This window comes from Bradyrhizobium diazoefficiens (assembly GCF_016616885.1).
Taxonomy (GTDB): domain Bacteria; phylum Pseudomonadota; class Alphaproteobacteria; order Rhizobiales; family Xanthobacteraceae; genus Bradyrhizobium; species Bradyrhizobium diazoefficiens_F.
In genome coordinates this window covers 3,639,466-3,750,182 of record NZ_CP067102.1, presented here as the reverse complement: position 1 = coordinate 3,750,182, position 110,717 = coordinate 3,639,466, and the positions used below count along the sequence as shown (strand labels likewise).

Genomic DNA, 110,717 nt, shown 5'->3' with positions numbered 1-110,717 from the left:
TTGACCTGGCTGGTGGAGGTCGTGTCTTTGCTCCAGTTGTCCAGATGCTATGCGAGCGCAGATCGAGAGCGGAGAGATTGCGCCATGATGTTCAATCCTGCGGGCGCAAAAGTGCACATGGCGCTGGGGCTAAGCCACATGAGAAAGGGCATGGACGGGCCGGCAATACTGGTCCAGGACGTACTGAAGAACGAGCCATTCGCCCGCTACCTCTTTGCATCGCAGTGCTGAGCTTCCCACAACGCATCTTGCGCGATCCAAAGGCGTCCTGCACGTTAAAGGCTATGCTGGCTTCGAACATTTGACCAGCAAAGATGACGTCGCGCTGACTGCGTGCTCGGCACACACGAGGCGCAAGTTTTACAAGTTCGTCGAAACCGGTTCCGGTTGAGGCGTTGCGTCGAATCTGAGAACTCTATGCAATCGATGCACGACTCCGCGGAAAGTCTCCTGCTCAACGGCTTGCCAAGCGGCGTTCCTTCTCGAAGCCGATTGTGGAGGCGCCTCATACCTGGCTCGAAGCGCGCAACCTCCACGCCTGCCTGCAACCAGCACGTACGACATTTGCAGGCCCCATCGCAATCGTAGGCCGTCCAGCTTGCCGTCGCAGTGCAATTGCCGGCACGGTGATGATGGTCCTTGCCGCAGTCTCCCCATAGTTCAACTTTCTGCACTCCCCACAATCGACCCACGAGAACGCCGGTACGCAGAGCGCGGTCCTCCCAATGATGCGCCGGTTGTCGCTGGGTGGTGCGGCGCAACGCGCTCGCATTGGCTTGCACCTGCGCCGCACGAGCAATACGGTTGGCTACGAGCGCGTTCGAAGCTCAAGGACGACTTGTACCCTACATTCTGCTTGCACTCACCTATCGCGACGCCGTGCAGGTGACGGCCCGATGCTTGGATCAGAGGTGGAAGTCTTGAGGTCCGGAGTCAGCCCAAGCCAGCAGATCCGCAAGCGCATACACTACGCGGCCTCCAATCTTCCGATAGAGGGGACCGGTGCCATAAGTACGATGCTTTTCCAACGTCCGTGCTGACAGGCTGAGAAAGCGAACTGCCTCTTTGGTGCACAGGTAGCGCGGCGGGGGAACGTATATTGAGTTCAGCATGACAGTTTCTCCTTGTGAGACGCCGCCACAAGGCGGCGCTCACAATTGCCCCCGTTTCACACTCCAGCGCGGCAAGCACCGCGCACGACACGTTTGTTCCCGCGCAAAACACTAGCCGATATGTGACTCCAGCCTTGCTGTTGATCGTGCATGCCGGCGAATTTCGGCCACTTCATTGCGATAATTTCTGCACTCTGCGGCCACGTCCCTTAACGTCGGGACGAAAGCCGTGATTGTCGGATCGGCTCGCCACATGCGATCGAGCAACGCCAGCATGCTCGCTCCGAGCTCGACCACGAGTGAGTCGTTGACGCACCAATGTTCACGGGTCGGAAGCGCAACATTCTCCGAGTTACCCGTCCGATTTCCACTCCAATCTAGCCGAATGCCGGACGGAGAACTCTTTACTCTTTTATCCGTAGCTTCCTCAGTTTTCATTTCGATGCTTGAGCTGCAGCAGGGCGCGGTCCAAGTGACAATTTCCGTGATGTATCGGATGCAATTTTCGAGACGGATGCCGTGGCGGTTTTGATCTGGAATATGCTTCGAACGAAGCCGGGGGCTTGCGCGCTACTCGAAGAGACCAACGAGTCCTCCACCGCAACCGCGTCTCGTCGGCCGCTGATTGGGTACCGGCTGCGCGGACCATCAGCCCGGCGTTCGGGTCAGTGTGTTGGTCGCGCGCCGACCGCCTTCGGGACGATCGGCGGCACATGACGGGGAAGTACTCGAGTCGGATGGCGCTGAATTTTACACGACTATAGGAGAAGCGTCATGCCGCGGCGTCCAGCCAAGGTCACACAAGCAGACCTTGCCCGCGCGATCCGCGCCGCGAAGGAAGCCGGCGCCTGCGCGGTCACGGTCGATGGAGAGGGCGTTATTCGGATCGCCCTGACGGCAAGCGCCGCGCAGATCAAGCCTACAGGCGATCCTGACGAGATATGGGTTCCATCTAAGACGTTGCGGCGCTACCTGAAACGCACCGAAAGCGGGTGAAACGCACCTTATGCAATTGATGCGGAGTCAACGCATCATTAGACTCCAAGCATTGGTCCACGGAGAAAGCCAATGCTTGGAGACGAACCCCGCAGTCCCCGCGCGCCTGGGGATCTGCGCAGGTATCTCTACTTCGATTATTCCGCGCGGGGCGCGCTGCGCTGGTACGTGAAGGTGAGCGCCAAGGGCCGCCGGATCGGCATCAGTGAGGAATACGGCACCGAAGGGTTCGACCTCGCCTACGAAGCGGCGATCGCAACGCTCGGCGGGGTGAAGCGAATGCGTCGGGTCAAGCCCACCATGAAACCGGACCAGCCGGAGCGGCGCTATCTTCATATCGACGTCAGCCAATGGGGCCAGGTGCGCTATTATGTGCAACTGCGCAACAAGCTGCCGAAGATCCGGATCAAGGCCGAACTCGGCACGCCCGAGTTTGACGCCGAGGTCGATACTGCCGTCGCCGCACAGATCGCGCTGTATGGCAACGAGGGCGACTACATCAACGCGCAGAAGCAGCGCAATGAGTCCCGCCCTACTCTGCCCGCGACGCCGCCGAAGCCGGGTACTCTGCGATGGTACTGGAGCGCGTACAAGCAAAGCGACCATTGGCTCGGCGATCTGAGCGTCGGGCAGGAGGGGCTTGCGGACTCGACACGGCTTCAGCGCACTGGGCTAATCGAGTCGCTGCTGCCTGAAAATGGCGAGAAGCCGTTTGCGGTCCTGACCCGCAAGGTCATCAAGGCAGAGATGAAGGCGCGAACACCGGCACAGGCCGGCAACTTGCTGTCGGCGCTGCGCGGTATGATCCGCTGGATGATCGAGGAAGGTCATCTCGACGAAGACGACGATCCGACCATCGGGCTGAAATCGGGCAAGGGGAAGGCGAGCCGCGAAAGCGGCGGTTTCCTGCCCTGGACCGAGGACGACATGGCGCTCTTTCGGGCGAAGTGGCCGCTTGGCACTGAGGCGCGGCTGATGTTCGACATCCTGCACTACACCTTCCTGCGCCTTGGCGACGCGCACCGCTTCGGGCCGCCGCATCTCCGACAGGTCGTCCGCAAGATGGCCGTGCAGATCACTACCGAGAAGAGCCGCGGCAACACCACCGTGACGGTGCCGGTGCACCCGGAATTTGCGGGCAGCCTGCGGATGGCGCGGGCGGCGGGGATCGTCGGCGTGGAGGTGTTCACCGGCAAGACGGTGCGCGGCCGGGTGCAGCCGATGAACAAGAAGGCGTGGGCGATGAAGTTCAAGAAGTACGCGGTCCTGGCCGGCGTCAACGAGCCCAAGAAAAGCTGCCATGGGGTCCGCAAGGCGCGGGCCGAGGTCGCGGCGTACGCCGATTGCACAGAGAGCCAGATGATGGCGATGTTTGGATGGACCGATCCGAAAATGCCGGCGCACTACATAGCGCAGGCGAACCGGGAGAAGCTCGGGATTAGCGGCATGGAGAAGATCGTGGCGTTCGATCAGAGCCAGTCGCTGGACGACTTCATGCCGGTGCCCGATGCGAACAGGGCCGGAACGTCAGGTGAGAACAGAGTAGTAACTTTGCGTAGAAAATTCCACAAAAAACCTTAGCGATTTCAAGCTTAAAGCTGGGTTTATGGTGCGCTCGGAGGGACTCGAACCCCCACGATTTTACTCACTGCCACCTCAAGGCAGCGCGTCTACCAATTCCGCCACGAGCGCTTTGGGGATGCCGGCTTAGGGCTTGAGGCCTGCCGGATCAACGGCGCCGATCTAACAAATCCATCAGTGGGGTACAAGCCTGGAAAGGCCCTGAATTCCACAAGCTTGGCAGGAAAGTTCCTGCCCCTGCCCCGTAAGCGCCCCTCACCACGTGCCCCGGGCCCTACCGGGTCCCAGGCGTCCGCGGCAGCATCTGCTTGACCTCGACCGCGATCCGGTTGCGGTCGACCAGCACGACGCCGGAGGCCACCGGCAGATTGTTGGCGAGAACCTTGACCTCGTCGGCCTCGGTAGCGTCCAGCTCGATGATGGCGCCGCGGGAAAGACGTAATACTTGATGGATCGGCATGGTGGTCGTCCCGAGGACGACCATGAGATCCACGGTAACTTTATCAAGTGTGGGCACTGTCAGGACCGCCGCAACTGGGGACTTGGATTTGCTCCCGCGATGATCACCACGTTATGGTTAGCTAATGGTTAATTCGCCTCAAAACCCCCGCCAAGAGCTCGATTTGACGTCGTTTTCCGCCACAGACGGCGACCCCGTCGAATGGCGAATCTCGGATGCGCCGGTGCCCTATCCCGAGGCCGTGGCCGAAATGGAGGCGCGCGTCGCTGCGATTGCGGCTGGCGAGGCGCCGGAGCTGGTCTGGCTGCTCGAACACCCGCCGCTCTACACCTCGGGGACCTCCGGCAAGGACTCCGACCTGCTCGATCCCCGATTCCCGACCTTTGCGACGGGGCGCGGCGGCCAACTCACCTATCACGGCCCGGGCCAGCGGGTGGCCTACATCATGCTCGACCTCAAGCGCCGCCGGCCGGACGTGCGGGCCTATGTCGCGAGCCTGGAAGAACTGATCCTGAAGACGCTCGCCGCCTTCAACATCCGCGGCGAGCGGCGCGAGGACCGGGTCGGCGTCTGGGTGAAGCGCCCAGACAAGGGAGCCGACCACGAGGACAAGATCGCGGCGATCGGCGTGCGGCTAAAGCGCTGGGTCTCGTTCCACGGCATCGCCATCAATGTCGAGCCGGAGCTTTCGCATTTTGCCGGCATCGTGCCCTGCGGCGTTGCCGATCCCCGCTACGGCGTCACCTCGCTGGTCGACCTCGGCCAGCTGGTGACCATGGCCGATCTCGATGTCGCGCTTCGGCAGGCATTTGAAGAGCTGTTCGGGCCGACCCGCGCGCTGCTGCCGGAAGCGGCCGCCTGACGCATTCCTGTTGAAGACACGCCGCGCGCGTTCTTCATCGGCGCGAATCGGTTACGCTCGCGTCCGGTGCCGCCCACGCCTCCCCCCTCCGCCGGGAAAGCAGACCTCATGCCGGGCGACCAAACCATCGGACCGACTGTTCGAGCGCCAAGCATAAGGAGGGATTGCGTTTCAGCTCGCAATGGGAGGTTTTGACGATGAAGTTGTCTGCCCCGATTTATCATCTGAAGCGAAAAGCGAAGCGCCTGTCCCGCGACGAAGGCATTCCGCTCCATGACGCGCTTGATCGTATCGCCACGACGGAAGGATTTTCCGTCTGGAGCATGCTCGCGGCGAAAACCGCCGCCGCGACACCGGCCAACAAGCTGTTCCCGCAATTTAGGCCGGGCGACCTCGTGCTGGTCGGAGCACGCCCCGGTCAGGGCAAGACGTTGATGAGCCTCGAACTCGCCGTGGAGGCCATGAAGTCCGGCCATCGTGCCGCGTTCTTCTCGCTCGAATACACCGCGAAAGACGTGCTGGACCGCTTGCGGGCGATCGGCGTGGAGCCGGCGGAGTTCGACAAACTCTTCGAGATCGATTGCTCCGACGCCATCAGCGCCGACTACATCGTCAAGCAAATGGCGACAGCTCCGCGCGGCACAGTCGTGGTGATCGACTATCTGCAACTGCTCGACCAAAGACGGGAAAACCCCGATCTCACCGTTCAGGTGCGGGCACTAAAGTCCTTTGCGCGCGACAAGGGGCCGATCGTCGTCTTCGTCTCGCAGATTGACCGGGCCTATGATCCCGCGATCAAGCCCTGCCCCGATCTCAGCGACGTCAGGCTGCCGAACCCGCTGGACCTGAAACTGTTCGACAAGATGTGTTTCATGAACGAGTCCGAGGTTCAGTTCCGCGCGGCGAGCTGACGACAAAAGCCGCGGGTGAGATGGCTCACCCGCGGCTTGCAGCCTCACGCCTCAGCCAGCGACACGTCGAGCTTGCCGGCGATGTAGCGCCGCTCCTGGGTCAGGCCGCCAAAGCCATAGGCGTCGCCCTTGACCTCGTCGACGTGCAGGTACGTCTCGGGATGCAGCGGGCCCAAAATCTCGGCCATGCGCTTGAACATCGCCGCTAGATAAGCCGCCTTCTCGTCCTTGGTATTGGTGCCCTCGGAGACGTGAATGTCGATCCAGTAGCTGGCCAGCTTCTGCTCGGCGAGCGACTTGCCGCCGGCGAACCAGTCACCGGCATCGACCGGCTTCACGATGATGGCGGTGACCTCCGGATCCTTGTGCAGGATTTTTGCGGTGAGTTCGGAGACGGCATTAGCGATGTCGGCCTTCAGCGAGGGCGACTGGCGGGACGAAGTGTAGGACACGGTGATCAGGGGCATGGTCGTTCTCCTCAGGATGTCGCGCGGTTTTGCGCGGCGTTGGGCAGAAGCTAGACCTCCCCCTTTCATTTTGATATCTTATCTCTGTTGATACCAGTGATAAGAATCCATAATGGCAGCGACACTCGACATCGCCACCGTCCAGGCCTTCCTGCTGGTCGCCGACCTCCAGAGTTTTACGCGTGCGGCCGAAGCGCTCGGCACCACGCAAGCCGCGGTCAGTCTCAAGCTGCAGCGGTTGGAGACATTGCTGGGCAAACGTCTCGTCGAACGTTCGCCGCGCGCAGTCCGCCTCACCGCCGACGGCGCCAGCTTCCTCGATCGCGCCCGCGCGCTGATCGCCGCGCATGACCGCGCGCTGTCGGGCGAGGCAGCGGCCGCACAGTCGCTCTCGCTCGGCATCTCCGATCACGCAGCCGGCCCTGAACTGGTGCCCCTGCTGGAACGGCTGCACGCGATGTCGTCGAACCTCACCCTCGCCGTCACCATCGGCTTCTCGCGCGAGATGCAGGATGTCTATGATGCCGGCCAGTTGGATGCGGTGATCGTGCGCCAGGAAGGCAGCCGCCGCGGCGGTGAGAAACTGACGGAGGACGAATTCGGCTGGTTCGCGTCGCGACGCCTGGCTCTGCCGAAGGGCGAAGCACTGCCGCTTGCGACGCTCGCCCCGCCCTGCGGCGTCCGGGCGATTGCCGTGCGCGCGCTCGACAAGGCAGGCCTCATCTGGCGCGAGCGCTTCGTCGGCGGCGGTGTCACCGCGGTGGTCGCAGCCGCACTTGCCGGACTTGCGATCGCGCCGCTGGCGCGACGGATCGCGCCTCACGGGTTGGTCGATATCGGACCCGCGCACAAGTTGCCGAAACTCGGCAGCTCAAAGGTGATGCTGCATTCGAAGGTCAGCGATCCCGCCAAGCTCGCGGCGTTGCGTGCGGTGGCGGCGACGTTTCGGAGTGTGGCCGCCACCTGACATCACCTCACAAGATCGCCTCGAACGCGCTGCGCAGCGTTTCGTGCCTGAAGACAAAACCGCGGCTCAGCGCCTTGTTCGGCAGCACGCGCTGACCGCCGAGCAGGAGCTCGTCGGCGAAGCCGCCGCCGATCCGGCGCAGCAAGCCACCGGGAATGCGGAACACCGCAGGCCGATGCAGGCGGCGACCGAGCTCCTCGGTAAACTTTGCGTTGGTGACGGGGATCGGCGCGGTAGCATTCACAGGCCCGGCGAGATCGGGCGTCGCCATCACATAGGCGATCAGCCGGATCAGATCATCGCGCTCGATCCAGGACATCCACTGCCGCCCGGTGCCGAGCGGACCGCCGAGCCCGAACTCGAACGGCGTCAGCATCCGCGTGATGAAGCCGCCTTCGGTGCCGAGCACGAGGCCGATACGCAAATTGACCACGCGGACGCCAAGCTCCTCCGCCGGCCGAGCCGCCTTCTCCCAGGCTGCGCAGAGCTCGTGGCTGAAGCAGGCGTGCGATTTGGCCGACTCCGTCAGCACCTGGTCGGCCCATAGGCCGTACCAGCCGATCGCGGAGCCGCTGACGAGCACCTCGGGCTTGCGCTCGAGCCGCGCGATCAGCTTGACGACCTCGCCGGTCATGTCAATGCGCGAGCCAAGAATCTTCGCGCGCTTCGCCTCGGTCCAGAGGCCGTTGCCGATCGGCTCGCCGGCGAGATTGACGATGGCGTCGATTGGCGTGTCCGCGGCAAGCTGATCGAGGCTGGTGATCAGCGTGACCGGTGGCGGCAGCATCTCCGCCTTCGCGGGGGTGCGAATGAGCGCGATGACGTGATGCCCTGCTCCGCCGACGCTCGCCGCAAGGCGGCTGCCGATGAATCCGGTGGCACCTGTGATCAGCACAGTCTTACGGCCGGAGATCTTCTCGACAAGCCCGTCTGCGGGAACGCTCTTCATGCGGCCGAGCCGGCGCACCGCGGCAAAATCCCTGACGCCGCAGAGCGCAGCGCCGACCGCGCAGGCGCTCGCGGCGATGCTGAGCAGGCCCTGATACACCACGCGCACGCCAAAGGGCTGCATCGCCCACTCGATCAGCACCGGCAGAAGCAGCACCAGGATCGCGCCGTAGTTGATCGCGAGCAGCGTATGATTGATCCGCTCGCTCGGCGGCAGCTTTCGGCTCAGATCCTCCTCGACGAAATCCATCAGCGTGATGACGATCTCGGCGACGAGGACCGCGACGATCGCCAGCGCCAGCACGCCATAGACCCCCAACCAGCCGAGCAGCAGGAATAGCAGCGCATAAAGCATGTTGCGAATGGCGTGCAGTTTCAGCTCGAAACGCTGCGACGGGCGCCAGGCCAGGCGCTCGGTGAACTCGTGGTGATAGAAGGTGTCGAACACGCCCATCACAATCTGGATGGCAATGAGCGTCCACAGTAGCGGAGTCATGACACGGCCTCCCTGAACACGGCGGACTGGCGGATCAGCGCGCCGTAACGCGGATGAATGACATCGAGGGTGAAGCGGAACGCGCCCTCGCCGAGATCCGAATGCGTGACCGTGAGATCGCCTGGCGTGAGCCATTGCGGCAGCGGGATCCACAGGCGCCCGAGCTGCAGGCCGTAAGCAGCGCTGCGGAAGGTCAGCGCCTCGCCTTCCACCGCGATGCGGAGCGCCATGGAGACGCCGAAGCCGACATATTCCTCGAGCCCGGTCGGGCCGGCGAAGCGCTTGGCGGAATGGATCACCTGCGGAAAGCCGCGCTTGCGCGCGCAGATGCGGGTCCAGGTCTGGCCGCCGGTCGCGCCGTCCTCGGTGACAGTCACCATCATGGGCACGCCGGTGTCGCGGCCGGTCGGCAGCGGGCCACCAATCAGGCGCGCGGCCTGGGCGAACCACCAGCCCATGTCGCTGAAGCCGACCTCGTCGACGATTCCGAAATAGACCACGCTGTCGCCGTCAGCGACGCGCTTGGAAAAGCGTCGCCAGGTTGCGAGCGGCAGCCGGCCCCAATCCTCGTCCGACAGCAGCGCTCGGAAGCGGCGGTCGTCGAGCAGTTTGATGTGAGCGGAGGGAGGTGCGTTGGAGCCTGATAATCTCGCCGACGTCATCGCACCCTCCTCGGAACTATTTGGCCTTGCCCAGCGGCAGCAGGTTGGCGATCTTTTCGCCAAGCCGCATCAAGGCGACGAGCCGCGGGCGCGGCACTTTCAGCATCTGCATGAACCAGTGGTCGGCGAGCTCCGTGAAGGCGAGCATCTCCTTCAGCCGTTTGCTCGCGACCGGATTGATGGTCGGATCCTCAGCGGCATCGGACACGCAGGCCCTGAGCGCCGTGATCGCGGGATCAAGCTCCCGCTCTTTGCGCCGCGCCGCGATGCGGGCTGCGACCTCCCAGATGTCGGTCTCCGCTTCGTAATGATCGCGGCGGTCGCCGAGGATCGGCACCCGCCGGATCAGGTTCCAGGCGAGCAGCTCCTTCAGCGAGTTGGAAACGTTCGAGCGCGCCATGCCGAGCGTGTCGGCGATGTCCTCGGCCGTCATCGGCGCCTCGGCGAGATAGAGCAGCCCGTGGATCTGGCTGACCGAGCGATTGACGCCCCACTGATCCCCCATGTCGCCCCAATGCAGGATGAAGCGCTCGACGGCGGTGGGGAGTTTCTTCTTTTCGGTTATTTCTGTCATGACAGAAATATCTGATGAATGAGATTGCGTGTCAAGTGCCGCAATCGCCTTGCTTCCTGCATACCCGTCCCCTCGATTTGCCTAAAAATGTTCCAGAGAACGGGAACCAAACGCCATCTGCAACGTTTGCTCCGGTCGAGGCGGGGTTTGGAATGGTCAAAAGGTCCAGTCAACAGAGAGACTTGTTCGAAAACGAGCGAAGTTTCCGGTTGTTGGTTGAGGGAGTCGCGGATTACGCGCTCTACATGCTCGACCCCACCGGCATCATCACCAGCTGGAACATCGGCGGCGAGCGCATCAAGGGCTATTCGCCCGAGGAGATCGTCGGCCAGCATTTCTCGCGCTTCTACACCGAGACCGACCGCGCCAACGGCAAGCCGGCCCGTGCCCTTGGCATCGCCCGGGACCAGGGCCGCTATGAGGAGGAAGGCTGGCGCGTCCGCAAGGACGGCTCCTTCTTCTGGGCAAGCGTCGTGATCGACCCGATCTATGAGGGCGGCGCGCTCGTCGGCTTCGCCAAGATCACCCGCGACATCACCGAGCGGCGCAACACGCAGATCAAGCTCGAGGAGATGCAGAGGCGGCTTGCGGAGTCGCAGAAATTCGATGCGCTCGGCCAGCTCACCGGCGGCCTCGCGCACGACTTCAACAACCTGCTGATGATCATCACCGGCAGCCTTCACGTCCTGAAGAAGGGCGACGTCGGCGACGAGAAGTTTCAGCGCGCGATCTCGGCGATCGAGACCGCCACCAAGCGCGGCGCCGCGCTGACGGGGCAGCTCCTGACCTTCGCGCGGCGGCAAAGCGTCAATCCGCAGCCGATCCATTTTGTCGACCGCATCGAGGCGATCCGCGAAGTGCTGTATGCCGGCGCCGGCAGCGCCGTTCGCCTCGCCTTCGACATCGAACGCGACGTCTGGCCGGTCAAGGCCGACGTCTCCGAGTTCGAGACGGGGCTGCTCAACCTCGTCATCAATGCGCGCGACGCCATGCCCGACGGCGGCACGGTGACGATCGGCGCGCACAACATCGTGCTGGACGATCCGCTCCACAGCGGCGAGTACGTCGCCATTACCGTCGCCGATACCGGGCTCGGCATCCCCTCCGACGTCGTCGACAAGATTTTTGAGCCGTTCTTCACGACCAAGCCGGTCGGCAAAGGCACTGGCCTCGGCCTGTCGCAGGTGCACGGCTTTGCGCATCAGGCCGGTGGCACGATCAAGGTCGAAAGCGAGCTCGGCAAAGGCACCACGTTCACCATCCTGCTGCCGCGCGCAACCGGGGCCGCACCGAGCGATGAAACGCTCGAGACTGCGCCGGCGCGCGGCAGTGGCACGGTGCTGCTGGTCGAAGACAATCCCGATGTCGCCCTTGTCAGCACCGGTTTGCTGGAGCAGCTCGGCTATCGCGTGCGCCGGGTCGCGGATGCCGAATCCGCGCTGCGCGAGCTCGAGAACAATGGCGTCGACTTCGTCTTCTCCGACATCGTCATGCCCGGCAAGATGGACGGGCTCGGCCTCGCCCACCGCCTGCGCCAGATCCGCCCCGACCTGCCGATCCTGCTCGCCAGCGGCTACAGCGAAGCCGCCGCCGGCGTGCGCAGCGATTTCCCAATCCTGCGCAAGCCATATGAAATCCACGAGCTCAGCGAGGCGATCTCGAAGCTGCCGCGGTGAGCGCGACTAAATCGTCGGCAACACCGAGAACGCTTCTCCAGCCCTGCGCAGGTTCAGCTCATCGATGCTCGCGGTCTCACTCGTCACGCTGTCCACCCGCGAGGACGGAGGTCCGTGGCGACACAGTGCGACCATGTCGGCGACCTGTTTCGGCGCTCCCGCGAACAGCGCTTCCACGCTGCCGTCGCGACGATTGCGGACCCAGCCTTCCAGGCCGCACGTCACAGCCTGAGATTCAACCCAGGCCCGATAGCCGACGCCTTGGACGCGGCCGCAGATCACGACTTGAAGGATCGCGCGGCTCATTTTTTCAGCCCGAGGAGATCGGCGCTGCGCGCTTTGACTTCGGCGTCGCGCATGACGCGATTGGTCAGCTCCGTTGACGGCGATCCCTTCAGCGCTTTCGGCGCCGTGCCCTCGCGCAATGCTTTCTGGACGTCGTAAACCGCCTGCGTCGCCGCCGCGATCGGCGCGTGGCCCTGAAGCGCGATGCGGACGCGCTGTCGGGCGAGATAGTCGATCGCGTTCAGTTCGTCCGGCGCGCCACCGAGCACGATCGGCAGACGCGTCGCGGATACGATGGTCTCGAGCTCGGCGCGCGACTTGATGCCGGTGAAGAACAGCGCATCGACGCCGGTGGCTTCATAGGCCTTGGCACGGCGGATCGCGTCCTCAATCGAGCTGATCGAGGCCGCACCGGTGCGGCCCATGATGACCAGCGTGGGATCGCCGCGGCCGTCGAGCGCCGCCTTCATCTTGCCGACCCCCTCCTCCAGCGAGATCAGCTGTGCCTTGGCTTCGCCAAAGGCCGCCGGCAGCAGCGTGTCCTCGATGGTGAGACCGGCCGCCCCCGCCGTCTCCAGCTCCTGCACCGTGCGGCGCACGTTCAGCGCATTGCCATAGCCGTGATCGGCATCGACCAGCACCGGCAGCGCCGCGGCACGCGACATCCGCCGCATCTGCTCGGCCAGCTCGGTGAGCGTGATCAGGGTGACATCGGGATCGCCAAGCACGGCGAGCGAGGCGACCGAGCCGCCGAACATGCCAAGCGGAAAGCCAAGATCCTCGGCAATGCGGATCGAAATCGCGTCATAGACTGAGCCGGGATGGACGCAGGTCCCGCCCAACAGGATGGAACGCAGTTTCTCGCGACGGGAACGAAAGGCCATGCTTGCCTCACTCTCAACTGTTGCGACGCAGCCCGCAATGACGGCAATCGTGGGGCCCAGCGAAGAGCCCCACTCACACGCTTTACGCAAACTCCAAAATCAGCGCGTCCACCGCGAGCGTCGCGCCGGCGCTGGCGTGGATCTTCTTCACGGTGCCGTCCTGCTCGGCACGGAGCACATTCTGCATCTTCATGGCCTCGACCACGGCCAGTGTCTCGCCGGCCTTGACTTCCTGGCCTTCGGTCACAGCGATCGAGACGATGAGTCCGGGCATCGGACACAGCAGCTTCTTGCCGGTGTCGGAGGCCGTCGTCACCGGCATCAGCTTCGCCGAGGCGGCTTCCGCTTCGGTCCAGACATAGACCGGCACCTCGACGCCCTGATGCGCGAGGCGGATGCCGTTGGCGATCGGGCGCGCCTGCACCGCGACGAAATGGCCGTCGATGGTGCCCTGCCAGACCGGATCACCCGGCTTCCACGGCGACTGCAGCAAATGCGCATTGCCAGCCTTGCTCTCGGCGTCGACGAACCGCACCGCGATCGCCTCACCTTCGCGAGCGACCTCGAGCAAAATCTCCTGGTGGTCGAGCCAGACCGCGCGGCGGCGCTCGCGCTGCACGATGCGTCCGCCCATCTGGCCGGAGATCTGCCGCTTGCGCTCACCGAGCACGTGATCGATGGCGGCGCCGACCGCGGCGATCCGTCGCGCGACCTCACCGTCGGGCACGCGCACTGCAAAGCCCTTGGGGAATTCCTCGGCGATGAAGCCGGTGGACAGATTGCCCTCGCGCCAGCGCGGATGATGCATCAGCGCCGACAGGAACGGGATGTTGTGGCGGATGCCGTCGACATAAAATGAATCCAGCGCGGTCGCCTGCGCCTCGATCGCAGCCGCGCGCGACGGCGCATGCGTGACGAGTTTTGCGATCATCGGATCATAGTGGATCGAGATCTCGCCGCCCTCCTGCACGCCGGTGTCGTTGCGCACCGTGATGCCGTCCTGGCTGACTTCGGCCGGCGGGCGATACTTCACCAGACGCCCGATCGAGGGCAGGAAGTTGCGGAACGGGTCTTCGGCGTAGAGGCGCGATTCCACGGCCCAGCCGGTCAACGTGACGTCCTTCTGCGCGATGGCGAGCTTCTCGCCCGCGGCAACGCGGATCATCTGCTCGACCAGATCGACGCCGGTGACGAGCTCGGTGACGGGATGCTCGACCTGGAGGCGCGTGTTCATCTCGAGGAAGTAGAAGCTCTTGTCCTGGCCAGCGACGAACTCGACCGTGCCGGCGGAATCGTAGTTCACGGCCTTGGCCAGCGCGACCGCCTGCTCACCCATCTTGCGGCGGGTGGCTTCGTCGAGCAGCGGCGACGGCGCCTCCTCGATGACCTTCTGGTTGCGGCGCTGGATCGAGCATTCGCGCTCGCCGAGATGGATGACGTTGCCGTGCTTGTCGCCCAGCACCTGGATCTCGATGTGACGGGGATCGACGATGAACTTTTCGACGAAGACGCGGTCGTCGCCGAACGACGCCTTGGCCTCGGCCTTGGCGAGTTTGAACCCTTCCGCGACCTCGGTCTTCGAATGTGCGATGCGCATGCCCTTGCCGCCGCCGCCGGCGGAGGCCTTGATCATCACGGGATAGCCGATCTCGTCGGATATCCGCACCGCGTGCTTGTCGTCCTCGATGACGCCGAGATAGCCCGGCACGGTCGAGACCTTGGCTTTCGCAGCCGCCTTCTTGGATTCGATCTTGTCGCCCATCGCGGCGATCGCGCCTGGGTTCGGGCCGATGAAGACGATGCCGGCGGCTTCCAGCGCGCGCGGAAAGGCCTCGCGCTCGGACAGGAAGCCGTAGCCGGGATGCACGGCCTCGGCGCCGGCCTTGCGGCAGGCCTCGACGATCTTCTCGATCACCAGATAGCTCTCGGCCGCCGCCGGCGGACCGATCAGCACGGCCTCGTCGGCCATCTCGACATGGAGGGCGTCGCGGTCGGCCTCGGAATAGACGGCAACCGTCTGAACTCCCATCCGGCGCGCGGTCTTGATGACCCGGCAGGCGATTTCGCCGCGATTGGCGATCAGGATGCGTTTGAACATTGTTTGTCTTGAGTTTCGTCCCTTGGGCGGGACCCCTCCCGGGCCATTGGCGGGCCGATCGGACGGGGCCGTATCCTGTCGTGGTACAGCAAAATGGGCCGGAGGCAACGGCCAAAATCCGGCCACTCCGGCGTACCAGCGCAAGACCGGAGCGGGCCTGGTGAGTCCCTGGCACGGCCTATGGCTTTCCCGCCTTGGCCACGTCCCGGACCAGGTTGTGGATGAAGCCCAGTTTGGCGACCACGGCCGAAGACAGGATGAAGGGATAGAGGTCGCGCAAGCCCATGGCGCGGTTGACGCTGTTCATGGCGAAGGTGAAGGGCAGCCATGCGTCGACGATTGCCTGAACGTCCCGTGCCTCGTAGGGGTTGAACCGGATCCGCGTCGACAACTCCCCGTCGCGGTCGACCTTGGGGCGCACCTCCATGCCGAACTCGCCAGCCATCTCCAGCGTATCGACGATGTGGAGGTAGTGCGCCCAGGTCTCGGCAAAGTCTTCCCAGGGATGCGTCGTCGCATAAGACGACACATAGCTCTGCTGCCAATCCGGCGGCGCGCCTTCGGCATAGTGGCGTTGCAGGGCCTCACCATAATCGACGGAATCGTCGCCGAACACCGCGCGGCATTCTTCCAGCTTGCCGCCGTCGTGCACCAGCACATCCCAGAAATAATGCCCGACCTCGTGGCGGAAATGGCCCAGCAGCGTCCGGTACGGCTCGCCCATCTCCAGCCTGCGCCGCTCGCGCTCGATGGTATCGGTCTCGGTGAGCGCGATCGTGATCAGGCCGTTGTCGTGGCCGGTCATGACCTTCTGTCCGCTGTTGGGATCGTCGGCGAGGAAATTGAAGATCAGGCCGTGCTCGGGATTGTCCTGCCGGGTCTGGAGCGGCAACTTCCAGCGGATCAGAGAGTAGAACAGCCTGTGCTTCGCCACCTCCAGCTCGCGCCAACCGGCGAGCTGCGCGGGGTCGGACAGATCAGGCACAATGCCGTTGTGACGGCAGGCGCGGCAATAGCCGGTGGTATCGCTGGCATCGGTCAGCCAGTTGCAGGCGTCATACTCGGCATTGCGGCACAGCATCCGCCCCCTGCTCTTGTCGGCGAGCGTGGCCCAGCCCTCCCCGTCGGGCTCGATCGCCGACATCGTCTCCTTCTCCGGCAGGAAGGCGACCTTGTGGCCGCAACGTTCGCAGGCGCGGTTCTCGAAATAGAGAACATTGCCGCAGGCCTGGCAGACAAAGAGCTTCAAGATTTAGCCTCTTGGAAAAGGGAGTCTTACGAATATCAGTTGCGACGCCTCGCACATACGCGCGCCGACGGTTCATCGTTCCAATATTCGGAACAAATAGCCAGACCCCGCGTTCGCTCATACCCGCCACATGCCTTCCGACGCGCCATTTCCCTGCTTAGTCCCTTTTGAGCAATGGCTCTCACGCTTTGTCTGTGTGAATATCGGGTCGGCACGTGCGCTCCCGCATCACAACGGCCGACGCCTTGAACGATCCTTTGCCCGAGACCATTGCCGCCGAAAGGCTGCGCCAGTACCTCCAAGACATCGCGCGAGAGCGCGATGAAGCCTATCGCGCGCTCCAGGAGCGCGAGGCGGAGTTGGCGCGCATCCAGCGCATTGGCAAGGTCGGCGGGCTCGAGGTCGACTTCCGCGAAGGCTTCAAGAACCGCCGCTCGCCGGAATATCTGATGATCCACGGGCTGCCGCCCGAGGCCGTCGACGAGAGCCACGAAGACTGGGTCAGCCGCATCCATCCCGACGACCGCGACGCTGCGGTACAACACTTCTTCGAGGCGCTGGCCGGGACCAGCGAGGACTACACCGCCGAATACCGCATCATCCGCCCCAGCGACCGCGAAACCCGCTGGATCCGCGTCGTCGCCAAGATCGAGCGCGATAGCGAGGGCCGCGCCATCCGCCTCGTCGGCGCCCACATCGACGTCACCGACCAGATGCTGGTGCGCGAGACCTTGCGCGAGAGCGAGGAGCGGTTTCGGCTGATCGCCGACAGCGCGCCGGTGCCGATCTGGGTGACGAAGCTCGACCGCACACGCTCCTTCGCCAACCAGGCCTATGTCGATTTCGTCGGCCTGCCCTACGACCAGGCCATCGCCTTCGACTGGCGCAAGGTGCTGCATCCGGACGACCTGCCGCATGTGCTGCAACAATCGGTCCAGGGTGAAGCCTCGCTCAAGCCCTTCGTGCTGGAGGCGCGCTACAAGGATGCCTCCGGCGAATGGCGCTGGCTGCGCTCGGAATCGCAGCCGCGCTGGGACCCGACCGGCAAGCACATCGGCTTCATCGGTGTCGCCCACGACATCACCGCGGCCAAGCAGGCCGAAATCGAGCTTCGGCAGCTCAACGAGACGCTGGAAGAGCGCATCGTCCAGCGCACCGCCGAGCTCGAATCCAACGAAGCGCGACTGCGCGCGATCCTAGGGACCAGCAACCAGTATCAGGGCCTGGTCAACCTCAACGGCGAGCTGCTTTACGCTAACAAGACCGCGCTCGACGGCATACGCGCCGTGGCGAACGACGTCATCGGAAAGCCGTTCTGGGACACGCCCTGGTTCACAGCGACCCATGGCATGAGCGCAACTGTGCGCGAAGCCTTCGACACCGTTCTCAAGGGCCAAGCGGTGCGGATGGAGATGCGGCTGCGCCTTCCGATCGGCGAGCGCGATTTCGACTTCGGCATGCGTCCCGTGCTCGACCGCCACGGCAACATCACCGGCGCGGTGCCTGAAGCCGTCGATATCACCGAGCGACGCCGCGGCGAGGAGGCGCTGCGGCAATCGCAGAAGATGGAGGCGATCGGCCAGCTCACCGGCGGCGTCGCGCACGATTTCAACAACCTCCTCACCATCATCCGCTCGGCGACCGACTTCCTGCGCCGGCGCGAATTGCCGGAGGAGCGCCGCCGCCGCTACGTCGATGCCATCTCCGACACGGTCGAGCGCGCCTCAAAACTGACCGCGCAGCTTTTGGCGTTCGCACGCCGGCAGCCGCTGAAGCCGCAGATCTTCAACGTCGGCAGCCAGGTCGAGGGCGTGGCTCAGCTGGTCCGCCCTCTGGTCGGCGGCCGCATCGAGATCGTGGTCGAGATCGACGAGGCCGACTGCTTCACCGTCGCCGACATCGCCCAGTTCGAGACCGCACTGATCAACCTCGCCATCAATGCCCGCGACGCCATGGACAGCGAAGGTCGCCTCACCATCGCCGTGCGCAAGGTCGAGGGCATCCCGAACCTGCGTACGCAGTCGGCGCGCGGCGGCGATTATGTCGCAATCTCGGTGGCGGATACCGGTTGCGGCATCGCGCCGCAAAACATCGACGCCATCTTCGAGCCGTTCTTCACCACCAAGGAGGTCGGCAAAGGCACCGGCCTCGGCCTCAGCCAGGCGTTCGGCTTCGCAAAGCAGTCCGAGGGCGATATTGCGGTGACGAGCACGCACGGACAGGGTGCGACCTTCACGATCTACCTGCCGCAGGCGCAGAGCCCGGCCGCCGAGAAGGAAGCCGCGTCGCTCACCAGCGAAAGCTCCACCACCGGGCGCGGTTACCGCGTGCTCGTGGTCGAGGACAATGACGATGTCGGCCAGTTCTCGACCGAACTTCTGGAAGATCTCGGCTATGTCGTCCGCCGCGTTGCCAACGCCAATGCTGCGCTGGCGATCCTCGGCGAGAACGAGTTCGCCGTCGATCTGGTGTTCTCCGACGTCATCATGCCCGGCATGAACGGCGTCGAGCTCGCCGGCATCATCCGCGAGCGCTACCCGGGCCTGCCCGTCGTGCTCACCAGCGGCTACAGCAACGTGCTCGCCGAAAACGCCCATCGCGGCTTCGAGCTGATCCAGAAACCGTACTCGGTGGAATCGCTCTCGCGCATTTTGCGCAAGGCGATCACGGAGAAGCTGTCGGTGGCAAGGTGAGTGCGACGTTCACGAGAAGCTGCCACAAATTCCGTCATTGCGAGCGCAGCGAAGCAACCCAGACTGCATCCGCGGAAGGACTCTGGATTGCTTCGCTGCGCTCGCAATGACGGCGCTAAAATCGTCGCAAACCAACGGATACTTCCCCCATGAAACCCGCCCTCTTCTCCGCCTGGCAGACCTGGGCGCTGCTCTCCGCCTGCTTCGCCGCACTGACCGCGATCTTCGCCAAGGTCGGCGTCGAGAACATCAATCCGGACCTCGCCACCTTCATCCGCACCGTCGTGGTGCTGATCGCCTTCTCGATGCTGTTGTTCTTCACTGGCCAATTCGTCGTGCCCGCGGCGGTGTCGCCGAAGACGTGGCTGTTCCTGGTGCTGTCGGGGCTTGCGACCGGCGCGTCATGGCTTTGCTATTTCCGGGCGCTGAAGCTCGGCCCCGCGACGCTGGTGGCGCCGATCGACAAGCTCAGCGTCGTGCTCGTCGCTCTCTTCGCTTTCGCTTTTCTCGGCGAGCGGCCGACCGCACAGGGCTGGATCGGGATCGCCATGATCGGCGCCGGTGCGGTGCTCTTGGCGGTAAAGTTCTGACGAGGAACAAAATTGCCCCGACATCAGTTTCTGCTGGGTCAGTTGCGCCTGATCGAGACACCGATGTCGAGCAAAAACCCCGATCAGGCAAGGCAGGCCGGCCGTGCGCTGGATGCCGCGAACTTCTTCCTTGCCGATGTCCGCGACGGGCTCGGCCCCTATCTCGCCGTCTATCTCCTCACCGAGCAGCACTGGGACGAGGCGCGCATTGGCCTCGTGATGTCGATCGCGACCATCGCCGGCATCGTGGCGCAGACTCCGGCTGGAGCCCTGGTCGATGCGACACGGGCGAAGCGGACGGTGATGGTGGTTGCCGCCATTATGGTGACATCAGCCTCGTTGTCGCTACCACTGTTTCCCAGCTTCGGGCGGGTCGCAATCTGGCAAGGCATCGCGCAGGCCGCCGCTGTCGTCTTCCCTCCGGCAATCGCCGCCGTCTCGCTCGGCATCTTCGGCCATGCCGCCTTCACCCGGCGGATCGGACGCAACGAGACTTTCAACCACGCCGGCAATGCGGTCGCGGCCGGGCTTGCGGGCGTGTCCGCTTACTGGTTCGGCCCGACCGTCGTATTCTATCTCCTCGGCACCATGGCGATCGCGAGCCTCGTCAGCATCCTGGCGATTCCCGAACGTGCCATCGACCACGACCTTGCCCGCGGGCTGCACGATGCGGAGACCGGCAGCGATCAGCCATCCGGCGTCGGCATTCTGCTGACCTGTCGCCCCCTGCTCATCTTCGCGATTTGCGTGGTGCTCTTTCATCTCTCCAACGCGGCGATGTTGCCGCTGGTCGGGCAGAGGCTCGCGCTCCAGGACAAAAACATGGGCACCAGCCTGACGTCGGCCTGCATCGTCGCCGCGCAATTGGTGATGGTGCCGTTCGCGATGCTGGTCGGGGCAAGTGTCGACCAGTGGGGCCACAAGCGCTTTTTCCTCGCCGCGCTCCTGATCCTGCCGATCCGGGGCGCGCTCTACACGTTGTCGGACAATCCGTTCTGGCTGGTCGGCGTGCAGCTTCTCGACGGCGTCGGCGCCGGCATTTTTGGCGCGATCTTCCCCGTCATCGTCGCCGACCTCATGCGCAACACCGGTCGCTTCAACATCGCGCAAGGCGCTGTGATCACCGCCCAGAGCATCGGCGCGGCCCTGTCGACGACGCTGGCCGGCTACGTTGTGGTGGGTGCCGGTTACAGCGCAGCCTTCATCACCCTCGGCGCGGTCGCGGCGATCGGCGCCGTCATCTGCCTCCTCGCTCTCCCCGAGACGCGGCAAATCGCCGATCGCAGCCCGCGCCCGCGGGAGAAGACACCAGCATCAGCTTCCGCTATCGCTGCCGAATGAATCCACTGCAAAAGGGTTGAACGTGCCGTCTCACAACATCTGGGCCTGGAGCATCATCGTCGCCGCGACCGCAGGCGTCATCATCCGCCCTTTTCGCCTGCCCGAGGCAATCTGGGCCGTGCTCTGCGCCACGGCGCTGGTGCTGCTCGGTTTCCTGCCGTGGCAGGATGCACTCACCGGCATCGAGAAGGGCATCGACGTCTACCTCTTCCTGATCGGCATGATGCTGATCGCCGAGCTGGCGCGGCTGGAAGGCCTGTTCGACTATCTCGCAGCCCTTGCGGTGGAATATGCCGCCGGCTCGCCGCAGCGGCTGTTCCTGCTGATCTACCTCGTCGGCACGGTCGTCACCGTCTTGCTGTCGAACGATGCCACCGCGATCGTGCTGACACCGGCCGTTTGCGCCGCGACGCGCGCGGCCGGCGCAAAACCGCTGCCTTATCTGTTCGTCTGCACCTTCATCGCGAACGCCGCGAGCTTCGTGCTGCCGATCTCAAACCCCGCCAATCTCGTCGTGTTCGGCGCGCGCATGCCGCAGCTCACCGAATGGCTGCGCCTGTTCGCCCTGCCCTCGGCAGCCTCGATCCTGCTGACCTACATCGTGCTGCGCCTGACCCAGCACCGCGCGCTCAACGAAGAGACCATCGCGCGCCGCGTGCCGCATCCAAAGCTCGGCCGCGGCGGCAAGCTCACGGCTGTGGGCATCATCGCCATTGGCGTCGTGCTGGTCACGGCATCGGCGCTCGACAAGCAGCTGGGCCTGCCGACCTTCATCTGCGGCGGGGTGACGGCCGCCATCGTGCTGCTGATCAACCGCCAATCGCCGCTGCCCGTGCTGCACGGCGTGTCCTGGAGCGTGCTGCCGCTGGTCGGCGGGTTGTTCGTGATGGTGGAAGCGCTGGTGAAGACCGGTGTGATCGGGCAGCTCAGCGCACTCTTGCATGAAGCGGTCGCGCAATCCGTTCCGCAAGCCGCCTGGAGCGTCGGCATCGCGACTGGAGCCGCGACCAACATCGCCAACAATCTGCCGGTCGGTCTTGTTGCAGGCTCCGTCGCCGCCAGTGATCACCTGCCGGCAACGGTCGTCAGCGCCATCCTGATCGGCGTCGATCTCGGGCCCAATCTGTCGGTGACCGGATCGCTTGCGACCATCCTCTGGCTGGTCGCGTTGCGGCGGGAGAAGATCGAGGTCGGCGCGTGGCCGTTCCTCAAGCTCGGCGTGTTGGTGACGCCGCCCGCCCTGATCGCGGCATTGGCTGCCGCGATCAAGTGAGGAGCAAGATCAGTCGTTCTCGTAGCCGTAGACTTCTGGCAGGATGAAGATTGCGGCGAGCAATCCGATCAGCGGGAAGATCGCGACGAACAGCGTGGCGCCGGCCTGGCCGATCGCGGCGAACAGTGACGGGAACAGGAAGATCGCCAGGAACGACGGCAGCTTCACGAACATGTAGGCAAAACCGCTCGCCGTGCCGCGGTACTTCGGCTTGGCGACCATGGTCGGGATGGTCATGCAGTTCGAGGCGTCCCAGTAATGGCCCCACAGCATAGCGGCGGCCGCGAACGGCAGCAGCATCTTGTTGTCGGTGTAGAGCGCGAAGGCCGCGACCAGCAGCGAAGCCAGCACGATGCCGAAACCGGCAATGGCGATGCCGCGATGGCCGATCTTCGGCGTCAGCAGCGGCCCGACCCAGCCCGACAAGGCGGCGAAGCAGAACAGCGCCATCGTCACCAGATTGTTGCCGAGCACGCTCGACACGCCGACCATCACGAACAGCACCGGCAGATAGAACGCGAAGGTCGAGAACTCGCTGCCTTGCGCAAAGCAGGCGATCCAGCCGTAGATCGTGGCGCGCCAGCGGATCGGATCCTTCTTCAGATCGGCCAGGAAGGCGCGGGTCGAGACCTTCGGCACCACCACGTCCCGGTCCGGCAGCATGGCGAGATCGTCGTTGAACATCTCGCGCGCGACCTGCTTGGCCTCGCGGTAGCGTCCCTTCTGCACCAGCCAGACTGCGGTCTCCGGCACGTCGTGGCGCATGATCAGGATGATCAGTGCCGGCACCGCGCCGAGGCCGAGCGTCACGCGCCAAAGCATCTCATGCTGGATGTCGAGCAGCAGGAAGATGACGATGACGCCGATGGTCAGGACTTCACCGACCGCGAACATGAACTGCCAGCGGTTGCCCATGACCTCGCGCTCACCCTTGGCCATGGATTCCATGATGTAGGTGTAGCCGGTCGAGATATCTGAACCGAGCGGGATGCCGAGCAGGAAGCGGATCACGACGAGCCAGGTGACGTTAGGCACGAAAGCCTGCGCCAGCGCCAGCACGATGAACATCACCATCGTCACCAGGAACATCACGCGGCGTCCAATCTTGTCGGACAGCCAGCCGCCGAGCAACGCACCAATCAGCGCGCCGCCCTGCGTGCCGGCCGCGGCAAGGCCGAGCATCAACGGATCGGGATTGTACTGCTCCTTGATGAAGATCAGCACGAAGGCGATCGAATAGAGATCCCAGGCCTCGACCAGGATCGAGGCCATCATCAGCCAGCCGACCTTGTTGCCCTTGGGACTGTAATTGGTAATGAGGTAGCGGACCGCGGCTTCGCTTGCGGTCGGTTGTGGCACAGCCATCGTTGACATCTCTGGTCCTCTCTTCAAAACTCTTTACGCGCCGAGTAAGGGCTCGATGCTGCAGTCGAGCAGGCGCGGATCGATCCCCGCCTCCATGCCCGTGAACATCTCGTCCATGTAGTCGATCAGCGCATCGCTCGCCTTCACCGCATCCTCGACGCGACGGCCTGCGACGGCCGCGAGAATGGCGAGATGACGATCGATCGTGCCGGACAGATCGGTCTGTCCCGGCATGAAACGGTGATGGATGTAGCCGATGCGGCGATACAGCGTGTGCAGCGGCCGCAGCGTATGCACCAGGAACGGCTCGCCTGCGGCTTCCAGCACCAGCGCATCGATGCGACGGTCGATGCTGTTGAACTCGTCGAGGGTCAGGGTGGCGCGGCGCTCGCGCAGCAAACGCTCGATGTGCAGCGCCTGATTGCGGTGCGAGAGACTGGCACGATCGGCCGCAAGACGAACGACGAAGCGCTCCATATCACGGCGCAAGGCGAGCAGCATGCGCTCGCGCGCGAGATCGATCGGCGCGATGTGCAGGCCGTGGCGCGGGCGGATGATGATGAGCGTATCGGCGGAGAGACGATTGACCGCGTGGTGCACCGGCGTGCGCCCGAAGCCGGTGATCTGCTGCAATTCCAGCATGGTCATGAACTGACCGGGCTTGAGCTCGCAATGAACGAGCAGCTCCTCGATCTTCTGGTAGGCCAGCTCGAAGAAATTGAGACGGTTGCGCCGCGAGGGCTTGCCTTCGCCGTCGTCCTCGTTTCTCACCACCGCGAGCGCGCGCTTGCGCCGTGCCATCTCTGCCCTCCCGTCCGCCCGCGCACTCGCTGCAGGGCGACGCCTCATTTGTGGCACCCTTAAAACATGTTGTGATATATTACAAGCAAGCGTAAGACTTTCGCAGACGCGCCGCATGCTGCAGCGCAAAATGAAAACACGACCGGCGCGATGCGCCTGTGATGGGAGGACAATCGCCGTGAAGATCACGTCGATCGAGACGTTGCGCACCGAGGAATTCTCCAACGTCATCTGGGTGCGCGTTCACACCGACACGGGCATGATCGGTCTCGGCGAAACCTTCTATGGTGCTGGCGCAGTCGAAGCGCAGATCCACGACACCTTTGCCGGCCGCCTGCTCGGCCGTAATCCCCTGCACATCGAGGCGATCCATCGCGACATGCTGAACCTGCCGATGGCGCAGTCCTCGACCGGCGTGGAATATCGCGCAGCGTCGGCGATCGACATCGCGCTTTGGGACCTGTTCGGCAAGGTCTGCAATCAGCCGGTGCACCAGATGCTCGGCGGCCTCTGCCGCGACAAGCAGCGCATCTACAACACCTGCGCCGGCACGCAATATGTCCGCTCGACCAATATCAGCCCGGTCGCCAATTGGAATCTCGGTGCCGCCAAGGGGCCTTACGAGGATCTCGACGGCTTCATGCATCACGCCGACGCGCTCGCCGAAAATCTGCTCGAAAACGGCATCTCCGCGATGAAGATCTGGCCGTTCGATCCTGCGGCGCAGGAGAACAAGGGCCTCTACATCACCGCCGCGCAAATGAAGCACGCGATCGAGCCGTTCGAAAAAATCCGCAAGGCCGTCGGCGACAAGATGGAGATCATGGTCGAGCTTCATTCGCTGTGGAATTTGCCGACCGCAAAGCAGATCGCCCGCGCGCTCGAGCCCTACAAGCCGACCTGGTACGAAGACCCGATCCGCATGAACTCGCCGCAGGCGCTCGCCGAATATGCGCGCTCGACCGACGTCTGGGTCTGCGCCAGCGAAACGCTGGGCTCGCGCTTCCCCTACAAGGACATGCTCGACCGCGACGCCATGCATGTGGTGATGGCAGATCTGTGCTGGACCGGCGGCCTCACCGAGGGCCGCAAGATCGCGGCGATGGCCGAGACCTATCACCGGCCCTTCGCGCCGCATGACTGCATCGGCCCGATCGGCTTCATCGCCGCCATCCACATGTCGTTCAGCCAGCCCAACACGCTGATCCAGGAATCGGTGCGCGCCTTCTACAAGGGCTGGTACAATGAGCTCGTTACGACGATGCCAACGATCAAGGACGGCTATGTCTATCCGATGGAAGGCCCCGGCCTCGGCGTCGACCTTCTGCCTGCCGTCTTCGATCGCTCCGATCTGACCGTGCGTCGCTCCAACGTCTGAGGATTTTTTGAGATGAGCACCGCCCTCTTCGACCTTTCCGGCCGCACCGCGCTCGTGACCGGCTCCTCCCGTGGTCTCGGCCGCGCCATTGCCGAGGGCATGGCCAAGGCCGGCGCCAGGATCATCATCAACGGCGTGGATCCTGAGCGAGTCGAGCAGGCTGTCGCCGAGTTTCGCGCCGCTGGGCATCAGGCCGAAGGCGCCGCCTTCAACGTCACCGATGAGCCCGCGATCGTCGCGGCGTTCAACGATTTCGACAAAAAGGGCATTGCGGTCGACATCGTCGTCAACAATGCCGGCATCCAGCACCGCAAGCCGCTGGTGGAGTTCACCACCGACGAGTGGCGCAAGGTGATCGAGACCAACCTCACCAGCGCCTTCGTGATCGGCCGCGAAGCGGCCAAGCGCATGATCCCGCGCAAGCACGGCAAGATCATCAATATCGGCTCGCTCGGCAGCGAGCTCGCGCGCCCGACGATTGCGCCCTATACCGCGGCCAAGGGCGGCATCAAAAACCTGACCCGCTCGATGGCGGTGGAATGGGCCCAGCACGGCATCCAGGCCAATGCGATCGGCCCCGGCTACATGCTCACCGACATGAACGAGGCGCTGGTCAACAACACCGATTTCAACAACTGGCTGATGGGCCGCATTCCCTCAAAGCGCTGGGGCAAGCCGGACGAGCTGGTCGGCGCGGCGATCTTCCTCGCCTCGGATGCCTCCACCTACGTCAACGGCCAGATCATCTATGTCGATGGCGGCATGATCGCCGCGATGTAATCGCGAAACAGGGAACGAGACCATGCGCGCCGTCGTCATTCACGCCCCGAAGGACCTGCGGATCGACAACTATCCGGATACTGAGCCCGGCCCGGGAGAGGTTCGCGTCAAGATCGCCAATGGCGGCATCTGCGGTTCCGACCTGCATTACTACCATCATGGCGGCTTCGGCGTCATTCGCATCCAGCAGCCGATGGCGCTGGGGCATGAGATCGCCGGCGTGGTTGCGGCCGTCGGTGACGGCATCACCGGCGTCAAGCCGGGCACCCGCGTTGCGGTCAATCCGAGCCAACCGTGCGGCCAGTGCCTGCATTGCCAGGAAGGCCTCCGCAACCAGTGCCTCGACATGCGCTTCCTCGGCAGCGCGATGCGCTTTCCCCATGTTCAAGGCGGCTTTCGCGAGTTCATCACGGTCGATGCGACGCAGGCAGTGCCGATCTCGGACAAGCTGTCGCTCGCCGAAGCCGCGGTCGCCGAGCCGCTCGCGGTGTGCCTGCATGCCGGCAAGCAGGCCGGTCCCCTCCTCGGCAAGCGCGTGCTGATCACCGGCTGCGGCCCGATCGGCGCGCTGATGATTCTGGTGTCCCGCTTCGGCGGCGCATCCGAGATCGTCGTGACCGATGTTGTCGACGCACCGCTCGCGGTCGCCAAAACGCTCGGCGCCACGCATGCGATCAACGTTGCGACCAATGCCACCGCGCTCGATCCCTGGCGCGCCGGCAAGGGCGTGTTCGACACGCTGTTCGAAGCCTCGGGCAATCAGGCTGCGCTGCGCACCGCACTCGACGTGCTCCGTCCCGGCGCGACGCTGGTGCAGCTCGGCCTCGGCGGCGAGATGACGCTGCCGATCAATTCCATCGTCGCCAAGGAATTGCAGCTCCGCGGCACCTTCCGCTTCGATCCCGAGTTCGAGCTCGCGGTGCGGCTGATGGGCGAAGGCCTGATCGACGTGAAGCCGCTGATCACGGCGACCATGCCGTTCGAGAACGCGGTCGCAGCGTTCGAGCTTGCCAGCGACCGCGCGCAATCGATGAAGGTGCAGCTGACGTTCGCCTAGCGGCTCTCGATCAGCCGGTCGCTGACAAGCCGCACCGCCCCGCGCTTCCAGGAATAGTCGGCGCCCAGGCGCAGGCCGCTGTCGGCGCGCGCCAGCACCGCGCCGGTCCTGGTATCGCGCACCTGAAAGCCGAGCGTGTATTCGGTACGGCTGACCCGCCGCACCACGCCGATCAGCGACTGGTCCGCGCCGAGACTTTGCGCGATCGCCGCCTCGCAACCGCCGCAGTCCCGCAATGCATGCGCCTTCGCTGCCTCGCCGCCGACATCGACGATGCGGTAGCGGCCGGATTGACCGAGCGATTCGCGCACGCTGGCTGTGACCTCGGCGAGATATGACGCATCCGAAGTGGCTGAAGCACCTGTCGAGGCGGCGGTCGTGTCCTCGAGTTCGAAGTCGAACACGGCCAGCGTGACCGGCGCCGGTACGCCGAGCACGGCCATGATCTCGCGGGACACGAAGATCTCGGCGCGCTGCCATGATTCATCATTGTCGCCGCGGAAGGTGTAGAGCTTGTCCATCACGAGCTTTTTGGCGCCGACGTCGATGACGGCGACCTTGGCCCATTGCACCAGCGTGCTCGTCTTCTGGATGCCGCCGATGACCTTGAATGCCGCGCCGTCCTGGGCGGACGGCACCAGCCGGTAGCGCCGGTCCGCGCCGATGTCCCGCCTGAGCGCAGCCATGAACGCCTGCAGCCGCCGCTCGTGGGCGGCGCTCTGGTCGGTCGGCTCGGCCGAGGTATCGGTATAGCTGAAATCGTCGAGCGCAATGGCTGTGGTCTCAGCGGCCATGGCCCGGCCATCCAGCCCGGCCGCAAGAAGAACGAGGAAAGACAGCAACGACAGGGTACGGCGCATCGCGAACCTCGTATGATGGAAAGGCCGCAAGCTAGGCGGACGTTTGCTACGCCGCCGCCGTGGCTATCCCGACCGGCGCCGGGAAAATTTCACGACGTTGCACCGCAGTAAGGGTGCCGCTTTCCGCCGCCTGCGTTCTGCCGTTTAATGCGGCGCCGACAATTCCGTTCGCGCCAGGTGCCCGCCGATGTGGAACCGCCCGAGATTCGATCTCAAGGTCCGTCTGACGTTGCGCGTGGCCGCGATATCGGCCGCCTGTTTCGCCGCGATCTCCGCCTATTTCCTGATCACGGCCGACCGCGCGGCCCATGCCCGCATTGACGGGATCGCGGCCATCGTGGCGAAGACGCTGGAGCTGCAACAGGGCAAAGTCCTGTGGGCGGCGAGCCCCCGCTCCGACTTTCCCAACCTCGACCCCGTCTCGGCCTATGTGATGACGCCCGGCCTGTGCCTGGCCTTCCGTGGCGTCAGCGGTGAGATGCTGCAGCGCTTCTGTAGCGGCGCGCCGATCCCGGAGGACCCGCCGCCGCAGATCTTCACGGCGTTCTACCACAGCCTGTTCGATCCCGGCCGCGAGGCCGCGCGGCCCGTGATCCTGCGCGGAACCAAGCTCGGCGAGGCCGTGGTCTCGGTCGATCCGGCCGTACAGACGGCGGAGGCCTGGCACGAGGCCGGCCGCCTGATGCTCGCACTCGCGATCGCACTGCCGCTGTTGTGCGTCCTGGTCTATGCCGCACTGGCCCGCGCACTGCGCCCGACGCGCATGATCCGCGCCGGCCTCGAGCGGATCGCTGCGAACGACCTCACCGCGCGGCTGCCGCCGTTCGATCTCGCCGAGCTCTCCGCCTTGCGCGACGTCTTCAACCATCTCGCCGAGAGCCTCGACACCGCGCTGGCCGAGCGCGCCGAGCTGACGCGAAAACTGATCGCGCTCCAGGATGAAGAGCGCCGCCACCTCGCCCGCGAGCTGCACGACGAGTTCGGCCAGTCGCTCGCCGCCATCCGCGCGCTCGCCTCCTCCGCCCGCCAGACTGCCGCGCAGGACTGCCCCTCCTTGCTTGGCGAGTGCGACGGCATCGCACGGACCGCAACCGGCATGATGGAGACGCTGCGCGGCGCGCTGTTCCGGCTGCGTCCGCCTGACGTCGAGGAGCTCGGTCTCGTCGCCAGCCTCGAAGGCCTCGTTGCCGGCTGGAACGGACGCAGCCACGGCGAGACCCGTTTTTCGATCCGTTTCGACGGCACGTTCGAGACCCTGCCGGCCACGATCAGCGCCAACCTCTACCGCATCGTGCAGGAAGCGCTCACCAACGCTGCCAAGCATGCCGACGCCACGAAGGTAAACCTCGAGCTGACCATGCATGCCGACGAGATCACGCTCGCCATCGACGATGACGGACGCTCGACCGATCCCGCGGCGAAATCCGGCATGGGCCTGCTCGGCATGCGTGAGCGCGTCGCGGCCTTGCGCGGCCGTTTGAGCTTTGAGGCCGGCCCGAACGGCGGCTCCGCGCTGCGCGTCGTCATTCCGCTTGCAGCCGCCAATCCGCAAGCGCTGGAGCACGCGGCATGACCGCGACCATTCTGCTGGTCGACGACCATTCCGTCGTCCGCGAAGGCTATCGCTCCGTGCTCGAGAAGCAGCCGGGCCTGCGCGTCATCGCCGAAGCCGGCGACGGCGCGGAGGCCTATCGCCTGTACAAATCCGAGGCGCCCGACCTCGTCATCATGGATCTCAGCATGCCCGGCATTGGCGGCGTCGAGGCTGTCAGGCGCATCAGGCAATGGGACAAGGCGGCAAAAATCCTCGTCTTCACCATGCACGAGAATGCCGGTTTTGCCGTGCAGGCCATCCGCGCCGGCGCGAGGGGTTACGTCACCAAGACCAGCCCACCGGAGACGCTGGTGCGCGCGGTGATGGACGTGCTCGCCGGCAAGATCGCGATCAGTCCCGATATCGACCACGAGCTTGCGCTGAGCCGGATCAGCGGCGAGAGCTCGGCCGCCGACGTGCTCACGCCGCGCGAGTTCGAGGTGCTGCGGCTGCTGCTCGCCGAAAATACGACGGAACAGATCGCCGCGACGCTCCACGTCAGCCCGAAGACGGTGGCGAATTTGCATTCGCTGATCAAGGACAAGCTCGGCGTCGGCTCCGACATCGAGCTGGTCCGGCTGGCGCTGCGCCAGGGAATCTTGACGCAGCTCGATCTCGGCGAGGCGTGACGCGTGCCCCGTGGCGGCGGATCATTCGCGCGCGATCACCTGGTCGAGCCACGCGCAATTCAGCGGCGGCACGCGCGGATCGGCAACGCGCACGCCGCGCGCCGCTGCATCCATCCGCATGTCGCGCAGGCGCTTGCGCTGCTCTTCCGGCATATAGAGCCGCTCGTGGCCCCACAGAGACGGGCCGTCAAATGTCTCGTGCGGCTGCCAGGTCTGGGGATCGATGATGCGACCGCCCCAGCCATATTCGATGAAGAAGCCGGACGGTGTATTCACATAGAACGAGGTCATGTGATCGTTGGTGTGCCGGCCCAGCGTGTAGACGACACGGCCGTCTTCGAGCTGCGCGAGGTCGTAGCCCTGCCCGACATCGTCGAGGCTGCCGAGCTCCACCATGAAATGATGCAGCGCCTTCCGTCCCGAGCCGACCATCGCAAAGGAATGGTGGCGGCCGTTGACGTGGAAGAAATAGAGGCCATAGGGCTTCAGTCCAAAATCGGAGACGTGGAAGCCGAGCACGTCGCGATAGAATGGCAGCAGCGGCTCGACATCTTCGACGTTGAGCACGACATGCCCCATGCCCAGCGCGCCAGTGCGAAAGCCCGAGATCGGCCGGCCCGGTTTAAAGGGTTCGGTCGCAAGGTCTGGCTTGCAAAAGGCTTCGAGTCGGTTTCCGGCCGGGTCCGCAAACGTGATCAGCTCCGCCACATGCCGCTCGTCAGCTAGCGCGCGCGAACCGCGCGTGACCTCGACGCCGTGACGTTCCAGCCGGCCGGCCAGCTGGTCCAGCTCCACGGTCGAGGGAACCTCCCAGCCCATCACCGCAAGGCCGGCATCGCTGCTGCCGTCGACGATCAGGCGCTGCTTGCGATCATCCATGCGGAAGGCGCGCATCTTGCCGCCGCGATCGACCTGCTGCATGCCGAGCAGTCCCGTCGCCATCTGTCCCCACTGGTCAAGCTGCGACGAGTTGATCCCGATATAGCCGAGCGCGGTGATTTCCATCGACGTTCTCCCAAGGGCATCGCACAAGGGCATCGCATCCGCTGCAGTGCGGCGAACTTGATACCGGCCGCGCACGATCCTACGGTGACGTCCCGCCATCGCGTCGCGTTCGCAAAGACGATAATCGCGAGGCCGGCAGCCACAAGGGAGGAAATACGAAGTGTCCAAGGAGCGGACGCGGAACGGCCAGCCGCGGCAGTCGGAGGGCGTCCGCGCCTTCAAGCGCGGGCTGGACGTGCTGCAGGAGGTCAATCGCTCGGGCGGCATCCGCGCCGGTGACGTCGCCCGCGCGCTCGACCTGCCCCGCCCGACCGTCTACCGGCTGCTCGAAACGCTGGAGGAGCTCGGCTATGTCGCCCGCAGCGCCAGCGACGACCGCTTTCGCGTCACCAGGCTCGCCCTGAGCCTCGGCGACGGCTACGACCCCGGCGTGGTGATCTGCCAGGCTGCCGCGCCTTGTCTCGCCGAACTCAGCAAGACCCTGGTCTGGCCGGTCGATCTCTCGACGTACGAGAACGCCGCGATGGTGGTGCAGGAGACCACCCATTCGCGCAGCCCGTTCTCGATCGATCGCGGCATGATCGGCAGACGCCTGCCGATGCTGCGCACATCTGCAGGCCGCGCTTATCTCGCCGCCTGCCCCGCGCGCGAGCGCGACCTCATCATCAGCCATCTCCGCCGCATCGACGAGGCCGACGACCGCCCCTTCCTCGACCAGGGCCGCCTCGACCAGATGATTGCTGAGACGCAGGCGCGCGGCTACGCGATCCGCAGCGAAGGCGAATACAATCCCAAGACTGCCTCGATCGCCGTTCCGATCGTTCGCAACAAGATCGTATTCGGTTGCATTTCAATCATCTGGATCAGAACCGCGCTCGCCATCGACAAGGCGATCGCCGACTTTGCCGCGCCATTAGGCGACGCGGCCGCCGCCGTCCCGGTCGAATGAGACTAATGGCTCCGCGCGGACGATGATCTTTGCGCCTGAGCGGACGCGTCGAATACGGCGCGACATTGCGGGCTGAGCCGGTCGAGCTGAGCCGCCATGCAGTCTCGGATTTGAGCGCGATCGGGAACATAGGCAGAGCAAAGACGCATCGCGTCGCCCATGCAGGCCTGGCGCTGCTCGGATTCACTCGGCCCGGCCTGAGCGAAGGCTGGCGTGATCGTGGCGCTCAACAGAAGGCAGGCGACGCGGAAATTCATGAATGCTCTCACTCTCAGGTTGGATTGTCGGCAAGGCGGGCTCACTGGGGTTTGACGCTTCGATCGGACGGCGGAAGGTGAAGGAACGTCGTCACCGTGGTCTCGATCAGCAGCGCACTCGACGCCTCAACGTCGATGTCGGGCGCAAGCTGTTTGAGCAGCACGGGAGCCGCGGGAGGCTGATTCAGCGCGGCATTGAGCAGCGCAAAGAACAGCGCCGGATGACTGCTGCGGATGATGCCGGCTTCAATGCCGGCCACGAAGAGCTCTCGAACGGTCTCATAGGCCGGACGCAGCAGTCGTTCGGTCACGAGCACAGCGCGCTCCGGCGCTTCCGCGCCGTGCCGGACGACAAAGTCCCTGACATCCGGATGCTCAGCATAGAAAGCGCCGATCGCCACGATGACGTCGCGCAGCCGATCGCCGAGCGGGCGGCTGGAATCGGCCGCGATCGCGCGAATGCTGGCCATGGCAGGGATCGCAACCGCCACGATTTGCGCCAGACAGGCCTCCCACAGCGCCGCCTTGTGGCCGAAATGAACGCGAACCAGGTTGGGGCTGACCTGGGCGGCGGCGGCCACGCTGCGCAGATCGGCGCCATCGAAACCGTGGCTGGCGAATGCGCTGGTGGCGGCGGCCAGCAGCGCCTGCCGGCCGTCCGGCATGTCCTTGCTTCGGCGGCCCTTCGGTCGAGAGGGCGGTGCCTTTTGCCTTTTCGTCGTGGCGATCATCGCCTTCCTTCATATATATTCACTTGTACATATAATGACAGCGCACGATTGGCAAGAGGTTTCGCTCGCCCGCAAAGCGGCCGACGTCCGTCCGCTGGGCGGACACTTGGGACGCCGGCGTTGAAGAGCCGGGCATGGCTGGGAGAGATAGCGCCATGCAGGATAAATCCGCCCCCGAGGAGTTTGACGTCGTGATCGTCGGTCGTGGCCCGGTCGGCGCGACGCTCGCCAATCTGCTCGGCCTCTGCGGCGTGCGGACGCTGGTGCTGGAGCGCGAGGCGCGGACCTATCATCTGCCGCGGGCGGTGCATTTCGATGACGAATGCATGCGGGTGTTCCAGACCCTGGGCCTCGCCGATGCGATCCTGCCGCATGTCATCCTCAGCCCCGGCATGCTCTTCCTCGACGCCGACGGCAAAATGCTGCTGGACTGGTCGCGCCCGCAGACGCTGACGCCGATGGGTTGGAATCTCAGCTACCGCTTCCACCAGCCCGATCTGGAGGACGTACTGATCGCCGGCCTCGCACGCTGGCCGCACGTCAGCTTGCGCAGCCGCTGCGATGTATTCGCGCTCGATCAGAACGAGAGTGGCGTACGTGTGCGCTACGAGGACCTCTCCAACGGCAAGCTGAGTGAGGCCCGCGCCGGCTATGTGATCGGCTGTGACGGCGCGCGGTCGCTCGTTCGCCGCTTCATCGGCTCGGGGATGGACGATCTCGGCTTCCACGAGCGCTGGTTGGTGGTCGATGTGCTGCTCAAGCGCGCCCGCAACGATCTCGGCGATTACAGTCTCCAGCACTGCGATCCCAGGCGGCCTGCGACCTATGTCCGCGGCACCGGCACCCGGCGGCGCTGGGAGATCACTGTCCTCCCGGACGAGGATTCGCAAGATGTGGCGCAGCCAGCAAAGGTCTGGGAGCTGCTGTCGCGCTGGATCACGCCTGACGACGCCGAGCTCGAGCGCGCCGCGGTCTACACCTTTCATTCCGTCATCGCGCAGCAATGGCGCAACGGCCGGCTACTGCTTGCCGGCGATTCCGCACATCAGACCCCGCCCTTCCTCGGCCAGGGCATGTGCGCTGGCATCCGCGATGCCGCCAACCTTGCCTGGAAGCTCGCGAGCATCATTCGCGACGGTGCGGCAACCGATCTGCTCGACACCTATCAGAGCGAACGCCAGCCGCATGTGCGCGAGTTCATCGAGCTCGCCATTCGCTTGGGCGGTGTCATCAACACCAAGGCGATCGAAGCCGGCCTTGCCGCCGGGCAGGCGCGCGAGAATGCGCCCGTGAAACTCGAGGTGAAAAAGCCCCTGCTCGGCCCCGGGCTCGCGCTCAGCGACCTGCCCCTCGCCGGCCATCTTGCGCCGCAGTTTGCGCTACGAGACGGCAGCCGTGGCGACGACCGTCTCGGCTACGGCCATGTCCTCCTCGTCGAGAGTGCGACGCGTCTCGCTCTCTCGCAGGCCGAGTTCAAAACCCTGACCAGCGACGATGCCGAGGGCATCGGACCCTGGCTCCGCGAGCACGGCATCACCGCCGCGCTGGTTCGCCCCGACCGTTACATCCGCGGCACCGCCCGCAACGACGCCGAGCTCGACCGGCTCATCGCCGCCATCACACCTCCAACCCACGTGCCGTCCGCGGCCTGACCGAACACTTCTCAAGGATATCCCATGAAGCTGCTCTCTTTCATCGCCAACGGCCGCGCCTCCTTCGGGGCCGCCAAGGACAATGGCGTCGTCGATCTTGGCGCACGCATGGCGCCCTGCACCACGCTGCGGCAGTTGCTTGAAGCGGGGCGCGTGGCCGAGGCGGCAAAGCTGGTCGCGTCCACGGCGCCCGATCATGCGCTCGACAAGATCAGCTTCGCGCCCGTCATCCCCGATCCCGGCAAGATCATCTGCGTCGGCCTCAACTATCGCGACCACGTCGCCGAGACCGGCCGCACCGTCACCGAGAAGCCGGCGCTGTTCGTCCGTTTCCCCTGCAGCCAGGTCGGCCATCTCCAGCCCATCGTGAAGCCTGAGGTGAGCGACGATTTCGACTATGAGGGCGAGCTCGCGCTCGTCATCGGCAAGGCGGGCCGCCATATCTCAGCACGCCGCGCGCTCGACCACATCGCTGGCTATGCCTGCTACAACGAAGGCAGCATCCGCGACTGGCAGCGCCACACCAGCCAATTCCTCTCCGGCAAGACCTTCGCGGAAAGCGGCAGCTTTGGCCCGTGGCTGGTGACGGCGGACGAGATCCCCGATCCGTCGAAGCTCACTCTTCAGACGCGGCTGAACGGCACGATCGTGCAGGATACAACGACGGATCTCCTGATCACCGCCATTCCCGAGCTGATTGCCTATATCTCGACGATCTGCCCGCTTGTCCCCGGCGACGTCATCGTCACGGGCACGCCCGGCGGCGTCGGTGCCAAGCGCACGCCGCCGCTGTGGATGCGCCCCGGCGACACCGTCGAGGTCGAGATCTCCGGCATCGGCATTTTGCGCAACAAGGTCATCGCTGAGGCGGCCTGACCCACCGCGACCGATCCATCAACGATAAAATCAGGAAACGCCATGGCCAATCTCCGCAACCCATCCACCGCCATCCTGCTGATCACGCTGGCACTCGCGGGCCCCACCGCGCGCGCCGAGATCAAGGGCGGTGCCGTCCGCATCGGCGTCCTCACCGACATGAACGGCATTTTCGCGACCGCGATGGGCCCTGGCTCGGTCGAGGCGGCGCGGATGGCGGCGGAGGAGTTCGGCGGCAAGATCAACGGCAAGCCGATCGAGATCCTGCAGGCCGATCACCAGAACAAGCCGGACCTTGCGGCATCGCTCGCGCGAAAATGGTTCAGCGACGGCGTGCAGGCGATTGCGGACGGCGGCAGCTCGGGCGCGGCGCTCGCCGTGCAGGAGCTCGTGCGCGGCAACGGAAAGATCTTCCTCGTCTCCGGCGCCGGTGCCAACCAGCTGACCGATGACGCCTGCGCGCCCAGCAGTGTGCAGTGGACCCAGGACGCCTACTCCACGGCGACAGCCGTGGTCTCCGGCATCATGCGGACCAGCAAGGAGCCCTGGTTCTTCATCACCGGCGACTACGCCTTCGGACATTCGATCGAGGCGACCGCGCGCGACCGTATCGCGGCGCTAGGCGGCAAGGTGGCCGGCGGCGTCAAGGCACAGCTCGGCACGCCCGACTACAGCTCCTTCCTGCTGCAGGCGCAGTCCTCGGGCGCAAAGATCCTCGCGATCAATGTCGCCGGCGACAACGCCACCGCGATCAAGCAGGCGGAGGAGTTCGGCCTTGCCGACCAGGGCATCAAGATCGTACCGATGTCGTTCCAGAACGTCGATATCGAGGCGGTTGGCCTCAAGGCCACGCGCGGCGATCTCATCGTCACCTCGTTCTTCGAGGACGTCTCGCCGGCGGCCCGAAAGTTCTCCGATGCGTTCTTTGCCCGCCGCAAGGCGATGCCGTCCCAGATCCAGGCCGGCGTCTATTCCGCCGTGCGCCACTACCTGCAAGCGGTGAAGGACACCGATTCAGACGACGGCGCGACAGTGATGGCCAAGATGAAGACGACGCCGGTATCGGACGCCTACACGCCCAACGGCCGCATCCGCGAGGACCAGCGCATGGTCCACGATCTCTATCTGGTGCAAGTCAAAACGCCCGAAGAGTCCAAGGGGCCGTGGGACTTCGTCAAGCTGGTTGCGACCATCCCGCCAGACCAGGCCTTCCGCCCGCTCGACCGCAGCAAGTGCGGCCTGGTCGGCAAGTAATCAGGCCAGATAGCGCGTGAGATAGTCTTCCATGGCGTAGAGCGCGCAGAGCGCGAGGCTCGACCAGACGGCGGCGCTGAAATACAGGAACATCCAGGTCAGTTCGCCCTTCCAATGCGCGATGTCGTGGGTCACCACCCAACGCGTCGAGACGTCATGCAGGCCTTCGAGGAAGCCGAGGAACCTGCCGCCCTCTTTATGCCCCGCCCGCCAACGGCTGAGATACATCGGCACGTCGACGGTGACGAGGAAGGCGAGGAAGCATGCGATGCCGATGATGCCGGCGATCAGTGCCCAGCGCACCGGGCCCTGGAATTCCGGCATCAGCCGGCACAGCGCGATGCCGGCAAGGAAGAAGGTCACCGCCCACAGCGAGTTCTCGATCGCGTTGAACAGGAAGTTGGTGGTGACGACCGCGTACCAGGAGAAGCACTCCGCGATGATGATGATCGGCACGATCACGAGCGCGATGTTCACCGCGGTCTCTGCGCCGGTCATGCGACCGAGCTGATGCAGGATGATCGCCCATTGCGCGACGAAACACAGTTCGGCCACGGTCGCGACGGTGCGGCCGACGAACACGCTCGACAGCCAGGTGTCGAACAGGCAGATGCGCTGCACGTCGGCGCGCGGCAGCACCGAACGGAAGGCGCAGCCGAACACATAACCCGCGCAAAGCAGGAACATCAGGCCGATATCCGAGCCGCCGCCGACGCTGCCGGCAACCGTCGGATAGAACTCGCGGTACAGCATGAACCAGACGAGGATATTGGCTGCGCTGACCAGCGTCAGGGAACCCCACCACCACGCCAGGGGATTTGACCGCGCCTGCCACTGCAACATGAATCGCTCCGCCGTAGTCAACATGACATTCAACGGTAGCAATTCTGTCATAAATCTGCAGAACAGCGCGACAAAAATCTGCGTGACGGCACTGTCATAATTCGCCTGCGCGCTGTCATAATCGCGAAGGCGACCGCTCTCCCCACTTGCTCCCAAGCTTGTCCCGGGGGCGCCACTGCGACGGCCCCCGGAATCACGCGGGTCAGTTATTTCTTCAGCCCGCCGACATAGGCCGCGAGCTTGTCCAGCGTCTGGTAGCCGTATTCGACGGCGCCGAAGCCGATCATACCGTCGCGCTGCTCGGTGCTCGCTGCCAGCTGCCGCATCATCAGCACGGTCTTGCCGTTGCTCTGCTCGGCAAAGGTGATGGTGAAGCGGAACATGCCGGGATCATCGTCCTGGTCGAGGCCGTGGTCCATCTCCATGAAGGACGGCCGCTCGATGCGGCGGAAGCGCATGCGGTTCGGATAGACGGTGCCGTCCGGGCCGATCATGTTGAAGCGCCAGACACCGCCGACGCGCACGTCGATCTCGAAGGTCTCGATCTTGAATCCCTTCGGCCCGAACCATTGCGGCAGGTGCTTCGGATCGGACCATGCCTCGAACACCAGATCGCGCGGCGCGTCGATCACGCGCGACATGACGATCTCGCGGTCGATCGACCATTGCGACAGGGCAGCGTTGGCAGCATTCGTCATCGTCAGGTACCTTTCCGTTTGCTTGGCTTGTTGGTGGTCTTGTCGGCCGTCTTGGCCGGCCGCTTGGCAGCCGCCCTCTCCTTCTTGAGCTTCATCACATAGGCTTCGAACCGGTCGAGCCGCGCTTCCCAGATCGCGCGCTGGTGCTGGAACCAGTCTTCCGCACCGACGAGCGCATCGGGGCTGAGGCGGCAGGTGCGCACGCGGCCGGATTTCTCCGATTGCACGAGCCCGCTCAGCTCCAGCACTTGGATGTGCTTCATGAAGCTCGGCAGCGCCATCTCAAAGGGCCCGGCGAGCTCGCCGACCGAGGCCTCGCCGGCGCACAGCCGCATCACGATGGCCCGCCGTGTCGGGTCGGCGAGCGCTGCGAAAACGTGGTCGAGTTGGGATAATTGGTTAGCCATGAAGCTAACTATAGGCCCACCGCCATCCGGCGTCAATGATTGTTAGCCCAAAGGCTAAGTAATTTTAGCCGCTCCATATGGAACCGCAACGCGCAATCGTGAATTGGACGCTGCACCCGCCCCGCTAAGATGGTTACCGGGGGCGCATCGCATCATTCACCGGATCACGTGCCGCCTGTTGTCATCTCCCCTCAAATCACCCGGCGAGCCCTCGCCCGCGCCGCGCTTGTTCCTTTTGCGGTCGCGCTCACCCGGCCACGCCCCGCATCGGCGGATTCGGACATGATTGCGCAAATGCGCGACATCGTCGCCACCGAGCTCGCGCCCACCGCGACGCCGGAGCATCCCGGCGGCCTCGCGGCTGCGCTCTATGCCGGCCGCCATGTCGAGTTTTTCACCTACGGCTTCGCCGACGACGCCACCAAACAGTCGGTGACGCCGGACACGCTGTTCAACCTCGCTTCCTTGCGAAAACCGTTCGAGGCCACGCTGGCGGCGCTCGGCACGCTCCGCGGCGATCTGCGGCTCGACGATCCCCTGGCGAAATATCTGCCGGAGCTCACTGGCGACTATGTCCGCCGCGTCACCGTCGGCGAGCTCGCCACGCACACCTCTGGCCTCTTGTTGCCGACCGATCATCCGCCGTGGCCGAACGACTCCTACTCCCAGGCGCAATTCATCGCGATGCTCAACGCCTGGACGCCGCCCGCGGACGTCGCACCCGGCAAGCAGCGCATCTACAGTCATGCCGCTTACGTGCTGCTGCAGCTCGTGCTCGAGCGCTGCTATCGCACGCCGATCGCAAGGCTGATCGAGAGCCGCGTGCTCGCGCCGCTCGGCATGCACGCGACGTTCCTTCCCGAACGCGGACCGGATAGCCGCGCGATCATGGACGACGCCGTCATGCGGCGCATCGTGCAGGGCTATTCCGACCAGGGCAGCGCGATCGGCCCGATCGGCAACCAGCAGAGCTATTTCGATTTCCCCGGTACCGGCCAGATGCTCTCGTCCGCGCGGGATCTTGCGACATTCGTCGCGGCCTGCGTCGACGGCCGCGCGCTCGATCCGCATTTGCGCGAGGCGCTGCGAATGACACAGCGCGAAAGTTTCCGCGTCGACCAAAGGTTCGGCCAGGCCACCTTCGGCCAGGCCATGGCCTGGGAGACCGTGCACCTTCCCGGCGTCACAATCGTCGACAAGCCGGGCGGCCTCAACAACGCGTCGGGTTATATCGGCCTCGTACCGGCCCACCGGATCGGCATCGTGCTGCTCGCCAATCGCGGCGAATATCCGCACGAGATCGCGCGTTACAAGATCCTGCCTACGCTGGCCAAGCTCGTAGCCTCGCACTGAACCTGCCAACCAAAGCAGAAAGCCCAGCTGAGCCGGGGCTTTCCACACCAGATTCGGAACGGGATGTCGCTCAGTACCTGGCGATGACCGGTCCGCCGAGCCGGGTCGGACGGATCACGTTGAGGAGATACGTATCGAGGCCTGTGTGCCACTGCTCGTCGGTAATCTCCGTGATCGCCGCGCGCGGACCGTGGCCGGCGCTGTTGACGAGCACGTCGATGCGTCCCCATTTCGCGAGCGCGCCGTCGACGAGGCGCTTCAGATCGTCATTGGACTTGTTCGAGCCGGTCACGCCGAAGCCGCCGAGCTCGGCTGCGAGCGCCTCGCCCTTGCCGGAGGACGACAGGATGCCCACGCGAAAGCCGTCGGCCGCGAGCCGCCGCGCGGCCCCTGCCCCCATGCCGCTGCCGCCTGCGGTGACGAGTGCGACCTTCTCTGCTGCCATGACCGATCATCCCTGTGATAACGTTGAGTCGAACCGAAGGTTAGCCTGTCATCAGGCCTTCTACAGCCAGACTTGCTCGCAAACCAGACTTGCCCGCAAACCAGTCTTGCCCGCAAACGAGACTTGCCCTCAAGTCCATCGCCACGAGGCCGCGCCACATGAGCGATTTGCAGATCCGCAATTTACGTCCCGAGGAGATCTCCCTCGCGATCGACTGGGCCGCGGCGGAGGGATGGAATCCCGGCCAGCGCGACGCCGCCTGTTTCGCAATCCCGGACCCGCAAGGGTTCTTCGTCGGCGAGATCGACGGCGAGCCGGTCGCGACCGTCTCCTGTGTCAATTACGACGACCGCTTCGCCTTCCTCGGCTTCTACATCGTGCGCGCAGGCTTCCGTGGCAGAGGTCACGGCCTGCGCATCTGGAACGCCGCGATCGCGCATGCGGGCTCGCGCGTGATCGGCCTCGACGGCGTCGTGGCCCAGCAGGACAATTACAAGAAATCAGGATTCCAGCTTGCTTACGCCAATATGCGCTATGGCGGCACCATCGCCGCACCACCGAAGCCGCCGGCCGATGTCGTTGCGCTCGACACGATCCCGTTTGCGGATATTGAAGCCGACGACACCACGGTCTTCCCAGCCCCGCGCGCGGCTTTTTTGCGTGCCTGGATCAACTCGCCGGGCCATGTCGGTCGCGCACTGCTGCGCGATGGCAGGCTCGCCGCATGGGGCGTGATCCGCCCCTGCCGGACGGGCCACAAGATCGGCCCGCTGGTAGCCGATGACCGCGCAACGGCGGTCGCCGTCCTGCAGGGTTTGCTAGCCGGTCCCCGAAGCGGCGAAATTGTCCTCGATATCCCCGCAGTGAACCGCGATGCTATTGCGCTTGCGGAATCCCTCGGCCTGGAGCCGACATTCGAAACGGCGCGAATGTACACTGGACCGATCCCGTCACTGCGGCTCGACCGCGTGTTCGGCGTAACCAGTTTTGAACTGGGCTAGTACGACTTTGAATTTAGCAATGCCGGCTTGAAATTTGTAATCCTTTTCACGTTCCCCGCTGCGACGCAGCGTATATTCATGTTGCATCCGGCGATTTTGCCGCGCGGCTCGACAATCATTTTTCTGACCATCGATATTCATTCGAGAGAGGATTTCATGACCGAACTCAGAAGCAAGGCGCGCCCTTCCCAGGACACGACCCGCGACATGCAGCGTCCCGCACTCGCGGCTGCGTTGGTGCTCGCCGTTGTGACGGCCTTTGGGCTGCAGACGCTGTTCGTCTCGGGTCCCGCGCTCCGCGAGTCTGCCGAGGCGGAGCTGGCGCGCGTCATTGCGGATGAGGATCGAGACGTCTGCGGCCAACTAGGGCTGCGTCCGGATACCGCCCCGTTTGCGGCTTGCAGCCGCGAGCTCGCAAACGTCAGACGGAAGCAATCCGACCGCGACCATGCGGCCGCGGCGGGAATTCTCTAACGCCTTGTGTGACGCGGTAGATCGCTCAGTAGCAACGCATGATGTTGACGGTGTGCTCGCCGCCACCGCGGCCGGGCACCGTCACCTGCTCCGTCGGGCAGCTCGGCACATAGGGCCGGTCGGACGGCACGACGTTCGGCGGGAAGCGATGCGCCCAGTCCCAGGGAACGTCATAGGTGTAGGTATAGCGAACGTCGTTGGTGACAGGCTGCCCGGCATCGACGAAGGGCTGGCTGTAGGCTGTGCCGTCGTTGAAGAATCCGCCTCCGCCTGGCCAATAGACAAATGAACTGTTCCGACGGTGAAACCGCGCGCCCGGCGCGATCGGCGGGCGTGCCGCAGCCGGCGGCGCGGCTGCAGTCACCATGCCATGCGGGGCGGCGCCGCCCGGTCGTGCAAAACTGTCGCTGGGGCTAAGGAGCAGCGCGGCTGCGCTGAGCGAGGCGAGCAAGGCCCCATTTGATCTGGACATCATGATACGCACCAACTCGTTTGGCTTCGCAGATAGCGGCTCCCCACCGCACGCTAGGCCGGGCTGTCGCCCACCCGCAAACGTATAATTAATTGTTGGTTAAGGCACGGGATTAACGGGGAACCGGATGCGGCAGAACGCCCGGGATTTCCAGCCATTTGAGAGATCTGGTTCCCACGGAATGCGCCTTCGCGCGTCAGCGACCCTGCTGCTTGCGCAGCCAGTCCAGCATGTCCTGCGCGTTTCCGGTGCCTTGCGACACGATCGCGGTATTGCCGCCGCTGCGGCGATAGACCGTGGTGCGGCCCGGCTCCTTCTCGACCTTGACCTCGGCCTGCGCCGGATCGCCACTTTGCGTGATGACCGCGGTTCCATTCTCGTCCTGGACCACCGTGGTGTGACCGTCACCGGTCTCCCCGGCGCCGGCCGGCGCCATAGCAATTGCGGTCATGAAGGTCATTCCGGATGCGAGCAGGAGGAATTTCATGTCACACCTCTTCATCTCGATCATCGTCCGAACTGGAAGATGGCCAGCCAGTTGAAGCGTCCGAACTGCCTGACCGCGCCGGTATTCATGTCACCGACCTGAAGCAGAAGCGCATTGGTCGAATTGCCGACCTGGGTGATGTTGGCGATGTTGCTCACGCCCGACTGCCCGATCAGTGCATTGGTCGTCGTCCCGACCTGAATCACATCGACATAGTTGCGCGTCCCGTTCTGGACAATCGTCGCATCGACCGTACCCGTCCCGATCTCGATCACGCGCGCGATATTGATGCGGCTATTCTCCACGATCGTGACCGGCTGCGGATTATTGCCGAACTCCACGACCGTCTCGATGCTCACGTTCCTGTTGGTCCAGGCAGACGCGAGCCCACCAATGGCTGGCGATGGCCTGGATCCTGCGGATGCCTCCGTCGCCACGCTGACGACGGCGGACAATACCGCCAAAGCCAGGAACTCTCTACCATATCTCATCACCCTGCCTCATCAACACGTCACATCTGGTGACAGCGAGTTCGTGCGCAGCTCAGTGACCGGTCTGGTTCACCGTCGAGAAGTTGATCGCGCCGAATTGCGCGATCGCTGCCGTATTCATGTTGCCAAGCTGCGACACGAGGCTCGTCGCCGACTGGCCGGTCTGCCCGACAAAGGCAAAATTGTTCATGCCCGCCTGGCCGACCGAAGCCGATGTCGTCCCGCCGAATTGCAGGACGCCGACCGCATTGTTGGTGCCGTTCTGGGCCACGGTCGCACTGGTGTTGCCGCCAACCTGGAATATGCCGACCATGTTGAGCGAGCTGCTCTGGTTCACGACAACGGGGGGCCCGTTGACCGAGACGATCGTCTTGATGTCGGCGCCCTGCGCCCGCGCGGGGCTGTTCGCGGCGAAACAGGAGACGAGAACCACTGTCGCAACGACCAGAAGATGCTTGTTCATTATATGCCTCCACAATATTTGCCGAGTCACCACACGATCTCAGGTCACGGAGCCTGCTGCAAAATCGTGGAGCCGTTCAGAATGCCAAGCTGGGATACCCCGGCGGCGTTGTTCAAACCAATCTGGCCAATCAAGCTCGTGTTGGCGCCTCTGACTTGGCCAGCCGTAGCGATATTGGTCGCGGTAGGCGTCGTGCCGCCTTGTCCAATCGTCACTGAATTGACCGAAGAGAACGAACCGAGTTGCACGCTCGATGCCTGGTTGAAGGCCCCGAATTGCAGCGTCGTCGCAGTGTTGTTCACCGGGCCGGTCTGCGTTGTGGACGAGAGATTTGTCGTACCGAATTGCAACACGCTGATCGTGTTGGCGGCTTCGGCATCGGCAGAAGCCAACGCGCTGAGCATGGCTGCTGTTGCGAGTAGATAGTTGATCCGCATGTGAGTTTCCTCCGCTAGGAGCAGCTATTCGATCCGCCACTCCACCAAGAAGCCTGGTCGTGGCCATTGGAACATAACTCTGGGTACGCGGCGCGCGCACCCAGAGGTACGGGGCTGGTTAGTGCTGCGTGATGGTGCTGAGGTTGAGGCCGCCACCGAGCTGCCCGACGCCAGCGGAGTTGTTCGGCGGGAAGCCGAAGAGCGTGGACTGGCTGATCGAGCTCGTGTTGTTGCCGGTGGCAACCTGCCCAGTGGTGGCCGCGTTGCCAAGGACGCCAATCTGGGTCACCGAGCTGGCATTGTTGAGAGACGGAGAGGTCGTGCCCTGCATGGTGCTCGCGCTGTTCACGATGCCGAGTTGGAACGTGGTCGAGGAGTCATTCACGTGGCCCTGCTGGTTCACGGTGGAGCCGTTTGCTGCGCCGATTTGCACGGTGGTCGCGGTGTTGGCGGCCTGGGCTGCGGACGACAGCGCGAACACGGCGACGGAAGCGAGGAGCAATTTACGCATGGAGTATCCCTTTCTTGCTAAGTTGTCTAAGCAGGTTGCAGATGCCGTCTTGGAGGAGGCCGACATCGTAGGGATAACTCTGAACCGGTTGCGCTCCACGCGACAGACTGCAGTTCATGCTAGTCGCTACGGACTAGACGGCGGGCGGCAAGTCGCCGCTCGCGGGACTAGGCGTGCGACCGTCCCGCGCCGCTGTGCACCGTCTCCTGCCGCATGCTGTCGATCAGTCTCGCGACCTCGATGGGCGAATGCAATTCGAGCTTTCGCATCATCCGGGCGCGATGCACCTTGACCGTCACCTCGCTGAGCTGGAGCTTCGCCGCCATCTGCTTGGCGACAAGCCCTTCCGACATCAGCAACATGATCTCGCGCTCCCGCGCCGTCAGCGTCTCGACGCGCTGCCGCGCCTCGCGCACCGTGTCCTCCCGCTCCAGCCGCCGCCGATCGCGCTCGATGCCATGCCTGATGGCATCGAGGATTTCCTGCTCGCGAAACGGCTTTGGCAGAAACTCGATCGCGCCAAGCTTCATCGCCTCGACCGAGACGCGGACGTCCGGGTGGCCGCTGATGAAGACGATCGGAATCGGCAGACCTGATTTGGCCAACCTGCGCTGCAGCTCGAGCCCGGTCGGCGACGTGCCGGGAAAGCGGACGTCGAGCACCAGGCAGGATGGCCCGACGGACAACTCCTCCTCGAGGAAATCGTCCGTCGAGGCAAACAGCTTCACCTGGTGTCCGGTCTCCTCGCAGAGGCTGCCAATCGCGTTTCGTATCTGGATTTCGTCGTCAACAACATAAACTGTGGCTTGAATTGAACTCATTGCAATACGCTCCCGGACTTGGCGCTCGATGATCCAGCAACGAGCCATCCACTGTTCTTGCAATCGATAACAAGGTGCTTGAAAGCATGCGCGATGACCGCGCGAATCCCGCCGGTCCGCAGCTCTCACGTCTTAAGGCCAACAGCCATTTGATGCGAGTGAAGGCGTTCACATATCGGGTTTCGTGATTGAAAAGGTTCGATGCCGCCACAGGCAGCATCACGGCGCGATACCATGTCGAGGATGTGACAGTCCGGCACTGCAGCCGTAATATCGCCCACTGCGTCATGGCGTCGCCACCCATGCGCCGACGCGAACGCCGATCGCCCGCAAAACAGACGAGACGTCCAGTCAGCTGTCGAGTTTCGATACCGCGCGCATCTTTTTGAATACGCCCGGTATGCGCTCCGCGCAAATCACGAAAGGTCGCACCCAGCGGACTTTACTTCTGGATTATGACGCGCGCCCGTCCGTCACCCCGAGAACAATGACATACTGCCAAGCCAACGATATTAGACCGACGAAATACAACCATTGCGCGAGCGTCTTCCGCCAACGACATCATTTATTTAAGACGGCGGGTTTTTGATATGCGATTTGTGCCAGTCATTGTCATGTTTGGAACTGCGTGCGGCCTCGCCACGATCTACGGCGCGGCACCGGATGTCGCTGCGGGCGCCGCGGCGAGTGCCGCGGGCGGCATGAGCCGTGCCTATCAAACGACGAAGCAATTCCTCAAACCCGGCGGCGGCGAGACTCCGACCTTCGGGTCGGACGCCCCCTTATTCCGGTATGCCGCAATCCAGCGCGGCAGCATCGAGCAGACGGTCACCGTCACGGGCGCTCTCCAGCCCGTCAAGACGATCGAGGTCGGCTCGCAACTGTCCGGGCAGCTCGCCCGCGTCTATGTCGACTTCAACGACACCGTCAGCAAAGACCAGCCGCTTGCCCTGATCGATCCCCGCAGCTTTGCGGCCAAGGTCGACGAGGCCAAGGCGGCGCTGGCGGTCGCGGACTCCCTGGTCGACATCGAGCGGGCCAAGCTCGATCGCGCCAGGATCGACCTGCAAAACGCCAAGGGCAGCCGGGACGTGCTCGCCGCCAAGCTCGACAGTGCGCAGGCGGTCAAGGCGTCGGCGCAGAAGACCTTGCAGCGCAAGCTGGCGCTTCAGTCGCAGAATGTCGTGGCAACGTCGACGGTCGATGACGCCCAGACGGAGTTCACGGCCCGCGTAGCCCAGGAGCGCGAGGCCGAGGTCATGATGTCCCTCAATACCTACTCGGTGGATGGCGCGCTGGCCGACGTCCGCCGGATCGAGGCCGAGCTGGACCAGGCCAGGATGGCGGTGCCGGAGAAGGCCGCCGTCCTTGCCGCGGCCCAGGCCGATCTGGACCGCACCGTGATCCGTTCGCCGATCGACGGCGTCGTGGTCGGCAGGTTCGTCAATGAAGGCCAGACGCTCGCAGTCGGCCTCGAATCCCGCACGACCTTCGTGGTCGCCCATCGCCTGGAGGACATGGAAATCCACGCCCAGGTCGACGAAGCCGACATCGGGCGTATCGCCGGTGGCCAGCAGGCCCACTTCACGGTGGATGCTTATCCCGACCGCCGCTTCGACGCGGTGGTGCGGCAGGTGCGCAAGGCGCCGCAGAACCAGCAGCACGTGGTCACCTACACCGTCGTGCTGTCGACCTCCAATCTCGACGGCGCGCTGCTGCCCGGAATGACCGCCCTGGTCAAGATCGTGATCGAGCAGCAGGACAACGTGTTGAAAGTGCCGCTGGCCGCCCTGCGCTTCCAGCCCTCGGGCGCGCGGGCAGACACGGCCCCCGGGCGCAGCGGAGTCTGGGTGCGCACCGCCAATGGCGCACTCCAGCGCATCCCCGTGACCGTCGGCGCCGCGGGCACCGAACAGGTGGCACTCAAGAGCGGAGAGCTCGTCGAGGGCAGCCAGGTCGCCGTCGGACAGGCGATCCGGCCGGCCGGCATGGAATTTCTCGGCATCAGGTTCGGATCATGACAGGCACCCTGCCCCTCATCAGCCTCCGATCCGTCGGCCGGACCTATCGCACGGACGGAATCGCGGTCACCGCGGTACGCAATGTCAGCTTCGACATCGATCAAGGCGAGATCCTCGCCGTGATGGGACCATCCGGGTCCGGCAAATCCACCCTGATGAACATGATCGGATTGCTCGACCTCCCGAGCGAGGGTGCGATCTATCTCGAGGGGACTGATGTCGCCGACCTCTCGGAAGACCGCAGGTCGACCTTGCGCGCCCGCAGCATCGGCTTCGTGTTCCAGTCCTACAATCTGCTCGCGCGCCACAACGCGATCGAGAACGTTGCCCTGCCGCTGGTCTATTGCGGCGTGGGCCACAAGGAGCGCATGGGACGGGCCGAGCACAGCCTCGAAGCTGTCGGCATGTTGCACCGGGCCCATCACTTCCCGCGTCAGCTCTCCGGCGGCGAGCAGCAGCGGGTCGCGATCGCGCGCGCGCTGATCGCCTCCCCGCTGATCGTTCTCGCGGACGAGCCGACCGGCGCTCTCGACAGCCGAACCGGCGCCGAGATCCTGGCGCTGTTTGCCGCACTCAACCAGCGCGGCCAGACCGTCGTGATGATCACGCACGATCCGCGCATCGCGACCCAGTGCCGGCGCACCATCCGCCTGCATGACGGCGAGCTCGTCAGCGACGAGACGGTGGCGGCGTTGCTACCCAGACGGAGCATTGGGTCATGACGATGCTTCAGGGCTTCCGGATCGCTCTGCACGCCTTGCGCCTCAACCCGTTGCGCAGCTTCCTGACCATGCTCGGCATCGTGATCGGCGTTGCGTCGATCGTGACGGTTTTCGCGATTGGCGCCGGCGCGCAGTTGCGGCTCCAGGAGCAGATCCGCTCGATCGGCGCCAACGTGCTGATGATCATGCCCGGCGCGGTCTACCAGGGCGGCGTGCGCCTCAAGGACGGCAGCAAGCTGACGATGACCGAAAGCGACGTGCAGGCGATCCTCGAGCAGATTCCGGAAATCCAGGCCGCGGCCGGCTCGATCGCCGGAACAGCGCAGGTCATCCATGAGGGCAAGAACTGGAACACGACGATCAACGGCACGACGACCGGGCACTTCATGGTGCGCGACTGGCAACTCGCCGCGGGCCGCTACTTTTCCAGCGCCGAGGAGGCCGCCGCCGGAAAAGTCGTGATCCTCGGCAGCACGGTCGCGCACGAGCTGTTTGCGCCGGGCGATGATCCCATTGGCGCACAGATCAGGATCATGAAGGTCCCGCTCGAAGTGATCGGTGTGCTCGATCGCAAGGGCCCCGCGCAGGATGACGTCGCCTTCGTCCCCCTCACCACCGCCAAGCTGCGCTTCCTCGGCAGCGCGAGCAACATCAACCGGGATTCGGTCGCCTACATCATCGCGAAGGTGGCCGCCGACGGTCAGATGGCGGGGGCGCGATCGGAAATCGAAAGCCTGCTGCGGCAGCGGCATCGGACCGCGGCTGGCCAGGAGGACGACTTCAAGGTTCAGGATCCGGCCGCCGCCATGGAAGCGCAGCAGGGTGCGATCCGCACCGTGGCGCTCCTGCTCGTCGCCATTGCCTCGGTCTCGCTGCTGGTCGGCGGCATCAGCATCATGAACGTCATGATCGTGTCGGTGACCGAGCGCACCCGGGAAATCGGCATCCGCCGCGCGCTCGGCGGACGGATGCGGGACATCCGTCTCCAGTTTCTTTGCGAAGCGCTCGTGCTCTGCCTGCTCGGCGGCGCCATCGGCGTGCTCGGCGGCGTCACGCTGTCGATGACAGTCGCACGCATGGCCGGCTGGATCACGTCGATCGACAGCGAAGCAATTGCCCTGGCCCTCGCCTTTTCAATCGCGACCGGCCTCATCTTTGGTTTCTATCCTGCACATAAGGCGTCCAAGCTCAGTCCAATCGAAGCGCTCAAGACGGAGTGACAACATGCTGGGCTGGCCACGACATCAACCAGAGGCCAGGGAGGAGCTAGTGATGAGCCCGGATTCGAAAGATTTGATTGCGCCGACGCCGCGCGAGCGCGAGCTGATGATGCTGATCGCGCGCGGGATGCAGAACAAGAACATCGCCCATGAGCTCAAGATCTCGGAGAACACGGTGCGGGCGCATATCGGCAATATCATGCGCAAATACCGCCTGCATAACCGGACCCAGATCGCGATCATCTACGCGCTCAAGGCAGCCCCGCTCTCGCTGCGGCGCAATCCAGCCAGGAGCGGAGCCAGGCCGGCAGAGGTCAAGCCGGTACAGGCTCTCGCACAAAATCCGCAAATGCCAACCGTGCCGGAATGACCGTCCCGGCCACAACTTCTTGCGTACCCGACGGGCAAAACACCGAAGCCCTGGGTCAAGAGTGCTGCGATAAAATATTTCTCTTTATTCGAATTCGGATTTTTGTTAGAACATACTCACTCCGGCCCAAGGAAGAGGGGCGTATCGCGATCGTCACGAACGCGGGCCGGGCGGCGGTGGACGTGGGTCATATCGGCGCGAAGGGATTTGCAGGGCGGGCGACCGTGAGTGAAGACCTCGCGCGCACGACCGGTGTGATCTGTGTACGGCGAAATCGTGTGGTCCTGACGCCCGGGGTCTGTGCGTCAAGGCTCGTGGTGATGCGTGTGGCTCAACCGGGCCCTCGTGTCAGTCATCTGCGAGACGACGGGGGCAATAGTGCATCGCTCCCCGGGGAGAGCACGACATAAGCCGTTCCAACCATCCGCGCAGGGAAGGCCGGGATGCCTCCGGCTGCCCTGTTACCCGCTGTGCAGTGTAGCGCAATCTACTCTTGGCATAGCGGTCAATGGGAGCCAGCCGGCTCCCGGCCTTCCCTGCGCCCTCTTTCAATGGAGGGTGAGGCATTGAGGCAAAGCTCGGGCGCAATGCGCCGCGAGAATGCGAAGGCGTGTTTGCGATGAAGATCGATTGCTTACGTTGCTGCGAACACCAAACAATCACCGTCACCCTGAGGTGCTCGCCTCTTCGGCGAGCCTCGAAGGGCGACGGCCCGGCTGCATCTCGGCCGTCCATCCTTCGAGGCTCCCGGCGCGATGCGGTGCATCGCGCCACTCGCACCTCAGGATAACGGAATGGACGCTTCCGCCGCGGAAAGACTATGCGCCGCCACCCCGCACTGACAAATGCGTGGACGCCGGGCCACCTCCCCGTCACTTCCGCATGCCAATCCGCTCTTGTAACAAAACTGTCATGCAGCAAAACTAAACGATACCCGGGGGCCGCGGTTCGGCGGCCAAGCCGCCTCATCGCTAGGAGATTTCGATGCGCCGTTCACTGGTGTTGCTGTCAGCCGGACTGACAGTGCTGTCCACCGGATTTGCCTCCGCAGAGAATAACACGCCCCGCAACCTGATCCTGTTCATCCCCGACGGGCTGCGCGCGCTGAAGATCACCCCCGAAACCGCCCCGGCCATGGCCGAGGTCCGCGACAAGGGCGTCAATTTCAAGAACTCGCATTCGCTGTTCCCGACCTTCACCATGGCCAATGGCTCGGCGATGTCGACCGGCCATTATCTCGGCGACACCGGCGTGTTCTCCAACACGATCTGGACCAACTACACCTCGGTGCCGGCCGGCGACACCGTAGTCCCCTTCATCGAGAACGACGCCGTGCTCGGCGACATCGATGAGCATTTCAAGGGCGACTATCTCAACGAAGAGACCGTGTTGAAGATGGCCCGCGACAAGGGCCTGAGCACCGCTGCGATCGGCAAGGTCGGCCCGACCTATCAGTGGGACCACACCGATCACCCGGAGAAGCCGGGCAAGCACTCGATCGTTATCGACGACGCCACCGGCGGCAAGGCCGGCGTGGCGCTGTCGGACGAGATGAAGGATGCGCTGACCAAGGCCGGTCTCGCCCTCACCGCCCCCGGCCGCGGCGACAACGGCAAGGCGGGCGACGCCAAGACGCCCGGCACGACGACGGCCAACATCGTCCAGCAGGCCTATTTCGCCGACGTCGCCACCAAGGTGGTGCTGCCGATGTTCAAGGCCCGCAACAAGCCCTTCGTGCTGGTGTTCTGGTCGCGCGATCCGGATGGCACCCAGCACAACCAGGGCGACAGCCTCAACCAGATCCTGCCGGGCATCAACGGCCCGAGCACGATGGCGAGCATCAAGAACGTCGACAACAACCTCGCCCAGCTCCGCAAGGCGTTGGATGAACTCGGGCTCGCCGCCAACACCAACATCATGATCCAGGCCGACCACGGCTTCTCGACCATCTCCAAGGAGAGCAAGACCAGCCCCTCGGCCAAGGTCAGCTATGACGACACGCCGAAGGACTTTTTGCCGATGGGCTTCCTCGCCCTCGATCTGGCCAAGGCGCTCGACCTGCCGCTGTTTGACCCCAACGACAAGAACGCGGCCGTGACCGGCAACGCCCATCCGAAGGCCGGCAACGGCGTGCTCGGCAAGGATCCGACCAAGCCCGACCTCGTCATCGCCACCAATGGCGGCTCGGACCTGATCTACCTGCCCAACAAGGACAAGAAGCTGGCGGCCAGGACCATCAAGGCCCTGATGGAGCAGGACTACATTTCCGGCCTGTTCGTCGATGACCAGCTCGGCCGCTTCCCCGGCACCCTGCCGCTGTCGAGCATCAATCTGCGCGGCAAGGCGGCGACGCCGACGCCGGCGATCGTGGTCAACTTCCGCTCCTATGCCAGCGAGTGCGGCGAGGCGCCGACCAACTGCTCGGTGCAAGTGGCCGACACCGTGCTGCGCCAGGGCCAGGGCATGCATGGCAGCTTCAGCCGCGGCGATACCTACAACTTCATGGCGGCGATCGGACCGGACTTCAAAGCCGGCTACGTCGACGAGCTGCCGGTCAGCAATGCCGATGTCGGCATGACTGCGGCCCAGCTCCTCGGCCTGCGCGGCTCGGAGAATGGCGGCCTCGTCGGCCGCGTGATGTCGGAGGCGCTGCCCAACGGCATCGTGCCGAAGGCGTTCAAGACCGTGGAGAAGTCGAAGAAGAAGTCCGAGAACGGTCTCGAGACCGTGCTCAACGTCCAGCGCGTCGGCAGCCAGCGCTATTTCGACGCCGCCGGCTTCCCCGGCCGCACGCTCGGCCTGGAGCCGGACGCCGGCAAACAAAAAACGGCGGGGAAATAACCCCGCCACTCTTTCTCGCGCCCCGCAAGGGGCGCGGGAATATCTCGGTCTTACATGCCCGGATTTTTACATTCCAATGTCGAACACGTTCGGCAATTGGCCCGCCAGAGGCAGCGCGGTGGCGCCCAGGAAGGTCGCCACCATCGCCATCAGGCGACGATTGTTGTGGCGCTTGCCGCGCATCTGGCCGGCGATCCATTCCAGCATCTCGCTGTTGACCTTCGCGGCATAGGACGGCGCCCAGCTCTCGATGTCCTGCGCGAGTGCGACATTGCGCGGCGGCACCTTCAGGCCGGAGGCGCTCGCGGCGTAGTGAGCGACGGCTTTGGTCAGGAGGTCGTCGAACCGGCCGCCATCGGTGCGCTCGGTCGCGGCCTCGTTGATTTCGAACAGCGCCTCGGCTTCGGCGCGGCTGACCGGCAGGTCGTTGACGGCGGTGGCGGTCAGGATGCGGGTGCACCAGGCGGTGTCATCGGCATCAAGCGAGCGGGAAAAATGCACCCGGCCCTTGGTGGTCGGGCCTTCGCCCGTGATCACGCCGTCGCGCACGATGGAGAGGGCATGGGCCGCAGTATCGCGGCAGGACGGTTCGAGGGACGGCAACTCAACGGACTTCGGCGCTGCGGCAGACATAGTTCACTTCCAGATTTCTTCTGATCGACCAGCATTTTCATGCTGGCGTAAAGGGGTGGTTAATGATTCGATATGGGGATCGCGACTTTTCTCAATGGTTGCCGATTAGTCGCTATGAGGACCGTTTCGGTTCCGGAGAGCGTCGGGCGAGCGTGATGCGGGTCATAAAAGGCTTTATCGGGGCAATCGAGACCATGAAGCCTGTTTCACCGCATGCGACGCTGTAACAGAAAAGTGCTAGGAAATCGGCCGTTCAGGGAAGGAATTCACATTTTACTTGAAGCGGTTCAGTTGACGTTCACTTGGGCGCGACGAGCCCCTATATTGGTACTGACGGCCAAACTGCAATTCCCAAGCAAACTCAACGTGATGAGGTAGAACCATGACACTCCCGATCGGCGCCACCGCCCCCGACTTCGAAGCAGAGACCACCGAAGGGAAGATCAAGTTCCACGACTGGATCGGCAACAGCTGGGCGCTGCTGTTCTCGCACCCGAAGGACTTCACGCCGGTTTGTACGACCGAACTCGGCGCTCTCGCCAAGTTGAAGCCGGAATTCGACAAGCGCGGCGTCAAGCTGATGGGCCTCTCGGTCGATCCGGTCGACCGCCATTCGAAGTGGTCGGAGGACATCAAGGAGACGCAAGGCGCCGCGCCGAACTACCCGATGATCGGCGACACCGATTTCAACGTCTCGAAGCTCTACGGCATGCTGCCTGCCTCGACCTCGGGCGATCCCCTCACCCGCACGCCGGCCGACAACCAGACCGTCCGCAACGTGTTCATCATCGGGCCCGACAAGAAGATCAAGCTGGTGCTGGTCTATCCGATGACCACCGGCCGGAATTTTCAGGAAATCCTGCGCGTGATCGACTCGCTCCAGCTCACCGCCAAGCACCGCGTCGCGACCCCGGCCGACTGGTCGCAGGGCGAAGACGTCATCATCGCGGGCTCGGTCTCCAACGACGAGGCCAAGACGATCTACCCGCAGGGCTGGAAGGAGCCGAAGCCCTACATCCGGATCGTGCCGCAGCCGAAGTGACTTACTGTCATTCCGGGGCGAAGCGCCTAGCATCGAACTATGGTGCGCAATTGCGCACCTGAGAATCTCGAGATCCCGGGTCTGGTCCTTCGGACCATCCCGGGATGACTGAGCCGAACTACGCCGCTTGCACGCGATCGAGGAAGCTGTCGACCTCGGCCTTCAGATGCAGGCTCTCGCCTGACAGCGCCTGAGCGGAGGCAAACATCCGGCTCGAGGTCTCGCCGGTCTCGCTGGCGCCCTCGGCCGCATGACGGACATTGACGGCGACATCGGCGGTGCCCGAGGCCGCAGCGCGAACGCTGGCCGCGATGTTGTGGGTGGCGCTCCGCTGCTGCTCGACCGCAGCCGAGATCGAGCCCGCGATGCCGCTGATGCGCTCGATGGTCTCGGTGATCGCCTTGATGGCCGTCACCGACTCCTCGGTCGCAAGCTGCATGCTGGCGATCTGGGTCGAGATCTCGTCGGTCGCCTTGGCGGTCTGGCCGGCGAGCGTCTTGACCTCCTGGGCCACAACCGCAAAGCCGCGCCCCGCATCGCCTGCGCGCGCGGCCTCGATGGTGGCGTTCAGCGCCAGCAGATTGGTCTGCTCGGCGATCGAGGTGATCAGCTTGACGACGTCGCCGATGCGCGCGCCGGCTTCCGAGAGCTGCGCGATGCGCTGGTCGGTGGCCTCGGCCTGCTGCACCGCCTCGGCCGAGATCGCGCTGGATTCCTGCGCCCTTCGGGTGATCTCGGAGATCGATTGAGACAGTTCGTCGGAGGCTGACGCCGCCGAACGAACGTGGTCGGAGGCCTGCTCGGATGCGCCGGCCGATTTCGCCGACAGGTCGGCGGTGGACCGGGCATTGTCGGTCAATTGCCGCGCCACGCGCTCGAATTCGCCGGAGGATCGCAGCACCTTGTCGAGGATGCCGCCGACGCTGCCGCGGAACTCGTCGACGAAATTGCGCAAATCGGCCTTGCGCTGCTCGCCGGCCGCGGCCGCAGCTTCCGCCTGCTCGCTGCGCAATCGCGCCCGCTCCAGCGAATTGCTCTTGAACACCGCCACCGTGCGGGCGATCTCGCCGATCTCGTCGGCACGGTTCTCGCAATCGATCGCGACGTCGCTTTGGCCATTGGCGAGTGCGGTCAGCGAGCGCGTGACCGAGGTGAGCGGCCGGGTCACGCGGCGGACCACCAGCATGGTCAGGATCAGAACCAGCAGCGCGGCGATGCCGGCGGCGACCGCCATGCTCTCGATTGCCTGGCCCAGCATGCTCTCATACTGCGCCATGGGAATGCCGACATAGAGAATGCCGACGACCTTGCCGGCTGCATCCGCGATCGGGAAATAAGCGGTCATGAAGGACTTGCCGAACAGCGTGGCCGGCCCCTTATAAGCTTCGCCACGCCGCAAGACGGCTTGCGCCGGATGGTCGGCGGCAAGCTGGGTGCCGACGGCGCGGTCGCCGTTCTCCTTCTTCACATTGGTCGAGCGGCGGACGAACTGCCCGCTCGCATCGTCGAACACGAACAGGGTCGCATTGCCGCCGACATAGGACACCGCGCGATCGACGATGGCGTGATCCCTGAAGTCCGGCATCTTGGCGATCTCGGCACGTGCCACCGCGCCATCACGCATCGTGATCCTGGCGTCGGGAACGACCTCGGCGAAGGCCAAGGCCAGCGTGCGCAGACTGACCTCGATGTCGCGCAGCGCGCGATCGTTGAAGGCGGAGGTGAGCGACCAATAGCCGGCGCCGACCACCAATGCGGTGTTCATCGCAATCAGCAGGATCGCACACAGGACGGCCTTGGTACCCAGCTTGAATTGCGGCACGAACTTCGCCGTTAATGATTTAGACATGAATGAAACCACCTCCGGAATTCCTGCATATACCTGCAATCGGCTTACGACCGCATTAACGACGGTTCTTCCCTGGAAGCTCGACAAGACGGCACTCGCCGCCTGGCAGCACGGCCGCACCGGTTACCCCGGCCTGCGCAAACTCCGGCACGAGCGCCGGCGTCACGCTTGGCAAGACCTATCCGCAACCGCCCGTCGATCAGGCCAAGGGACGCGAGCGCGCGCTCGCCGCTTACGCCAACATCCGCAAAGGTTGAGCGCTGCTTTGACACAATTATGAAACCCGCTATCGTCATCACTCCATGCAAACCGTGGGGGACACGATATGGACGACGATAAGCGGATCACCGAACAGGCGATGGAGACGATCACCAGCGCCGTTGAAGCGACCAAGGACGCCGCAGTCACCGCCGTGAAGAAGGTGAAGAAGGCCGCCAAGAAGGTCGCGAAGAAAGTCGCGCCGAAGAAGGCAAAGAAGGCTTCCAAGAAGAAGGCCAAAAAGGCCGCCAAGAAGACTGCCAAGAAAACAGCTACAAAAACCGCGAAGAAGGCCACCAAGAAGAAAAAGAAGGCCAAGCGCTGATCCAGCCTCAGAGCAAGTCTCCGGGTGCAGGCGCGCCCGGAGGCGTCTCCTCTAACCTCCCCGCTTCGACGCGCGCCGGCCCGGGTGGTGTTTGCCCTTCGGATCGCGAAACTCGCTGCGATGGCCGCGCCGGTCTTCGGCGTTGAAGCGCCGCCGCTTTGCGGGTGAGCCGAACGCCTTGATCACCTTCCTCCCGTTGACCTTCTTGATGACGTAGCCACCCTCGGTCATCGAGAACGGCGCCTTCAGCGTTCCCTTGTGGTCGAACTTGGTGCCGCGGGGATGCTTGAAGGGCTCGAACCAGGACGGATAGACGAAGTTCGACATCGGCAAGCCGTCGACCTCGAAGAGGTCCTCCTCCACCGCGTCGCAGACTTCATAGGCATACTGAGTGTTCCGATTCTTGTCGGCCCAGAGATTGGCCATGGGGTCGAGCACCATTTCGAACAGCTCGTGCGAAGCCGCCGCGCTGATCGGCTCCTCGCCCAGTGCCTTGACGAAGATCTTCGAAATCGGCTGGCCGCGATGGGTCAGCTCATGGCGCCCGAGCATGTTCTTGTGCAAGGCATCGTCGAAATAGACCAATTGCCAGTCGGTGGCCTTCGGCTTGCGCGTGACATAGAGGTCGACCGGATAGCCCCACACCGGCAGGAAATGCTTGTCGTAGCACTTCTGCAGCGCCGCGGTGAGCTGGCTCATGTCGCGGTCGTTGATCGTCTCTCTGGCGTAGTTGATGCAGGCAATCCGAACCGGCTTCAGGGACCTGCCGAGCAGTGCACGCTTTGCCTTCTTCATGGAAATCACCACGGGAAAGGGAAACTGAAATGCGGCAAGCCTAGCACGAACGCGGCCCACACGTCAGGGATGTATTCCGGCAGCCGGGCCTACGAGCCGAAGCGCCGGTTGACCACGAACACGGCGGCCGCGCACATCGCCATGCCGGCGATCGCGAGCGCATCGAGCTTCTCGCCAAACAGCAGATAGGCCATCAGCGCGGTCACCGCAGGCACCAGATAGAACAGGCTCGCGACCGACGTCGCCGCGGCGTGGCGGATCAGCCAGTACAACAGCCCGATCGATCCGATCGAGAGCGCGACCGCGAGCCAGCCGAGCGCAAGCACGAACTCTCGCGTCCAGTGCACGACACGGTCTTCGAACAAGAAGGCGCCGATCGTGAAGAAGATCGTGACGGCCACATACTGCACGAGGTTGCCGGCACGCCACTCGATGTGGTTGCAGTAGTGGCGCTGATAGAGCGTGCCGAGCGTGATGCTGATCAGCGAGACCACCGAGGCGATCCAGCCGAGCCCGGCCTCGCCGGTCATGGGGCGATTGTGCAGGATCAGCGCCACGCCGCCGAGACCGAGCAGCAAGCCGCCCCATTGCACCGGCGTCACCTTCTCGCCGAGCCAGCGGTTGGCGATGGTCGAGGTCAGGATCGGCTGTAGGCCCGGAATGAGCGCGGAGAGTCCCGCCGGAATCGAATGCGCGATCGCAATCGCGGTGCCGCCGAGATAGAAGCCGTGAACGAGAATGCCGGCGACCGCGCTGTGCGCGATGCCGATGCGGTCAGGCCATTTCGGGCGGGCAATCGCCGCGATGATCGTCATCAAGCCGACCACCACCGCCATGCGGATGGCGAGATAGGTCAAAGGGTCGGCGTTATCGATGACGTATTTGGTGCCGATGAAGCCGGTGCTCCAGAGCAGCACGAACAGCACCGGCGCCGCCCGCGCGGCCAAATGATCTTGATTATGATTCATTGCCGTCCTCATTGCCCGAGCAAGGGCGGTGCGGCAATGCGAATTTCGGATGCTGCGCTGCGGGGGAGACGCGGCTCAGATCAGCCAATCACCATTCTTCCGGACAGGGATCGATGATCTTCCAGAGATCCACCCCGTTCTTGATCTTCTTCATATCAGTGGTGAGCCCGCCATTGCGGCGGATCCAATCCTTCACCGTATCAGGATAGTAGGACATCAGGTCGGACGTCCCCTCTGAGCTCGTGACCTTGATGCCGAAAGTGAAGGCCTTGTCGTAATAGGCTTGGTGGAAGCCGAGGCTCGCGCGCGGCGTCACGCAGATCTTGTTCATCGGCACGATGCCGAGCACCAGCGTGCAGGCTGAGTTGCAGATGCCATCGATGATGACCCGCTCGCCCTTGTCGCGGACGCGCTTGTACTTGACCTTGTACTCCTCGACATAGCCGCCATGGTCACGGGTAATGTGCAACTCGGCGCGCGCTGGCGTGGCAGCAGCGACGAGGAGCAACAGCAGGCTGAGGAGCGTGATGCGCATGGCAGCGTGACGACGAAAACCTTGCAGGAACGAGCCGACCTCGAAGAGCACCCCAAGGAAAGCTCAGGGGGCCGGCGGGAGGAATCTAGAACCGAATTCTCTTTGGCCATACTTGTGTGGGGAATTCGTTAAGCATCCGGAAAAGGCCAAAAATGGGCGGGGTTCGCGCGCAGGTCCGGCAATTCTGTCACACTCACCCAGGAATCTGCTGGATTTGCCCCGATTTCCGGGCCCGGGATGGGTGCCCCGGCGGCCCGAAATGGCTATAGATGGCAGGCGTATTCGCGCGGGTTCCGGAGAATCGAGATGAGCAAGTTGAAGCTTGTAGCCGCGGTTGCTGCCCTGTCGGCCGCGATCCTAGCCCCTGGCCTTGCGGAGGCCCGGGGACATCACCGGTACCACCGTTCCTACATCAACCCGCTGCCCTACCCGATCAGCTATCTGCACAATTACGGCCCGGGTATCACTCCCGGCACCTTCGCCTTCTATGACGGCCCGTCGACCATCCACTGCTACCAGAGCGCGGCCGCCTATGTCGGCCAGGACGGCCGGCGGCACCCCTGCTACTGAGGGGCGCCGCGGCGTCTTCTTGCGGCGGGGCGGCCTAACCGACGGCCCCCGACAGCAGCACCTGCTTCTCGATCTCATAAACCGGCAGCTTGACGAGGTCCTTGCCGACCTCGCCCCGAAGTGCGCTTCGAATTCCTCGAAGGACGGCCCGCGACGACGAGACTAGGGAGGAAACCGGGCGTGCGAATTGCGCAGGATCAAGGATGGAGGCGGATGCGTGCCCTTGGCGATCGGCGCGAAGCCAGGGTAGCTTGACGATGCTTGATCAGGGCTATGGTGGACTGGCTTAGGATTTATTCATCAGCATTACATTTCGGTTCTGACACAATTTGATCAGAACACCTTCGATATCCTGTATTGCGTAAGCAGAGGAAGACATCATGGAGCTTAAGATCGGCCTCGTCGCCGCGTCCCTGTTCGGTGCCCTCGCGGCATCATCGCCGGCATCAGCCATGCCCGTTGCGCCTGCACCTGCGACCCCGCAGGTCTCGGACGTCGAGCAGGTCCGCATGGTCTGCGACGCCTGGGGGCGCTGCTTCTGGCGTCCGAATTATTATGGATACTACGGTGCGCCCGCGCCGTATTACGGCCCCCGATATTATGGGCCGCGCTATTATGGTCCCCGTGTCTACGGGCCCCGCTACTACGGCTATCGCGGCTGGTGAGATTCGAAGAGGCCTCGGGCCCCTTCGCTTTTGCGAGATGGTGCAGGCTCCACGACCGTGGAGCAATTCCAAAACTGATCTAGATCAAGGATGAAATTCGTCGCGCCGTCATTCTGTGCCGATGGCCGATTTGATTGTTTTCCGCTGCCCGCAGACGGGCATGAACGTGCAGACTCATCTTGAGAAGCGGCAGGGACACGAGGGACGAAGCTTTGAGTCCTTCAGCTGCCCTGCCTGTACGAGGCTCCATTTCATTGACCTCACCACTGGTCAACCGATGAGCCGGGACCGTTGAGGGGGACATCGATTCCCGTGGTCGTCGCGGCATGATGTCCGCAATATTACGGCGTGGAATCCTGTTTACTGAATCGTCGTGTTTCGCCATTGATGGCGATGTACCGACTTTCATTTTATTGTCACATTGCAACATCCGGCCAGACGCATGTTCTTCGACGCTCTCGCCCCGTCCTCCGCGCTCCAGCTGACCCGGTTTACCGATGTCGACGCGTTTCGACCGGCCGAGTCGCTGGAAGATGCCCGGAGCATTCCGCTCGACGTCGCCAATTTTGCAGCCGCGCGGGCGATCGTGAACCTGCCGGCGTGCCGGATCATCGTCGCCAGATCGTTTGCGCGCATCCTCGACACCGCCTACCGCGCGCCGGGCGGCATGGTCATCCTGCCGATGAGCGATGGTCTGCGCGCCAGCTCGAGCGGAGTGGATCTCGACTCGCGCTTTTTCATGGGCTTGCGCGGCAACCATGATTGCCATTTCGTCGAGCCTCAGACCAATCATCATGCGCTGATCATGTTCTCGCCCGCGCTCAGGGATCGCGGCTGGTTCGATCGCGCCGACGCATTGTGGGTTCGCATCGCCGACCCCGCCGCCCATCTCTACGCGCGGCAGCTTGTGCTCGACATCCTCAGGACCGCATCGGTCGAGCCGCACATGTTCGAGACCACGGAAGCCGCCAGCCATCTCCAGGAAGGGCTGTTGCTGGCTTTCGACGACCTGTTTCGAACCAATCCGTTGTCGGAGCGGAGCGCCCCGAATGCAGGCGCGCGATCCGCCAGGCTCGTGCAGCAGATCGACGATTACGTCGCAGCCTATCCGACCGCCCCGATCTATACAGCCGATCTCGCCGGAGAGTTCGGCGTCTCGATCCGGACCCTCGGCGGTGCAGTGGCCAAGGTGCGTGGCATGAGCCTGCATCAATACATCCGCCTGAAGCGGCTGTGGGCCACCCGCACGCAGCTTCTCAGGAGCGGTGGTGCGTCAGTCGCCTCATGCGCGCGCGCCCAGGGCTTTCATCACCTTGGCGAGTTTGCCGCAGCATACCGTGCGACCTTCCACGAAGCGCCCTCGGACACGCTGGCGCGGGCCCGACAAACTGGTCTTTCCGCAAACTGATCACAATCACACCGCGCAGTGAGATCTGGCTATCGATGGCCTCCGGTCCCTCCATTCACTGGTGGACCGATCGGCTGAAAAATCGGACTCGATCAGCGCTTAGCGACTTTGTTGTACTCCGCGATCGCCCGCTTTAAGTCGTCATATTCATCGCAGGGGATGAGACAGATTTGCTCGAGCGCCGCGAGATGCTCTTTGGCCTTCGCTAGATCACCCCGCGCCAAGTAGGCTTCACCGAGGTGTTCGTGCGCGCTGCGGTGACGAGGATTGAGGGTCAGGGCCCGCTGATAGTGCTGCATTGCCGGATCGAACTGCCGAAGCCGGCGATAGGCGTAGCCAAGGTAGTTCTGGATATCGGCATTGCGGGCGTCGCGAAGGCCCGCATTCGTAAGCGCCTTGATCGCTTCTTCCCAGTCGCGCGTGCCGATCGCTCGCTTGCCTGCCGCGAAATCGGGATCGAGCGCTGCCCAATCGGGCGTTTCCACCATAGCTGCCATGGTCGAGCAGATCGGCCAGGCTTCGGGCGCATTGGCGATGCGGAACGCCGCATTGTCCGGGCTGGCCGACGTTGCGGTCTGGCCTTGGCGGGCAGGCGCAGTCAAGAAGTACGAAGCCAGCACCGCGCTCAGCGCTCCCGCGACGGCGGCGATAAGGATCGAACGCATCATGATCGTTGTGCCATCAGGCTGCTGCCGGACAGGTGCGCCCGGCAGCCGCTCTCTCATTCTCTCGTCGGCAGTTCACTGCTGTATCAAGGAGGATCTGGCCTCGCTGATTTCCACCCGATCGGTATCGGCGTCCTTGGTCATCTCGGCAAGTTTCCGGAAATATGTTGTGGCTTTCTCTGGCTGATTTGCGGCTTTCGCGGCCTTAGCTGCGCCGTACAAGCCACGGAGACGGTTGGGCGTCGACACCAGCGAAGTCTCGTACTCCGTTAGCGCTAGTCCCGGCTGTTGCTGTTCCAGCAGCAAATCGCCCAACAGTTCGCGCATTGGGTACAGCCGGTTCTCCATCGCGATGTGCTTTTCGCTGTCGTCCTCCAGGTCTGCCGCCGCCCGCATGAGCTTCAGCGCCGTCTCCTTCTCCCCCTTTGCTTGCGTAATCCAGGCCGACGCAGCCAACATCTGGATTTCGACCTGCGAGGCCCAATAAGACTGACTTGCGTTCTCCAGCGTCGCACGAATCACCTTGAGATTGTCGACGTCGCGCTCTGCCGCGGCGAGGTCGCCGCTGCGGGCCAATCCCATGGCGCGAGCGAAATGAGTGATAGCCTCGGCCTGTGGAAACTTGCTGCCCCTCGGCTCAAGCACGGCTGCCTCCTTCCACGCCTGACGTTCCAACGCAAAGCGCGCCGGCACCGCCGCAAGCGCGGTATAGCTTGCGAAGTATTCAAACCCGAGCTTTTCTATCGCGTTGCTGTCGTCGCGTACCTGCTTTGCCTGTCCCTCCTGTCCCAATTGCAGCAGAGCGTATTCCATAAAGTCCAGATGGTGCGGCTCGCCTGGATGCGTCGCCCCCGGCCAGAGCTTCGCCGCTTGCCCCTGGGCGACTGCCCGCGATTTCGTGTTCGATGCGACCGATTGTGTCCACATCCCGAGCATGGAATAGGTATGCGATGGCATATGCTGGGCATGCTGAGCCGCAGGAGCAACCTCTGCATATCTGTTTGCCGCATCAAGACCGCGCTGCGCCAGCGTCGGGTAATCGTAGGTGTGGATCAGATAGTGCAGCACGCCCGGATGGTCCGGCAGTTTCGCCTTGATCCTTTCGAGGATCGCTCCGGCCTTGAGCTGATTGGCAAACGTCTTGTCGCTGTGCAGCGCGGTCTCATTGAGAGCGAGCGCGTAGAAGATGGCCGCCTCCGGATCATCGGGATATTTCTGCATCAGCGCTGCCATCGCCTTTTCGTAGGCAAGCCCGCGCTCGGTTTGATCAACCTTGTCGTAGTCCTTGTAGTAAGGCGCGATCGCCTCGAGCCAGTCGCGCTCGCGCTCGGTCTTGGCGCCGATCATCCTGCCCTTCTGCACTGCCTCCAATCCGTTCTTCAAAACGGTGGAGGTCAGGGGCAGGATCAGCGGGTTGGGACGGTGGCTGATCGCGATGCCCCAGTAGGCGATCGCGCATTGCGGATCGGCGGCAGCGGCTTCGGTGAAGGCCTGGACGCTGTCCGGATAGAAGAATGAATGCACCATCGCCAGGCCGCGGTCGAATTTCTCTTGCGCCTGCGGCGCGCACGAGGTCTCGAAGTGCACATTGCCGAGTCCTTGTGCCCAGGCCGCCGTGGCAAATGTGCCTGCCAATAGTGCTGTGACGAACGTTCCAAAATTTGGTCTCATGACGTTCCCTCCTTGCGGTCGAAGTAGCAGTTTCGCGCAATCATCGCCGTGCGCCCGCGCGCACCGCGAATGCTCAGTGAGAGACCGGCACAAAAGGATTGTCGGTTTTAGGAGACTACGATGCTCGCCGACAGCATCCCCGCTGCCCATGTGGCCCTAACGGAGACGTCGGCACATCCCGTCTCGAAGAGCAGCTTTAAAAAAAGACTACACGATCCCACGCCCACTCAAAAGAGGCCGAGATGGAACCGGATGCGGCACTTCTAGCCGAAACTGGTAGCCGCAAATATCCGTTGGGGGTCATTCGCGTCGATATTGCCATGTCAGCTCTCTCGTCCGCTATCCACAACACCGGACACTAACACGTCGGACCGGGACCCGTGTGCCTGTCGCCGTCCTGCGTCCGATCTGCAAACAACCGGCACAACCGCCGCAGCTCCTGCGTCCTGGCCTCGGTCGATTTTGCGACTCATGACACACGCTTATCCCACCAAAGAATCGGCATAACGGCTGCAATGCACCTGCACGCAACCCGCCGCCGAGACGCTGGATCAGAGTTTTTGTCTGATCGCAGTCTGGCGAAGGGTTGCGCGGGTTCGGCGAAGACGAGACCGCCGACCGATCGATAGCAGGATAAAGGCGCAAGGTGCGCAGCGGTCGGTTGAGAGGTATTCCAGGAGCTCAGCGCACGTTACTGCTTTGGCCGCACCTTGCAAGAATCTGAGTTCTCCTTTTCGCTCAAGAAGTCGGCGCAATGTGCGTCCGGTACCAACCGTAGACCTAACCGTCTTGGCCCACCTGATCAGAACGGTGTCCCGCCATCGGGCGTTTGGCAAGCCCGGTGCCGGACCAACCGGCGCCCGTCAAGGCTCGCGGCTCTCGCGCGCCCCGCTCCGCCGGCTTGACGGCCTTGACCGGCGCCGGCTGGTCCGGCGTTTTGACCGCCATGCGCTGATTGCTCAGCGCGAGCGATATACTGCTCCTCCGTTCAAGGGGCTTGGCGTCGCGGCGAACAAATTTGCGCCGTTCTCGGGAAGGAGTCTGCGTGCCGCAGAGGTGCCATCGCTCATCATCAAAAATCTCGACCAAACAAACGCGAGCGCTCGGATCACGACCCGGCGATCTCTACGATTATTTGCGGTCCACTCGGACTGATCCTTCTTGGCCGGGCACCCTCTTCGTCGAACTGTTGGAGGTCGTTACCGGTACTACACTTGCTGCGACTAGCTGTCCCGGGCGCACCGTTCCGATGGAAAATCTCGACAATCTGGTGGCGGAATACATCGAACGGCGTTCGTTGCAGCCACAGCGTCTTGAGCGACTCTTGTCACATGTGCTCGATCGTCGCACCGAGCGCGCCGAACACCGAAGGTCGCACATTGCCGAATTGCGCAAGCGGGCGGCCGAGGCAGATGCCAAACTCAAGCGGCTGTACGATGCCATCGAGAATGGCATCGCTGATCTGTCCGATCCCATGCTGAAGGACCGCATCGGTGAACTGAAGGCCACGCGCGACCAGGCCCGCCTTGACGCGGAGCGGGCCGAGGACGCGATTGATCGCGCCGGGCCGAGCATTACAGCGCAAGCTCTCAAAACGTTCGCCAGGAAAGCCCGCAAGCGCATGCGAACCGAGAACGGCGGCTACCGCCGCGATCACCTCCGAGCCCTCGCCCAACGCGTCGAAGTCGACCAGAAAGAGCGGCGCATTATGGGGTCGAAAAGCGTGCTCCTGCGCACGCTCCTCGCTGCTGAAAGCGCAAAAACGGCAGGTTTTGGCGTGCCCAATTCTGTACCGAAGTGGCGCGCTCGGAGAGATTCGAACTCCCGACCCTCGGAATCGAAATCCGATGCTCTATCCAGCTGAGCTACGAGCGCCCTGATGACCCGGGTATTGGGCCACGAACCGAATCGCCGCGGACATAGGCTGGCAGGCCAGCTGACCTACGACGTTCGGATTGGTTTGAATTAGCAGAGAGCTCGGACAATAAAAAGCCCTCCCGCCTTTATCGAGGCGGCAGAGCGCGCTGTTACCATGTCGTGTTGAAAAGCCCGAAATGCGGCTGCTGTGCCACCAGCATCATCGGCTGGCCGCGCTGTGGCGCCGGATGGGCCCGGGCCACCTTCCGCTTGGGCTGAACTGGGGCCCGAACCTTGGCGTCGCCCTTCGGCGTGAACTGTGCGAAGGTCTCGCGCACCCGCGTCTTTGCCGACATGTCAGCCAGTGGGTCCGCCTGCGCGGTCGGCTGTGGCGCTGCGACGGCAGCCGTCTTCGTCACCGGCGCGGCAATGGTCGGCTGACTGGTGTCGAGCACGACACGTTCAGGCAGATGGCGGTCGGACCGAATCCGGATCAGCGGCTGATCGTAGCTTGCACCCACGACGACCTCTGCAACCGGCGACCTCGGCCAAACGAAATCAGCCGCGAACAACAGTACGAGCAGCGCTCCACCGACGAACATGAAATACCGAAAGATGGGCATTGGCCGCGCTCCGCCCCCCGCATCCCCGCGTGGGCTCCTCGCCTCAACCGGCGATCCCTAGATTGGTTCCTGGGCCCAGCCTTATGGTTCAAATGGCAACGCCAAGATTTTTGGCCAAGGGGCTCGGACGGTAACTTTTCCGCTAGCGGAATGTGTGGCCCTTTAGGCGCGCCGCGCGGTGACCAGCGAACACGTCGCCTGATCGGCATTCACGTTGACGAAGCCGACGGGCACGCGCGCAAAGGTCTTGCGGCTCTTCATGCCGACAATGTCGGCCAGCACGCGGCTGCGGTCGGTCAGATGGCTGCCGTCGCGCCGCGTGAAGGCGCAGACGATCTTGACATCCTTTACGGCATAGTCGTTGTCATTTCGCACGGTGAACGTCACAAACGCCTTCGAGCCGAGCCCGCCGCGCCGCCAGGTCTGCGATGAGATTTTTATCCGGTCGAGCCCGGCGGCCTCCGCGGCCGAGGTATCTGAGGCGATTGTCGGGGGAACTGGATCGATACTTGCCAGCGCTAATGTCACAGGCGCGGATTGCGCGACGTTGCCTTCGGAGGGCGGCATCAGCAACCAGACCGCACCGCCAACCACGAGCGCAGCCAGCAGCCATAACAGTCCTCGCTTGAGCCAGACGCTTATGGCGGACCTGGACCGCGGCGGGTCCTCGCCATTCCCAGCGAAGCTTCCCAGTCCGATCCGGCCAAACCCTGCGTTCATGGGTGCGTCACTCGCCTCCTGTCTCAATCCGTAACACGAATTAAGGTTCCGGCAACGACGCGAATCTCGGATAGGAGCGACGGTGGCGATCGTCGATCGGGATCGCTAACATGCGCTGCAACATCGCGAAGACCCTATCGGGGAGGAATTGAAATGCCAGTCGTCGTCACCTGGGATCACATCCATCTGCGCAGCCCCGATCCCGAAACGACCGCGGCCTGGCTGCGCGACATCCTCGGCGGCGAAATCGTGCGCGCGCCGGGACGCATTGACGTGAACCTGGGCGGCGCGAGGATCTTCATCGCACCGCTGGAAGGCGAAAACGCCGTCAGCCCGCCGCCCCCACACCCGCATCAGGGCCTCGACCATTTCGGGCTCACGGTGAAAGACATCGATGCCGTCGCCGCCGAGATCAAGGCCAAGGGCGTGACGCTCACCCGCGAGCCAACCACGATCCGGCCCGGCGTCCGCATCTGCTTCATCCGCGGCCCCGAAGGCATCTCCATCGAGTTGCTCGAGCGCGACAAGAAATAATACCTGACAGGCGCATCTGAATTCGACGAGAAGCCGGGCGAGCGCTTGCCCGGCTAAGTCATGCTACCGGGCATAAAGCAGCGGATCGTGACGCCCATGTAGCCGTAGATCGGCCAGACCATGGTGCGTCCGACCCGGTTCGGCTCCGAGATCACGGCCTCCTCGGGCACGTCGACCCAGACGAGCTCTTGCTCCCGGCCCTCGATGACGTAGCCAAGGCGCGGGATGCGGACACGATAGTGCCCGTCCTTACTCTCCCAATCGGAATCCGAGATCGCCGAGCCGTCGGCATCGGAACAGCATGGTCCCTTGCCGCTGCGCAAGCCGTCAAACCAGGCCTTCAACTCTGTACTGGTGTTGACGAACTGGCCGCGGTCGCGTGCGCGCCCGAGCGGGGCAATCAGCGCGATCAGCGCCAGCGCGCAAGCAAGACTTGCTGCGCTTTGCCATCGTGTGGGACGGCCAATCCGCCGTCGTTGTGTTTCGCAATTCGTGGGACGCACACTGCACAGACGCGGCTCATTGCCGCCGGAATCGATCCAGTTGCTCACGTTCGTCTTGCTCCAGCACCCCGCGGCCAGTGCAACAATGGTTATGCATTTCGCGGGCCAACTCCGATTCGCAACGACTGGCCTCGCTGCATGATGAGACCGTCATAACCGCGTCACACACAAGCTGGGACAATTACGGTTCACGTGCCGGCATGGGACACCATCGCTGGCAAAACTGCCGCGTTGCGCGAGGGGTTGCGCTTTGGCATAAAAGCTTCACCGGTTACGCCATTGGGCGATGGCCGCCGGCCTACGGGGACGTTATGAAGAACGGCCTCTATTCGATTCATGTGAGCCTGCTCGATGGTCGAGTCGGCAAGGGCAGCGGCGTGATTCTTTTTCGCGATGGCAAGATCCTTGGCGGCGATGCCTACCTCTATTACACCGGCAGCTACGTGGTGAAGGACGACCACACCTTCAAGGGCGAGGTGCTGGTGCAACGGCACACCTCGCCGCGGGGCGATGACAATCCGCTGTTCGGCGGCCCTGCCCCGGTCGGCATCGGTGTCAGCGGGACCTACACGGACACCCGCGCGGAGATGACGGGAACGGCGCTGGTCGGCAAGGCCAGCCTGATTTTCGGTGCCACCCTGCACAAGCTGGCAGAGGCCGACTAGGGCATGATCCGGAAAAGTGTGCAGCGGTTTTTCCTCGCGACAAACGCGGAACGCGTTTGCGCGGAGATCATGCTCAAGCAATAGCAGCTATTCGGCAGCCTGCTCCAGCGGCGCGGTACGCGGCAGGATCATCTGGATGCGAGTCCCCTCGCCCGGCTCGGAATCGAGATCAAGCCGCCCGCCGAGCCGGTTGGTGACGATGCTGTAGACGATATGCAGCCCGAGACCGGTGCCGCCTTGATCCCGCCGTGTCGTGAAAAATGGGTCGAAGGCGCGCCGGCGCACGTCGAGGCTCATGCCGCAACCATTGTCGGCGACGATGATCTCGACATTGTCCTTGCCGGACTCGCGCACCCGGATGTCGATGATCCCCGGACGTCCGTCCGGGAAGGCGTGCGCCACCGAATTCAGAAACAGATTGGTCAGCACTTGCCCGTACGGCCCGGGATAGCTGTTCATGGTCAGGTTGGGCTGGCACTCGACGTTCAGCGTCAGGTTCTGCTTGCGCAGGCCCGGGCGCAGGCTCATCACCACCTGCTCGGTGAGGTCGGCGAGGTCGAAGCTGCGCTGGTCCGAATAGTTGCGGTCGGCCGCGACCTGCTTGAACGACTGGATCAGCTCGGCTGCGCGGTTGAGATTGGAGACGAGCTGCGAGGACGCGTCGCGGCTGGTGTTGAGGTAATCGTTGAGGGTCGAGCGGCGAAGCTCGCCGCGCTCGACCTCGGCGCTGAACATCGCCGTCTTGCGCTCCAGCGCAGAGGCGACCGTGAGGCTGATGCCGACGGGATTGTTGACCTCGTGCGCGACGCCGGCGACCAGACGTCCGAGGGCTGCGAGCTTTTCCGCCTCGATCAGCGAAGCCTGGGTCTCGCGCAGATTGCGCAGCGCCGTCTCGGCGGAGTCCTTGGCCTTGCGCATCTCCTGCTCGCCGCGCTTGCGCTCGCCGATATCGAGCGCCACGGTGACGATCCGCTCGATCTCGCCCTCGGCGTCGAGCAGCGGCAGCTTGTTGACCAGCCATTGCCGCATATTGCCTGATACGTCCTGGTACTCCTCCTCGTAGAAGCCCAGCCCCTTGCGGTGCTTGAGCACCCGCTTGTCGTTTTCGTCGGTCTTGGCCGCGCCATAGCGCGACATCAGATCGGCGGTGGTGCGACCGAGCGCGTCGCCGGGCTCGATACCGAAGATGCCGGCCATGTAGCGATTCATCAGCACGTAACGGAGGTCGCGGTCCTTGACATTGATGACGGCCGGCACGGTGTCGATGACCTGCTGGAGCAGGCGGCGGCCTTCGGCGATGGCGTCTTCCGCCCGCTTCTGGTCGGTGATGTCGCGCAGCGTGCCCTCGTAGCGGACGATCCTGGCCTGCTCGTCCCGCACGCCGGTCGCACTGTCGGAGAGCCAGAGGATGTTGCCGCTGCGCTGGCGCACCTGATACTCGAACTCACGCACCATGCCGTCGCGATGCATCAGCCGCTGGTATTCCTCGCGTGCCTCGGGATCGACGTAGATGGTGTGGGCGATGTCGTTGATGCTGTCGATCAAGTGCTGCGGGCTGTCATAGCCCATCATCCGCGCCAGCGCCGGATTGGCGTTGAGGAGATCGCCGGACGGCGTTGTCACATAGATGCCGTCGACCGACCCTTCGAACAGTTTGCGATAGCTTTCCTCGGCCAGCCGCTGCTCGGTGAGCGCCCGCACCGCCGCTTCGCGCGCCGTGTCGGCCTCTTCGAGCGCGCGGCGGAACACCTCTGCGGCGCGCGCGATATCGCCGATCTCGTTGTCGAGATCGGCCGACGGGATCGAGGTCCTTTTCTCGCCGGCGGCGAGGGCCCGGATCGAGCGCGCGATCTGCGCCAGCGGACGCACCGTCCGACGCACCACGAAGCCTGCGGCGAGGATGCCGATCAGCACGCCCATGCTGCCGAGCACGATGCTCTGCCAGCGCGCCTCCGCGAGCGTCCGGGCAAAATCGCGCGACAGCACATGGCCGCGGCGGTCGCTGACGTCACGGAGCAATTCGGTGACGCGGCCGATCAGCCGGCCCTCGGTTCCCAGCACCTCGCGGTCGATATCGGCAATCTGTCGTTCACGGACGGCGACCGCGATGATGGCCTCGGCGTAATTGTTCACGGCCGACTTCAACCTGACATCGGCAATGTCCATCGCCCGGATGCCCTGCGCGGCCTGTTCGGCAGCCGACGGATTGCGTGCAAGCAGCCCGAGCGCGATCCGGCTCTGCGCCTCCGACAGGCGGGCGGCGAGGTCGCGATCCCCGCTCTCGGAAACCGCCGCATCGAACTGGTCGCGCAGCGGCGGCAATCCGGCAAGCAACTGCGCACGGCGGTCGATCAGGGTCGAGATCCGCTCCAGCCCGCTGCGGTAAGTCGCAAGCCGCTCGGAGACGCCGTCGATCATATCCTGCTGCTCGGGGGCAAGATCGATACGGGTCTTCTTGAGGATGTCGCTCAGGGTCGAGGCGGCTTCGCCCACCTGCTTGAACTGGATGCCGGCGCCGGGATCGGTGACGAAGTCACGCGCGGCGAGCCGCAGGTCGTTCATGCGGCGGTCGATATCTTCCGCGAGATCGCCGACGCTCTGGAGCCGCTGCAACTCGGCGAAGGTGGCGTCGATATGCCGGATCGCGATCACGCTGGCGGTCGAGGTGACGATGATCACCGCCAGCACCAGAATGAAGCTGCCGAACGTCATCTGGCCGATCGACAGCGAAAACGATCGCTTCGGCGGCGGATTCGGTAGCGTTTCGACGGGCATTGGGGCGGAACCGGACTCCATACCCTCCTAATATACGCTGTATCGCCCCTCCGGGGGAACATGCCTCCGCCAGCCGGAAGCAGCTGTTTTTCATGATGGTTTCGCGACGGCCGGGCGCCGGGCCGGGATCGTCATGGCGGCAACGCCGAGGACGACGCAGGCGAGACCAATCCAGGCGGTCCGGCTCAGGGTTTCCCCCAGGAAGGCAACGCTGATAGCGACCCCGATCGGGACACGGAGATAGGCCTGGGCGGTGGTGCCGACCGAGCCGAGAGTCTGGATCAGGCGGAAGTAGATCGCGAACGCCGCCGCGGTCGAGAACACGGCCAGCGCGAGCAGCGCCAGAACCGAGCTCAGCGACGGCGACAGCGTCCAGGGCTGCTCAAGCGCGAGCGAGGCCGGGATCAGCACGGCCGCGCCCGCCAGCAGCGAGCCGGCGGCAGGCGCCATCGGATCGAGGCCTTTGAAGCTCCGGCCGAAGATCGCGGCGCAGGCGTAGCAGATGGTGGCGGCAACGATTGCGGCTTCCGCGACGAGGCCGCTGCCGATGTCGTGGAACGCGTCGACGCCGACGATCAGCAGGATGCCAGCCATGCCGACCACCACCCCGACCAGCTTGCGCGGCGTCGTCGCCTCGTGGCGGGTGACGACGGCCGTGAGCAGGAAGGTGAAGATCGGGCCGGCCGAATTGAGGATGGTCGCGAGCGATGCATCGACATGCCGCTCGCCCCAGGCGATCAACGTCCAGGGGATCACACTGTTGAGCACGGCCTGGAAGGCGAAGCGCTGCCAGGTCGGCCCATCCGTGGGCATCTTGATTCCCCTCGCCCACATGACGGCGAGCAGCAGCAGACCTGCAACCGTCGTGCGCGCGGCGATCAGCGTGACCGGCGGGATGGTGGCGACGCCGAGCTTGATGAAGGTGTAGGAGCCGCCCCAGAGCGTTGCGAGCGCAACCAGCAGCGCCAGCTCGACGGCGATGTTGGTGTCCTGCCGGTTGTCCATCGGATTCATCCCGTCCATTCGCGATGGACGGAACCTAGCGCATCCGCGGCCGCCAATACTTCGTTGGCTGTCGAAGTGTACTAGCCGACAGCGCCGACCTCGAACACCTCGCCGTCATAGCCGGCTTCGCGGGGGATGCGGAGCTGGCGACCAGTTTCGGTTTTGGTCATGACCGGCATGACGGTGACGACGGACATGCCGTGCGCATGCTCCAGTGCGGCGCTCACATTCGGCTGCTTCGCCAGCCGGATCAGGTTGCGCGTGGTCGGGAACGGCAGCTTGAAGCGGCCGCTCTCACCGCCCTCCACCGCTTCGCGCGGCGAGACCCAGATCGAGTCGATCGACTCGCGGCCGTCATGCGCGCCGAGCTGATCGGGCGGTGCGGCGGCCAGGAAGAACCAGGTGTCGAAGCGCTTGGGCATGCCTTCCGGCGTGATCCAGTGCGCGTAGGGCACGAGCGTGTCGAGCGCGAGCTGGAGATCATTGTCGGCCAAGATGCTCAGGAAGCTGATCTTGTGCTCGTTGAGCGCGACGCGATGCGCATTGGCGATCTCGCCGGCGCGCTTCGCATCAACAGGCGTACCGGTACCCTTTGCGCGCGCCAGCAGGATGCCGCTTTCCTCGAACGTCTCGCGGATTGCAGCGATACGAAAACCGCGGTCCGATTCGCTGAGGCCCTCGCCGCCCGAATACAGGTCGGACCGCTTGACGATCTCCTGATCGCCGGCATCGACGCTGCCGCCGGGAAACACCAGCGCGCCCGAGTTGAACTCGATCTGATGGTGGCGGACCATCATGAAGACTTCGACTTCGTCGCGGCTCTTGCCGTCGACCTTTGCTGCGCCATCGCGCAGCAAGAGAATCGTCGACGCCGGGCGTGATGCTGATGTCTCGGGCATTCAACTAACCTGCGGCGCTGGATTGCGGGCCGAGATTGGCGCGCTTGTCGACGCGGGCGACGCGCGACAGCAGGTAGTCGACCTCCGCCTTCGCCGCCGGCGTGATGGTCGCGCCAGGCTTGCGCTGGGCGCTGGAGGCGATGATGCCGCGCTTCTGCAGTACGTGCTTGCGAACGGCAAGCCCGGCACCCGGCTGTTGCTCGTAGCGGATCAGCGGCAGATGCGCGTCGAACAGATCATGCGCGGCGTCACGCTTGCCGGCCTTGGAGAGGTTCACGACGTCGATCAGAAGCTCGGGGAAGGCGTAGCCGGTCATGGCGCCGTCGGCACCGCGCTCCATCTCGAAATCGAGGAACAGCCCGCCATTGCCGCAGAGGATCGAGAGCGGACGCAGCGAGCCGTCCTTCTGGAAACTGCGCAGCGTCGATATCTTCTCGAGGCCCGGCCAATCCTCGTGCTTGAGCATCACGCAGTTCGCATTGTCCATGACGATCTTGCGGATCACGGCCGGGGTGAAGATCACCGAGAGCGTCAGCGGATAGTCCTGCAGCACCCAGGGCACGTCGGGGCCGATCGCTTCGGCGGCCTGCTTGTAATAACCGACAATCTGGTCGTCGGTGCGAAGCCAGGGCGGCGGCGCGATCATGACGCCGGCCGCGCCTGCGTCCATCGAGGCCTTCGCCAGCGAGCGCATGGTGGCAAAGCCCGGCGCGGAGACGCCGACGATCACCTGCATTGTCTTGGCGCGTTTGACGAAGCGCACCGCCACCTGCTCGGCCTCGGCGGCATCCAGCTTCGGCGCTTCACCGAGGATGCCGAGCACCGTGACGCCGTCGCAGCCGACCTCCTCGTAGAAGTCGGTCAGGCGGTCGATCGAGCGCTCGTCGATCCTTCCGTCATCGTGGAACGGCGTCGGCGCGATTGCGAAGGTGCCCTTGGCGTCGGCGGTCAGTTTCATCAGTCTCTCTCTTTCTCCGTCATTCCGGAGCGCGCGCAGCGCGAACCCGGAATCTCGAGGTTCTCAGGTGCGCAATTGCGCACCATAGGTCGATGCTTCGCATCGCCCCGGAACGACAGCAACGCCTAAAACCGCCGCGCGCCCATCTTGATCTGCTCCTCGGAGAAGAAGATCTCCTTGGCATGATCGGCGATGTCCTGGGCCTTCCAGCCCGTGTGCGGCGGTTTCCAGCCTTCCATCTCCATCATCCGCATTTCGCGCACGCCGCGAGGCCCGGACACGCCCAGCACCTTGCCGGTCTGGTCGCCCGACAAATCGCTGACCATGTATAGCACGGCCGGCGCGATCCCGTCGGGCCCCAGCGCCGCCGAGGGGTTCTCCTTATAGCGGGGCAGGTCTGCGGTCATGCGGGTCAGGGCTCCCGGGGCCAGCGTCCAGATCCGGATGTTGTACTTGCGGCCCTCGATCGCCAGTACGTTGGACAGGCCCCAGATGCCGCCCTTTGCAGCTCCATAGTTCGTCTGGCCGAAATTGCCGATCAGGCCCGAGGTCGATGAGGTGTTGACGATGACGCCGCCACCGTTTTCCCGCATCCAACGAAACACCGGCATGGTGCAACAGAAGGTGCCCTTCAGATGCACCTTGATCACCTTGTCCCAGTCGGATTCGGTGGCCTTGGCAAAGGTCTGGTCGCGCAAGATGCCGGCGTTGTTGACCAGGATGTCGGCGCGGCCAAAGTGCTTGATGGCGTCGTCGAACACCGACTGGCCGCCCTCCATGGTGGAGATATCGGCGCCGTTGGCGACCGCCTTGCCCCCCTCCGCCTTGATCGCGTCCACTACAAGCTGTGCCATTGACTTGTCGGCGCCGGAGCCGTCGCGGGGCCCGCCGAGATCGTTGACCACGATCGAGGCCCCTTCCCGCGCGAACAATTTGGCGTAGGCCTCACCGAGCCCCCCGCCCGCGCCGGTGATCAGCGCGACCTTGCCGTCGAGTAGTCCCATGGTGGCTTCTCCCTTGTTTTATTCTTGTCATTCCGGGGCAGCGCGCAGCGCTGAACCCGGAATCCACAGGTTGTGGCGCGAGGGTTCGCGCTTCGCGCGCCCCGGAGTGACGGACGACAATTACCCCAGCACCGTCTTGCCGTTCTTGATCACGGTGACGCTGCGCGACTTCACACTGGCTTCGAACGAAATCGTGTTGCCGTCCTTCCAGAGGTCCATGGTCAAGGTCTCGCCGGGATAGACCGGCGAGGAGAACCGCGCGACATGCTGGCGGAAGGCGCTGGCGTCGTAGTCGGCATAGGTCTGCAGCACGCCGCGGCAGGTGATGCCGTAGGTGCACATGCCGTGCAGGATCGGACGCGGGAAGCCGGCCTTCCTCGCAAACTCGGGATCGCTGTGCAGCGGATTGCGATCGCCGCAGAGGCGATAGACCAGGGCCTGATCAGGGCGCGTGACGATGTCGATGGTCCTGTCGGGCGCGCGCGACGGGATCTTGTGCGGATCGGGCTGGGTCAGGTTCGGCCCGCCAAAGCCGCCGTCGCCGCGGGCGAAGCGCGAGGCGACCAGCGTCGCGAGCTTCTCGCCCTTCTCGTTCTTGAGCACGGTCCGGTGGCTGATGACGACGCCCTTGTCCTTGCCCTTGTCATAGACCTCGACCACCGAGGAGTCCGCGGTGATATTGGCGGCCACCGGCAGCGGCTGGTGGAAGGTGATATCGCGCTCGCCGTCAACCACCATGACGCGGTTGAGGTTCATCTCACCGGGACCCGAGCCCCACGCGGCGACGGAGGCGAAGGTCGGCACCACCTTGAGCGGCCGCGGCGTGAACGTGCCCTCGTTGACGAAGGCGAGCTCGTTCTCGTCCATGGGATCAGCGCCGAGGCCGATGCCGTAGGCGTAGAGCATAACCTCACGATCGCCATAGGCGTATTTCTGGCCGATATTTTTCAGGCCTTTGAGCTCGTCGTATCTGGCGGACATGTTGTTTGTTTCCTCCCGGTGGTTCTCATCCTCATGGTGAGGAGGCGCTCTTGCGCCGTCTCGAACCATGGGGATGCCCAAAACGCTTTCTTGTCGTGGCCATCCTTCGAGACGCTTGCTTCGCAAGCTCCTCAGGATGAGGACCGTCCTACACCGGCGTGAAGAACGGCAGCGGGGCGCCGTCGGTCGGCTTGAACACCACCTTCACCTTCTGGCCGATCTTCAGCTTCCCGAGATCGCAGTCGACGAAATTGGTCTGCACCGAGGGGCCTTCCTTCAGCGTAACGTAGCCGATGGCATAAGGACCGGTCGGCGACTTCCGCATCAGGCTATAAGTGTAGATTGTACCCTCGCCCGACGCCTCTTCCCACACCGTCTTGTCGGAGTAGCAGAACGGGCAGATCGAGCGCGGGAAGTAATGCGCTTCGCCGCAGGCGGTGCAGCGCTTGATCATGAACCTGCCGTCCTTCGCCGCGTCCCAGAATGCGGCGGTCTCGGGGTTCGTGACCGGGGCCGGATATTTCTTGGCTTCACTCATCACACGCGCTCCAGAATGGCCGTCGAGGCGGCGTGGCGAACGCCCAAAAGGCCGCCGGTACCGTGGGCGATGGCGAGATCGCAATTTTTCACCTGCACCTTCGGATGCGCCTCGCCGCGCAGCTGCCTGACGGCCTCGATGATCTTGGTCATGCCGCCGCGATTGACGGGATGATTGCTGCAGAGGCCGCCGCCATCGGTGTTGAACGGCAGCTTGCCGACGCCCGAGATCAGATTGCCGTCTGCAACGAACTTGCCGCCCTCGCCCTTCTTGCAGAAGCCGAGGTCTTCGAGCTGCATCAGCACGGTGATGGTGAAGCTGTCATAGATCGAGGCGTATTTGATATCCTGCGGCGTGATGCCGGCTTCCTCGAACGCACGCGGACCGGACCAGACACCTGCGGAGTAGGTGAGATCGAGATCCTTGCCGCCGCGCGGGCCCTTCATTGCCTCGCCATGGCCGATCAGCTTGACCAGCGGCTTCTTCAGGCTCTTGGCAATGTCCGGCGTCGTCACGATCAGCGCGCCGCCGCCGTCGGAGACGACGCAGCAATCCATGCGATGCAGCGGATCGGAGATCATCGGCGAGTTCAAGACGTCCTCGACGGTGACGACGTCCCTGAGCATCGCATGCGGATTGTATTGCGCGTGATGCGAGGCCGCGACCTTGATCCAGGCGAGCTGCTCGCTTGTGGTGCCATAGTCGTGCATATGGCGCATGGCACACATGCCATAGGCATTGTGCGTGGTCGCGCCGTATGCCGACTCGAAACCGACCTCGGCGCCGGCTGCGCGCGGCGGCATCACGCCGGTCCGCGGCTTGCCGGCGAGCGTGATCAGCGCGATCGAGCACTTGCCGGCCGCGATCGCTTCGGCGGCATGGCCGAGATGGATGATGTAGGAACAGCCGCCGGTCTCGGTGGAATCGACGTGGCGGAGCTTTTTGGTGTTGAGGCCGAGATAATCGACCATCGGCCAGGCGCCGCCGGGCGCATCGCCCGCGCAGAAATAGCCGTCGACATCGTCCTTGGAGAGCCCGGCATCCTCGATCGCGCCCTTCGCGACCTCGGCATGAAGCTGGGCGGTGGATTTGTCCGGCGCATGCCGGGTCGGGTGTTCGTAGATCCCGGCAATGTAGGCCTTGCCCTTGATGGTCAAAACAGAGGTCTCCGCTCGCGTTTCTTCTTGGCTCTTTTTTCTGAACCGCAGTGGCCTGCTTGGCAAGCGCGGAAATATTCCGTCGGGCGAGAGGGCAGCGGGTGGGCGCAAGTGAGGCGATGCTCTCTCCGCGTCATTGCGAGCGTAGCGAAGCAATCCAGAAGTCTCTCCGCGGATGCAGCTCTGGATTGCTTCGCTTCGCTCGCAATGACGGAAGCGCCAGCCAAATCCTAAGGGTGTTTTGCCCGACGGCACAAGCGATTATTCGTTTTATCGGAACAACCATATTGGTCGAAAACAACCCCATGCACAGTAGAACGGTGGTTGATTTCACACGAGAAATCGTAGGGTGGAGCAAAGCGCAGCGTGCCCACCACTCGCATCACGAATACGGATGCATGGTGGGCACGGCTGCGCCTTTGCCCACCTGCGAGATCCGCGCCCCCTACTCCGCTGCGATCTGCCTTGGCGCGGGTGGCGGGCTGGCGAGGTCGGCGGCGAGCTGGGCGTAGCGGGCCTTGGCGTCCGCGACCGCTTTTTCCTTCACCGGGCCGTAGCCGCGGATGCGATCGGGCAGTGACAGCAACTCCACCGCGGTGTCGATCGTGAGCGGCGACAGCAGGCCGAGCACGGTGGCAACGTCCTTCTCGTAGCCCACGATCAAATCGCGCTCGAGCTTGCGGTCGGCGCTGCGGCCGAAGATATCGAGCGGGGTGCCGCGCAGGGATTTGAATTTTGCCAGCACTCCGAACACATTCAGCATCCACGGACCGAAGGCGCGCTTCTTCGGGCGGCCGAGCGCATCGACGCCGGACGCCAATATCGGCGGGGCCAGGTTGAAGCTGAACTTGTAGTCGCCCTCGAACTGGTCGCGGAGCTGTTGCGCGAAGGCGCCGTCGGTGAAGAGGCGCGCGACCTCGTACTCGTCCTTGTAGGCGAGCAGTTTTGCGTAATTGAGCGCCACCGCGCGCGGCAGCGCATCGTCGTAGCCGCCCTTCACCGCGGCGTCGCGCACCTGGTCGACCAGCTTGCGGTAACGCTTGGCGAGGCGATTATTCTGATAGGCGGTCAGATGCTTGGCGCGGTGCTCGATGACTTCGTCGAGCGTCATGGCGTCCAGCGTCTTCGGCGCAACAACCTCGTCCGTCCCCTTCAGCATGTCGGCGAGGCGCTGGGGATCAGCGACAGCAAGGCGGCCGAGGCGGAAGGCTTCCTTGTTCATCTTGATCGCGACACCGTTGACCTCGATGGCCTGCTCGATCGACTCCGCCGACAACGGGAACAGTCCCTTCTGATAGGCATAGCCCATCATCATCATGTTGGTGGCGATGCTGTCGCCCAGCAGCTGCTCGGCCGGCTTGGTGAAGTCGAAGAACACGGAGTCCTTGTGCAGCGCCGTTTCCAGCAATCCATTCAGCTTGCGGGTCTGGAAGTTGAAGTCGCGGTTCAGGACAAAGTCGGCGGTGGGAATGACGTGGCTGTTGATGATGCCGTGGGTGCGGCTGCTGTCGCAGAGCGAGATCGTGTCCTTGGCGACAGCGACCACCTCGTCGGCGGCAAGCACGACGTCCGCCGTGCCGGTGACGATGCGCGAGCACGTCACTTCGGCCGGATGATCCGACAGGCGGACATGGCTGAGCACCGCCCCGCCCTTCTGCGCCAGGCCCGACATGTCGAGGATCATCGAGGCCTTGCCCTCGATATGCGCGGCCATGCCGAGCAGCGCGCCGATGGTGAGCACGCCGGTGCCACCGACGCCTCCGACCGCGATGTTATAGGGCTTGTCCAGCGCCGGACGCGAGGCCGGCTCCGGCAGCGCGCCGATGTCGGCAAGCTCCGCCGGCGCACGATGGCGCGGCGCGCCACCGTCGATGGTGACGAAGGACGGGCAAAAGCCCTTCAGGCAGGAATAGTCCTTGTTGCAGGACGACTGGTTGATGGCGCGCTTGCGGCCGAACTCGGTCTCCAGCGGCTCGACCGAGATGCAGTTCGACTGCACCGAGCAGTCGCCGCAGCCTTCGCAGACTGCCGGATTGATCATGACGCGGCGCGCCGGATCCTCCAGCAGGCCGCGCTTGCGGCGGCGGCGCTTCTCGGCGGCGCAGGTCTGCACGAACACGATCGCCGACGTGCCCTTGTAGTCGCGGCACATCTTCATGACGTTGTCGAGCTCGTCGCGATGATATTTCTTCACGCCCGGCGCGATGGTGTCGGCCGGATAGGCATCGGGCGTCTCCGAGACCAAATAGATCTCGCGAATGCCTTCGGCGTGGAGCTGGAAGGTGATCTGCTGCGGCGAGAGATCGCCGTCATGGCGCTGGCCGCCGGTCATGGCGACGGCGTCGTTGTAGAGGATCTTGTAGGTGATGTTGGTCTTGGAGGCGACCGCCTGTCGGATGGCGAGAAGGCCGGAGTGGAAATAGGTGCCGTCGCCGAGGTTCGCAAAAATGTGGTTCTCGTTGGTGAACGGCGCGATGCCGACCCACGGCACGCCCTCGCCGCCCATATGCGTAAAGGTCTCGGTCGAGCGATCCATCCACAGCGCCATAAAGTGGCAGCCGATGCCGGCCATGGCGCGGCTACCTTCGGGGACCTTTGTGGATGTGTTGTGGGGGCAGCCGGAGCAGAAATATGGGGTGCGGGAGACAGGCGCGACCGCCTGCATCTGGGTGGCCTGGCGGCCGTTGAACCAGTCGGCCTTGGCGCGGAGCATCTCCGCGATTTCAGGGTTGAGATTAAGTCGAAGGAGACGTTCAGTCAGCGAGGTCGCAAGCGATGCGACGCTGAGCTCGGCGGCGAAGGTCAGGAAGCGCTTGTCGTGCTCGTCCATCTTGCCGACGATGCGCGGGCGGACGTCGTCGCGCCAGTTGAACAGCTCCTGCTTGACCTGGTTCTCGACGATCTCGCGGCGCTCCTCGACGATGAAGATCTCCTCGAGCCCGACCGCGAACTGGCGCACGCCTTCCGGCTCCAGCGGCCACGGCATGCCGATCTTGTAGAGGCGAAGGCCGATCTTGGCGGCGACCTGCTCGGTGATCCCGAGCTCGCGAAGCGCCTGGCGGACGTCCTCATAGCTCTTGCCTGACGCCATGATGCCGAAGCGGGCATTCGGGCTATCCATGGTGACGCGGTTGACCTTGTTGGCACGTGCGAAGGCGATCGCGGCGAAGCCCTTATAGTCCTGCAGACGCCGGTCCTGCTCGAAACGGTCGTCGGGCCAGCGCAGATTGAGGCCGCCGGGCGGCAGCTCGAAATCCGGCGGGATGATGAACGGCTTCATCTCGTCGGTCAGGTCGATCTCGGCGGTGGTCTCCACAGTCTCCGTGATCACCTTCATGCCGACCCAGCAGCCGGAGTAGCGCGACATCGCGATGCCCAGCAGGCCCATCTCGATCATCTCGTGGATGCTCGAGGGATAGAGATACGGCATCAGCGCCGAGATGAAGGCGTGGTCGGACTGATGCGGGACGGTCGAGGACTTTGCGCCGTGGTCGTCGCCGGCGAGGCACAGCACGCCGCCGTTCTTGGCCGAGCCGGCCGCGTTGCCATGGCGGAAGACATCGCCGCAGCGGTCGACGCCGGGGCCTTTGCCGTACCAGATGCCGACCACGCCGTCATATTTGGCGCCGGGCGAGAGATTGAGCTGCTGCGAGCCCCAGACGGCAGTCGCCGCCAGATCCTCGTTCACGCCGGGCTGAAACTTGATGTTGTACTGCTCGAGGTGCTTTCGCGCGGCGAAGAGCTGCTGGTCATAGCCGCCGAGCGGCGAGCCGCGATAGCCGGAGATGAAGCCCGCGGTGTTCAGGCCTGCAGCGCGGTCGCGGCGAATCTGGGCCATGGGCAGGCGGACCAGCGCCTGGATGCCCGTCGTGAAGATATGGCCGGTGTCCTGGGTGTATTTTTGATCGAGACTGATCGGACCCTGGTTGATGCCCATGTTGTCCCCTTTGCCGCCCTGCTCAGGTCTTGCTGATTAAGCCGTTGCCTGCCCGTTGTTTTTAGCTAGGGCGCGCCGACCACCTCCGCCACTCTATGTCGGATATTTAACGCAGCGCATCACAAATCTGGACTGTCCGCGGCGACGGGAAAAAAACGCAATTTCGTGGCGGGAAGGGATTGGCGATTTTCAGTTTGTGTCACCATAGCCCGGCGTCGCGAAACGACGTGACGCACGTATGATGCGAATGGGCTGATGAGTCGCAGCAAGAAGGGTCGACGATGCGGAGGATTCTGGCTGGTCTGGTCTTGTGCAGTGCGGTTTCGAGTGCAGCCCTCGCCGCCGAGCCCTCGCCCGAGCTGATCGCCCACGGCAAGTCGCTGGTCGAGGCCGGCGACTGCGCAGGTTGCCACACCGCCGATCCCGCAAAGCCGTTCGCCGGCGGCAAGCGTATCGGCACGCCCTTTGGCGCCATCTATGCGCCGAATCTGACGCCGGACCGCGACACCGGAATCGGCGCCTGGTCGGACGCCGACTTCACCCGCGCCGTGCGCACTGGCACCGCGCCGGATGGCTCGCTTTACTACCCGGCCTTCCCCTACCCCTACTTCACCCACATGACCAAGGACGACACGCTCGCGATCCGCGCCTATCTCGGTACGCTCGCGCCGGTCGCGAACCGCAACAAGCCGCCGGAGCTGCGCTGGCCATTCGGCCATCGCAGCCTGATGCGAGCCTGGAACTTGCTGTTCTTCACACCCGGCCTGTTCGAGCCGGACCAGAGCAAGAGCGCGGCCTGGAACAGGGGCGGCTATCTCGTCACCGGGCTCGGCCATTGCGGCGCCTGCCACACGCCAAAAAACTATTTTGGCGCGGACAAGACCGCGCAGGCGCTGTCAGGCAGCGAGCTCGGCGGTTGGTACGCGCCGCGGCTCGACGGCGCCGCACGGACCGGATTGCAGTCGTGGAGTGCGGACGACATCACCGAATATCTGCAGAGCGGCCGCAACGCCAAGAGCCATGCCGACGGTCCGATGGCCGAGGTGATCGTCAATTCGACCTCGAGAATGAGCGATGCCGATGTGCGCGCGATAGCGGTGTACCTGAAGAGCCTGCCGCCGGCGCGTCGCGAGACCATCGTGACACCGCCCGATGAGGCCGAGATGAAAGCGGGCCAGGCGGTCTACGCAAAATTCTGCATCGCCTGCCATGAAGCGGACGGCTCCGGCGCGCCGCGCATCTATCCGCCATTGCCGGCGAACGCGCTGCTGCAATCGATCAACCCGTCCTCGACCTTGCGCATCATCCTCGACGGCGCCCACACCATGACGACGCCGCGGGCGCCGAACACCGGCGAGATGCCGCCCTATGCCAAGCAACTGTCCGACGACGAGATCGCGGCGGTGACGAATTACATCCGCAACTCCTGGGGCAACGCCGGTCCGCTGGTGACGCCTGCGCAGGTGGCGAAGGCGCGCGGACAGGAGCCGTAGCGGAGGGCTACTTCTCCTCATCTCCCGTGAATACGAACTTCGGCATCTCCCATTTGTAGCGCACCGCGAGCAGGCGCAGGCTGATGCCGAGGACGAAGGTCAGGACGGTCCAGAGTTCGGCGTTGATGTTCAATCCGAACGCCGTGGCATAGAACAGGCCGGTCACCACCGAGACGCTGGCATAGAGCTCCGAGCGGAACAGCAGCGGCACGTCGTTACAGAGCACGTCGCGCAACACGCCGCCGGCGCAGCCTGTCACCATGCCGGAGACGATGACGATCGGCAGCGAGGCATCCATCTGCCAGGCGACGTCGCAGCCGGTCATGGTGAAGATCACGAGGCCGATCGCATCGAGCACGATGAAGGCGAGCTTCAGCCGGTGCACGAGGCGCGCGAACAGGATGGTAAGGAAGGCGGCGCCGCCCGCGAGCGCGAGATAGATCGGGTTTTGCACCCAGGCCAATGGATAGTGCCCGAGGAAGAGATCGCGCAGCGTGCCGCCACCGAGCGCGGTGATGCAGCCGAGGAAGCAGACCCCGAGCCAATCCATGCTGCGTCGGCCGGCGGCGAGCGCGGCGGTCATGCCCTGCGCGGCCACCGCGACCAGGGAGAGGAAATGCAGCACGCTATCGCTCGGCGGCAGGCTCCACATCGCCGTGTTCCCTCTTTCCTCGGTGGAACCACCGCGAGGTTCCCAAATGAACAGGTTCCCGATTCCCGGCGTGAGGGCAACATCCGACGAAAGCATAACGCAGGCGGAACAGAACCTCGCATCCACGGGTTGTCGGGGTGCAATCAACGAGGAGACCCAATCGATGGCTGACGACCGTTTTCCCAACGATCCGTACCGCCCGAACCTCGCGGACGATGAGTACCTTCGCGCGGCGCGTCGGGATTCCGACCTTCAGGCCGATCCCGAGCTGGGCGAAGGCCCCGCCTCCAGCGGTAGGATCGCTCTGTTCGCGGTGGCTGTCGCCCTGGTGCTGGGTGCCGTGTTCTATGGCTTGAACAACACCGGCACGGGCAATCAGGCGAGCAATACGCCTGCTAGCCAGACCGCGCAGCAGACGCAACCTGCCAACCCGGCCGCACCTCCCGGCATGCGTGACGTGACGCCGCGCAACAATGCCGCGCCGGGCGTGACCACGGGCGCTGCGCCGAGCAAGCCGGCCCCGGATACGCAGACTCCGTCTGACGGTGCGAAGTAACACCAGAGCCGTCATCGCCCGGCCTTATGCGCAATTGCGCATTAGGACCGGGCGATCCAGTACTCCGAGACGGCGGTGATTGATCGATAGGCCTCGGCGTGCTGGATGCCCCGCCTTCGCGGAGCATGACACCGAGCGGATGCGACAGCGGCGGGACGATGAGTCCCGCCGCTTTTCGTTTAGCTGAACATCTTGTTGAGCTCGCCGCCGGGATACCCGCTGGCAAGCTCGCCGAACGTCCCCTTCTCCGCCATCTCCTTCGCCGCGCGCATGAAGCCGCCCCAGGCGGCCCGCGCAAGCGAGCCGCCGACGCTGATCCGGCGCACGCCGAGATCTTCGGCTTCCTTCAACGACAGCCCGGAGCCGCCGATCAGCAGGTTGAACGGCTTTGGATGCACCGCCTTCACCGCCGCGGCGATGTCCTCGCGCGTCTTCAGGCCGGGCGCGTAAAGGCAGTCGGCGCCGGCATCCGCGTAGGCGGTGAGCCGGTCGATGACGAGCTTGAGATCGGTGACGCCCCAGAGATACGCTTCGCAGCGGCCGACCAGCAGCGTGCCGCTGTCGCCGATCGCCTTGCGCGAGGCCTTGATGCGCTCGACCGCGAGCGCGTGCTCGTAGATCGGCTTGTCCTTGTCGCCGGTGGAATCCTCGATCGAGAGGCCGGCAACGCCGGTGCGCACGCCGCGCGCGACATTGTCAGCGACTTTGTCCGGCTCGACCGCGAAGCCGCCCTCGAAATCCGCGTTCACGGGGATATCGACCGACGAGCTCAATGCTGCCAGATGCTGACAGACGTCCTCGACGGTGACGTGATTGTCGGCCTTGCCGATGGTCCAGGCAAAGCCCGCGCTCGACGACGCGATCGCCTTGAAACCGAGATGCTGCAACGCCTTGGCGCCCCCGACATCGACCGGATTGGGCAGGATGAAGCAGCCGCTCTCGTGCATCTTCCTGAACGTCGCGCGCTTGTCAGCAGTTGTCACATGCATGTTTCTCTCCCTTGTTGGCCGCGCAGAGATAGGCACGCGTTTTCATGACTGCTAGTGCGCGTCGTGCACGGCGCGGCTGTCCTTCGGCGCCTGCTCGCGATCGTTCATGCCGTAGTCGCGCACCACGCTCGCGATGCGCAGATGATAGTCGGCAAAAATCTGCGCCCTGCCCTTGGCCTGCGTGCGGCGGTGCTCCATCGTGTTGCGCCAGGCTGCGACGGCGGCCTCGTCCCGCCAGAATGACAGCGACAGGATCTTGCCCTTCTCGGTCAGGCTTTCGAACCGCTCGACCGAGATGAAACCGTCGATGGTTTGCAGGATCGGCTTCAGATCGGCCGCGAGGTCGAAATAGTCCTGGCGATGCTCGGGCTTGGGCCAGACTTCAAAAATCACGGCGATCATGGGCGGCTCCTCAATCGTTGGTGGCCTACACTACCACCTTGCGGAGGAAGGTGCGCTCTTCGGCGAGGATGAATTTATTGTCCTCGGCGAAATGGAAGTTCGCCATCCCTTCGGCATCCTGCCGCAGCCGCGCGCGATAGGCCTCGTAGGCGGCGAGGCTCTCAAACGTGATCAGCGCGAACGCGATGTTGTTGGTGCCCTCATGCGGCATGAAATAGCCGATCAGGTCGCCGCCGCATTTCGGGATGATGGTAAGCCAGCGTTTTGAGTATTCCTCGAACTGCGCGCGCTTGAAGGGATCGAGCTGGTAGCGGATGAAGACGGTGACGGACATGTTGGGCTCCTCTGTTTGTTCCGTCATTGCGAGCGCAGCGAAGCCATCCAGGAAACCCTCCGCGGAGACAGCCTGGATTGCTTCGCTGCGCTCGCAATGACGAGGCCGTGAGAGACTACGCCCTTGCCCGACCGCAATGCTTCGGTTACCATCGAAGCATGAAATCAGGACCCGACATCGCCATGGTCGCTTCGCTGGTCGGCGATCCCGCCCGCGCCAACATGCTCACGGCGCTGATGAACGGCCGTGCGCTCACGGCCAGCGAGCTCGCGCAGGAGGCCGGCATCACGCCGCAAACCGCGAGCTCGCATCTCGCAAAACTCGAGGCCGGCCGGCTGGTCGAGCCGGAGAAGCAGGGCCGCCATCGCTACTATCGCCTCACCGACGACGACGTCGCCGGGGTGCTCGAAGGCCTCGCCGGCCTTGCCGCGCGCACCGGCCACATGCGCGTGCGCACCGGGCCGAAGGATCCGGCGCTGCGGCGCGCGCGGATCTGCTACGACCACCTCGCCGGCGATCTCGGCGTGCAGATGCTCGATTCCTTGCGTGCGCGAAACCTGGTCAGGCAGAAGAAGCAGGACATCGAGCTGACCGCTGAAGGCGAGCGCTTCCTCGCCAAGCATCTGCAGATCTCGCCTGATATGCTCAGCCATCCGCGCCGCCCGGTCTGCAAAGCCTGTCTCGACTGGAGCGAGCGGCGCCACCATCTTGCCGGAACGCTGGGCGCTGCGATGATGCAGCGCTTTGCCGAGCTGAAATGGGCCGCACGCGACCCCACCCCCGGCAGCCGCGTGGTGAATTTCACCCGCACCGGCGAGAAGCAGTTCGCCGCCCTGTTCGGGAACGCGAAGGACTGACAACAACACGTTTGCGTGTGAGCTCTCACCGTCGTCGTGGCCGGGGCTTGACCCGGCCATCCACGTCTTTATTGCGGCTGGCACGTGGATGCCCGGGACATCTGCGCGAAGACGCGCTTCGCGCTTTCGCCGGGCATGACGGAGATCTCAATGAACCGCATCTACTCGGCAGCGCTTGCTGTCGCCCTTGTTACTATCCCGTTTACGTCACACGCCGCCGACGCGCCGCAACGCGAGCCCTACGGCGTCGCGCTCGAAGGCTTTGCCTATCCTTATCCCGTGCACCTGCTGCCTGTCGCCAATGACGGCGAGCAACTCAGCATGGCCTATATGGACGTCGCGCCAGCGCAGCCGAACGGCCGCACTGTCGTGCTGCTGCACGGACGCAACTTTCCGTCGAGCTATTGGGCGCCTGTCATCAAGATGCTCACCGACTCCGGCTATCGCGTCGTGGTGCCCGACCAGATCGGCTTCGGCAAATCGTCGAAGCCTGTGGGCGAACTGCATTTCGACAATCTGGCGCGCAACACCATCGCGCTGCTCGATCATCTCAAAATCGACAAGGCGGACATCGTCGCGCATTCGCTCGGCGGCATGCTGGGCGTGCGCATCGCCCGCGCCTATCCTGATCGCGTCGCGCATCTCGTGCTGACCGCGCCGATCGGGCTGGAAGACTACCGCCTTTACGTGCCGCCGACGCCGACCGAGAAGATCGTCGAGAGCGAGGACAAGCTCACCGCCGACGGCTACCGAAAACAGCTCCAGACCAACTACGCGATCAAGCTGCCGCCTGATGCGATCACGCCGTTCATCGACGCTCGCTTCAACATCAAAGGCAGCCCCGACTACCCACGCTGGCTGCGCGCCTTCGTCAGCTCAGGCCAGATGATCTATCGCGAGCCGGTGGCGCATGAAATCCCGCTGATTACCGAACCCACGCTGTTCATCATGGGTGCCGACGACCACAACGCACCGGGACGGCCGAACGCACCGGAGGCGCTGCGCGCGAAAATGGGGCAGAACGCCGAGCTGGCAAAAGCGTTTGCGGTGAAGATGCCGAATGCACGGGCTGAGGTCATTGCAGACACCGGTCACCTCGTCTTCCTGGAGGCGCCAGAGAAGTACAAGGAATTGGTGCTGGGCTTCCTCGGCCACTAAAGCGTATTCGAGCGAAGTGGATACCGGTTCGCGTCAAGAAAACGCGTCGAACAAAAATTGAGAGCCCCGCTCCGATCATCGGGACGGGGCTCTAGCGTCATCCCTGTCGCCCGAGGCCGCATGCGAGAAATGTTCATGCCGCATTCAGGTCATGATTGGCAGATTTGGATCGCCGTGCCGACATGTCGCAAAAATTAACATGTCGAATCGTATCTTTTGATTCATTCTGCGCCGCAAGCGCCAAATCCCCTAAAGCCCACCCCAAGAACTTGCCCCCAAGGACGAGAAGGAAGACCAAATGAAATATCTGTTCGCCGCCGTGATGCTCGCCAGCGCGGTCGTTGGTTTCAGCGAGGCGGCCAGCGCCGCCGGTGGCTGCGGCCCCGGTTGGTACCGTGGTCCCTATGGCGGCTGCCGTCCGATGCGTGGTCCGGTTGTCGTGGCCCCCGGCCCGGTCGTTGTCGCCCCGCCGGTCGTCGTCGTGCGTCCGCGCGTGTGCCCCTATGGCTTCCGCTGGTACGCCGGCCGCTGCCGTCCGTTCTGATCTTTTGCACTTGCGAAATGGCCGCGTTGGATCAGCCCGCGCGGCCATTTTGTTGAGGCGCCTGACGCAATCAAAAAAAGGGATCGCAACCGCGATCCCTTTTTTCATTCCAGGCGCGCCATTACCAGTGACGCCAGTGGCGGCGATGCCAGCCCCAGTGACGGTGGCGCCAACCCCAGTGACGGCGATGCCAGTGGCCGCGCCAATGCACCTGCTCGGGCTTGAGCTGTGCGGCCTCCTCGCTGCTGGTAACGGCGGGATGAGCGTCCGGATTGGCGAGCGGCATGCCGCCATTGCCGAGCGGCTGCGGCGCCAGCGGCGCGGCCTGTGCAGCGGCAGTGAACGCGGCGGTTCCCGCCGCGACACCGAATGCAAGTTTCAGGAAGTTCCGGCGCTCCATGGCGTGTCCCTCTGTCTGGTCGGTTAGGTGATGCAGAGGAAGTGTCGCGGCGATGACATGAACTGCCGCTGAATCGCGCGTTCAGGTTCATTGCAAAAGTGACAGGAACGCGTCCTACTTCGCAAATTCCTGCGCCAGTACCAACGTCTCGCACTTCTCTATCTGGGGGAAGCAGCTCTTGGTGGATTACGCTGTCGCCAATCCACCCACGCACCGGCACGCGCATCGACGCTACAACAACTTCAGCGGCGTATCAGCCACGAGGCGAAGGTCGATCCTGCTGATCAATTGTGCCCGAAGTGCCTCCGCGGCGCGAATGGCATCTTCCGTCTGGTGCAACGTGCTGATGTTCGAACCGAGCGACACGATCCCGCCCAACACCAAAGCGATCGATCCGAGCGCGGCGGTCAGACCTGTCCCCAACAAGCCGAGGATCGTGATCAACAATAGCGCACCACCGCCGCCAATGGCGATCTTGGACGCCAGAATGTACTTTCGGCATCGCTCGGCGATCTCCGCAAGCGCCTCGATTCGGTCCTCGATGTCGGAGATTTCGTCGGTCGGATCGTCTTCGGTCATGGGATTGCGGATGCTAGATCCCGATTGTAGGGCGGACTAAGCGTAGCCGTAATCCGCCGCATGCGTTGTCGAAAGGATTGGCAGACTACACTACGCTGACCCGCCTACGCTTCCCTCACAACGGCAAATTGTCGTGTTTCTTCGCCGGCGTTTCCACCTTCTTGTCTTTCAGCATCGCCAGCGCCCGCGCGATCCGCTTGCGGGTCGAGTGCGGCATGATGACGTCGTCGATGTAGCCGCGCTCGGCGGCGATGAAGGGTGACAGGAAGCGGTCTTCGTATTCCTTGGTGCGAGCGGCGATCTTGTCGGGGTCGCCAATGTCACTTCGGAAGATGATCTCGACCGCGCCCTTGGCGCCCATCACCGCGATCTGGGCGGTCGGCCAGGCGTAGTTCATGTCGGCGCCGATTTCCTTGGATGCCATGACGTCGAAGGCGCCGCCGTAGGCCTTGCGGGTGATGATGGTGACCAGCGGCACGGTGCACTGCGAATAGGCGAACAGCAGTTTTGCGCCGTGCTTGATCAGGCCGCCATATTCCTGGCTCGTGCCCGGCAGGAAGCCCGGCACGTCGACGAAGGTGACGATCGGGATGTTGAAGGCGTCGCAGAAGCGAACAAAGCGCGCGGCCTTGCGCGAGGCATCGCTATCGAGCACGCCCGCCAGCACCATCGGCTGGTTGGCGACGAAGCCGACGGTGCGGCCGGCGATGCGGCCGAAGCCGGTGACGATGTTTTTGGCGAAGCTTTCGGCGATCTCGAAGAAGTCGCCCTCGTCAACGACCTTCAGGATCAGTTCCTTCATGTCGTAGGGCTTGTTCGGATTGTCGGGGATCAGCGTATCGAGCGACATGTCGAGGCGACCGATGTCATCGAAGCTCGGCCATTCCGGCACGCCGTCGGTGTTGTTGGACGGCAGGAAGTCGATCAGGCGCCGCATCTGCAGCAGCGTCTCGACGTCGTTCTCGAAGGCGCCGTCGGCAATCGAGGAGCGCGTGGCGTGCACGGAGGCGCCGCCGAGCTCTTCGGCGGTGACGACCTCGTTGGTGACGGTTTTCACGACGTCCGGGCCAGTGACGAACATGTAGCTGGTGTGCTTCACCATGAAGATGAAGTCGGTCATCGCCGGCGAATAGACGTCGCCGCCGGCGCAGGGGCCCATGATGACGGAGATCTGCGGGATCACGCCCGAGGCCAGCACGTTGCGGCGGAACACGTAGGAATAACCGGCGAGTGCTGCGACGCCCTCCTGGATGCGGGCGCCGCCCGCGTCGTAAAGGCCGATGATGGGCGCGCGCGCCTTCATCGCCATGTCCTGGAGCTTTGTAATTTTCAGTGCGTGCGTCTCGGACAGCGAGCCGCCGAAAACCGTAAAGTCCTTGGCAAAGACAAAAGTCTTGCGGCCGTTGACGGTGCCCCAGCCGGTGACGACGCCGTCGCCGGGCACCTTGGTCTTCTCCATGCCGAACTCGGTGGAGCGGTGCTCGACGAACATGTCGAATTCCTCGAACGATCCCTTGTCGAGCAGCAGCTCGATGCGCTCGCGCGCGGTCAGCTTGCCGCGGGCGTGCTGCGCCTCGATGCGCTTCTCACCGCCGCCGAGCTTTGCTCCGGCACGACGGTCTTCAAGGGCGTCCAGGATATTCTTCATTTGCTCCCGCCAGTTCTTAGCCTAAATGCGATTGCCGGGGGTTCTAACACGGCATTTTGCGGGCCGGGAAGCGGCTTTCGGCGCCGCAGGGCTGCCTTGCCGCAGCGTGAAAGCGCAAGGAATTACAAAGTTTTGCCTGGGAGGCGACCATGGACGAGAGAGCTGCCGAGACCGGGGCCGCGACAGGCGGCGTCAACGTCCTGCTGCGGCTCGAGGGCCTGACCCTGTTCGCAGGGATGGTCATGCTTTACGCGGCCTGGGGCGGCTCTTGGCTGGTCTTTGCGCTGCTGTTCTTCGTGCCCGATCTGAGCTTCCTGGCGTACCTGTCGGACGCCAAATTCGGCGCGCTGGTCTATAACGCCGCCCACAGCTACATGGCACCGGTGGCCCTGCTGACGCTGGGCTTCGGCTTCGCCTCGCCCCTCACCTTGTCCATCGCCTTGATCTGGCTCGCCCATATCGGCATCGACCGTGCCCTGGGCTATGGCCTGAAATATTCGGCCGGCTTCGGCTTCACTCATCTTGGGCGGATCGGGCGGCAGAAGGACGCCTGATCTGGCGGCGGGATGGCCGCCATTTTGTCACCCGCGCCGGTTGACCGGGCCTGCCGATTCAGGCTTGCTCTGCTTTCGATCAGGCGCCGAATGTTGCGTGAGCTCAGTCGGTACGGCGGCGGTCATCACGTCCGGCTGCAATCATTACCCCATGTCCGCCACGGTCGTTCCCCTGCCACCGAACAGCGCGTCCGCGACCACCGACTTCCTGCGGCGGATGGCCAGCATGGTGTCGGGTCGGAACGGCCAGATGCTGCTGCGCGCGGCAAGCCTGATCGAGTCGCTGGCGCAGCGAGCAATGTCGGCCGAGCGGCTGTTTCATGAGCAGCAGGAAGAAAACAAACGCCACGTGGAGCTGCGCGAGGGCGCAGAGCTTGCCTCCGACGCCATGGTCAGCCAGATCGCCGCGCTGCGGGCGCAGCTTGCCGATGTGACCGCGGCCGCGGCGGCCGAGCGCGCCGCGTTCGACACCGAGCGCGGCAAGCTACTCGGCCTGATGCAGAGCGCTGAAAGCCATATCAGCAAGCTCACCACCGAGCTCGATACGTTGCGCGCCTCTGTCGACGCTTTCAACGAGACTGTCGTCTCCGTGCCGATCGAAGTGCTGCGGCTGGCACGGACCCAATTCGACTGTCTCTCGAGCGGCTTTGCGCGGAAGGGCGACGTGATCTCGCAGGCGATGAGCGAGATCGGCGGCTTCGCCATCGACCAGGCGCTGACGGCCAAGAAGCCCGCCGACAAGGCGTGATGCGCCCGCGCGCAAATTGACACTCCGTCATTGCGAGCGCAGCGAAGCAATCCAGAATCTTTCCTCGGAGGGACTCTGGATTGCTTCGCTACGCTCGCAATGACGCGCGGAGAGAGATGCGCGCCAGCGTGATGCGCTAGCGCGTCCGTCCCGACAGCCGCAGCACGAACACCAGCACTTCGGCGACGGCCTTGTAGAGATCAGGCGGAATTTCCTCGCCGAGCTCGATCTTGGAGAGCGCGCCGGCCAGGATCTCGTTCTCCTCGATCGGGATGTCGTTGGCCTTGGCGATCTCGACGATCTTGGCGCCAATCGTTCCCTTGCCCTTGGCGACGACGACAGGCGCGCCGCTGCCCTTCTCGTAGTGCAGCGCAATTGCGAGCTTGGACTCCTCGCTCATGTGGCGCGATCCAGGAAATGCCCGGTGCGCGCCGGCGCTGCTTGCGGCGGGGTGCCGTCGCGCACGACGATATCGCCGGGCTTGAGTTCGGCTTTGGTCAGCGCCTGATTGAGCTCACCGATCCCGGCGCGCAGCCGCTGCGCCGTCGCCGGCCGCTCGGCCCACATCCGCACAAAAGTCTTGTCACCGTTGAGCGTGATCAGTGCGTGCACGGGGCCGCTCGGCTCGACATTGAGCGTGAAGCGCGCGCGCCAGGCGCGCTTGGCGGGATCGGCCTGCTCGTTGCCGCCGTCGCGCGAGATCTCGAACTGCGCCATCGCGGTGCCCTGCGGGATCGCAAACGGAATCTCGAAATTCCACTGCGGAGCGGTCGGATCGATGCGATGGCCGCTGGCATCGACGCGATCGGGCAGCGAGGCGACCTGCAGCAGCGTCTGCCGCGCGATCGCGGCATCGGTGTCGTCGAGCAGGCGGTGCACGGTTGCCGCGAGCGGCGTGTCCGGTGTGAGCGATGGCGAGGCGACCGCCTGCGGAGATGGCGGCGCGCCGCGGAATGGCGGTGGCGTCGTGCGTGTAGCGGCCTCGAAGACGTGGCTGTCAGGCACGGCCTTGTTCGAACCCGGCACATTCCCGGTCATGCGCGGCAGGTTTTGCGTGACCTCTTGCAGCACGCTCGCGGCGAGGCCTGCGGAGATCGTCCGCGGCAGCGCCTGCGGCGTTTCGCCGGCCATGTCCGCCAGCACAGCAGCTACCACATTGGGACTGCGCGGCACTTGCGGCGATTGAGCTATCTCTGCTTCGGGCAGCGGCGCTTGCGCAGCCTCGCCTGCAACTCGAGGCGGCAAGCTTGCGGCCTGCGCCGTGGCAACGGCGTTCATCGCAACCGCAACAGCCTGCGTGGGTGGCGTGGCAGTCTCGAGCCTGCCTGATGTCGCGGCCAGCGTCTGGCGCAACACCAGCAGCGCGGCCTTCAGGTCCGGCACCGCGCCCGACGGCGGCGTCGTGCCTGCCGCAAGCGAGGCCTCGAGAAACAGGCCGGATTTCTGAAAGGCGGATTCGATATCGCCGCCATCGAGCGCGGTGTTGAGCGGCGTCTGTTGCGCCAACACGTCCAGCACGACCTGCTTCAAGCCAACAGGCAGATCGCTGCCGGTCACGACGGAGGCCAGATTGGCGAACAGCGGCGCCTGGCTACCCTGCTTGGTCACGGCCTCGGCCGATGCTGCGGTGACGGCGACCTGCTCTGTCGGCGTCAGGGGATTGCGGGCCGCGGTCGCGGATGGCGCAAGCGACGGGCTGTCGACCAGCGACGCCGCCACCGGCGTCAGTGTGACCTGATCGGCGCTCGCCTCGCCTGCGCTGTTGATGACGGCGAGCCGGATGGTGCTGTCGTTCTGCGACACCGCGAGCTGGAGATTTTGCCCTGGCGTCAGCGACACCTCGGACATCACGTCCATCGACAGATTGGCGATTGCGATCCGCACCAGATTGTCGGCGAGCACGCTGACGACCCTGGCATCAACGACGCTGCCGGCATGCAGCACAACATCGTGCGTCGCCGCATCAGCCACGGGGCTGGCGGCACTGACGGGAACGATCGAGCTTATCGGCGTTGGCATCTCAGGGGCCCGGGGAGCGCGAATCCCACCCTAGGGCCCCGTCGTAAACCTCTCGTTAAGGACCTTTGGCCGCGGGCGCATTCACGGCCGTCAACACCGCCACGGCGGCGTCGAAATCCCCCAGGCGGGTGGCCCGGCGGGCGGCCGCCTCCTCGTCCACCCCCCACTGGTCAGTGTTCCAGTCCTCGTCGACATGGGCGGCGGCCCAGACCTGGCCGGCGTCCCGCACGCCATGGGCCAGCGCCAGCGCCAGCAGCGCCGAGCCGGTCAGGGTCGTCACGATGTGGAGAGCGGCGACCGACCAGGGATCCCCCGGCAGCACGGCCCGGGCGGCCCGGAGCGCCTCGTCCGGCTGCTTCACATGCAAGATGCCCTCGGACAGGATGAAATGCGCTCCGAGCGCGTCCGCAGCCCAGAACAGCACGGGGTCCCAATGCGCGGCCTCGCGGGCGACCAGGCCCTCGGGGTGGCCGGCGCGATAGAATAGCAGGTCGGTCTCGAAGTATTTTACGAGGTCATCGGTGACGAGCGCGACGCGGTCGACCACACCCTCGACCACGCTGTTGGCGATCCGCGTCAGCGGCATGGTCACGGGATCGATCGTCTCGCCCTGCGCCGCCCATTCCGCGGCCACGGCATCCGCCAGCGCACGCGCGGGGATGACCACCTGGCGGGCGGAGGGCGTCCGGATCGGCTTGCCGTCGAGCGTGATGCCGAATCCGCCCTCGGCTTCCGTGACGCCCACCTCCTTGTAGAAGCGCTTGCGCAGCGCCGTGCGCGCGGACGCGCGCGCCGATTCCCGCGGATCCGGCGGGGGTTGGCCGGCTGCTTCTTCGAACAATTCGCGCATGTGAGTTTTCGGTCTCCGCCGCTGAATGCTAGGCTTTTAAGGTAAGATCGGCGGCCGATAAAGCGAGCGGGCATGAGGGAACTTGCGGGCATTGTAGGCCTGTTCGCCGGGCTTTGGCTGGCCGCGGCCGAGGCCGGCTTTCGCACCCCGGAATCGCTCGTCCGCAACGTCTATGCCTATTATGGCGAGGGCGCGCCGGAGCTGTCCAAGGGACTGCCGCGGGATGATGCGACCACCCGGCAATTCTTCGACCCCTCCTTACGCAAGGCGTGGTCCGCGCCGCGGACCGAGCCCTACGATTTCCTGGTGCAAAGCCCGAGCTGGAAGCTCGGCCCGGTCACAATCGCGATCCTCCGCAGGCAATACGACCGGACCTATGTCGCGGCGAATTTCGACAATCACGGCCGGCCGGTGACGCTGAACTTCATCCTCGTCAACGGGCCGGAGGGCTGGCTGATTGCGGATGTCGAGAGCCCGCATGATAGCTTGCGGATGTTTCTGGAGCAGTTTCGGAATTGAGCATTGCTGTCATGCCCCGCGTAGGCGGGGCATCCAGTACGCCGCGGCGGATGCGGTCAGAGCGCGCTCTCTAACGCCGGCCTCTGGAATACTGGATCGCCCGCCCCAGTGCGCAAGTGCGCACAAGGCGGGCGATGACAGCGAGAACGTGGCGAGCCGCGGGCCCTACTAGATCGCCCCCCTACTCCTCCGGCGCGTTCTCGATCGGATCAAAGCGGCTTGCGTCGAGCCCGAGCAGATTCCACGACTGCTGCATGTGCGGTGGCAGTGGCGCGGTGGCATCGATGAAGCCGCCGCGCGGGTGCGGGATGACGATGCGGCGCGCGAGCAGATGCAGCCGGTTCTGCAGGCCGCCCGGCAGCTGCCAGTTCTCGATGTTGAAATATTTGGAATCGCCGACGATGGGGTGGCCGATATGCTCCATGTGGGCGCGCAGCTGGTGGGTGCGCCCCGTCACCGGCTTCAGCGACACCCAGGTCAGCTTGTTGCCGGCGGTCTCGACCACCGCATAGTACGTCACCGCATGGCTGGCGCCCTCGTCGCCATGCTGGGCGATGCGCATGATGGTGTCGTCCTCGCTCTCCTCCTTCGCAAGGAAAGTCGAGATACGGCCCTGCTTCGGCTTCGGCAGACCCGGCACCAGCGCCCAATAGGTTTTTCGCGCCGATCGCGAACGGAACGCACCGGTCAGATGCGAGGCGGCAAAGCGCGTCTTGGCGATCAGGAGACAGCCCGACGTTTCCCTGTCGATACGATGCACGAGGCGCGGCTTCTGGCCCTTGGAATCGCGCATCACCTCCAGCATCTGGTCGATGTGGCGCGTCATGCCCGAGCCGCCCTGCACGGCGAGGCCGGCCGGCTTGTTCAGCACGAGGACGTCGTCGTCCTCGTAGATCGTCATCTCCTTCAGCGCCTTGAGTGTCTTTTGTGCGCCTTCCGAGAGCTCGTCGACGGCCTTCGGCGTATCGAGCTTGAGCGGCGGAATGCGGACGCTCTGCCCCTCCTCCAGCCGATCCTTGCTGTCGACGCGCTTGCCGTCGACACGCAGCTCGCCTTTGCGGACGACGCGCTGGATGTGGGAGAACGACAGGCCGGGAAAGCGCGCTTCGAGGAAGCGATCGACGCGCATGTTGTTCTCGTCGGCCGTCACGGTGACGGTCTGCACCTTGGTCGGCAGCAGTGCCTCGACGGGTTTTGCAGCCGCCGGCATTTCCATCTCCGCTTTGGGCGGACGCCGCTGGGCGCGCTCGGCGGCAAAGCGCGGTGGCTTCGCACCGGGGTTACCGCCCGGACGCGGTCCGGCCTTCTTCGCGGTGCGCGCCTTGAACGGACGCGATTCCTTGCGCTCATCGCGCGAACGGGGCTCTTGGTTGGTTCTTTTGATACGGCGGCTCATGATTGCCTGCCTACCCTAAAAGCCGGCTCCCGTCACGGCGAAATGGCCGGTTCTAGCGCGAGTCACCCCGCTCCTTGCGCAGCTTGGCCCAGTAATCCAGCCGCTTCCTGATCTCGCGCTCGAAACCGCGCTCGGGCGGGTCGTAGAAGGTCTGGCGACCCAGGGCTTCCGGGAAGTAGTCCTGGCCGGAGAAGGCGTCGGGCGTGTCGTGGTCGTATTCGTAGGCTGCGCCGTAGCCCTCCGACTTCATCAGCTTGGTCGGCGAATTCAGGATGTGCTTTGGCGGCAGCAGCGAGCCGGCCTGTTTTGCCACCTGCATCGCCGTGCCGAAAGCCGTATAGACCGCGTTCGATTTCGGCGCGGTGGCGAGATAGACCACGGCCTGCGCGATGGCGAGCTCGCCTTCGGGGTGCCCGAGGAAATCGAAGGCGTCCTTGGCGGCATTGGCGATGACGAGCGCTTGCGGATCGGCAAGCCCGATGTCCTCCACCGCCATGCGCACGACGCGACGCGCCAGGAACAGCGGGTCCTCGCCGGCATCGAGCATGCGTGCGAGATAATACAGCGCGGCGTCCGGATCGGAGCCGCGCACCGATTTATGCAGCGCCGAGATCAGATTGTAGTGGCCGTCGGCCGACTTGTCGTAGATCGGCGCGCGGCGTTGCAGGATATCCTGCAACTGCGCGGCATTGAAAATCTCGTCCGCCCGCGCCGAACGCCAGACCTCTTCGGCAAGCGTCAGCGACGCCCGGCCGTCGCCATCGGCCATGCGTACCAGCACGGCGCGCGCCTCGTCATCGAGTGGCAGCTTGCGGCCCTCGACCTCCTCGGCATGCGCGAACAGCTTTTCGATCGCGGCGGCATCGAGCGAGCGAAACACCAGCACGCGCGCGCGGGACAGAAGCGCCGCGTTGAGCTCGAAGGACGGGTTTTCGGTGGTGGCGCCGACCATGACGACGGTGCCGTCTTCCATCACCGGCAGAAACGAATCCTGCTGGGCGCGGTTGAAGCGATGCACCTCGTCGACGAACAGCAGCGTGCCCTTGCCCATCTCGCGGCGGGCCCGCGCGGCATCAAATGCCTTCTTCAGATCGGCGACGCCGGAGAACACCGCAGAGATCTGCTCGAAATGCAGATCGGTCGCATCTGCGAGCAGCCGCGCCACCGTGGTCTTGCCGGTGCCGGGCGGGCCCCAGAACACCAGCGATCCCAGCGTGCGCGTCTCCAGCATGCGCGTCAGCGCGCCGTCGGGGCCGAGGATGTGATCCTGGCCGACGACCTCCGACAGCGCACGCGGCCGCAGCCGGTCCGGCAGCGGATGCGGGGCGTCGTGATCGAGCCCCGCCGCAGCAAAGAGAGTTGGCGTCTCCTGTGGTCGCTTCGGACTCATCCGCCCAGCGTGACGTTGATCTGTTGACCGCCGCGGACCAGCGTGATGCGCCAGATCCGCTGGCTTGCGCCTGCCGCCTTCTCGAGGTCGCCGGTCTTGCCGATCTTCTGGTTATTGACGGCCAGAATGATGTCGCCCTTCTGGAAGCCGACATTCGCGGCCGCGCTGTCGCCGCCGAGATCGGTGATCACGACACCTTCGGTGTCGGCGTCGAGATGCAGCTCATCGGCGAGCGCCGGCGTGATGGTCGAGACCTTCGCGCCCTGGAACGGCGAGCGCGCGGTGACGACGAGTTCGTTGCGGCCGGTGTCGGGTGCGGCCTCGAGCGCGATCGCCAGCTTGAGCGGCTTGCCGCCGCGCTGCACGTCGATCTGCGCACTGCCGCCGAGCGGACGGGTGGCAAAGCGATAGTCGAACGCGTTGGGATCGTCCACGGCCTGGCCGTCGATCCCGGTGATGAGATCGGAGGATTTCAACCCGGCCTTCGCCGCAGGACCGCTGGGAACGACGCTCGCGACCAGCGCGCCGGTCGGCGAGCGCAGGCCGAGGCTCTCGGCAATCTCGGGCGTCACCGCCTGCAGTTTCGCACCGAGCCATGGCCGCTTCACCGCCGTGCCACCGCTCTTGGCTGAGGCGACGACGACGCGCACCATGTTGGCCGGAATCGCAAAGCCGATGCCTTGCGAGCCGCCGGAGCGCGAGTAGATCGCGGTGTTGATGCCGGCGAGCCGGCCGTTCATGTCGACCAGTGCACCGCCGGAATTGCCGGGATTGATCGCCGCGTCGGTCTGGATGAAGAACTGGTAGTCGGTGATGCCGACTTGCGTGCGCGCGAGCGCCGAGATGATGCCGTGGGTCACGGTCTGGCCGACGCCGAAGGGGTTGCCGATCGCCATGACGACGTCGCCGACCATCAGCTCATCCGAATTGGTGAAGTCGAGCGCCGGAAACTTCTCCTTGGTGTCCTTCAGACGAAGCACAGCGAGATCGGTGCGGGAGTCCTTCAGCACGATCTCGGCCTCAAACTCGCGCTTGTCCGACAGCGACACCCTCACCTGGTCGGCGCCTTCGATGACATGGACGTTGGTGACGACGAGTCCGGAGGAATCGACGATCACGCCCGACCCCAGCGACCGCTGCACCTGCTCCTGCTGCTGGCCCGGCACGCCGAAGAAGCGACGGAAGATCGGGTCATCCAGGAGCGGATTGCGGTTCTGCACCACCTTGGCGGCGTAGACGTTGACGACCGCCGGCTGCACCCGCTGCACGATTGGCGCATATGAGAGCCGCAGCTCGGCTGGCGATGACGGGACGCGACGGTCTTGCGCGGCTGCCGTATTGAAGTGCGCCGAAAAGGCTATGCAAAATGCCGTGACGACGGCGGTCCAGTTCGCTCGAAACATTCCTACCTCTTGGAAAAGACGCCGGAATATAGGCGCGTTCGCCCCTCAATAGAAGGGCGCCCGGCGGCAATATTCGGCCCTCCCCTGGTGTGGCCGGCGCGCAAGCGCTGCGTGCAAAACGACAATTTGCGGGCGCCGCTCATTGGCATGACGCACGTCATCCTGCATGATGGGCGGTGACGGATTCGGCTGCGGCGAAATTACATCAGTAGGAACCATCGCAGCCGTGGCGCGCTGTCGCGGGATGGTCATCGATCATTCTTAGGCTCTCTCGTGGCGACTTGGGGAAGTTGGTCAGCAACGGAGTGGACGACGTGACCAGGAAAACATTCATGGCTGCAACGCTGGGTATCGCCGGCGCGTTTGCGGCATCGGGGGTGCACGCACAATCGGCAAGCAACAGCGACCAGGAGATCGCTCTCCTTAAGCAGCAGCTGAAGATGCTGGAACAGAAGCTCGACAAGCTCCAGAGTCAGACTGCCGCGAACACCGTCGCCACGGCGAAAGCCAAGGCCGAAGCGAAGGCTGAAGCGAAGGCCGAGGCGCGCTCGGAAGCGAAGGCCGTAGTCGCCAACGCCAACGCAGCGTTTCCGGTCAAAGGCGCACCGCCGTTGTCCGGCGTCGTCGTGACAATGCCGAACAACCGGCCGACGATCTGCACCGCGGATCAAGCCAACTGCGTCGCCATCACCAGCCGCGTGCATTGGGATGTCGGCGGCTACGACTTTCGCCCCAACTCGGCCTCTACAGTCCCGCAGAAGCTCGACAGCGGCGAGAACGTCCGCCGCGCGCGCATCGGCGTGGTCGGCAAATTCCTCGAGGACTGGAATTTCGCGCTGATCTACGATTTCGGCGGCTCGTCCGATGGGTTCGGTGGCTCGGCGGCTGGATCGGATCCGGGCGGCGGCGTCTCTGGAATCGAGAACGCCTATCTGAGCTACACCGGCCTGAAGCCATTCGGCGGCAAGATGGCGATCGAAGCCGGCATCATGGACCTTGCCTGGACCATGGATGAATCCACGAGTTCCAATGACATCGCCTTCATGGAGCGCGCCTCGGTCGGCATCATTGCGCAAAATATCGCCGCCGGCGATTTCCGTTCTGCCGCCGGTGCCCGCTGGTACAACGACGTGTTCTACGCCGGCGCCTATGTGACCGGGCCGACGACGGGTGCCATTCACTCGGCCTCGAGCGCTTTACCTCCCGGGACCAGCGAGCAGTATGGTGCGACCGCCCGTGTTGCAGGCCAGGTCGTCAGCGGCAACGACTATTCGGTGCATCTCGGTGCCGACGCCCAGTGGCTCATCCAGCCGCCGCGCAATCTGATCGCGAACACGCAAACGCTCACGCTCAGCGATCGTCCCGAACTGCGCATCGACCCGACAACGCTGATCTCGACCGGGGCGATTGCAAACGTGTCGGGCGCGCAGGTTTATGGCGTGGAAGCGGCGGCCACCTATGGACCGCTCTGGGTCCAGGGCGAATATTACTGGTTCAACATCGATCGTGGTGCGAATACCGCCGTGGCGCCCATCGGCACGTCGAGCCTGAATTTCCAGGGCGGTTACGCACAGGCGGCCTATGTCCTGACCGGTGAAAGCCGCAAGTACAATCCCGGCAACGCCGCGTATGGCGGCGTCAAGCCAAACAATCCGTTCTCGATCAACGGTGGTGGCTGGGGTGCCTGGGAAATCGCAGCCCGCTACTCCACGATGAACTTGAACGATCAGCTCGCGACCGCTGCCGGCATCGCCGGCGGCCGGCAGGACGTCTACACGCTGGCGCTCAACTGGTACGTCAACGGTAACGTCCGCTTCATGCTCGACTACTTGCATGGCACTGTATCGAAGCAGGCCTCGGCGGTGTCTGCGGCGGATGTCGGCTCGAAGTTCGACGCGGTCGCTTTACGCACGCAGTTCGCGTTCTGACGCGCCCCGTTCGGGAGCGGCATCGTCCGCTCCCGAACATCTAAGCCGCGCGCTTCGGCTTCTTGACGGGCTCGGCTTCAGGCGCCGGCGCGCAGGACAGCCGCTGCTGATGGCCCTCGCCCCAGGCTTTCAGAATGTCGATCACCGGGCGCAAGCTCTCGCCGAGTTCGGAGAGCGTGTATTCCACCCGCGGCGGCACCTCCGCATAGACCTTGCGGGTGACGAGTTTGTCCTCCTCGAGCGCGCGAAGTTGTTTGGTCAGCATGCGCTGGGTGATGCCGGGCATCCGACGCCGCAACTCACCGAAGCGCTGGGTACCGGCCTGCAAGTGGAACAGGATCACGCCCTTCCATTTGCCATCGATCAGATCCAGCGTCGCCTCGACCGAGCAGCCGGGACGACGGGCAAAATTGCGCCGTTTCATGCTTGTTTTCCCAATAGTATCCAAACAGGGACTATATCCCCGAATTTACAGTACTTGCCAAATGGGAGCCAGGGCGACAGTTAGAGCGGCAGGCGAATACGCCATCTGATGGAGACAAGCCATGAAGGCCGTCGGCTACAAGAAGTCGCTTCCGATCGAGGATCAGGATGCGCTGATCGATTTCGAGACCGCCAAGCCCGAGCCCAAGGGACGCGACATTCGTGTTGCCGTGAAGGCGATCTCGGCCAACCCGGTCGATTACAAGGTGCGGAAGCGCGCCGCGCCGCCCGAGGGCGAGACCAAGATTTTGGGCTACGACGCGGCCGGCGTGGTCGATGCCGTCGGGCCCGAGGTCACGCTGTTCAAGCCCGGCGACGAAGTGTTTTACGCGGGCTCGATCCTGCGCCAGGGCACCAACTCCGAATTCCATCTGGTCGACGAGCGCATCGTCGGCAGCAAGCCGAAATCGCTCTCGTTCGCGCAAGGTGCCGCCCTTCCCCTCACGTCCATCACCGCCTGGGAATTGCTGTTCGACCGTCTCGGCGCAGTACCCGGCAAGAGCGTCGATCCGCGTACGCTTCTCATTACCGGTGGCGCCGGCGGTGTCGGCTCGATCCTGATCCAGCTCGCGCGCCGTCTCACCGGCCTCACCGTGGTTGCGACCGCGACGCGGCCGGAATCGCGGAAGTGGTGCCTCGATCTCGGCGCGCATGCGGTGATCGATCACGGCAAGCCGATGAAGGAGCAGATCGAGAAACTGAAGCTGCCGCCGGTCGCGCTGGTGGCGAGCCTCACCTTCACCGATCAGCACTACAAATCGATCGCCGAGTTCATGGCACCCCAGGGCCGGTTCGGCCTGATCGACGATCCCCCGGAATTCACCATGAGCACGTTCAAGGGCAAGGCGATCTCGGTGCACTGGGAATCGATGTTCACGCGCTCCTCGTTCCAGACGCCCGACATGATCGCGCAGCATCATCTGCTCAACGACGTCGCCGACCTCATCGACAAGGGCGTGCTGCGCACCACGCTCGACCAGACCTTTGGCACGATCAACGCAGCCAATCTCAAACGCGCGCACGCACTGCTCGAGAGCGGCAAGTCGCGCGGCAAGATCGTGCTGGAGGGGTGGTAGACTGAGGTCCTGTAGGGTGGGCAAAGGCGCACTTGCGCCGTGCCCACCACCTCGCAACACGCGCACTCAAAGTGGCGAGCGCGCTTCCGCCGGCGCTATCTCAATATCCCTGATAACGCCGACAACAGCCGGTCGATCTGGTCATCCGTGCCGATGGTTATCCGCAGATAATCCGAGATGCGAGCCGCGGAGAAGTGGCGGACGATCACCGCCTGCTCCCGCAGCGCCGCCGCAAGCGCGGCGCCCTCATGCACGGGATGGCGCGCGAAGACGAAGTTGGCCAGCGACGGCAGCACCTCGAAGCCAGCGCCCTTCAGCCCGCGGGTCAGCCGCTCCCTGCCCTCGATCACGCGAAGGCGGCTCTGCTGGAAATAGGCGTCGTCCTCCAGCGAGGCGATCGCGCCGGCCAGGGCGGGCCGCCCGAGCGGATATGAATTAAAGCTGTCCTTCACGCGCGTCAGCGCATCGATCAGATCGGCATCGCCGATCGCATATCCGACCCGAAGCCCGGCCAGCGCGCGGGACTTGGACATGGTCTGCACGATCAGGAGATTCCGATGGGACGCCACCAGCGGAATTGCAGTCTCGGCGCCGAAATCGACATAGGCCTCGTCGACGACCACGGGCACGTCCGGGTGCTCGTCCAGCAGTGTCGTGATCTCGTCGCGGGACAGCGCGATCCCCGTCGGCGCGTTCGGATTTGGGATGATGATCGCGCCGGCCGGCCGGCGATAATCGGCGATGCGGATTTGCATGGCCTGATCGAGCGGCACAGTCTCGTAGGCAATACCGAACAGACGACAATAGACAGGGTAGAAGCTGTAGGTGATATCGGGAAACAGCAGCGGTGCATCATGCTTCAGCAGGGCGACGAAGGCATGCGCCAGCACCTCGTCCGAGCCGTTGCCCACGAACACCTGCTCGGGTCTCACGCCATGATAGGCGGCCAGGGCGGCCCGCAGCGCGGTCGCCTGCGGGTCCGGATAAAGACGCAGCGTGTCGGCTGCCGCGTCGCGGATCGCCTCCAGCGCACGCGGCGACGGACCGAGCGGGTTCTCATTGGTGTTCAGCTTGACGAGGTCCACCATACGGGGCTGTTCACCCGGCACGTAGGGCCTCAAATCATGCGTCAAGCTGCTCCAGAAACGGCTCATTTCTCTGCCCGGATTCCTGTAATCTATGTCGTCGCCGCTGCGCCCTCGACGAACAGCAGCCGCCGCTCCAGCGCGCCGGCGCGGATCTTCAACGCCTCGGCATATTCCGGCGAAGTGTACCATTCCTTCAGCCTTGCCATCGACGGAAATTCGACGATGACGATGGCCTTCGGCGGAAGATTGCCTTCCGCCAGCTCCGCCTTGCCGCCGCGGACGAGATAATGCCCGCCATATTGCGCGATCGTCTTCGCGGCGAGCACGCGATAGGCTTCGAAGCCGTCGGGATCGCGCATCTCGACTTCGGAGATGACATAGGCTGCCATGCGCTGCTCTTACGCAATGGTATTGACGATGCCGCCTTCCGCGCGCAGCGCCGCACCATTGGTCGCAGATGCTTCCTTCGAGGCGACGTAGACCACCATGTTGGCGATCTCGTCGACACTGGCAAAACGCTGGATCAACGAGCTCGGGCGATGCTGCTTGACGAAATTGGCGGCGGCCTCATCGACCGACTGACCGTTCTGCTTGGCGAGATCCTTCACAAAAGTCTCGACACCCTCGGACATGGTCGGGCCAGGCAGCACCGAGTTCACTGTGACACTGGTGCCCTGGGTGAGCTGCGCCAGCCCGCGCGCGACCGCGAGCTGGGCCGTCTTGCTCATGCCGTAGTGAATCATCTCGACGGGAATGTTCAGCCCGGACTCCGAGGAGATGAAGACGATGCGGCCCCAGTTGCGCTTCAGCATGCCCTTCATGTATGCGCGCGACAGCCGCACGCCGCTCATCACGTTGACCTCGAAGAAGCGGCTCCAGTCCTCGTCCGGAATCTCGAAAAAGTCCTTTGGCTCGAAGATACCGGCATTGTTGATGAGGATATCGACGTCCGGCAGCGCAGCCACGAGCGACTTGCAGCCTGCGGCAGTCGAGACGTCGGCGGCGATGCCGCGCACCTTGGCGCCCGTCCCCTCCAGCTTGCGCACGGCCGCATCGACCTTGTCCTGGCCGCGCCCGTTGATCACCACGCTCGCCCCCGAGCCGGCGAGGCCCTTGGCGATGGCATGGCCGATGCCGGCGGTTGAGCCGGTCACGAGGGCGGTCTTTCCGGAAAGGTCGATCTTCATGAATCATCTCCATTGAGGTTGAAGCGGATATCGTGCGCTGCACATGCGGGCGCAATCGCCGCTCACCGACGCGTGAGGATCTCGTCGCGGATCGGGTAGGAGGAAGCCTTGCGGCTTCCCCCTCCCACACCACCGTACGTACGGTCCCGTATACGGCGGTTCGTCAAGCACGATTGAGGTGGCGGTGCAGTCCGACGAAGGACGGCAGGCCGAGTTGCGTGAAGAAGGCGGCGCGATAGGCGTCGTTCATGTGGCTGGCCCCGGCATTCCACCAAGGGCCGCGGCCGTTGTAGGCCGACCGCCATGCCCGCTCCGGATCGAGCCCGCGTTGCATCAAACGCTTGAGGCGTGTCCGTGGCCGTTTCCACTGTCGCCAGAGAACACAGCGCAATTTGCGCCGCATCCAGCCGTCGAGCTCCTCGAACACCCCTTTGGCCTCCGCCAGCCGGAAGTATTGCAGCCAGCCGCGCAGGATGGGGGTCAGGGTCTTGACGGTCGATGCCAGTGTTCGTCCACGCCCTTGGCGCAGCGTCGTCCTCAGCTTGCTCCGCAACCGCTTCACGCTTTTGACCGCTACCCGGAGGCGCGGCTGCTTGTGAGCGGTCATGGTGTAGCCGAGGAAGGTCCGCACCCAGGGACGGTCAACCGCGCTCTTCGCTGCGTTGACCTTGAGCCTCAACCGCTCGGTCAGGAATCGCGTGATCGACGCCATCACCCGCTCGCCGGCCCGTCGCGTCCGAACATAGATGTTGCAGTCGTCGGCGTAGCGGCAGAAGGCATGGCCTCGTCGCTCGAGTTCCTTGTCCAGATCGTCGAGCAGGATGTTCGACAGCAAAGGTGACAGAGGGCCGCCTTGCGGCGTGCCTTCGCTCCGTGCCGTCGTAATCCCGCCCGTCATCAGTCCAGCCCGCAGGTAGCGGCGGATCAACCGCAGCACCCGCTTGTCCGCAACCCGGCGCGCCACCCGTGCCATCAGCACGTCGTGGTTCACCCGGTCGAAGAACTTTTCCAAATCGAGGTCGACGACAAAGCGTCGACCCTCAGCCACATGCGCTCGCGCGGCAAGCACCGCGTCGTGCGCGCTGCGTCCCGGACGGAAGCCGTACGAGGCCTTGGAGAAGCCTGGATCGAACAGCGGCATCAGCACCTGATGCATCGCCTGCTGGATCAGCCGGTCTACTACCGTCGGGATGCCAAGTTGGCGCACCCCTCCGCCAGGCTTGGGGATTTCCACCCCGCGCACCGGCTGCGGCCGGTAGCGGCCTTCCAGCAGTTCCTCTTTGATGCGCGGCCAATGCTCCTTCAGATACGGCTGCAATTGCTCCACGGTCATCCGATCGATGCCTGCAGCGCCCTTGTTCGCCATTACCCGACGGTAGGCCGTCATCATGTTCGCTCGGCTGACGATCTCCTCCATCAGCCGCGCTTCCACCTCCGGAGGGGAAGGTTGCGGTCTCGCCGTGGCGATTGATGCACCCAGCCCCTGCTCTGGCGGCTTCCGGCCGCTACCCTCGGGGTGAGCACGACGCATCTCAGCGTCATCGTCTGCATCTGTTGGCACCATCGACAGGCCGGCCTCCTCCGGTACTCGACGTTCGGCCCTTCGCCGGCTTGGTGCTGCCGGTTACTACGGCCTCTGCTGACTTCTGCCGCCCCATCCCGACGCCTTGCGGCGCCGGTAGCACACCCGTTGCCGGGGGCAGGACGGCAGACCTCCCAGGGTCAGTCGCGTGACCTTCGTGCCATCTACCTGTCGCATCTACGGCCGCACCCTCCGAGTGATATCGGGCTTCGGGTATTTGGGCTCCCTCGCCCGGATGCGGACGCCTCTTATGCGCTTGCTGTTCGTCAGGCCGGCACTTTGCTTACAGCTTCCTTCATACCCCGCCTCGCGACGACGCCCTTGCTGTTCGGCTAACGGTTCCTATCACCAAGGTCCGTAGAGGACTCACACCTCCAAGTCATCGACCGGACACCACTCCGGTCAAATCGCGCCACTCACGGCGCTCCGCGCCATGCCTGGCGCACCCAACAAAAAAGCGGCGCCCAGGGGCGCCGCTTTCGAAGATCTCGGTGGCCGGCCGGCTTACGCCGCCTCGGCTTCCTTCGCCTGCACTGGACCGGAGTCCAGGCCCTTGGCATCGACGTCGCGGTCGACGAACTCGATCACCGCCATCGCGGCGTTGTCGCCGTAGCGGAAGCCCGCCTTGATGATGCGGGTGTAGCCGCCCTGGCGATCCTTGTAGCGGGGCGCCAGCACGTCAAACAGCTTCTTGACCTGGTCCTTGTCGCGCATCTCGGAGATCGCCTGGCGGCGCATGGACAGCCCGCCCTTCTTGCCGAGGGTCACGAGCTTCTCGACGATCGGACGAAGCTCCTTGGCCTTGGGCAGCGTGGTGACGATCTGCTCGTGCTTGATCAGCGCAGCCGCCATGTTGGCGAACATCGCGCGGCGGTGCTCCGCCGTGCGGTTGAGCTTCCGATGAACCTTGCCGTGACGCATGTGTGTAGTCCTTACTTCAAAACTGCCGCGACGGTTCGTCGGACATGTTGCTCAGGTGGGCTGCCTGCGTTCGCCCTGATGGCGAGTAGCGAATGGCGAGTAGCGAGTTGTCATTCGCTATTCGCCACTCCCCATTCGCCTAGCTCAGTAGTGATCCTCGAAGCGCTTGGCGAGCTCGTCGATGTTCTCCGGCGGCCAGCCCGGCACTTCCATGCCGAGGTGCAGACCCATCTGGGCCAGCACTTCCTTGATCTCGTTCAGCGACTTGCGGCCGAAGTTCGGCGTGCGGAGCATTTCCGCTTCCGACTTCTGCACGAGGTCGCCGATGTAGACGATGTTGTCGTTCTTCAAGCAGTTGGCCGAACGCACCGACAGCTCGAGCTCGTCCACCTTCTTGAGGAAGGCCGGGTTGAAGGCGAGGTCCGGGATGATCTCCTGGGCGACTTCCTTGCGCGGCTCTTCGAAGTTGACGAACACGTTGAGCTGATCCTGCAGGATGCGGGCGGCGTAAGCCACCGAGTCATCCGGCGTCAACGCGCCGTTGGTCTCGATCGTCATGGTCAGCTTGTCGTAGTCGAGGATCTGGCCCTCACGGGTATTCTCGACCTTGTAGGAGACCTTGCGGACCGGCGAGTACAGGCTGTCGACCGGAATCAGGCCAATCGGCGCATCCTCGGGACGGTTGCGCTCGGCGGGCACGTAGCCCTTGCCGGTCGAGACCGTGAACTCCATGCGGATCTCGGCGCCCTCGTCGAGGGTGCAGATCTGGAGGTCCGGGTTGAGCACGACGACGTCGCCGACGGTCTGGATGTCGCCGGCGGTAACGGTGCCCGGGCCCTGCTTCTTCACGACCATGCGCTTGGGGCCTTCGCCCTGCATCTTGATCGCGATGTCCTTGATGTTCAGCACGATGTCGGTGACGTCCTCACGGACGCCAGCGATCGAGGAGAACTCGTGCAGCACGCCGTCGATGTGCACCGACTGCACCGCCGCGCCCTGGAGCGAGGAGAGCAGGATGCGGCGCAGCGCGT

At 64.2% G+C, this 110,717-nt stretch carries 112 protein-coding genes, 2 tRNA genes and 3 pseudogenes (2 of these 117 only partly in view); 47 read left to right on the top strand and 70 right to left on the bottom strand.

From position 1 onward, the window contains the following. The 3 genes from JJC00_RS38975 to JJC00_RS17270 form a co-directional block, all read left to right on the top strand. Window positions 1-4: the 3' portion of a transposase gene (locus tag JJC00_RS38975; protein ID WP_433996509.1), read on the top strand. The gene continues 299 nt to the left of window position 1, outside the view; the window shows 4 of its 303 coding nt (coding positions 300-303); its start codon lies beyond the left edge, outside the window; the stop codon is at window positions 2-4. Between the two features lie 80 nt (window positions 5-84). Beyond that, entirely contained in the window at window positions 85-231 is a 147-nt protein-coding gene (locus JJC00_RS17275) for a hypothetical protein (RefSeq protein ID WP_200473693.1), read from the top strand. Continuing rightward, complete coding sequence (locus JJC00_RS17270; protein ID WP_200473692.1) at window positions 215-391, top strand: IS66 family transposase; 177 nt, start codon at window positions 215-217, stop codon at window positions 389-391. The genes JJC00_RS17275 and JJC00_RS17270 overlap by 17 nt, the downstream gene beginning before the upstream one ends. A 471-nt stretch (window positions 392-862) precedes the next feature. Here the strand turns inward: JJC00_RS17270 and JJC00_RS38150 are convergent. Continuing rightward, window positions 863-1,112: pseudogene (locus JJC00_RS38150) on the bottom strand (helix-turn-helix transcriptional regulator). A 774-nt stretch (window positions 1,113-1,886) separates the two neighbouring features. Here JJC00_RS38150 and JJC00_RS17265 point away from each other — a divergent pair. Next, on the top strand, window positions 1,887-2,108 hold the full coding sequence (locus JJC00_RS17265; protein WP_200473691.1) for a hypothetical protein: 222 nt from the start codon (window positions 1,887-1,889) through the stop codon (window positions 2,106-2,108). Window positions 2,109-2,180: 72 nt separating this feature from the next. Then, entirely contained in the window at window positions 2,181-3,689 is a 1,509-nt protein-coding gene (locus JJC00_RS17260; RefSeq protein WP_200473690.1) for a tyrosine-type recombinase/integrase, read from the top strand. Window positions 3,690-3,715: 26 nt separating this feature from the next. On the opposite strand, the gene JJC00_RS17255 is transcribed toward JJC00_RS17260, so the two are convergent. Together JJC00_RS17255 and JJC00_RS17250 are read right to left on the bottom strand one after the other, a co-directional pair. Next, window positions 3,716-3,800, bottom strand: a tRNA-Leu gene (locus JJC00_RS17255). 163 nt (window positions 3,801-3,963) lie between these two features. Then, on the bottom strand, window positions 3,964-4,206 hold the full coding sequence (locus tag JJC00_RS17250) for a FliM/FliN family flagellar motor switch protein (RefSeq protein ID WP_011088012.1): 243 nt from the start codon (window positions 4,204-4,206) through the stop codon (window positions 3,964-3,966). Window positions 4,207-4,273: 67 nt separating this feature from the next. On the opposite strand from JJC00_RS17250, the gene lipB reads away from it, so the two are divergent. Continuing rightward, window positions 4,274-5,011 carry a lipoyl(octanoyl) transferase LipB gene (lipB, locus tag JJC00_RS17245; protein ID WP_200473689.1) on the top strand — a complete coding sequence of 246 codons (738 nt, stop codon included), beginning with the start codon at window positions 4,274-4,276 and terminating at the stop codon, window positions 5,009-5,011. 197 nt (window positions 5,012-5,208) lie between these two features. Next, window positions 5,209-5,922 carry a DNA helicase gene (locus JJC00_RS17240; RefSeq protein WP_200473688.1) on the top strand — a complete coding sequence of 238 codons (714 nt, stop codon included), beginning with the start codon at window positions 5,209-5,211 and terminating at the stop codon, window positions 5,920-5,922. Window positions 5,923-5,966: 44 nt separating this feature from the next. Here JJC00_RS17240 and JJC00_RS17235 read toward each other — a convergent pair whose 3' ends face one another. Beyond that, window positions 5,967-6,389 carry a tautomerase family protein gene (locus JJC00_RS17235; protein ID WP_200473687.1) on the bottom strand — a complete coding sequence of 141 codons (423 nt, stop codon included), beginning with the start codon at window positions 6,387-6,389 and terminating at the stop codon, window positions 5,967-5,969. Window positions 6,390-6,501: 112 nt separating this feature from the next. Here JJC00_RS17235 and JJC00_RS17230 point away from each other — a divergent pair, with 112 nt between their 5' ends. Next, window positions 6,502-7,356, top strand: coding sequence for a LysR family transcriptional regulator (locus JJC00_RS17230; RefSeq protein ID WP_200473686.1), 855 nt, complete (start codon window positions 6,502-6,504; stop codon window positions 7,354-7,356). Between the two features lie 7 nt (window positions 7,357-7,363). Here the strand turns inward: JJC00_RS17230 and JJC00_RS17225 are convergent, their stop codons facing one another. Genes JJC00_RS17225 through JJC00_RS17215 form a run of 3 tightly spaced genes read right to left on the bottom strand, consistent with a single transcriptional unit; the run spans window position 7,364 to window position 10,036 of the window. Further along, the gene (locus JJC00_RS17225; RefSeq protein ID WP_200473685.1) at window positions 7,364-8,800 is read right to left on the bottom strand and encodes a TIGR01777 family oxidoreductase; all 1,437 of its coding nucleotides are present in this window, start codon (window positions 8,798-8,800) and stop codon (window positions 7,364-7,366) included. Next, window positions 8,797-9,462: a DUF4166 domain-containing protein gene (locus tag JJC00_RS17220; protein WP_200473684.1), complete on the bottom strand. Its 666-nt coding sequence runs from the start codon at window positions 9,460-9,462 to the stop codon at window positions 8,797-8,799. Before JJC00_RS17220 ends, JJC00_RS17225 begins: the two co-directional genes overlap by 4 nt. Before the next feature lie 16 nt (window positions 9,463-9,478). Continuing rightward, on the bottom strand, window positions 9,479-10,036 hold the full coding sequence (locus JJC00_RS17215) for a GbsR/MarR family transcriptional regulator (protein WP_200473683.1): 558 nt from the start codon (window positions 10,034-10,036) through the stop codon (window positions 9,479-9,481). Window positions 10,037-10,188: 152 nt separating this feature from the next. On the opposite strand from JJC00_RS17215, the gene JJC00_RS17210 reads away from it, so the two are divergent. After that, a complete protein-coding gene (locus JJC00_RS17210) occupies window positions 10,189-11,712 on the top strand; it encodes a PAS domain-containing sensor histidine kinase (protein WP_200473682.1) in 1,524 nt (507 codons plus the stop codon). A 6-nt stretch (window positions 11,713-11,718) separates the two neighbouring features. On the opposite strand, the gene JJC00_RS17205 is transcribed toward JJC00_RS17210, so the two are convergent. From JJC00_RS17205 to JJC00_RS17190, 4 genes are all read right to left on the bottom strand, one after another. Further along, a complete protein-coding gene (locus JJC00_RS17205; RefSeq protein WP_200473681.1) occupies window positions 11,719-12,018 on the bottom strand; it encodes an acylphosphatase in 300 nt (99 codons plus the stop codon). After that, the gene (locus tag JJC00_RS17200) at window positions 12,015-12,881 is read right to left on the bottom strand and encodes an isocitrate lyase/PEP mutase family protein (RefSeq protein WP_200473680.1); all 867 of its coding nucleotides are present in this window, start codon (window positions 12,879-12,881) and stop codon (window positions 12,015-12,017) included. Before JJC00_RS17200 ends, JJC00_RS17205 begins: the two co-directional genes overlap by 4 nt. 82 nt (window positions 12,882-12,963) lie before the next feature. Beyond that, window positions 12,964-14,979, bottom strand: a complete 2,016-nt coding sequence (locus tag JJC00_RS17195) for an acetyl-CoA carboxylase biotin carboxylase subunit (RefSeq protein ID WP_200473679.1) — start codon at window positions 14,977-14,979, stop codon at window positions 12,964-12,966. A 178-nt stretch (window positions 14,980-15,157) separates the two neighbouring features. Next, on the bottom strand, window positions 15,158-16,228 hold the full coding sequence (locus JJC00_RS17190; protein WP_200473678.1) for a zinc-binding metallopeptidase family protein: 1,071 nt from the start codon (window positions 16,226-16,228) through the stop codon (window positions 15,158-15,160). 215 nt (window positions 16,229-16,443) lie between these two features. On the opposite strand from JJC00_RS17190, the gene JJC00_RS17185 reads away from it, so the two are divergent. From JJC00_RS17185 to JJC00_RS17170, 4 genes are all read left to right on the top strand, one after another. Then, the gene (locus JJC00_RS17185; protein ID WP_200473677.1) at window positions 16,444-18,921 is read left to right on the top strand and encodes a PAS domain-containing hybrid sensor histidine kinase/response regulator; all 2,478 of its coding nucleotides are present in this window, start codon (window positions 16,444-16,446) and stop codon (window positions 18,919-18,921) included. 149 nt (window positions 18,922-19,070) lie between these two features. Continuing rightward, a complete protein-coding gene (locus JJC00_RS17180; protein ID WP_200473676.1) occupies window positions 19,071-19,511 on the top strand; it encodes an EamA family transporter in 441 nt (146 codons plus the stop codon). A 63-nt stretch (window positions 19,512-19,574) separates the two neighbouring features. After that, on the top strand, window positions 19,575-20,852 hold the full coding sequence (locus tag JJC00_RS17175; protein ID WP_200473675.1) for an MFS transporter: 1,278 nt from the start codon (window positions 19,575-19,577) through the stop codon (window positions 20,850-20,852). Window positions 20,853-20,874: 22 nt separating this feature from the next. Then, entirely contained in the window at window positions 20,875-22,125 is a 1,251-nt protein-coding gene (locus tag JJC00_RS17170) for an arsenic transporter (RefSeq protein ID WP_200473674.1), read from the top strand. A 9-nt stretch (window positions 22,126-22,134) separates the two neighbouring features. Here JJC00_RS17170 and JJC00_RS17165 read toward each other — a convergent pair whose 3' ends face one another. Together JJC00_RS17165 and JJC00_RS17160 are read right to left on the bottom strand one after the other, a co-directional pair. Then, window positions 22,135-23,499 (bottom strand): MFS transporter, encoded by a 1,365-nt coding sequence (locus JJC00_RS17165; RefSeq protein ID WP_200473673.1) that lies wholly within the window; start codon window positions 23,497-23,499, stop codon window positions 22,135-22,137. Window positions 23,500-23,523: 24 nt separating this feature from the next. Beyond that, window positions 23,524-24,291 carry a GntR family transcriptional regulator gene (locus tag JJC00_RS17160; RefSeq protein ID WP_200473672.1) on the bottom strand — a complete coding sequence of 256 codons (768 nt, stop codon included), beginning with the start codon at window positions 24,289-24,291 and terminating at the stop codon, window positions 23,524-23,526. A gap of 178 nt (window positions 24,292-24,469) precedes the next feature. Between JJC00_RS17160 and JJC00_RS17155 the strand changes: the two genes are divergently transcribed. The 3 genes from JJC00_RS17155 to JJC00_RS17145 are packed head-to-tail and all read left to right on the top strand — an operon-like array spanning window position 24,470 to window position 27,506. Continuing rightward, a complete protein-coding gene (locus JJC00_RS17155) occupies window positions 24,470-25,669 on the top strand; it encodes a mandelate racemase/muconate lactonizing enzyme family protein (protein WP_200473671.1) in 1,200 nt (399 codons plus the stop codon). A 12-nt stretch (window positions 25,670-25,681) separates the two neighbouring features. After that, a complete protein-coding gene (locus JJC00_RS17150; protein ID WP_200473670.1) occupies window positions 25,682-26,449 on the top strand; it encodes an SDR family oxidoreductase in 768 nt (255 codons plus the stop codon). A gap of 22 nt (window positions 26,450-26,471) precedes the next feature. After that, window positions 26,472-27,506, top strand: coding sequence for an L-idonate 5-dehydrogenase (locus JJC00_RS17145; protein WP_200473669.1), 1,035 nt, complete (start codon window positions 26,472-26,474; stop codon window positions 27,504-27,506). On the opposite strand, the gene JJC00_RS17140 is transcribed toward JJC00_RS17145, so the two are convergent. Next, a complete protein-coding gene (locus JJC00_RS17140; RefSeq protein ID WP_200473668.1) occupies window positions 27,503-28,366 on the bottom strand; it encodes a DUF3280 domain-containing protein in 864 nt (287 codons plus the stop codon). The two genes, JJC00_RS17145 and JJC00_RS17140, sit on opposite strands and share 4 nt — an antisense overlap. Window positions 28,367-28,553: 187 nt before the next feature. On the opposite strand from JJC00_RS17140, the gene JJC00_RS17135 reads away from it, so the two are divergent. Next, window positions 28,554-29,939: a sensor histidine kinase gene (locus JJC00_RS17135; protein ID WP_200473667.1), complete on the top strand. Its 1,386-nt coding sequence runs from the start codon at window positions 28,554-28,556 to the stop codon at window positions 29,937-29,939. Further along, window positions 29,936-30,589 carry a response regulator gene (locus JJC00_RS17130; protein WP_200473666.1) on the top strand — a complete coding sequence of 218 codons (654 nt, stop codon included), beginning with the start codon at window positions 29,936-29,938 and terminating at the stop codon, window positions 30,587-30,589. The genes JJC00_RS17135 and JJC00_RS17130 overlap by 4 nt, the downstream gene beginning before the upstream one ends. Window positions 30,590-30,610: 21 nt before the next feature. On the opposite strand, the gene JJC00_RS17125 is transcribed toward JJC00_RS17130, so the two are convergent. Next, window positions 30,611-31,594 carry a VOC family protein gene (locus JJC00_RS17125; protein ID WP_200473665.1) on the bottom strand — a complete coding sequence of 328 codons (984 nt, stop codon included), beginning with the start codon at window positions 31,592-31,594 and terminating at the stop codon, window positions 30,611-30,613. 160 nt (window positions 31,595-31,754) lie between these two features. On the opposite strand from JJC00_RS17125, the gene JJC00_RS17120 reads away from it, so the two are divergent. Continuing rightward, complete coding sequence (locus tag JJC00_RS17120) at window positions 31,755-32,543, top strand: DNA-binding transcriptional regulator (RefSeq protein WP_200473664.1); 789 nt, start codon at window positions 31,755-31,757, stop codon at window positions 32,541-32,543. A gap of 2 nt (window positions 32,544-32,545) precedes the next feature. Here the strand turns inward: JJC00_RS17120 and JJC00_RS17115 are convergent, their stop codons facing one another. Both JJC00_RS17115 and JJC00_RS17110 read right to left on the bottom strand, forming a co-directional pair. After that, the gene (locus tag JJC00_RS17115) at window positions 32,546-32,800 is read right to left on the bottom strand and encodes a hypothetical protein (protein ID WP_200473663.1); all 255 of its coding nucleotides are present in this window, start codon (window positions 32,798-32,800) and stop codon (window positions 32,546-32,548) included. Window positions 32,801-32,841: 41 nt separating this feature from the next. Then, entirely contained in the window at window positions 32,842-33,531 is a 690-nt protein-coding gene (locus JJC00_RS17110; RefSeq protein WP_246774237.1) for a TetR/AcrR family transcriptional regulator, read from the bottom strand. A gap of 155 nt (window positions 33,532-33,686) precedes the next feature. Here JJC00_RS17110 and JJC00_RS17105 point away from each other — a divergent pair, with 155 nt between their 5' ends. Genes JJC00_RS17105 through JJC00_RS17095 form a run of 3 tightly spaced genes read left to right on the top strand, consistent with a single transcriptional unit; the run spans window position 33,687 to window position 37,313 of the window. Beyond that, window positions 33,687-35,183: a bifunctional 3-(3-hydroxy-phenyl)propionate/3-hydroxycinnamic acid hydroxylase gene (locus JJC00_RS17105; RefSeq protein ID WP_200473662.1), complete on the top strand. Its 1,497-nt coding sequence runs from the start codon at window positions 33,687-33,689 to the stop codon at window positions 35,181-35,183. Between the two features lie 24 nt (window positions 35,184-35,207). Beyond that, window positions 35,208-36,059 carry a fumarylacetoacetate hydrolase family protein gene (locus JJC00_RS17100; RefSeq protein ID WP_200473661.1) on the top strand — a complete coding sequence of 284 codons (852 nt, stop codon included), beginning with the start codon at window positions 35,208-35,210 and terminating at the stop codon, window positions 36,057-36,059. A 42-nt stretch (window positions 36,060-36,101) separates the two neighbouring features. Next, complete coding sequence (locus JJC00_RS17095) at window positions 36,102-37,313, top strand: ABC transporter substrate-binding protein (protein ID WP_200473660.1); 1,212 nt, start codon at window positions 36,102-36,104, stop codon at window positions 37,311-37,313. Here the strand turns inward: JJC00_RS17095 and JJC00_RS17090 are convergent, their stop codons facing one another. The 3 genes from JJC00_RS17090 to JJC00_RS17080 all read right to left on the bottom strand — a co-directional run bounded on the left by JJC00_RS17090 (window position 37,314) and on the right by JJC00_RS17080 (window position 39,261). Beyond that, window positions 37,314-38,156 carry a hypothetical protein gene (locus JJC00_RS17090; protein WP_200473659.1) on the bottom strand — a complete coding sequence of 281 codons (843 nt, stop codon included), beginning with the start codon at window positions 38,154-38,156 and terminating at the stop codon, window positions 37,314-37,316. It abuts the gene before it with no gap. A 206-nt stretch (window positions 38,157-38,362) separates the two neighbouring features. Next, entirely contained in the window at window positions 38,363-38,854 is a 492-nt protein-coding gene (locus tag JJC00_RS17085; RefSeq protein ID WP_200473658.1) for an SRPBCC family protein, read from the bottom strand. 2 nt (window positions 38,855-38,856) lie between these two features. Continuing rightward, on the bottom strand, window positions 38,857-39,261 hold the full coding sequence (locus JJC00_RS17080) for an ArsR/SmtB family transcription factor (RefSeq protein WP_200473657.1): 405 nt from the start codon (window positions 39,259-39,261) through the stop codon (window positions 38,857-38,859). A 282-nt stretch (window positions 39,262-39,543) separates the two neighbouring features. Here JJC00_RS17080 and JJC00_RS17075 point away from each other — a divergent pair, with 282 nt between their 5' ends. Beyond that, complete coding sequence (locus tag JJC00_RS17075) at window positions 39,544-40,614, top strand: serine hydrolase (RefSeq protein WP_200473656.1); 1,071 nt, start codon at window positions 39,544-39,546, stop codon at window positions 40,612-40,614. 82 nt (window positions 40,615-40,696) lie between these two features. Here the strand turns inward: JJC00_RS17075 and JJC00_RS17070 are convergent. Beyond that, window positions 40,697-41,059 (bottom strand): annotated as a pseudogene (locus tag JJC00_RS17070) (SDR family NAD(P)-dependent oxidoreductase); the annotation flags it as partial. A gap of 158 nt (window positions 41,060-41,217) precedes the next feature. Between JJC00_RS17070 and JJC00_RS17065 the strand changes: the two are divergent. Continuing rightward, the gene (locus JJC00_RS17065) at window positions 41,218-42,060 is read left to right on the top strand and encodes a GNAT family N-acetyltransferase (protein ID WP_200473655.1); all 843 of its coding nucleotides are present in this window, start codon (window positions 41,218-41,220) and stop codon (window positions 42,058-42,060) included. Between the two features lie 78 nt (window positions 42,061-42,138). Continuing rightward, complete coding sequence (locus JJC00_RS17060) at window positions 42,139-42,534, top strand: hypothetical protein (protein WP_200473654.1); 396 nt, start codon at window positions 42,139-42,141, stop codon at window positions 42,532-42,534. Window positions 42,535-42,559: 25 nt separating this feature from the next. On the opposite strand, the gene JJC00_RS17055 is transcribed toward JJC00_RS17060, so the two are convergent. The 7 genes from JJC00_RS17055 to JJC00_RS17025 all read right to left on the bottom strand — a co-directional run bounded on the left by JJC00_RS17055 (window position 42,560) and on the right by JJC00_RS17025 (window position 46,216). Beyond that, window positions 42,560-43,009: a hypothetical protein gene (locus JJC00_RS17055; RefSeq protein ID WP_200473653.1), complete on the bottom strand. Its 450-nt coding sequence runs from the start codon at window positions 43,007-43,009 to the stop codon at window positions 42,560-42,562. A 193-nt stretch (window positions 43,010-43,202) separates the two neighbouring features. After that, entirely contained in the window at window positions 43,203-43,493 is a 291-nt protein-coding gene (locus tag JJC00_RS17050) for a hypothetical protein (protein ID WP_200473652.1), read from the bottom strand. A 20-nt stretch (window positions 43,494-43,513) separates the two neighbouring features. Further along, window positions 43,514-43,852 (bottom strand): curlin, encoded by a 339-nt coding sequence (locus JJC00_RS17045; RefSeq protein ID WP_246774236.1) that lies wholly within the window; start codon window positions 43,850-43,852, stop codon window positions 43,514-43,516. 184 nt (window positions 43,853-44,036) lie between these two features. Further along, on the bottom strand, window positions 44,037-44,447 hold the full coding sequence (locus JJC00_RS17040; protein ID WP_200473650.1) for a curlin: 411 nt from the start codon (window positions 44,445-44,447) through the stop codon (window positions 44,037-44,039). 44 nt (window positions 44,448-44,491) lie between these two features. Then, complete coding sequence (locus JJC00_RS17035; protein ID WP_200473649.1) at window positions 44,492-44,884, bottom strand: curlin; 393 nt, start codon at window positions 44,882-44,884, stop codon at window positions 44,492-44,494. A gap of 118 nt (window positions 44,885-45,002) precedes the next feature. Next, a complete protein-coding gene (locus tag JJC00_RS17030; RefSeq protein WP_200473648.1) occupies window positions 45,003-45,395 on the bottom strand; it encodes a curlin subunit CsgB in 393 nt (130 codons plus the stop codon). A 167-nt stretch (window positions 45,396-45,562) separates the two neighbouring features. Beyond that, the gene (locus tag JJC00_RS17025) at window positions 45,563-46,216 is read right to left on the bottom strand and encodes a response regulator transcription factor (protein ID WP_200473647.1); all 654 of its coding nucleotides are present in this window, start codon (window positions 46,214-46,216) and stop codon (window positions 45,563-45,565) included. 590 nt (window positions 46,217-46,806) lie between these two features. Between JJC00_RS17025 and JJC00_RS17020 the strand changes: the two genes are divergently transcribed. From JJC00_RS17020 to JJC00_RS17000, 5 genes are all read left to right on the top strand, one after another. Next, window positions 46,807-48,237 carry an efflux RND transporter periplasmic adaptor subunit gene (locus JJC00_RS17020; RefSeq protein ID WP_200473646.1) on the top strand — a complete coding sequence of 477 codons (1,431 nt, stop codon included), beginning with the start codon at window positions 46,807-46,809 and terminating at the stop codon, window positions 48,235-48,237. Continuing rightward, window positions 48,234-48,959: an ABC transporter ATP-binding protein gene (locus tag JJC00_RS17015; RefSeq protein WP_200473645.1), complete on the top strand. Its 726-nt coding sequence runs from the start codon at window positions 48,234-48,236 to the stop codon at window positions 48,957-48,959. The genes JJC00_RS17020 and JJC00_RS17015 overlap by 4 nt, the downstream gene beginning before the upstream one ends. Continuing rightward, the gene (locus JJC00_RS17010) at window positions 48,956-50,179 is read left to right on the top strand and encodes an ABC transporter permease (RefSeq protein WP_200473644.1); all 1,224 of its coding nucleotides are present in this window, start codon (window positions 48,956-48,958) and stop codon (window positions 50,177-50,179) included. The genes JJC00_RS17015 and JJC00_RS17010 overlap by 4 nt, the downstream gene beginning before the upstream one ends. A 52-nt stretch (window positions 50,180-50,231) precedes the next feature. Then, complete coding sequence (locus tag JJC00_RS17005) at window positions 50,232-50,549, top strand: response regulator transcription factor (RefSeq protein ID WP_200473643.1); 318 nt, start codon at window positions 50,232-50,234, stop codon at window positions 50,547-50,549. A 984-nt stretch (window positions 50,550-51,533) separates the two neighbouring features. Next, complete coding sequence (locus JJC00_RS17000; RefSeq protein WP_200473642.1) at window positions 51,534-53,390, top strand: alkaline phosphatase family protein; 1,857 nt, start codon at window positions 51,534-51,536, stop codon at window positions 53,388-53,390. A gap of 66 nt (window positions 53,391-53,456) precedes the next feature. Here JJC00_RS17000 and JJC00_RS16995 read toward each other — a convergent pair whose 3' ends face one another. Then, window positions 53,457-54,023, bottom strand: a complete 567-nt coding sequence (locus JJC00_RS16995) for a hypothetical protein (RefSeq protein WP_200473641.1) — start codon at window positions 54,021-54,023, stop codon at window positions 53,457-53,459. 382 nt (window positions 54,024-54,405) lie between these two features. Between JJC00_RS16995 and JJC00_RS16990 the strand changes: the two genes are divergently transcribed. Next, entirely contained in the window at window positions 54,406-55,065 is a 660-nt protein-coding gene (locus tag JJC00_RS16990) for a peroxiredoxin (RefSeq protein WP_200473640.1), read from the top strand. A gap of 118 nt (window positions 55,066-55,183) precedes the next feature. On the opposite strand, the gene JJC00_RS16985 is transcribed toward JJC00_RS16990, so the two are convergent. Beyond that, window positions 55,184-56,914 (bottom strand): methyl-accepting chemotaxis protein, encoded by a 1,731-nt coding sequence (locus tag JJC00_RS16985; protein ID WP_200473639.1) that lies wholly within the window; start codon window positions 56,912-56,914, stop codon window positions 55,184-55,186. Window positions 56,915-57,239: 325 nt separating this feature from the next. On the opposite strand from JJC00_RS16985, the gene JJC00_RS16980 reads away from it, so the two are divergent. Further along, on the top strand, window positions 57,240-57,497 hold the full coding sequence (locus JJC00_RS16980) for a histone (protein WP_200473638.1): 258 nt from the start codon (window positions 57,240-57,242) through the stop codon (window positions 57,495-57,497). A gap of 51 nt (window positions 57,498-57,548) precedes the next feature. Here JJC00_RS16980 and JJC00_RS16975 read toward each other — a convergent pair whose 3' ends face one another. The 3 genes from JJC00_RS16975 to JJC00_RS16965 all read right to left on the bottom strand — a co-directional run bounded on the left by JJC00_RS16975 (window position 57,549) and on the right by JJC00_RS16965 (window position 59,795). Beyond that, window positions 57,549-58,292 carry a hypothetical protein gene (locus JJC00_RS16975; RefSeq protein ID WP_200473637.1) on the bottom strand — a complete coding sequence of 248 codons (744 nt, stop codon included), beginning with the start codon at window positions 58,290-58,292 and terminating at the stop codon, window positions 57,549-57,551. Between the two features lie 89 nt (window positions 58,293-58,381). Further along, a complete protein-coding gene (locus JJC00_RS16970; RefSeq protein ID WP_200473636.1) occupies window positions 58,382-59,260 on the bottom strand; it encodes a DMT family transporter in 879 nt (292 codons plus the stop codon). 88 nt (window positions 59,261-59,348) lie between these two features. Then, the gene (locus tag JJC00_RS16965; protein WP_200474139.1) at window positions 59,349-59,795 is read right to left on the bottom strand and encodes a hypothetical protein; all 447 of its coding nucleotides are present in this window, start codon (window positions 59,793-59,795) and stop codon (window positions 59,349-59,351) included. A gap of 306 nt (window positions 59,796-60,101) precedes the next feature. Here JJC00_RS16965 and JJC00_RS16960 point away from each other — a divergent pair, with 306 nt between their 5' ends. After that, window positions 60,102-60,365 carry a hypothetical protein gene (locus JJC00_RS16960; protein ID WP_200473635.1) on the top strand — a complete coding sequence of 88 codons (264 nt, stop codon included), beginning with the start codon at window positions 60,102-60,104 and terminating at the stop codon, window positions 60,363-60,365. A gap of 34 nt (window positions 60,366-60,399) precedes the next feature. Here the strand turns inward: JJC00_RS16960 and JJC00_RS38970 are convergent. Further along, window positions 60,400-60,498: pseudogene (locus JJC00_RS38970) on the bottom strand (host attachment protein); the annotation flags it as partial. Window positions 60,499-60,745: 247 nt separating this feature from the next. On the opposite strand from JJC00_RS38970, the gene JJC00_RS16955 reads away from it, so the two are divergent. Together JJC00_RS16955 and JJC00_RS16950 are read left to right on the top strand one after the other, a co-directional pair. Next, window positions 60,746-61,030, top strand: coding sequence for a hypothetical protein (locus JJC00_RS16955; RefSeq protein WP_200473634.1), 285 nt, complete (start codon window positions 60,746-60,748; stop codon window positions 61,028-61,030). Window positions 61,031-61,472: 442 nt separating this feature from the next. After that, window positions 61,473-62,438, top strand: a complete 966-nt coding sequence (locus JJC00_RS16950; protein WP_200473633.1) for an AraC family transcriptional regulator — start codon at window positions 61,473-61,475, stop codon at window positions 62,436-62,438. 92 nt (window positions 62,439-62,530) lie between these two features. On the opposite strand, the gene JJC00_RS16945 is transcribed toward JJC00_RS16950, so the two are convergent. The 6 genes from JJC00_RS16945 to JJC00_RS16920 form a co-directional block, all read right to left on the bottom strand. Further along, window positions 62,531-63,163, bottom strand: coding sequence for a tetratricopeptide repeat protein (locus JJC00_RS16945; protein ID WP_200473632.1), 633 nt, complete (start codon window positions 63,161-63,163; stop codon window positions 62,531-62,533). Between the two features lie 15 nt (window positions 63,164-63,178). Beyond that, complete coding sequence (locus tag JJC00_RS16940; RefSeq protein WP_200473631.1) at window positions 63,179-64,774, bottom strand: tetratricopeptide repeat protein; 1,596 nt, start codon at window positions 64,772-64,774, stop codon at window positions 63,179-63,181. A gap of 1,327 nt (window positions 64,775-66,101) precedes the next feature. Then, a complete protein-coding gene (locus JJC00_RS16935; protein WP_200473630.1) occupies window positions 66,102-66,431 on the bottom strand; it encodes a hypothetical protein in 330 nt (109 codons plus the stop codon). A gap of 141 nt (window positions 66,432-66,572) precedes the next feature. Continuing rightward, a tRNA-Arg gene (locus JJC00_RS16930) sits at window positions 66,573-66,649 on the bottom strand. A gap of 152 nt (window positions 66,650-66,801) precedes the next feature. Then, window positions 66,802-67,254, bottom strand: coding sequence for a hypothetical protein (locus JJC00_RS16925; protein ID WP_200473629.1), 453 nt, complete (start codon window positions 67,252-67,254; stop codon window positions 66,802-66,804). 162 nt (window positions 67,255-67,416) lie between these two features. After that, the gene (locus JJC00_RS16920; protein WP_200473628.1) at window positions 67,417-67,974 is read right to left on the bottom strand and encodes a hypothetical protein; all 558 of its coding nucleotides are present in this window, start codon (window positions 67,972-67,974) and stop codon (window positions 67,417-67,419) included. Window positions 67,975-68,127: 153 nt separating this feature from the next. On the opposite strand from JJC00_RS16920, the gene JJC00_RS16915 reads away from it, so the two are divergent. Continuing rightward, window positions 68,128-68,508, top strand: a complete 381-nt coding sequence (locus JJC00_RS16915; RefSeq protein ID WP_200473627.1) for a VOC family protein — start codon at window positions 68,128-68,130, stop codon at window positions 68,506-68,508. A gap of 53 nt (window positions 68,509-68,561) precedes the next feature. Here JJC00_RS16915 and JJC00_RS16910 read toward each other — a convergent pair whose 3' ends face one another. After that, window positions 68,562-69,059, bottom strand: a complete 498-nt coding sequence (locus tag JJC00_RS16910; protein ID WP_200473626.1) for a hypothetical protein — start codon at window positions 69,057-69,059, stop codon at window positions 68,562-68,564. A gap of 263 nt (window positions 69,060-69,322) precedes the next feature. Between JJC00_RS16910 and JJC00_RS16905 the strand changes: the two genes are divergently transcribed. Then, the gene (locus JJC00_RS16905; RefSeq protein WP_200473625.1) at window positions 69,323-69,676 is read left to right on the top strand and encodes a GrlR family regulatory protein; all 354 of its coding nucleotides are present in this window, start codon (window positions 69,323-69,325) and stop codon (window positions 69,674-69,676) included. Between the two features lie 87 nt (window positions 69,677-69,763). On the opposite strand, the gene JJC00_RS16900 is transcribed toward JJC00_RS16905, so the two are convergent. The 9 genes from JJC00_RS16900 to JJC00_RS16860 form a co-directional block, all read right to left on the bottom strand. Beyond that, the gene (locus JJC00_RS16900) at window positions 69,764-72,451 is read right to left on the bottom strand and encodes a PAS domain S-box protein (protein WP_200473624.1); all 2,688 of its coding nucleotides are present in this window, start codon (window positions 72,449-72,451) and stop codon (window positions 69,764-69,766) included. A 90-nt stretch (window positions 72,452-72,541) separates the two neighbouring features. After that, window positions 72,542-73,456, bottom strand: coding sequence for a DMT family transporter (locus JJC00_RS16895; protein WP_200473623.1), 915 nt, complete (start codon window positions 73,454-73,456; stop codon window positions 72,542-72,544). An 80-nt stretch (window positions 73,457-73,536) separates the two neighbouring features. Continuing rightward, window positions 73,537-74,355: an NUDIX hydrolase gene (locus JJC00_RS16890; protein WP_200473622.1), complete on the bottom strand. Its 819-nt coding sequence runs from the start codon at window positions 74,353-74,355 to the stop codon at window positions 73,537-73,539. Window positions 74,356-74,359: 4 nt separating this feature from the next. Next, window positions 74,360-75,313 carry a dihydrodipicolinate synthase family protein gene (locus JJC00_RS16885; RefSeq protein ID WP_200473621.1) on the bottom strand — a complete coding sequence of 318 codons (954 nt, stop codon included), beginning with the start codon at window positions 75,311-75,313 and terminating at the stop codon, window positions 74,360-74,362. Window positions 75,314-75,438: 125 nt separating this feature from the next. Further along, window positions 75,439-76,317: an SDR family oxidoreductase gene (locus JJC00_RS16880; protein ID WP_200473620.1), complete on the bottom strand. Its 879-nt coding sequence runs from the start codon at window positions 76,315-76,317 to the stop codon at window positions 75,439-75,441. Window positions 76,318-76,437: 120 nt separating this feature from the next. Beyond that, window positions 76,438-77,298, bottom strand: a complete 861-nt coding sequence (locus tag JJC00_RS16875; RefSeq protein WP_200473619.1) for a MaoC family dehydratase — start codon at window positions 77,296-77,298, stop codon at window positions 76,438-76,440. A gap of 148 nt (window positions 77,299-77,446) precedes the next feature. Continuing rightward, on the bottom strand, window positions 77,447-77,836 hold the full coding sequence (locus JJC00_RS16870) for a Zn-ribbon domain-containing OB-fold protein (RefSeq protein ID WP_200473618.1): 390 nt from the start codon (window positions 77,834-77,836) through the stop codon (window positions 77,447-77,449). Then, window positions 77,836-78,993, bottom strand: a complete 1,158-nt coding sequence (locus JJC00_RS16865) for a thiolase domain-containing protein (protein ID WP_200473617.1) — start codon at window positions 78,991-78,993, stop codon at window positions 77,836-77,838. The genes JJC00_RS16870 and JJC00_RS16865 overlap by 1 nt, the downstream gene beginning before the upstream one ends. Before the next feature lie 445 nt (window positions 78,994-79,438). Further along, a complete protein-coding gene (locus tag JJC00_RS16860; RefSeq protein ID WP_200473616.1) occupies window positions 79,439-82,930 on the bottom strand; it encodes an indolepyruvate ferredoxin oxidoreductase family protein in 3,492 nt (1,163 codons plus the stop codon). Between the two features lie 281 nt (window positions 82,931-83,211). On the opposite strand from JJC00_RS16860, the gene JJC00_RS16855 reads away from it, so the two are divergent. After that, a complete protein-coding gene (locus JJC00_RS16855; RefSeq protein WP_200473615.1) occupies window positions 83,212-84,423 on the top strand; it encodes a c-type cytochrome in 1,212 nt (403 codons plus the stop codon). Window positions 84,424-84,430: 7 nt separating this feature from the next. Here JJC00_RS16855 and JJC00_RS16850 read toward each other — a convergent pair whose 3' ends face one another. After that, window positions 84,431-85,075, bottom strand: coding sequence for a trimeric intracellular cation channel family protein (locus JJC00_RS16850; protein WP_200473614.1), 645 nt, complete (start codon window positions 85,073-85,075; stop codon window positions 84,431-84,433). Window positions 85,076-85,238: 163 nt separating this feature from the next. Here JJC00_RS16850 and JJC00_RS16845 point away from each other — a divergent pair, with 163 nt between their 5' ends. Further along, window positions 85,239-85,631: a hypothetical protein gene (locus JJC00_RS16845; protein ID WP_200473613.1), complete on the top strand. Its 393-nt coding sequence runs from the start codon at window positions 85,239-85,241 to the stop codon at window positions 85,629-85,631. A gap of 179 nt (window positions 85,632-85,810) precedes the next feature. Here JJC00_RS16845 and JJC00_RS16840 read toward each other — a convergent pair whose 3' ends face one another. From JJC00_RS16840 to JJC00_RS16830, 3 genes are read right to left on the bottom strand one after another with little or no spacing between them, the layout of a single operon-like run. Further along, window positions 85,811-86,620 (bottom strand): isocitrate lyase/PEP mutase family protein, encoded by an 810-nt coding sequence (locus JJC00_RS16840; RefSeq protein WP_200473612.1) that lies wholly within the window; start codon window positions 86,618-86,620, stop codon window positions 85,811-85,813. Between the two features lie 51 nt (window positions 86,621-86,671). After that, on the bottom strand, window positions 86,672-87,022 hold the full coding sequence (locus JJC00_RS16835) for an antibiotic biosynthesis monooxygenase family protein (RefSeq protein WP_200473611.1): 351 nt from the start codon (window positions 87,020-87,022) through the stop codon (window positions 86,672-86,674). Between the two features lie 25 nt (window positions 87,023-87,047). After that, window positions 87,048-87,356, bottom strand: coding sequence for an NIPSNAP family protein (locus JJC00_RS16830; protein WP_128966802.1), 309 nt, complete (start codon window positions 87,354-87,356; stop codon window positions 87,048-87,050). 158 nt (window positions 87,357-87,514) lie between these two features. On the opposite strand from JJC00_RS16830, the gene JJC00_RS16825 reads away from it, so the two are divergent. The 3 genes from JJC00_RS16825 to JJC00_RS16815 all read left to right on the top strand — a co-directional run bounded on the left by JJC00_RS16825 (window position 87,515) and on the right by JJC00_RS16815 (window position 89,915). Further along, the gene (locus JJC00_RS16825) at window positions 87,515-88,213 is read left to right on the top strand and encodes a winged helix-turn-helix domain-containing protein (RefSeq protein ID WP_200473610.1); all 699 of its coding nucleotides are present in this window, start codon (window positions 87,515-87,517) and stop codon (window positions 88,211-88,213) included. 150 nt (window positions 88,214-88,363) lie between these two features. Continuing rightward, window positions 88,364-89,371, top strand: coding sequence for an alpha/beta fold hydrolase (locus JJC00_RS16820; RefSeq protein ID WP_200473609.1), 1,008 nt, complete (start codon window positions 88,364-88,366; stop codon window positions 89,369-89,371). A gap of 298 nt (window positions 89,372-89,669) precedes the next feature. Further along, the gene (locus JJC00_RS16815; protein WP_128966804.1) at window positions 89,670-89,915 is read left to right on the top strand and encodes a GCG_CRPN prefix-to-repeats domain-containing protein; all 246 of its coding nucleotides are present in this window, start codon (window positions 89,670-89,672) and stop codon (window positions 89,913-89,915) included. A gap of 121 nt (window positions 89,916-90,036) precedes the next feature. Here the strand turns inward: JJC00_RS16815 and JJC00_RS16810 are convergent, their stop codons facing one another. The 3 genes from JJC00_RS16810 to JJC00_RS16800 form a co-directional block, all read right to left on the bottom strand. Next, entirely contained in the window at window positions 90,037-90,315 is a 279-nt protein-coding gene (locus JJC00_RS16810) for a twin-arginine translocation signal domain-containing protein (RefSeq protein ID WP_200473608.1), read from the bottom strand. A gap of 231 nt (window positions 90,316-90,546) precedes the next feature. Further along, complete coding sequence (locus tag JJC00_RS16805; protein ID WP_200473607.1) at window positions 90,547-90,894, bottom strand: hypothetical protein; 348 nt, start codon at window positions 90,892-90,894, stop codon at window positions 90,547-90,549. A 115-nt stretch (window positions 90,895-91,009) separates the two neighbouring features. Continuing rightward, on the bottom strand, window positions 91,010-92,542 hold the full coding sequence (locus JJC00_RS16800; RefSeq protein ID WP_200473606.1) for an acyl-CoA carboxylase subunit beta: 1,533 nt from the start codon (window positions 92,540-92,542) through the stop codon (window positions 91,010-91,012). Window positions 92,543-92,691: 149 nt separating this feature from the next. Here JJC00_RS16800 and JJC00_RS16795 point away from each other — a divergent pair, with 149 nt between their 5' ends. Both JJC00_RS16795 and JJC00_RS16790 read left to right on the top strand, forming a co-directional pair. Further along, window positions 92,692-93,096 carry a DUF4260 domain-containing protein gene (locus JJC00_RS16795; protein ID WP_200473605.1) on the top strand — a complete coding sequence of 135 codons (405 nt, stop codon included), beginning with the start codon at window positions 92,692-92,694 and terminating at the stop codon, window positions 93,094-93,096. Between the two features lie 151 nt (window positions 93,097-93,247). After that, window positions 93,248-93,844 carry a hypothetical protein gene (locus tag JJC00_RS16790; RefSeq protein WP_200473604.1) on the top strand — a complete coding sequence of 199 codons (597 nt, stop codon included), beginning with the start codon at window positions 93,248-93,250 and terminating at the stop codon, window positions 93,842-93,844. Between the two features lie 136 nt (window positions 93,845-93,980). Here the strand turns inward: JJC00_RS16790 and JJC00_RS16785 are convergent, their stop codons facing one another. From JJC00_RS16785 to JJC00_RS16775, 3 genes are read right to left on the bottom strand one after another with little or no spacing between them, the layout of a single operon-like run. Beyond that, entirely contained in the window at window positions 93,981-94,244 is a 264-nt protein-coding gene (locus JJC00_RS16785) for an EscU/YscU/HrcU family type III secretion system export apparatus switch protein (protein ID WP_200473603.1), read from the bottom strand. Beyond that, a complete protein-coding gene (locus tag JJC00_RS16780; RefSeq protein ID WP_200473602.1) occupies window positions 94,241-95,863 on the bottom strand; it encodes a flagellar hook-length control protein FliK in 1,623 nt (540 codons plus the stop codon). Before JJC00_RS16780 ends, JJC00_RS16785 begins: the two co-directional genes overlap by 4 nt. Window positions 95,864-95,918: 55 nt before the next feature. After that, entirely contained in the window at window positions 95,919-96,713 is a 795-nt protein-coding gene (locus JJC00_RS16775) for an ATP12 family chaperone protein (RefSeq protein ID WP_200473601.1), read from the bottom strand. A 72-nt stretch (window positions 96,714-96,785) separates the two neighbouring features. On the opposite strand from JJC00_RS16775, the gene JJC00_RS16770 reads away from it, so the two are divergent. Beyond that, a complete protein-coding gene (locus JJC00_RS16770; RefSeq protein WP_200473600.1) occupies window positions 96,786-97,232 on the top strand; it encodes a hypothetical protein in 447 nt (148 codons plus the stop codon). 181 nt (window positions 97,233-97,413) lie between these two features. Here JJC00_RS16770 and JJC00_RS16765 read toward each other — a convergent pair whose 3' ends face one another. Genes JJC00_RS16765 through JJC00_RS16755 form a run of 3 tightly spaced genes read right to left on the bottom strand, consistent with a single transcriptional unit; the run spans window position 97,414 to window position 101,421 of the window. Further along, on the bottom strand, window positions 97,414-98,628 hold the full coding sequence (locus JJC00_RS16765; RefSeq protein ID WP_200473599.1) for an RluA family pseudouridine synthase: 1,215 nt from the start codon (window positions 98,626-98,628) through the stop codon (window positions 97,414-97,416). A gap of 52 nt (window positions 98,629-98,680) precedes the next feature. Further along, window positions 98,681-100,018 (bottom strand): replication-associated recombination protein A, encoded by a 1,338-nt coding sequence (locus tag JJC00_RS16760; RefSeq protein WP_200473598.1) that lies wholly within the window; start codon window positions 100,016-100,018, stop codon window positions 98,681-98,683. Then, entirely contained in the window at window positions 100,015-101,421 is a 1,407-nt protein-coding gene (locus JJC00_RS16755; protein WP_200473597.1) for a DegQ family serine endoprotease, read from the bottom strand. The genes JJC00_RS16760 and JJC00_RS16755 overlap by 4 nt, the downstream gene beginning before the upstream one ends. A gap of 332 nt (window positions 101,422-101,753) precedes the next feature. Here JJC00_RS16755 and JJC00_RS16750 point away from each other — a divergent pair, with 332 nt between their 5' ends. Then, on the top strand, window positions 101,754-103,349 hold the full coding sequence (locus JJC00_RS16750) for an OprO/OprP family phosphate-selective porin (RefSeq protein ID WP_200473596.1): 1,596 nt from the start codon (window positions 101,754-101,756) through the stop codon (window positions 103,347-103,349). A gap of 40 nt (window positions 103,350-103,389) precedes the next feature. On the opposite strand, the gene JJC00_RS16745 is transcribed toward JJC00_RS16750, so the two are convergent. After that, a complete protein-coding gene (locus tag JJC00_RS16745; protein WP_200473595.1) occupies window positions 103,390-103,773 on the bottom strand; it encodes a winged helix-turn-helix transcriptional regulator in 384 nt (127 codons plus the stop codon). Window positions 103,774-103,894: 121 nt separating this feature from the next. On the opposite strand from JJC00_RS16745, the gene JJC00_RS16740 reads away from it, so the two are divergent. Next, window positions 103,895-104,908, top strand: coding sequence for a zinc-binding alcohol dehydrogenase family protein (locus JJC00_RS16740; protein ID WP_200473594.1), 1,014 nt, complete (start codon window positions 103,895-103,897; stop codon window positions 104,906-104,908). 95 nt (window positions 104,909-105,003) lie between these two features. On the opposite strand, the gene hisC is transcribed toward JJC00_RS16740, so the two are convergent. From hisC to JJC00_RS16710, 6 genes are all read right to left on the bottom strand, one after another. Beyond that, on the bottom strand, window positions 105,004-106,062 hold the full coding sequence (hisC, locus tag JJC00_RS16735; protein ID WP_200473593.1) for a histidinol-phosphate transaminase: 1,059 nt from the start codon (window positions 106,060-106,062) through the stop codon (window positions 105,004-105,006). Between the two features lie 23 nt (window positions 106,063-106,085). Continuing rightward, entirely contained in the window at window positions 106,086-106,385 is a 300-nt protein-coding gene (locus tag JJC00_RS16730) for a DUF1330 domain-containing protein (RefSeq protein WP_200473592.1), read from the bottom strand. 9 nt (window positions 106,386-106,394) lie between these two features. Next, window positions 106,395-107,183, bottom strand: a complete 789-nt coding sequence (locus JJC00_RS16725; protein WP_200473591.1) for an SDR family NAD(P)-dependent oxidoreductase — start codon at window positions 107,181-107,183, stop codon at window positions 106,395-106,397. A 163-nt stretch (window positions 107,184-107,346) separates the two neighbouring features. Further along, complete coding sequence (gene ltrA / locus JJC00_RS16720) at window positions 107,347-108,600, bottom strand: group II intron reverse transcriptase/maturase (RefSeq protein WP_246773922.1); 1,254 nt, start codon at window positions 108,598-108,600, stop codon at window positions 107,347-107,349. Between the two features lie 669 nt (window positions 108,601-109,269). Then, window positions 109,270-109,686: a 50S ribosomal protein L17 gene (gene rplQ, locus JJC00_RS16715; RefSeq protein WP_200473590.1), complete on the bottom strand. Its 417-nt coding sequence runs from the start codon at window positions 109,684-109,686 to the stop codon at window positions 109,270-109,272. Between the two features lie 144 nt (window positions 109,687-109,830). Then, on the bottom strand, window positions 109,831-110,717 hold the 3' portion of the coding sequence (locus tag JJC00_RS16710) for a DNA-directed RNA polymerase subunit alpha (RefSeq protein WP_200473589.1). It continues 145 nt past the right edge of the window; only the last 887 of its 1,032 coding nucleotides appear in the window; the start codon falls outside the window, past its right edge; its stop codon occupies window positions 109,831-109,833.

Coding starts and splice junctions, on each gene's coding strand:
- JJC00_RS17115 (WP_200473663.1), bottom strand. CDS start 32,800: ATGAATTTCCGCGTCGCCTGCCTTCTGTTGAGCGCCACGATCACGCCA.
- JJC00_RS17130 (WP_200473666.1), top strand. CDS start 29,936: ATGACCGCGACCATTCTGCTGGTCGACGACCATTCCGTCGTCCGCGAA.
- JJC00_RS16880 (WP_200473620.1), bottom strand. CDS start 76,317: ATGGGACTACTCGACGGCAAGGTCGCGCTGATCACCGGCGCGGGCGGG.
- JJC00_RS16890 (WP_200473622.1), bottom strand. CDS start 74,355: ATGCCCGAGACATCAGCATCACGCCCGGCGTCGACGATTCTCTTGCTG.
- JJC00_RS16740 (WP_200473594.1), top strand. CDS start 103,895: ATGAAGGCCGTCGGCTACAAGAAGTCGCTTCCGATCGAGGATCAGGAT.
- JJC00_RS16775 (WP_200473601.1), bottom strand. CDS start 96,713: ATGCGCGAATTGTTCGAAGAAGCAGCCGGCCAACCCCCGCCGGATCCG.
- JJC00_RS16855 (WP_200473615.1), top strand. CDS start 83,212: ATGCGGAGGATTCTGGCTGGTCTGGTCTTGTGCAGTGCGGTTTCGAGT.
- JJC00_RS17140 (WP_200473668.1), bottom strand. CDS start 28,366: ATGCGCCGTACCCTGTCGTTGCTGTCTTTCCTCGTTCTTCTTGCGGCC.
- JJC00_RS17030 (WP_200473648.1), bottom strand. CDS start 45,395: ATGCGTAAATTGCTCCTCGCTTCCGTCGCCGTGTTCGCGCTGTCGTCC.
- JJC00_RS16755 (WP_200473597.1), bottom strand. CDS start 101,421: ATGTTTCGAGCGAACTGGACCGCCGTCGTCACGGCATTTTGCATAGCC.
- JJC00_RS16990 (WP_200473640.1), top strand. CDS start 54,406: ATGACACTCCCGATCGGCGCCACCGCCCCCGACTTCGAAGCAGAGACC.
- JJC00_RS17160 (WP_200473672.1), bottom strand. CDS start 24,291: ATGGCACGGCGCAAGCGCGCGCTCGCGGTGGTGAGAAACGAGGACGAC.
- JJC00_RS17080 (WP_200473657.1), bottom strand. CDS start 39,261: ATGGCTAACCAATTATCCCAACTCGACCACGTTTTCGCAGCGCTCGCC.
- JJC00_RS17145 (WP_200473669.1), top strand. CDS start 26,472: ATGCGCGCCGTCGTCATTCACGCCCCGAAGGACCTGCGGATCGACAAC.
- JJC00_RS16785 (WP_200473603.1), bottom strand. CDS start 94,244: ATGAGCGAGGAGTCCAAGCTCGCAATTGCGCTGCACTACGAGAAGGGC.
- JJC00_RS16995 (WP_200473641.1), bottom strand. CDS start 54,023: ATGTCTGCCGCAGCGCCGAAGTCCGTTGAGTTGCCGTCCCTCGAACCG.
- JJC00_RS17135 (WP_200473667.1), top strand. CDS start 28,554: ATGTGGAACCGCCCGAGATTCGATCTCAAGGTCCGTCTGACGTTGCGC.
- JJC00_RS17215 (WP_200473683.1), bottom strand. CDS start 10,036: ATGACAGAAATAACCGAAAAGAAGAAACTCCCCACCGCCGTCGAGCGC.
- JJC00_RS17065 (WP_200473655.1), top strand. CDS start 41,218: ATGAGCGATTTGCAGATCCGCAATTTACGTCCCGAGGAGATCTCCCTC.
- JJC00_RS16940 (WP_200473631.1), bottom strand. CDS start 64,774: ATGAGACCAAATTTTGGAACGTTCGTCACAGCACTATTGGCAGGCACA.
- JJC00_RS16950 (WP_200473633.1), top strand. CDS start 61,473: ATGTTCTTCGACGCTCTCGCCCCGTCCTCCGCGCTCCAGCTGACCCGG.
- JJC00_RS16840 (WP_200473612.1), bottom strand. CDS start 86,620: ATGCATGTGACAACTGCTGACAAGCGCGCGACGTTCAGGAAGATGCAC.
- JJC00_RS17025 (WP_200473647.1), bottom strand. CDS start 46,216: ATGAGTTCAATTCAAGCCACAGTTTATGTTGTTGACGACGAAATCCAG.
- JJC00_RS17150 (WP_200473670.1), top strand. CDS start 25,682: ATGAGCACCGCCCTCTTCGACCTTTCCGGCCGCACCGCGCTCGTGACC.
- JJC00_RS17085 (WP_200473658.1), bottom strand. CDS start 38,854: ATGACGAATGCTGCCAACGCTGCCCTGTCGCAATGGTCGATCGACCGC.
- JJC00_RS17035 (WP_200473649.1), bottom strand. CDS start 44,884: ATGCGGATCAACTATCTACTCGCAACAGCAGCCATGCTCAGCGCGTTG.
- JJC00_RS17010 (WP_200473644.1), top strand. CDS start 48,956: ATGACGATGCTTCAGGGCTTCCGGATCGCTCTGCACGCCTTGCGCCTC.
- JJC00_RS17225 (WP_200473685.1), bottom strand. CDS start 8,800: ATGACTCCGCTACTGTGGACGCTCATTGCCATCCAGATTGTGATGGGC.
- JJC00_RS16770 (WP_200473600.1), top strand. CDS start 96,786: ATGAGGGAACTTGCGGGCATTGTAGGCCTGTTCGCCGGGCTTTGGCTG.
- JJC00_RS17210 (WP_200473682.1), top strand. CDS start 10,189: ATGGTCAAAAGGTCCAGTCAACAGAGAGACTTGTTCGAAAACGAGCGA.
- JJC00_RS16955 (WP_200473634.1), top strand. CDS start 60,746: ATGGAGCTTAAGATCGGCCTCGTCGCCGCGTCCCTGTTCGGTGCCCTC.
- JJC00_RS17180 (WP_200473676.1), top strand. CDS start 19,071: ATGAAACCCGCCCTCTTCTCCGCCTGGCAGACCTGGGCGCTGCTCTCC.
- JJC00_RS16985 (WP_200473639.1), bottom strand. CDS start 56,914: ATGTCTAAATCATTAACGGCGAAGTTCGTGCCGCAATTCAAGCTGGGT.
- JJC00_RS17220 (WP_200473684.1), bottom strand. CDS start 9,462: ATGACGTCGGCGAGATTATCAGGCTCCAACGCACCTCCCTCCGCTCAC.
- JJC00_RS17005 (WP_200473643.1), top strand. CDS start 50,232: ATGAGCCCGGATTCGAAAGATTTGATTGCGCCGACGCCGCGCGAGCGC.
- JJC00_RS16835 (WP_200473611.1), bottom strand. CDS start 87,022: ATGATCGCCGTGATTTTTGAAGTCTGGCCCAAGCCCGAGCATCGCCAG.
- ltrA (WP_246773922.1), bottom strand. CDS start 108,600: ATGGAGGAGATCGTCAGCCGAGCGAACATGATGACGGCCTACCGTCGG.
- JJC00_RS16780 (WP_200473602.1), bottom strand. CDS start 95,863: ATGCCAACGCCGATAAGCTCGATCGTTCCCGTCAGTGCCGCCAGCCCC.
- JJC00_RS17000 (WP_200473642.1), top strand. CDS start 51,534: ATGCGCCGTTCACTGGTGTTGCTGTCAGCCGGACTGACAGTGCTGTCC.
- JJC00_RS17100 (WP_200473661.1), top strand. CDS start 35,208: ATGAAGCTGCTCTCTTTCATCGCCAACGGCCGCGCCTCCTTCGGGGCC.
- JJC00_RS17260 (WP_200473690.1), top strand. CDS start 2,181: ATGCTTGGAGACGAACCCCGCAGTCCCCGCGCGCCTGGGGATCTGCGC.
- hisC (WP_200473593.1), bottom strand. CDS start 106,062: ATGAGCCGTTTCTGGAGCAGCTTGACGCATGATTTGAGGCCCTACGTG.
- JJC00_RS16905 (WP_200473625.1), top strand. CDS start 69,323: ATGAAGAACGGCCTCTATTCGATTCATGTGAGCCTGCTCGATGGTCGA.
- JJC00_RS16920 (WP_200473628.1), bottom strand. CDS start 67,974: ATGAACGCAGGGTTTGGCCGGATCGGACTGGGAAGCTTCGCTGGGAAT.
- JJC00_RS17230 (WP_200473686.1), top strand. CDS start 6,502: ATGGCAGCGACACTCGACATCGCCACCGTCCAGGCCTTCCTGCTGGTC.
- JJC00_RS17055 (WP_200473653.1), bottom strand. CDS start 43,009: ATGATGTCCAGATCAAATGGGGCCTTGCTCGCCTCGCTCAGCGCAGCC.
- JJC00_RS17240 (WP_200473688.1), top strand. CDS start 5,209: ATGAAGTTGTCTGCCCCGATTTATCATCTGAAGCGAAAAGCGAAGCGC.
- JJC00_RS16825 (WP_200473610.1), top strand. CDS start 87,515: ATGAAATCAGGACCCGACATCGCCATGGTCGCTTCGCTGGTCGGCGAT.
- JJC00_RS16870 (WP_200473618.1), bottom strand. CDS start 77,836: ATGAGTGAAGCCAAGAAATATCCGGCCCCGGTCACGAACCCCGAGACC.
- JJC00_RS16725 (WP_200473591.1), bottom strand. CDS start 107,183: ATGAAGATCGACCTTTCCGGAAAGACCGCCCTCGTGACCGGCTCAACC.
- JJC00_RS17165 (WP_200473673.1), bottom strand. CDS start 23,499: ATGTCAACGATGGCTGTGCCACAACCGACCGCAAGCGAAGCCGCGGTC.
- JJC00_RS17275 (WP_200473693.1), top strand. CDS start 85: ATGATGTTCAATCCTGCGGGCGCAAAAGTGCACATGGCGCTGGGGCTA.
- JJC00_RS17105 (WP_200473662.1), top strand. CDS start 33,687: ATGCAGGATAAATCCGCCCCCGAGGAGTTTGACGTCGTGATCGTCGGT.
- JJC00_RS16915 (WP_200473627.1), top strand. CDS start 68,128: ATGCCAGTCGTCGTCACCTGGGATCACATCCATCTGCGCAGCCCCGAT.
- JJC00_RS17060 (WP_200473654.1), top strand. CDS start 42,139: ATGTTGCATCCGGCGATTTTGCCGCGCGGCTCGACAATCATTTTTCTG.
- JJC00_RS17090 (WP_200473659.1), bottom strand. CDS start 38,156: ATGTTGCAGTGGCAGGCGCGGTCAAATCCCCTGGCGTGGTGGTGGGGT.
- JJC00_RS16965 (WP_200474139.1), bottom strand. CDS start 59,795: ATGCGCATCACGCTCCTCAGCCTGCTGTTGCTCCTCGTCGCTGCTGCC.
- JJC00_RS16850 (WP_200473614.1), bottom strand. CDS start 85,075: ATGTGGAGCCTGCCGCCGAGCGATAGCGTGCTGCATTTCCTCTCCCTG.
- JJC00_RS17095 (WP_200473660.1), top strand. CDS start 36,102: ATGGCCAATCTCCGCAACCCATCCACCGCCATCCTGCTGATCACGCTG.
- JJC00_RS16805 (WP_200473607.1), bottom strand. CDS start 90,894: ATGACCGAAGACGATCCGACCGACGAAATCTCCGACATCGAGGACCGA.
- JJC00_RS16945 (WP_200473632.1), bottom strand. CDS start 63,163: ATGAGAGAGCGGCTGCCGGGCGCACCTGTCCGGCAGCAGCCTGATGGC.
- JJC00_RS17200 (WP_200473680.1), bottom strand. CDS start 12,881: ATGGCCTTTCGTTCCCGTCGCGAGAAACTGCGTTCCATCCTGTTGGGC.
- JJC00_RS16975 (WP_200473637.1), bottom strand. CDS start 58,292: ATGAAGAAGGCAAAGCGTGCACTGCTCGGCAGGTCCCTGAAGCCGGTT.
- JJC00_RS16800 (WP_200473606.1), bottom strand. CDS start 92,542: ATGAAGAATATCCTGGACGCCCTTGAAGACCGTCGTGCCGGAGCAAAG.
- JJC00_RS16885 (WP_200473621.1), bottom strand. CDS start 75,313: ATGAAACTGACCGCCGACGCCAAGGGCACCTTCGCAATCGCGCCGACG.
- JJC00_RS16900 (WP_200473624.1), bottom strand. CDS start 72,451: ATGCCCGTCGAAACGCTACCGAATCCGCCGCCGAAGCGATCGTTTTCG.
- JJC00_RS17235 (WP_200473687.1), bottom strand. CDS start 6,389: ATGCCCCTGATCACCGTGTCCTACACTTCGTCCCGCCAGTCGCCCTCG.
- JJC00_RS16765 (WP_200473599.1), bottom strand. CDS start 98,628: ATGAGCCGCCGTATCAAAAGAACCAACCAAGAGCCCCGTTCGCGCGAT.
- JJC00_RS16810 (WP_200473608.1), bottom strand. CDS start 90,315: ATGGAGCGCCGGAACTTCCTGAAACTTGCATTCGGTGTCGCGGCGGGA.
- JJC00_RS16980 (WP_200473638.1), top strand. CDS start 57,240: ATGGACGACGATAAGCGGATCACCGAACAGGCGATGGAGACGATCACC.
- JJC00_RS16820 (WP_200473609.1), top strand. CDS start 88,364: ATGAACCGCATCTACTCGGCAGCGCTTGCTGTCGCCCTTGTTACTATC.
- JJC00_RS16970 (WP_200473636.1), bottom strand. CDS start 59,260: ATGAATCATAATCAAGATCATTTGGCCGCGCGGGCGGCGCCGGTGCTG.
- JJC00_RS17015 (WP_200473645.1), top strand. CDS start 48,234: ATGACAGGCACCCTGCCCCTCATCAGCCTCCGATCCGTCGGCCGGACC.
- JJC00_RS17020 (WP_200473646.1), top strand. CDS start 46,807: ATGCGATTTGTGCCAGTCATTGTCATGTTTGGAACTGCGTGCGGCCTC.
- JJC00_RS16750 (WP_200473596.1), top strand. CDS start 101,754: ATGGCTGCAACGCTGGGTATCGCCGGCGCGTTTGCGGCATCGGGGGTG.
- JJC00_RS16845 (WP_200473613.1), top strand. CDS start 85,239: ATGGCTGACGACCGTTTTCCCAACGATCCGTACCGCCCGAACCTCGCG.
- JJC00_RS17205 (WP_200473681.1), bottom strand. CDS start 12,018: ATGAGCCGCGCGATCCTTCAAGTCGTGATCTGCGGCCGCGTCCAAGGC.
- rplQ (WP_200473590.1), bottom strand. CDS start 109,686: ATGCGTCACGGCAAGGTTCATCGGAAGCTCAACCGCACGGCGGAGCAC.
- JJC00_RS16895 (WP_200473623.1), bottom strand. CDS start 73,456: ATGGACAACCGGCAGGACACCAACATCGCCGTCGAGCTGGCGCTGCTG.
- lipB (WP_200473689.1), top strand. CDS start 4,274: ATGGTTAATTCGCCTCAAAACCCCCGCCAAGAGCTCGATTTGACGTCG.
- JJC00_RS16760 (WP_200473598.1), bottom strand. CDS start 100,018: ATGAGTCCGAAGCGACCACAGGAGACGCCAACTCTCTTTGCTGCGGCG.
- JJC00_RS17195 (WP_200473679.1), bottom strand. CDS start 14,979: ATGTTCAAACGCATCCTGATCGCCAATCGCGGCGAAATCGCCTGCCGG.
- JJC00_RS16795 (WP_200473605.1), top strand. CDS start 92,692: ATGGACGAGAGAGCTGCCGAGACCGGGGCCGCGACAGGCGGCGTCAAC.
- JJC00_RS16960 (WP_200473635.1), top strand. CDS start 60,102: ATGAGCAAGTTGAAGCTTGTAGCCGCGGTTGCTGCCCTGTCGGCCGCG.
- JJC00_RS16830 (WP_128966802.1), bottom strand. CDS start 87,356: ATGTCCGTCACCGTCTTCATCCGCTACCAGCTCGATCCCTTCAAGCGC.
- JJC00_RS16860 (WP_200473616.1), bottom strand. CDS start 82,930: ATGGGCATCAACCAGGGTCCGATCAGTCTCGATCAAAAATACACCCAG.
- JJC00_RS16875 (WP_200473619.1), bottom strand. CDS start 77,298: ATGTCCGCCAGATACGACGAGCTCAAAGGCCTGAAAAATATCGGCCAG.
- JJC00_RS17175 (WP_200473675.1), top strand. CDS start 19,575: ATGTCGAGCAAAAACCCCGATCAGGCAAGGCAGGCCGGCCGTGCGCTG.
- JJC00_RS17075 (WP_200473656.1), top strand. CDS start 39,544: ATGATTGCGCAAATGCGCGACATCGTCGCCACCGAGCTCGCGCCCACC.
- JJC00_RS16730 (WP_200473592.1), bottom strand. CDS start 106,385: ATGGCAGCCTATGTCATCTCCGAAGTCGAGATGCGCGATCCCGACGGC.
- JJC00_RS16745 (WP_200473595.1), bottom strand. CDS start 103,773: ATGAAACGGCGCAATTTTGCCCGTCGTCCCGGCTGCTCGGTCGAGGCG.
- JJC00_RS16790 (WP_200473604.1), top strand. CDS start 93,248: ATGTCCGCCACGGTCGTTCCCCTGCCACCGAACAGCGCGTCCGCGACC.
- JJC00_RS17050 (WP_200473652.1), bottom strand. CDS start 43,493: ATGAAATTCCTCCTGCTCGCATCCGGAATGACCTTCATGACCGCAATT.
- JJC00_RS16815 (WP_128966804.1), top strand. CDS start 89,670: ATGAAATATCTGTTCGCCGCCGTGATGCTCGCCAGCGCGGTCGTTGGT.
- JJC00_RS16925 (WP_200473629.1), bottom strand. CDS start 67,254: ATGCCCATCTTTCGGTATTTCATGTTCGTCGGTGGAGCGCTGCTCGTA.
- JJC00_RS17265 (WP_200473691.1), top strand. CDS start 1,887: ATGCCGCGGCGTCCAGCCAAGGTCACACAAGCAGACCTTGCCCGCGCG.
- JJC00_RS17125 (WP_200473665.1), bottom strand. CDS start 31,594: ATGGAAATCACCGCGCTCGGCTATATCGGGATCAACTCGTCGCAGCTT.
- JJC00_RS17040 (WP_200473650.1), bottom strand. CDS start 44,447: ATGAACAAGCATCTTCTGGTCGTTGCGACAGTGGTTCTCGTCTCCTGT.
- JJC00_RS17110 (WP_246774237.1), bottom strand. CDS start 33,531: ATGATCGCCACGACGAAAAGGCAAAAGGCACCGCCCTCTCGACCGAAG.